The 115,343-nt window shown below is 42.5% G+C and carries 103 protein-coding genes and 1 riboswitch (1 of these 104 cut by a window edge); of the genes, 45 read left to right on the top strand and 58 right to left on the bottom strand.

Features of this window, described 5'->3' with window-relative positions:
* Nucleotides 1-44, top strand: partial view of a hypothetical protein gene (locus FNH22_RS05105; RefSeq protein ID WP_143397257.1) — the 3' portion only. Its footprint begins 229 nt before the window's first position; 44 of the gene's 273 nt are visible here — the last part of the coding sequence; its start codon lies beyond the left edge, outside the window; its stop codon occupies nt 42-44.
* A gap of 794 nt (nt 45-838) precedes the next feature.
* Complete coding sequence (locus tag FNH22_RS05100) at nt 839-2,155, top strand: hypothetical protein (RefSeq protein WP_143397256.1); 1,317 nt, start codon at nt 839-841, stop codon at nt 2,153-2,155.
* 431 nt (nt 2,156-2,586) lie between these two features.
* On the opposite strand, the gene FNH22_RS05095 is transcribed toward FNH22_RS05100, so the two are convergent.
* From FNH22_RS05095 to FNH22_RS05065, 7 genes are all read right to left on the bottom strand, one after another.
* A complete protein-coding gene (locus tag FNH22_RS05095; protein ID WP_143397255.1) occupies nt 2,587-3,159 on the bottom strand; it encodes a hypothetical protein in 573 nt (190 codons plus the stop codon).
* 632 nt (nt 3,160-3,791) lie between these two features.
* Nucleotides 3,792-4,700 carry a TraB/GumN family protein gene (locus tag FNH22_RS05090; protein ID WP_143397254.1) on the bottom strand — a complete coding sequence of 303 codons (909 nt, stop codon included), beginning with the start codon at nt 4,698-4,700 and terminating at the stop codon, nt 3,792-3,794.
* 129 nt (nt 4,701-4,829) lie between these two features.
* Nucleotides 4,830-5,624, bottom strand: coding sequence for a hypothetical protein (locus FNH22_RS05085; protein ID WP_143397253.1), 795 nt, complete (start codon nt 5,622-5,624; stop codon nt 4,830-4,832).
* Nucleotides 5,617-6,036 (bottom strand): ABA4-like family protein, encoded by a 420-nt coding sequence (locus FNH22_RS05080; RefSeq protein ID WP_143397252.1) that lies wholly within the window; start codon nt 6,034-6,036, stop codon nt 5,617-5,619. The genes FNH22_RS05085 and FNH22_RS05080 overlap by 8 nt, the downstream gene beginning before the upstream one ends.
* 97 nt (nt 6,037-6,133) lie before the next feature.
* Nucleotides 6,134-6,346: a hypothetical protein gene (locus FNH22_RS05075; RefSeq protein WP_143397251.1), complete on the bottom strand. Its 213-nt coding sequence runs from the start codon at nt 6,344-6,346 to the stop codon at nt 6,134-6,136.
* A 2-nt stretch (nt 6,347-6,348) separates the two neighbouring features.
* Nucleotides 6,349-7,077: an SDR family oxidoreductase gene (locus tag FNH22_RS05070; protein ID WP_143397250.1), complete on the bottom strand. Its 729-nt coding sequence runs from the start codon at nt 7,075-7,077 to the stop codon at nt 6,349-6,351.
* 58 nt (nt 7,078-7,135) lie between these two features.
* On the bottom strand, nt 7,136-9,544 hold the full coding sequence (locus FNH22_RS05065) for a TonB-dependent receptor (protein ID WP_143397249.1): 2,409 nt from the start codon (nt 9,542-9,544) through the stop codon (nt 7,136-7,138).
* 178 nt (nt 9,545-9,722) lie between these two features.
* On the opposite strand from FNH22_RS05065, the gene FNH22_RS05060 reads away from it, so the two are divergent.
* Nucleotides 9,723-10,841: a sensor histidine kinase gene (locus FNH22_RS05060; RefSeq protein ID WP_255517989.1), complete on the top strand. Its 1,119-nt coding sequence runs from the start codon at nt 9,723-9,725 to the stop codon at nt 10,839-10,841.
* Complete coding sequence (locus FNH22_RS05055) at nt 10,838-11,605, top strand: LytTR family DNA-binding domain-containing protein (RefSeq protein WP_143397248.1); 768 nt, start codon at nt 10,838-10,840, stop codon at nt 11,603-11,605. The genes FNH22_RS05060 and FNH22_RS05055 overlap by 4 nt, the downstream gene beginning before the upstream one ends.
* Before the next feature lie 56 nt (nt 11,606-11,661).
* Here the strand turns inward: FNH22_RS05055 and FNH22_RS05050 are convergent, their stop codons facing one another.
* Nucleotides 11,662-12,600, bottom strand: coding sequence for a GDSL-type esterase/lipase family protein (locus FNH22_RS05050; RefSeq protein ID WP_185154079.1), 939 nt, complete (start codon nt 12,598-12,600; stop codon nt 11,662-11,664).
* A 213-nt stretch (nt 12,601-12,813) separates the two neighbouring features.
* On the opposite strand from FNH22_RS05050, the gene FNH22_RS05045 reads away from it, so the two are divergent.
* Together FNH22_RS05045 and FNH22_RS05040 are read left to right on the top strand one after the other, a co-directional pair.
* Nucleotides 12,814-13,020, top strand: coding sequence for a hypothetical protein (locus tag FNH22_RS05045; RefSeq protein ID WP_143397247.1), 207 nt, complete (start codon nt 12,814-12,816; stop codon nt 13,018-13,020).
* A 193-nt stretch (nt 13,021-13,213) separates the two neighbouring features.
* The gene (locus FNH22_RS05040) at nt 13,214-13,579 is read left to right on the top strand and encodes a hypothetical protein (protein ID WP_143397246.1); all 366 of its coding nucleotides are present in this window, start codon (nt 13,214-13,216) and stop codon (nt 13,577-13,579) included.
* 107 nt (nt 13,580-13,686) lie between these two features.
* Here FNH22_RS05040 and FNH22_RS05035 read toward each other — a convergent pair whose 3' ends face one another.
* The 3 genes from FNH22_RS05035 to FNH22_RS05025 form a co-directional block, all read right to left on the bottom strand.
* Nucleotides 13,687-14,346 carry an outer membrane beta-barrel protein gene (locus tag FNH22_RS05035; protein WP_143397245.1) on the bottom strand — a complete coding sequence of 220 codons (660 nt, stop codon included), beginning with the start codon at nt 14,344-14,346 and terminating at the stop codon, nt 13,687-13,689.
* A 75-nt stretch (nt 14,347-14,421) separates the two neighbouring features.
* Nucleotides 14,422-15,327 (bottom strand): DUF6252 family protein, encoded by a 906-nt coding sequence (locus FNH22_RS05030; RefSeq protein WP_143397244.1) that lies wholly within the window; start codon nt 15,325-15,327, stop codon nt 14,422-14,424.
* Between the two features lie 84 nt (nt 15,328-15,411).
* Entirely contained in the window at nt 15,412-15,642 is a 231-nt protein-coding gene (locus tag FNH22_RS05025; RefSeq protein ID WP_143397243.1) for a hypothetical protein, read from the bottom strand.
* Nucleotides 15,643-15,818: 176 nt separating this feature from the next.
* On the opposite strand from FNH22_RS05025, the gene FNH22_RS05020 reads away from it, so the two are divergent.
* From FNH22_RS05020 to FNH22_RS05010, 3 genes are read left to right on the top strand one after another with little or no spacing between them, the layout of a single operon-like run.
* Nucleotides 15,819-16,160 carry a helix-turn-helix domain-containing protein gene (locus tag FNH22_RS05020; RefSeq protein ID WP_143397242.1) on the top strand — a complete coding sequence of 114 codons (342 nt, stop codon included), beginning with the start codon at nt 15,819-15,821 and terminating at the stop codon, nt 16,158-16,160.
* A 5-nt stretch (nt 16,161-16,165) separates the two neighbouring features.
* Nucleotides 16,166-16,372 (top strand): hypothetical protein, encoded by a 207-nt coding sequence (locus FNH22_RS05015; protein WP_143397241.1) that lies wholly within the window; start codon nt 16,166-16,168, stop codon nt 16,370-16,372.
* A complete protein-coding gene (locus tag FNH22_RS05010) occupies nt 16,372-16,668 on the top strand; it encodes a type II toxin-antitoxin system RelE/ParE family toxin (RefSeq protein WP_143397240.1) in 297 nt (98 codons plus the stop codon). The genes FNH22_RS05015 and FNH22_RS05010 overlap by 1 nt, the downstream gene beginning before the upstream one ends.
* 161 nt (nt 16,669-16,829) lie before the next feature.
* Here FNH22_RS05010 and FNH22_RS05005 read toward each other — a convergent pair whose 3' ends face one another.
* The 4 genes from FNH22_RS05005 to FNH22_RS04990 all read right to left on the bottom strand — a co-directional run bounded on the left by FNH22_RS05005 (nt 16,830) and on the right by FNH22_RS04990 (nt 20,972).
* Nucleotides 16,830-17,282, bottom strand: a complete 453-nt coding sequence (locus FNH22_RS05005; protein WP_143397239.1) for a nuclear transport factor 2 family protein — start codon at nt 17,280-17,282, stop codon at nt 16,830-16,832.
* Nucleotides 17,283-17,424: 142 nt separating this feature from the next.
* Entirely contained in the window at nt 17,425-18,687 is a 1,263-nt protein-coding gene (locus tag FNH22_RS05000) for a DUF418 domain-containing protein (protein ID WP_143397238.1), read from the bottom strand.
* Between the two features lie 61 nt (nt 18,688-18,748).
* A complete protein-coding gene (locus tag FNH22_RS04995) occupies nt 18,749-19,954 on the bottom strand; it encodes a nucleoside permease (protein WP_143397237.1) in 1,206 nt (401 codons plus the stop codon).
* A gap of 25 nt (nt 19,955-19,979) precedes the next feature.
* Nucleotides 19,980-20,972, bottom strand: a complete 993-nt coding sequence (locus FNH22_RS04990; protein ID WP_143397236.1) for a sugar phosphate isomerase/epimerase — start codon at nt 20,970-20,972, stop codon at nt 19,980-19,982.
* 355 nt (nt 20,973-21,327) lie between these two features.
* On the opposite strand from FNH22_RS04990, the gene FNH22_RS04985 reads away from it, so the two are divergent.
* Together FNH22_RS04985 and FNH22_RS04980 are read left to right on the top strand one after the other, a co-directional pair.
* Nucleotides 21,328-22,209: an FAD:protein FMN transferase gene (locus tag FNH22_RS04985; protein WP_143397235.1), complete on the top strand. Its 882-nt coding sequence runs from the start codon at nt 21,328-21,330 to the stop codon at nt 22,207-22,209.
* Between the two features lie 39 nt (nt 22,210-22,248).
* Nucleotides 22,249-23,622: a Gfo/Idh/MocA family oxidoreductase gene (locus tag FNH22_RS04980; protein ID WP_143397234.1), complete on the top strand. Its 1,374-nt coding sequence runs from the start codon at nt 22,249-22,251 to the stop codon at nt 23,620-23,622.
* Nucleotides 23,623-23,630: 8 nt separating this feature from the next.
* Here the strand turns inward: FNH22_RS04980 and FNH22_RS04975 are convergent, their stop codons facing one another.
* Together FNH22_RS04975 and FNH22_RS04970 are read right to left on the bottom strand one after the other, a co-directional pair.
* Nucleotides 23,631-24,005, bottom strand: a complete 375-nt coding sequence (locus FNH22_RS04975; RefSeq protein WP_143397233.1) for a VOC family protein — start codon at nt 24,003-24,005, stop codon at nt 23,631-23,633.
* Between the two features lie 117 nt (nt 24,006-24,122).
* Nucleotides 24,123-24,704, bottom strand: coding sequence for a Crp/Fnr family transcriptional regulator (locus FNH22_RS04970; protein WP_143397232.1), 582 nt, complete (start codon nt 24,702-24,704; stop codon nt 24,123-24,125).
* A 496-nt stretch (nt 24,705-25,200) separates the two neighbouring features.
* Between FNH22_RS04970 and FNH22_RS04965 the strand changes: the two genes are divergently transcribed.
* On the top strand, nt 25,201-25,548 hold the full coding sequence (locus FNH22_RS04965; RefSeq protein WP_143397231.1) for a hypothetical protein: 348 nt from the start codon (nt 25,201-25,203) through the stop codon (nt 25,546-25,548).
* Complete coding sequence (locus FNH22_RS04960) at nt 25,517-25,993, top strand: hypothetical protein (RefSeq protein WP_143397230.1); 477 nt, start codon at nt 25,517-25,519, stop codon at nt 25,991-25,993. Before FNH22_RS04965 ends, FNH22_RS04960 begins: the two co-directional genes overlap by 32 nt.
* Before the next feature lie 65 nt (nt 25,994-26,058).
* On the opposite strand, the gene FNH22_RS04955 is transcribed toward FNH22_RS04960, so the two are convergent.
* From FNH22_RS04955 to FNH22_RS04930, 6 genes are all read right to left on the bottom strand, one after another.
* The gene (locus FNH22_RS04955; RefSeq protein ID WP_143397229.1) at nt 26,059-26,607 is read right to left on the bottom strand and encodes an AAA family ATPase; all 549 of its coding nucleotides are present in this window, start codon (nt 26,605-26,607) and stop codon (nt 26,059-26,061) included.
* 404 nt (nt 26,608-27,011) lie between these two features.
* Nucleotides 27,012-27,746, bottom strand: coding sequence for a serine O-acetyltransferase (gene cysE / locus FNH22_RS04950; RefSeq protein WP_143397228.1), 735 nt, complete (start codon nt 27,744-27,746; stop codon nt 27,012-27,014).
* Nucleotides 27,739-28,740 carry a PD40 domain-containing protein gene (locus FNH22_RS04945; protein WP_143397227.1) on the bottom strand — a complete coding sequence of 334 codons (1,002 nt, stop codon included), beginning with the start codon at nt 28,738-28,740 and terminating at the stop codon, nt 27,739-27,741. Before FNH22_RS04945 ends, cysE begins: the two co-directional genes overlap by 8 nt.
* Before the next feature lie 426 nt (nt 28,741-29,166).
* Complete coding sequence (locus FNH22_RS04940; protein ID WP_143397226.1) at nt 29,167-29,835, bottom strand: hypothetical protein; 669 nt, start codon at nt 29,833-29,835, stop codon at nt 29,167-29,169.
* A gap of 89 nt (nt 29,836-29,924) precedes the next feature.
* Complete coding sequence (locus FNH22_RS04935; protein ID WP_143397225.1) at nt 29,925-32,357, bottom strand: TonB-dependent receptor domain-containing protein; 2,433 nt, start codon at nt 32,355-32,357, stop codon at nt 29,925-29,927.
* A gap of 84 nt (nt 32,358-32,441) precedes the next feature.
* The gene (locus FNH22_RS04930) at nt 32,442-32,855 is read right to left on the bottom strand and encodes a hypothetical protein (RefSeq protein WP_143397224.1); all 414 of its coding nucleotides are present in this window, start codon (nt 32,853-32,855) and stop codon (nt 32,442-32,444) included.
* 105 nt (nt 32,856-32,960) lie between these two features.
* On the opposite strand from FNH22_RS04930, the gene FNH22_RS04925 reads away from it, so the two are divergent.
* The 5 genes from FNH22_RS04925 (at nt 32,961) to FNH22_RS04905 (ending at nt 38,174) form a co-directional block, all read left to right on the top strand.
* A complete protein-coding gene (locus FNH22_RS04925; protein WP_143397223.1) occupies nt 32,961-33,305 on the top strand; it encodes a tRNA-binding protein in 345 nt (114 codons plus the stop codon).
* Nucleotides 33,305-34,171 carry an N-acetyltransferase gene (locus tag FNH22_RS04920; protein ID WP_143397222.1) on the top strand — a complete coding sequence of 289 codons (867 nt, stop codon included), beginning with the start codon at nt 33,305-33,307 and terminating at the stop codon, nt 34,169-34,171. The genes FNH22_RS04925 and FNH22_RS04920 overlap by 1 nt, the downstream gene beginning before the upstream one ends.
* A 203-nt stretch (nt 34,172-34,374) precedes the next feature.
* Nucleotides 34,375-35,118, top strand: a complete 744-nt coding sequence (locus FNH22_RS04915) for a superoxide dismutase (RefSeq protein ID WP_255517988.1) — start codon at nt 34,375-34,377, stop codon at nt 35,116-35,118.
* Between the two features lie 29 nt (nt 35,119-35,147).
* Nucleotides 35,148-37,565, top strand: a complete 2,418-nt coding sequence (locus tag FNH22_RS04910; RefSeq protein WP_143397221.1) for a bifunctional UDP-N-acetylmuramoyl-tripeptide:D-alanyl-D-alanine ligase/alanine racemase — start codon at nt 35,148-35,150, stop codon at nt 37,563-37,565.
* A 69-nt stretch (nt 37,566-37,634) separates the two neighbouring features.
* Complete coding sequence (locus FNH22_RS04905; RefSeq protein ID WP_143397220.1) at nt 37,635-38,174, top strand: hypothetical protein; 540 nt, start codon at nt 37,635-37,637, stop codon at nt 38,172-38,174.
* A 5-nt stretch (nt 38,175-38,179) separates the two neighbouring features.
* On the opposite strand, the gene FNH22_RS04900 is transcribed toward FNH22_RS04905, so the two are convergent.
* The 4 genes from FNH22_RS04900 to prfA form a co-directional block, all read right to left on the bottom strand.
* A complete protein-coding gene (locus FNH22_RS04900) occupies nt 38,180-39,481 on the bottom strand; it encodes a DASH family cryptochrome (RefSeq protein ID WP_143397219.1) in 1,302 nt (433 codons plus the stop codon).
* A gap of 142 nt (nt 39,482-39,623) precedes the next feature.
* Nucleotides 39,624-40,046 (bottom strand): secondary thiamine-phosphate synthase enzyme YjbQ, encoded by a 423-nt coding sequence (locus tag FNH22_RS04895; protein ID WP_143397218.1) that lies wholly within the window; start codon nt 40,044-40,046, stop codon nt 39,624-39,626.
* Nucleotide 40,047: 1 nt separating this feature from the next.
* The gene (locus FNH22_RS04890) at nt 40,048-41,478 is read right to left on the bottom strand and encodes a right-handed parallel beta-helix repeat-containing protein (RefSeq protein ID WP_143397217.1); all 1,431 of its coding nucleotides are present in this window, start codon (nt 41,476-41,478) and stop codon (nt 40,048-40,050) included.
* Between the two features lie 26 nt (nt 41,479-41,504).
* Nucleotides 41,505-42,578, bottom strand: coding sequence for a peptide chain release factor 1 (gene prfA / locus FNH22_RS04885; protein ID WP_143397216.1), 1,074 nt, complete (start codon nt 42,576-42,578; stop codon nt 41,505-41,507).
* A gap of 76 nt (nt 42,579-42,654) precedes the next feature.
* Between prfA and FNH22_RS04880 the strand changes: the two genes are divergently transcribed.
* Both FNH22_RS04880 and FNH22_RS04875 read left to right on the top strand, forming a co-directional pair.
* Entirely contained in the window at nt 42,655-43,155 is a 501-nt protein-coding gene (locus FNH22_RS04880; RefSeq protein WP_143397215.1) for a hypothetical protein, read from the top strand.
* Nucleotides 43,156-43,225: 70 nt separating this feature from the next.
* Nucleotides 43,226-43,828 (top strand): short chain dehydrogenase, encoded by a 603-nt coding sequence (locus FNH22_RS04875; protein WP_143397214.1) that lies wholly within the window; start codon nt 43,226-43,228, stop codon nt 43,826-43,828.
* 4 nt (nt 43,829-43,832) lie between these two features.
* On the opposite strand, the gene feoB is transcribed toward FNH22_RS04875, so the two are convergent.
* The 3 genes from feoB to FNH22_RS04860 all read right to left on the bottom strand — a co-directional run bounded on the left by feoB (nt 43,833) and on the right by FNH22_RS04860 (nt 48,386).
* Nucleotides 43,833-45,941 (bottom strand): ferrous iron transport protein B, encoded by a 2,109-nt coding sequence (gene feoB / locus FNH22_RS04870; RefSeq protein WP_143397213.1) that lies wholly within the window; start codon nt 45,939-45,941, stop codon nt 43,833-43,835.
* The gene (locus FNH22_RS04865; RefSeq protein WP_143397212.1) at nt 45,942-46,166 is read right to left on the bottom strand and encodes a FeoA family protein; all 225 of its coding nucleotides are present in this window, start codon (nt 46,164-46,166) and stop codon (nt 45,942-45,944) included.
* 135 nt (nt 46,167-46,301) lie between these two features.
* Nucleotides 46,302-48,386, bottom strand: a complete 2,085-nt coding sequence (locus tag FNH22_RS04860) for a S9 family peptidase (protein WP_221420217.1) — start codon at nt 48,384-48,386, stop codon at nt 46,302-46,304.
* A 142-nt stretch (nt 48,387-48,528) separates the two neighbouring features.
* Here FNH22_RS04860 and FNH22_RS31940 point away from each other — a divergent pair, with 142 nt between their 5' ends.
* Nucleotides 48,529-48,666, top strand: coding sequence for a hypothetical protein (locus tag FNH22_RS31940; protein WP_185154078.1), 138 nt, complete (start codon nt 48,529-48,531; stop codon nt 48,664-48,666).
* A gap of 347 nt (nt 48,667-49,013) precedes the next feature.
* Here the strand turns inward: FNH22_RS31940 and FNH22_RS04855 are convergent, their stop codons facing one another.
* The 3 genes from FNH22_RS04855 to FNH22_RS04845 all read right to left on the bottom strand — a co-directional run bounded on the left by FNH22_RS04855 (nt 49,014) and on the right by FNH22_RS04845 (nt 52,778).
* Entirely contained in the window at nt 49,014-49,964 is a 951-nt protein-coding gene (locus tag FNH22_RS04855) for an SMI1/KNR4 family protein (protein ID WP_143397210.1), read from the bottom strand.
* Between the two features lie 39 nt (nt 49,965-50,003).
* Nucleotides 50,004-51,179, bottom strand: a complete 1,176-nt coding sequence (locus FNH22_RS04850) for a hypothetical protein (RefSeq protein WP_143397209.1) — start codon at nt 51,177-51,179, stop codon at nt 50,004-50,006.
* Between the two features lie 156 nt (nt 51,180-51,335).
* The gene (locus tag FNH22_RS04845; protein WP_143397208.1) at nt 51,336-52,778 is read right to left on the bottom strand and encodes a hypothetical protein; all 1,443 of its coding nucleotides are present in this window, start codon (nt 52,776-52,778) and stop codon (nt 51,336-51,338) included.
* 159 nt (nt 52,779-52,937) lie between these two features.
* Here FNH22_RS04845 and FNH22_RS04840 point away from each other — a divergent pair, with 159 nt between their 5' ends.
* The 4 genes from FNH22_RS04840 to FNH22_RS32850 all read left to right on the top strand — a co-directional run bounded on the left by FNH22_RS04840 (nt 52,938) and on the right by FNH22_RS32850 (nt 57,522).
* Complete coding sequence (locus FNH22_RS04840) at nt 52,938-53,456, top strand: RNA polymerase sigma factor (protein ID WP_143397207.1); 519 nt, start codon at nt 52,938-52,940, stop codon at nt 53,454-53,456.
* Nucleotides 53,457-53,514: 58 nt separating this feature from the next.
* Nucleotides 53,515-54,429: a FecR family protein gene (locus FNH22_RS04835; RefSeq protein WP_143397206.1), complete on the top strand. Its 915-nt coding sequence runs from the start codon at nt 53,515-53,517 to the stop codon at nt 54,427-54,429.
* 3 nt (nt 54,430-54,432) lie between these two features.
* A complete protein-coding gene (locus tag FNH22_RS04830) occupies nt 54,433-56,964 on the top strand; it encodes a FecR domain-containing protein (protein WP_143397205.1) in 2,532 nt (843 codons plus the stop codon).
* 372 nt (nt 56,965-57,336) lie between these two features.
* A complete protein-coding gene (locus tag FNH22_RS32850) occupies nt 57,337-57,522 on the top strand; it encodes a GIY-YIG nuclease family protein (protein ID WP_370513167.1) in 186 nt (61 codons plus the stop codon).
* Between the two features lie 810 nt (nt 57,523-58,332).
* Here the strand turns inward: FNH22_RS32850 and FNH22_RS04820 are convergent.
* Together FNH22_RS04820 and FNH22_RS32600 are read right to left on the bottom strand one after the other, a co-directional pair.
* Nucleotides 58,333-58,827 (bottom strand): hypothetical protein, encoded by a 495-nt coding sequence (locus tag FNH22_RS04820; protein WP_143397204.1) that lies wholly within the window; start codon nt 58,825-58,827, stop codon nt 58,333-58,335.
* A 141-nt stretch (nt 58,828-58,968) separates the two neighbouring features.
* On the bottom strand, nt 58,969-59,097 hold the full coding sequence (locus FNH22_RS32600) for a hypothetical protein (protein ID WP_255517987.1): 129 nt from the start codon (nt 59,095-59,097) through the stop codon (nt 58,969-58,971).
* Nucleotides 59,098-59,129: 32 nt separating this feature from the next.
* Here FNH22_RS32600 and FNH22_RS04815 point away from each other — a divergent pair, with 32 nt between their 5' ends.
* Complete coding sequence (locus FNH22_RS04815) at nt 59,130-59,468, top strand: hypothetical protein (RefSeq protein WP_143397203.1); 339 nt, start codon at nt 59,130-59,132, stop codon at nt 59,466-59,468.
* Between the two features lie 130 nt (nt 59,469-59,598).
* Here the strand turns inward: FNH22_RS04815 and FNH22_RS04810 are convergent, their stop codons facing one another.
* A complete protein-coding gene (locus FNH22_RS04810; RefSeq protein ID WP_143397202.1) occupies nt 59,599-60,033 on the bottom strand; it encodes a helix-turn-helix domain-containing protein in 435 nt (144 codons plus the stop codon).
* 182 nt (nt 60,034-60,215) lie between these two features.
* On the opposite strand from FNH22_RS04810, the gene FNH22_RS04805 reads away from it, so the two are divergent.
* A complete protein-coding gene (locus FNH22_RS04805; RefSeq protein WP_143397201.1) occupies nt 60,216-60,770 on the top strand; it encodes a hypothetical protein in 555 nt (184 codons plus the stop codon).
* A 267-nt stretch (nt 60,771-61,037) separates the two neighbouring features.
* On the opposite strand, the gene FNH22_RS04800 is transcribed toward FNH22_RS04805, so the two are convergent.
* On the bottom strand, nt 61,038-61,244 hold the full coding sequence (locus tag FNH22_RS04800; RefSeq protein WP_143397200.1) for a helix-turn-helix transcriptional regulator: 207 nt from the start codon (nt 61,242-61,244) through the stop codon (nt 61,038-61,040).
* Nucleotides 61,245-61,429: 185 nt separating this feature from the next.
* Here FNH22_RS04800 and FNH22_RS04795 point away from each other — a divergent pair, with 185 nt between their 5' ends.
* Complete coding sequence (locus FNH22_RS04795) at nt 61,430-61,630, top strand: hypothetical protein (RefSeq protein WP_143397199.1); 201 nt, start codon at nt 61,430-61,432, stop codon at nt 61,628-61,630.
* A gap of 113 nt (nt 61,631-61,743) precedes the next feature.
* Here the strand turns inward: FNH22_RS04795 and FNH22_RS04790 are convergent, their stop codons facing one another.
* Entirely contained in the window at nt 61,744-62,163 is a 420-nt protein-coding gene (locus FNH22_RS04790; RefSeq protein WP_143397198.1) for a hypothetical protein, read from the bottom strand.
* Nucleotides 62,164-62,802: 639 nt separating this feature from the next.
* Nucleotides 62,803-63,432: a hypothetical protein gene (locus FNH22_RS04785; protein WP_143397197.1), complete on the bottom strand. Its 630-nt coding sequence runs from the start codon at nt 63,430-63,432 to the stop codon at nt 62,803-62,805.
* Between the two features lie 186 nt (nt 63,433-63,618).
* Between FNH22_RS04785 and FNH22_RS04780 the strand changes: the two genes are divergently transcribed.
* Both FNH22_RS04780 and FNH22_RS04775 read left to right on the top strand, forming a co-directional pair.
* The gene (locus tag FNH22_RS04780; protein WP_143397196.1) at nt 63,619-64,038 is read left to right on the top strand and encodes a helix-turn-helix domain-containing protein; all 420 of its coding nucleotides are present in this window, start codon (nt 63,619-63,621) and stop codon (nt 64,036-64,038) included.
* Between the two features lie 343 nt (nt 64,039-64,381).
* Nucleotides 64,382-65,764, top strand: a complete 1,383-nt coding sequence (locus FNH22_RS04775; protein ID WP_143397195.1) for a sulfatase-like hydrolase/transferase — start codon at nt 64,382-64,384, stop codon at nt 65,762-65,764.
* Between the two features lie 297 nt (nt 65,765-66,061).
* On the opposite strand, the gene FNH22_RS04770 is transcribed toward FNH22_RS04775, so the two are convergent.
* From FNH22_RS04770 to FNH22_RS04755, 4 genes are all read right to left on the bottom strand, one after another.
* Nucleotides 66,062-69,283: a glycosyl hydrolase gene (locus FNH22_RS04770; protein ID WP_143397194.1), complete on the bottom strand. Its 3,222-nt coding sequence runs from the start codon at nt 69,281-69,283 to the stop codon at nt 66,062-66,064.
* Between the two features lie 395 nt (nt 69,284-69,678).
* Nucleotides 69,679-72,615, bottom strand: coding sequence for a triple tyrosine motif-containing protein (locus FNH22_RS04765; RefSeq protein ID WP_143397193.1), 2,937 nt, complete (start codon nt 72,613-72,615; stop codon nt 69,679-69,681).
* Between the two features lie 1,208 nt (nt 72,616-73,823).
* A complete protein-coding gene (locus FNH22_RS04760) occupies nt 73,824-75,167 on the bottom strand; it encodes a Gfo/Idh/MocA family protein (protein WP_143397192.1) in 1,344 nt (447 codons plus the stop codon).
* A gap of 12 nt (nt 75,168-75,179) precedes the next feature.
* Nucleotides 75,180-75,932, bottom strand: coding sequence for a DUF1080 domain-containing protein (locus tag FNH22_RS04755; protein WP_143397191.1), 753 nt, complete (start codon nt 75,930-75,932; stop codon nt 75,180-75,182).
* A 469-nt stretch (nt 75,933-76,401) separates the two neighbouring features.
* Here FNH22_RS04755 and FNH22_RS04750 point away from each other — a divergent pair, with 469 nt between their 5' ends.
* Entirely contained in the window at nt 76,402-76,881 is a 480-nt protein-coding gene (locus FNH22_RS04750) for a histidine triad nucleotide-binding protein (protein WP_221420215.1), read from the top strand.
* Nucleotides 76,882-77,113: 232 nt separating this feature from the next.
* On the opposite strand, the gene FNH22_RS04745 is transcribed toward FNH22_RS04750, so the two are convergent.
* The 7 genes from FNH22_RS04745 to radA all read right to left on the bottom strand — a co-directional run bounded on the left by FNH22_RS04745 (nt 77,114) and on the right by radA (nt 81,927).
* Entirely contained in the window at nt 77,114-77,356 is a 243-nt protein-coding gene (locus tag FNH22_RS04745; protein WP_143397190.1) for a hypothetical protein, read from the bottom strand.
* Nucleotides 77,357-77,372: 16 nt separating this feature from the next.
* Entirely contained in the window at nt 77,373-77,747 is a 375-nt protein-coding gene (locus tag FNH22_RS04740) for a hypothetical protein (RefSeq protein ID WP_143397189.1), read from the bottom strand.
* A 35-nt stretch (nt 77,748-77,782) separates the two neighbouring features.
* Nucleotides 77,783-78,316, bottom strand: a complete 534-nt coding sequence (locus tag FNH22_RS04735) for an RNA polymerase sigma factor (RefSeq protein WP_143397188.1) — start codon at nt 78,314-78,316, stop codon at nt 77,783-77,785.
* A 335-nt stretch (nt 78,317-78,651) separates the two neighbouring features.
* Nucleotides 78,652-79,074: an SRPBCC domain-containing protein gene (locus FNH22_RS04730; protein ID WP_185154077.1), complete on the bottom strand. Its 423-nt coding sequence runs from the start codon at nt 79,072-79,074 to the stop codon at nt 78,652-78,654.
* Nucleotides 79,075-79,225: 151 nt separating this feature from the next.
* Nucleotides 79,226-79,837 (bottom strand): hypothetical protein, encoded by a 612-nt coding sequence (locus tag FNH22_RS04725; protein ID WP_143397186.1) that lies wholly within the window; start codon nt 79,835-79,837, stop codon nt 79,226-79,228.
* A gap of 180 nt (nt 79,838-80,017) precedes the next feature.
* On the bottom strand, nt 80,018-80,515 hold the full coding sequence (locus tag FNH22_RS04720) for a nuclear transport factor 2 family protein (RefSeq protein WP_143397185.1): 498 nt from the start codon (nt 80,513-80,515) through the stop codon (nt 80,018-80,020).
* Between the two features lie 41 nt (nt 80,516-80,556).
* The gene (radA, locus tag FNH22_RS04715; protein WP_143397184.1) at nt 80,557-81,927 is read right to left on the bottom strand and encodes a DNA repair protein RadA; all 1,371 of its coding nucleotides are present in this window, start codon (nt 81,925-81,927) and stop codon (nt 80,557-80,559) included.
* Between the two features lie 119 nt (nt 81,928-82,046).
* On the opposite strand from radA, the gene gpmI reads away from it, so the two are divergent.
* Together gpmI and FNH22_RS04705 are read left to right on the top strand one after the other, a co-directional pair.
* Nucleotides 82,047-83,570 carry a 2,3-bisphosphoglycerate-independent phosphoglycerate mutase gene (gpmI, locus tag FNH22_RS04710; protein ID WP_143397183.1) on the top strand — a complete coding sequence of 508 codons (1,524 nt, stop codon included), beginning with the start codon at nt 82,047-82,049 and terminating at the stop codon, nt 83,568-83,570.
* Nucleotides 83,567-84,142 (top strand): hypothetical protein, encoded by a 576-nt coding sequence (locus FNH22_RS04705; protein ID WP_143397182.1) that lies wholly within the window; start codon nt 83,567-83,569, stop codon nt 84,140-84,142. Before gpmI ends, FNH22_RS04705 begins: the two co-directional genes overlap by 4 nt.
* A gap of 314 nt (nt 84,143-84,456) precedes the next feature.
* Here the strand turns inward: FNH22_RS04705 and FNH22_RS04700 are convergent, their stop codons facing one another.
* Nucleotides 84,457-87,027: a M14 family zinc carboxypeptidase gene (locus FNH22_RS04700; RefSeq protein WP_143397181.1), complete on the bottom strand. Its 2,571-nt coding sequence runs from the start codon at nt 87,025-87,027 to the stop codon at nt 84,457-84,459.
* A 252-nt stretch (nt 87,028-87,279) separates the two neighbouring features.
* Nucleotides 87,280-87,412: riboswitch (SAM riboswitch) on the top strand.
* Between the two features lie 256 nt (nt 87,413-87,668).
* Between FNH22_RS04700 and FNH22_RS04695 the strand changes: the two genes are divergently transcribed.
* Genes FNH22_RS04695 through FNH22_RS04685 form a run of 3 tightly spaced genes read left to right on the top strand, consistent with a single transcriptional unit; the run spans nt 87,669 to nt 91,231 of the window.
* Nucleotides 87,669-89,000 (top strand): O-acetylhomoserine aminocarboxypropyltransferase/cysteine synthase family protein, encoded by a 1,332-nt coding sequence (locus FNH22_RS04695; RefSeq protein ID WP_143397180.1) that lies wholly within the window; start codon nt 87,669-87,671, stop codon nt 88,998-89,000.
* Nucleotides 88,957-90,012 carry a homoserine O-acetyltransferase gene (metX, locus tag FNH22_RS04690; RefSeq protein WP_143397179.1) on the top strand — a complete coding sequence of 352 codons (1,056 nt, stop codon included), beginning with the start codon at nt 88,957-88,959 and terminating at the stop codon, nt 90,010-90,012. The genes FNH22_RS04695 and metX overlap by 44 nt, the downstream gene beginning before the upstream one ends.
* A gap of 7 nt (nt 90,013-90,019) precedes the next feature.
* Nucleotides 90,020-91,231: a homoserine dehydrogenase gene (locus FNH22_RS04685; RefSeq protein ID WP_143397178.1), complete on the top strand. Its 1,212-nt coding sequence runs from the start codon at nt 90,020-90,022 to the stop codon at nt 91,229-91,231.
* Nucleotides 91,232-91,244: 13 nt separating this feature from the next.
* Here FNH22_RS04685 and FNH22_RS04680 read toward each other — a convergent pair whose 3' ends face one another.
* On the bottom strand, nt 91,245-93,128 hold the full coding sequence (locus FNH22_RS04680) for a sensor histidine kinase (RefSeq protein ID WP_143397177.1): 1,884 nt from the start codon (nt 93,126-93,128) through the stop codon (nt 91,245-91,247).
* On the opposite strand from FNH22_RS04680, the gene FNH22_RS04675 reads away from it, so the two are divergent.
* Nucleotides 93,113-93,385, top strand: coding sequence for a hypothetical protein (locus FNH22_RS04675; protein ID WP_143397176.1), 273 nt, complete (start codon nt 93,113-93,115; stop codon nt 93,383-93,385). The genes FNH22_RS04680 and FNH22_RS04675 overlap by 16 nt on opposite strands.
* On the opposite strand, the gene FNH22_RS04670 is transcribed toward FNH22_RS04675, so the two are convergent.
* Both FNH22_RS04670 and FNH22_RS04665 read right to left on the bottom strand, forming a co-directional pair.
* Nucleotides 93,368-94,219 carry a prephenate dehydrogenase gene (locus FNH22_RS04670; protein ID WP_143397175.1) on the bottom strand — a complete coding sequence of 284 codons (852 nt, stop codon included), beginning with the start codon at nt 94,217-94,219 and terminating at the stop codon, nt 93,368-93,370. The genes FNH22_RS04675 and FNH22_RS04670 overlap by 18 nt on opposite strands.
* A 3-nt stretch (nt 94,220-94,222) precedes the next feature.
* Entirely contained in the window at nt 94,223-95,392 is a 1,170-nt protein-coding gene (locus tag FNH22_RS04665; RefSeq protein WP_143397174.1) for a pyridoxal phosphate-dependent aminotransferase, read from the bottom strand.
* A gap of 144 nt (nt 95,393-95,536) precedes the next feature.
* On the opposite strand from FNH22_RS04665, the gene nqrF reads away from it, so the two are divergent.
* The 3 genes from nqrF (at nt 95,537) to FNH22_RS04650 (ending at nt 98,946) form a co-directional block, all read left to right on the top strand.
* Complete coding sequence (gene nqrF / locus FNH22_RS04660; RefSeq protein ID WP_143397173.1) at nt 95,537-96,841, top strand: NADH:ubiquinone reductase (Na(+)-transporting) subunit F; 1,305 nt, start codon at nt 95,537-95,539, stop codon at nt 96,839-96,841.
* A gap of 201 nt (nt 96,842-97,042) precedes the next feature.
* Nucleotides 97,043-98,182: a formimidoylglutamase gene (locus FNH22_RS04655; protein ID WP_143397172.1), complete on the top strand. Its 1,140-nt coding sequence runs from the start codon at nt 97,043-97,045 to the stop codon at nt 98,180-98,182.
* A gap of 32 nt (nt 98,183-98,214) precedes the next feature.
* Nucleotides 98,215-98,946: a DUF6503 family protein gene (locus tag FNH22_RS04650; protein ID WP_143397171.1), complete on the top strand. Its 732-nt coding sequence runs from the start codon at nt 98,215-98,217 to the stop codon at nt 98,944-98,946.
* Here FNH22_RS04650 and FNH22_RS04645 read toward each other — a convergent pair.
* The gene (locus FNH22_RS04645; protein WP_143397170.1) at nt 98,943-100,232 is read right to left on the bottom strand and encodes an NRAMP family divalent metal transporter; all 1,290 of its coding nucleotides are present in this window, start codon (nt 100,230-100,232) and stop codon (nt 98,943-98,945) included. The two genes, FNH22_RS04650 and FNH22_RS04645, sit on opposite strands and share 4 nt — an antisense overlap.
* A 101-nt stretch (nt 100,233-100,333) precedes the next feature.
* Between FNH22_RS04645 and FNH22_RS04640 the strand changes: the two genes are divergently transcribed.
* Nucleotides 100,334-103,468 carry a caspase family protein gene (locus tag FNH22_RS04640; RefSeq protein ID WP_143397169.1) on the top strand — a complete coding sequence of 1,045 codons (3,135 nt, stop codon included), beginning with the start codon at nt 100,334-100,336 and terminating at the stop codon, nt 103,466-103,468.
* 286 nt (nt 103,469-103,754) lie between these two features.
* Nucleotides 103,755-105,116: a glycoside hydrolase family 71/99-like protein gene (locus FNH22_RS04635; protein WP_143397168.1), complete on the top strand. Its 1,362-nt coding sequence runs from the start codon at nt 103,755-103,757 to the stop codon at nt 105,114-105,116.
* A gap of 672 nt (nt 105,117-105,788) precedes the next feature.
* Here FNH22_RS04635 and ggt read toward each other — a convergent pair.
* Nucleotides 105,789-107,501: a gamma-glutamyltransferase gene (ggt, locus tag FNH22_RS04630; protein ID WP_221420214.1), complete on the bottom strand. Its 1,713-nt coding sequence runs from the start codon at nt 107,499-107,501 to the stop codon at nt 105,789-105,791.
* 67 nt (nt 107,502-107,568) lie between these two features.
* The gene (locus FNH22_RS04625; protein ID WP_143397167.1) at nt 107,569-108,150 is read right to left on the bottom strand and encodes a nitroreductase; all 582 of its coding nucleotides are present in this window, start codon (nt 108,148-108,150) and stop codon (nt 107,569-107,571) included.
* Nucleotides 108,151-108,207: 57 nt separating this feature from the next.
* Here FNH22_RS04625 and FNH22_RS04620 point away from each other — a divergent pair, with 57 nt between their 5' ends.
* From FNH22_RS04620 to FNH22_RS04610, 3 genes are all read left to right on the top strand, one after another.
* Nucleotides 108,208-109,947, top strand: a complete 1,740-nt coding sequence (locus tag FNH22_RS04620; protein ID WP_143397166.1) for a M14 family metallopeptidase — start codon at nt 108,208-108,210, stop codon at nt 109,945-109,947.
* A 51-nt stretch (nt 109,948-109,998) separates the two neighbouring features.
* On the top strand, nt 109,999-111,471 hold the full coding sequence (locus FNH22_RS04615) for a cryptochrome/photolyase family protein (protein WP_143397165.1): 1,473 nt from the start codon (nt 109,999-110,001) through the stop codon (nt 111,469-111,471).
* A gap of 183 nt (nt 111,472-111,654) precedes the next feature.
* Nucleotides 111,655-112,968, top strand: a complete 1,314-nt coding sequence (locus tag FNH22_RS04610; RefSeq protein ID WP_143397164.1) for an aspartate kinase — start codon at nt 111,655-111,657, stop codon at nt 112,966-112,968.
* Nucleotides 112,969-113,044: 76 nt separating this feature from the next.
* Here the strand turns inward: FNH22_RS04610 and FNH22_RS04605 are convergent, their stop codons facing one another.
* Nucleotides 113,045-115,333 carry a glycoside hydrolase family 3 N-terminal domain-containing protein gene (locus FNH22_RS04605; RefSeq protein ID WP_143397163.1) on the bottom strand — a complete coding sequence of 763 codons (2,289 nt, stop codon included), beginning with the start codon at nt 115,331-115,333 and terminating at the stop codon, nt 113,045-113,047.
* Between the last annotated feature and the right edge of the window lie 10 nt (nt 115,334-115,343).

Genomic DNA, 115,343 nt, shown 5'->3' with positions numbered 1-115,343 from the left:
TTGAAAATTGGAAGAAAGCGAAACGCAACTCCGTTACCCGGTAGAATTTACTTATTAGGCAAACATCCACTTCTATGACGTAGCTGAATATCTTTTTGAACATTACTCCCTTGATCGAGCTGATCGGATAACTACCTCCCTCAAGGATAAAGCCCTTAGTTTAGATAAGTTTTATCATCGTGGTTCGCCAGAACCTCTTTTATCCCATCGTCCACAAGGCTATCGTTACCTTCTTTTTGAGCGGAGTAAAGGCAAGTTTATCAAGATCATTTACCATGTAGATAAAACCTTAAAAAAGGTCTATGTAACAGATTTTTTTACTACAGAAAAGGATGATTCGGAAATAGTAGAAAGGAATACGTAATCTATCTTGGTTTTGAAAAAAGATAGGTGTCGTTATGCTCTTGTTTAATGACTATGGTTCCGCATAAATCAGTAGCTCGGGTGTTAAAAAAGAGAAACAATCGCTATGCCTTTGGCGAGTGATAGGTTTTTTTTAGGATTCTTGGTCGGTTTAAGAACCCCAACGGAAGGCAATGAAAGCAAATAAGTTGCTACAACCCTACCTGGCTTCAGTTTAGCGGAGCGCAACTTATGCCTACCCATCCTTTAAGAATGATGGACTGAGAAGTCTATGACTTCGGAATAAATCAAGGAAAGTGTTTTCAGGAAGTCCATAGCGTAATGAGTAATACATTTTTGCAAAGTGCTTCTATTGGCCTGGCTATTCCAATCCAATAAATCATTCTGATAAGTTCCGGAAAAAACCTGATCGTGATTTATGGAATTTGGGCCGTTGGAACATCTCATCTGTATCAAGTCAACAAAATGAACTATTATGACAACATTTAAAACATCAAGTTTAGCCCTGATAGGAGGGGTTATGCTTATCACATCTTCCCCCAGGTCTGTTCAAAAGGTGCAGACCGCCTTTTCGGAAGCTATTACCGTTTGCTACACACCAAGAGGTTGCGTATTTCAAACACTTTTTGGTGAGCAAGCCTCGCCACATATTGATGGCTATTTACCTTCCGAAGCAATTACGGCTTCCCTGGAAAATGGGCTAAGCTGGATCATACAGGCGCAGCAGCATAATGGTGGTTGGGGTGCCGGCACTCACCAGCGACAGGATGTACTAGACCCACATGCTGTACAGGCCGATCCGGCAACTACCGCTATGGTGGCCATGGCGCTTTTAAGAACGGGAAATACATTGGAATCAGGTGAATATCCGGAACAATTGAAGAAGGCATTATTTTATTTATTAGATGCTGTAGAGTCAACTCCTGATAATCGTTTGAAGATCACAACGCTTTCCGGAACGCAGATCCAGACCAAATTAGGAGATAATATTGACGCAGTACTGACAGCACAGTTTTTTTCAAATATCATACCCCACCTGGATAATGATCAGCTAAAGCAACGAGCGAAAAACAGCCTGAACGTATGTGTGGATAAGATACAGGAGGCCCAGGATGCAGATGGTAGTTTCAAAGGTTCCGGTTGGGCAGGTGTATTGCAATCATCCCTGGCTACAACGGCTTTGGAGTCTGCTGAATATGAAGGAGCAGAAATAGACGAAGTGGTGCTGGAAAAGGCCCGTGACTATCAAAAAGGCAATTATGATGCGTCGTCCGGGAAGGTTAAGACAGATAAAGGTGCCGGAATTGTTTTGTATTCCGTATCAGGTTCCGTTCGTTCCAGCGCTAAAGAAGCCCGTAAGGTCAAAGAGGCGATGCAAAAAGCTAAGATAAATGGGGAGTTAGAGGAGGACGCTGACGTATCTGTGGAGAATTTGATGGATATAGGATACAGTCGTGAAGAGGCGGCAAGGTATAATACTGCCTACCAGGTATATGAGTCTTCTAAAAATACTGCCCAGGAAGACCGGGTAATGAGTGGTTTTGGTAATAATGGGGGCGAAGAGTTTTTGAGTTATTTACAAACCGGTGAATCTTTAGTGGTAAATGATGACAAGGATTGGGAACAGTGGTATAAAGACATCTCCCATCGACTGTTGTCCATACAAAATGAAGACGGTAGTTGGAATGGTCACCACTGTATTACCAGCCCTGTTTTTTGCACTGCCACCACTTTATTAACGCTTTCCATTCATAATGACATAGAACGTTTGACTACTTTGGGGAGGGGTTGAGCAGAGTGCGAAGAGCCTGGGGCATAGCGTTTAATGGATATTGATAAGGGTATAACCCGGCCTTTATCGTGCAGAGAACAAGGTCATAGGGTAAAAAGGAATAGAAACCGAACTACAAACCTCAAAATGAGTGCCAAATGGAGCACTCATTTTGAGGTTTGTAGCTTTCTTAATACTTATCTCATACACTTTGTAGTATTCAAACCGGACGTTTTTCCTATTATCTGATTTTCCGAGAAAAGCCTTTTATTAAGAGATAGAGCACATTTTATGAGTTTTAACTTCTATACCAATGAGAGGGGTTGAATGGTTTAGTTAAAACCAGGTCAAACGGATCGATTTTTCTTGAAGTTACCCGCTTTGTTTTATATGTATTCATTTCTTTAAAGAGCACAAAGACCCGAAAGCTATGTTCCGGCAGATTTACTTTATCAGGTTGATGATATTTTGATAGAACTGGTTTTATTATCGTAATTTAAACCGAAAACATGCTTTAATTTGTAGCTGTGGGCATCCCCGCTTCCAAGACGAATCAATAATTGTCTGCCTTCATAATTCTGACCGTCATAAAGCACTAGGACAATATGTGCGTTTGTCTCCGAATTGTTGACATAGACCTCTGATATTGCGTTATCAAGATCCATTGTATAGTCCTTCGGAAAATCATACCATTTATCCGGGTCATAAGGCCACCTTCCCCTGGTATAAAGCTTAGTATTACTGTTTGAACGTAAGCGTCTTAAACTTTTTTTATTCCAGTGACCATGATAGGAGACCTCGGCCTCCATCCAATAATAGTCGATAAAAAAATACCTGGGCCCTCCGGTGACATGACTGTAAAAGTCGACATAACTGGGGCCGTCCGGTAACCTGTATTGTGTTGCCATCTGCCGTGAAGTGATCCCCGGTGTTGGTTGAACTTCGTCCGATATAAAGGGCCGGTAGGCAAAAGCCTCTGCCTCTTCTTTATTGTCAAACAAATAAAGCTTGTCCTTCTCTAACATATTGAAACCATTTTCAGCCAGGCGGATCCGTTTTTCATCTAATTGAGACCGGTCGAAATTGCCGGTATCGTCAAGTTGAATGTATGGGATGCCTTTGATTTATACGTTCTCCTGCTTTTGTACATTAAGTTCTTCCATTTCATCACTACAGGAAAAAAGCGAGATGGACAGCAAGCTGAATAAAAGTAGTTTTTTCATCTTAATTTGGGTTTAAAGGATGATCCTACAAGGTAAAATACTTTGCTCAGAGGAATGCTTAGCGGTGTTTGGACAATTCAATGGACAATTATTTGTTTTTACACTCTACTTACACCGGATCAGATGAATAAACAATCAGATATCAACATAAAGACCTATTAAAACAAAAACAGGAGAAGGCTCAGGCCAACTCCTGTTCAATACTTAGACCGGGCCAAGCAGTGTTCAGTCGATCCTCAACGGACGTGTAGGGTAGAGGGCAAGTATATTTGAGGTATTGTAAGGCTGTCGACCAGTCAGCAATCGGCAATATGCAGTAGGCAAAAGTTTTATTACACAATATTGCCGACTGCTCTTTGCTTACTGCCAACTTTGGAAAGGAGACCGAAAAAATAGTTTGAACGCTATTTGAGGTGTGAGATGACACTAGTTTCTTATGGCACCGGGCTTATGGTATATCCTTCTTTTTTCAATAAGGCAATCACTCCCTGGTCTGAGCCGAGATGTCCGGCACCGACAGCGATCAATGTAGATCCGTCTTTTGCCAGTTTTTCTATTTTACTGATCCAATCCTTGTTTCTCTGATACAGTAACATGTCTGCATACCCGGCAAACTGGTCGTTTTCCATAATTATACCTGACAAGGCTTTCAGGTCCTGTTCTTTATAGGCTGCTACCATTCGGGTGAATTCCTCCTGAGTATCTTCTTTTTCAACAATGGCTTCTACTATCCATTGGATCTGCTCTGTCTGCGGGATATCATCAAACAATCCCATTTGAAATTCTGGCGTCTCCAGCCCGCTGATCTCCAATTCTCTTTTGGTAGCTTCTTTCACAAAAGCCAGTTCATAAGATGCTGGCTGATCACATTTGAGGGCCTTTATTATTATCATAGAATACAGGGCAAATGGCTTCATAACCCCCAGTTGTGTAAGATCAGCTCCATAGTTGGCCTGTAAAAATTCATTGAGCACTTTTGCATCTTCTTCGGTCAGGTCTTCACTAAAATTCTTTCTGCCTGGATTTAAAGACAGCTGCTGCATTTTAGTCATCATCTGCGGATCACTCAAGTCTATTTCCATGGCAATATGCTCTACTTCGTCCAATACTTTTTGGGTAGCCTCGGTGAAAAAGAAATCGTCGGGACAGATCAGGTGTATTGTTCCATAAAGGTATGAGGGCTTTGCGAGGCTGTTGTCTTCTATCTTCCATAATAAGGAAGACGTGCTGCCCTGTGCATTTACTTGTTTTGCAGGCAACATACCTAGTACAATGCCTGCAACGAATAATAATGCTATTCTAAAACCTGTCTTAAACGGTTGTTTTATTCCTGTTATTTTCATCTGTTCATCTGTGTTTTTATGTCCTGATATTTTGGTGGCCACGTTGTGAATTCGAAAGGTTAGTGATCTGCCTGGTGCCTTTTATTACAGTCTGCTGACAGATTTCAGACCTGATCAGGGCAAGCGGTTTTATATTCGGATAAAAGGTTTTCCGTGGAGGGCCTGTAAAAGTGTTGCAACAGTGAAACCCAGGTAAACTGTACCTGAAACACATATGATCACGAGGTTTTTGATAGGGAAATTTTGTGGCAGTATATAAGGCAATGAAATGGCTAATAATGGGAGTACCTGGATGGCATGGATGCTGATAAAATGGGATACTCTCAGGTCTCCTGCCACAGTACTCCAGTTGGTAAAAGGTAATCCGGGGCCGCCATCTGCCATACCGATGGTATGCTTGAGGCTGCTTCCCATCATGAATCCCGAAATGAGCCCAATCAAAAAGATAATGATGCTTATCCGTATGGCCCAGGTCAATTCGCCTGGAAGAGAGACCTGCAGCCGGAAGTAATCATATAATATAACGCCATAGACCAAATAAGCAATGGTGATAGCAAGGCCCATCAACGGAAACATGATGGCACCAATAGGGTCAGTAATATTAAAATGGGACAGTTGACCTCTGGCCGCCTGGAATAGAATGCAAATGATCTCGACCAGCATGGTAATCAGTAATATCCAGCTCATAACGCTTCGTTTGCTCTCCGAATACGGCAAGGGTTCCAGTATATAGATACTGGTAACCAGAAAAATGAAAATAGAAATAGCAAATTTCAGCGGCTTTATCCAAAGGTTGATCCCCAATATAAGGCGCGTTTCAAAGGGAAGTAACACCAGAACAACCAGGCTTACCAAACCGAAAAACATTGCTCCATAAGCCAAAATACGGTTAGAAGAGGCCAGGTATTGAAATACATTAAGCAAGACTCCTGGTTTTAAATACCCTGACCAATGAAAAGAAAAGATACCCCAGTGGGCCGAACATAAAGCAGAAAAACAGGCAGGGGATCACCCAGTAATGCTTTATCTTATGTCTGATGGATTGGTTTACTATCCAGTTGCCTATTAACAGATCAAATGTCAGGTAATGTATCCAGCCTGCAAGTACGGCCTGATCGAGTGTAAAAAGGTGTTTAACACCTGCCAACGTGCTAAAAGCGGATGGGTTAAAATCCGAAAACCCTGTGATAACATAGAACCCATAGACAAGAGCCATGAATAGCGCCAGAGTATAAATGGTTATATTTCTCCATCGTTTTCCCGGAAAAACAGCTAAAATGATCCAGCCTGGTAACACCGCTGTATTGACAATTTGAAATACCTGGTTAGTATCCATAAAGAATCATTTATTTGGGAAAACAATTTATACTCTTCTATTTAGAAGTTCACCTATCTTTCAACCCTCACATGCGGTGCCGGCAGTATTATGTTTTTTATTCAAGTACCTGGATAGAAAATCCAAGATTTTGAACATAGTACATTACCGAATGCGGGTCTATCGGTGTGGCGGACTCAACTCTCAAGATATTATCTATATCACTCAAGTCAAAATTAATTTCAAATTTGGGGAATACGATACTGAATAATCCCTGGATAACCCGGGCATCTTTCATATGTTGAATGTTGGTAGCAAATACTTCAATCATGACTAGTTATTTTTTAAGAGGTGATCAGCAATGGCAGGTGCGACGCGATGCATTAGTTTAAGTAGCTTCACCTTACCAATATTTATTTCATATATATTTTTACCCACGGCAGTGATGAATTCATCTACCAGCTGCTGTGTGGAGATTTTATCCTTGCCCCTTCCTTCGGTCATAGGAGTGTCTACAAGAGGAGGTAGCACTTCAAAAACGTTAACATTGGACCCTTCTAATTGATATCTCAGTGCTTTGCTGAAAATATGTACACCTGCTTTAGTGGCACAGTACACCGGTGCGGACTTTTTGGGGCTCAGCGCCAGCCCGGAAGATACATTGACGATAGCGCTTTCTTTTGTCCCTAAAAGTAAGGGGACAAAAGCGGCACAAAGCTTCATCACTACATTGAAATTAACCTCTACCTCATATTGTATCCTCTCAAAAGATACTTCATCCGTGAAACTGTAGTTGAATTGCAGTCCGGCATTGTTTATAAGCATGTTAATGTCAGAATGTTGATCCCGTATAGCCTCTGTTAATGCCAGTAACTGGTCAGGTACGGACAGATCGCATTGATAAAAATCGAGCCCATAGCGGTCTGCTGCGGCCTCCAGTTTCTTTCTGTTCCTCCCGGTGATGATCACATGGTTTCCCATAGATTCTAATCTCCGGGCCATGGCAAGTCCTATTCCTGAGGACCCGCCTGTAATCAATACCTTATTTCCTGATAACTCCATTTCATCATTTTTTAATTCACCTGTTCACCACCTTATGCCTTGTTCCAACCCTCTCGAGCTAGAACTGTATCCTGTACAGTATGTCCGGGAAGAAACCAATTTGATCCACCTGGTTAACTTCATCGGTTACTTCATTATACCTTCTTAGAAATTCATTTTCTCTGTTTGTCACATTTTGCAGGTCAACAAAAAACTGGTGAGAGACATTTTTGTTTTTGCTGTTCAGGCGTACTCCAAATTTTACATCCCAGCGGAAATAAGCGTCGTAGCGTTGACTGAAAGCGATCTCATCCATTCGCAGTTCTCTTCCTGCATTGGCACGTGTTGCCTCAAGGTCTACCGGCGTAAAGGTGGCGCCTCCGGCAGTGGTGAACTTGCTATCAAACGTCCATGCATTCCTGCCACCAACACCGAACTTCCATTCTTTTCCAAGTAAAAGATTATACACAATGTTATTATTGAATGCTGTATTGCGCTCTATTCCATCGCTGCCTTCATACCGGGATTCATACAGCGATGTGGTCATCAACATGTAATACCCCTGGCTGAAGAATTTTTCCAGGGTGAGCTCAATACCATAGTTATGGCCGGTGCCCTCATTTATAAGTGATCCTTTTTCGTCGAATATAAAACCAGATCCCTCGTTTAAAATGGAATAGCTACTGGGAATGCGTTCTACCGGTACGTCGAAAATGCTTTGGTAGTATGTTTCGGCTTTTAGTCTCCAGTCCATGCCTAAATTTCTGTCGTAAGCCAGCACGAAATGATGACTTTTCATAAAATCGAGGCGCTCATTGGTACGTACGAACTGACCTGTGGCTATTTCTTCTTCGAAGAAAAGGATAGGCGAGGGAATAGCCTGGGCATGCAGTCCATACGCCAGGCTCAGGCGTTGATTGGGGCGTGCCTGCCAGCTAACAGCTGCCCTGGGTTCTGCAACAAAATCTTCTGTGTATTCATGATGTTGAGCATGTAATCCTGCCGTTATATTCAGGTCGTCCGTTATTTTATATTCTGTCTGTGCAAAGGCCTGCGTCAGGAAGTAACCATCTTGTAAGTCCCGTTGCGTGATAAAAAAATCCGGGACCCCATCATTATTTTCATCTGGTATAGTTACACGGTTATCACGGTCTTCCGTACTAAAATCGGTTTGATATCGCTCAGTAAGTACCCCTGCTCGTAAACTCCAGCGCGCATTGAATTTTTTATTTAATGTGCTGGAAAAGGTAAACCGGTTTTCACGATTTTCTGCGTTAACGGACCTGAACTTACCGATGAGATTACCATCATTATCATTTATAAAGTTATCCTGGAGGTATTGATTATAGTTTGTGGATGCACCTAGTGAGGTTTTGAGGAAAGTAGTTTTGTTTAATCTCAAGGTATGGTTTAACCCGATCAATCCGAGTTGATTGTCTACAAATGCATCTTCATTCGGGTTGGCAAAGAGATCATCTTCATCAATTTCATCTCCCAGGAAATCAATGCTGCTAAGCCCTCCGATGCCGAAGAGCTCAAAGCGGCCCCAACGGGTTTCCCCGAGATTTAGCTTAAAAGAGAAATCCTGGTAATAGGGTATGGCGCCGGTACCTGTGGCTGCAACACTGGCGATCCCGTAACGATATGAGGCTACAAAAGAAGCACCTTTGGCCTGGCTCAATGGCCCTTCTGCCATGAATTCCAATCCGCTAAAAGCGCTTAGCTGTCCGGTAAATTCATACTTGTCTGCATTACCATTTCTGAAATTCACATCAAATACAGCCCCGTTGGCATTGCCATATTCAGCCGGGAATGCACCTGTAAGAAAGTCTGATGTTCTTAATAAATTGGTATTCAATGCATTTACAGGACCGCCTGTTGTACCAAGAGTGGCAAAGTGATTTGTGGTGGCGACAGGTATGCCTTCTATTCTCCACAATAATCCAACGGGTGAGTTCCCACGAACTACAATGTCGTTCCTTGAATCATTAGGGGCGCTTACTCCGGCAAAGCTTGTAGCTAATCGGGCCACATCGTTTCTGCCTCCCGAAAAGCGCGTTACTTCCTCAAGGCTGAAAGTCCGTGCGCTGACCTTAGCTAATTCATTCAGTGGCGCGTCTTTGTCTGCATTAGCTGTAACCACTACTTCATTAAGCTTTTCTACCGATTCTTCCAGCTTAATATTCAAGACCACTTCTTTTCCGGCAGTGACTAACACATTGGGCATGGTAATACTCTTATAACCTACATATTGAATGGCAAATGTCTGGCGTCCTACCGGAATGTCGGTTAACTTGAACTCACCCTCTATATCGGTCACAGCTCCTACTACCGGGTCAGAGTCCAATAATAATATTGACGCACCGATCAGCGGATAATCGGCCTGAGCATCCATGATCTTTCCTTTGACGTTTTGGGTTTGCCCAAACGTTGCTATACCAATGAGTGTCAAGCCTTTTATTGTTATGAATCGGAACCAGTGTTTCATGATTTATTGCGTTTTTGATGACACCAACTTAGAGGTGTGAGCTTTTTTATAAAATGAGAATGTGGGTGGAGCTGGTAAATAATGAGCTGAACACGTTGTTTCCATCCATAAGCTGTAGATCCGGGGTTATCCGGGTATACTCCGGTTTCACAAGGTGATTTCCCGGTTTCACCCCGGCATGGCACTGCTTTGGTTTGTTTCAGGTTCGTTTTCCATGCATTTATTCCGTATTTTGTTCTTCATTAAAGGAGTAAATGACGTGAGAGTAAGGGAAGTATATGTACGATGGACAGGGATAGTGCTGCTGGCTATGATTATGATGTTCTTGCATAAGGAACCGGAAGACAGCTACGTTTCTAAATATTTTGTAAGCTTTACCTTTACCACCATATTCTGGAACGGCGCTTTTATGCTCTTTATGCTGTTCCGTAGAAAATACCCGCAAATAAGGCAGACACCCAGGCGACTGTTGATGACCATACTGTCACTTATTGCATTTCTTACCATAGGGGAGCCACTGCTTTGTCTGCTCTTTCAGTTCAAAGGCTGGGAACAGCTTATGGACCCTACGGAGGCATTTGGTCATGTGCCGCTAAACTTTTTGTGTGCCATGGTAATAGGCTCTGTGTATGAAAATGTATACTTCTTTGAGCAGTGGAAAAAGAGTATCCAGCTGAATGAAGCCTTGAAGAATCAACAAATACGTACTCAATTTGAAGTACTGCAAAACCAGATGAGCCCACACTTTCTGTTTAACAGCCTGAACACACTTACGGTATTAATAGCAGAAGATGGCAAAATAGCAGTAGAATTTACTGAGAAATTATCGGAAGTATATCGCTATATCCTGCAGAATAAAGACAAAGAACTGGTAACCCTGAAGGATGAACTTGAATTTGCCAGGAACTATATTTTCCTTTTGAAGATCCGTTATCCGGAGAATCTTCACGCGGTTTTTAATGTAGAGGACAAATATCTGGACCTAAGTATTGCTCCGCTCACCATCCAGATATTGGTAGAAAACGCTATCAAGCATAATCGTATCTCTAAAAACCACCCGTTGAACATAGAAGTGTTTGTAGACCGGTCTCGTTCTGTAGTGGTGAAAAACAATCTGCAAAAGAAAAATGTGATTGAAAAGTCCACAAAGACGGGACTGGTCAATATTCGTGAACGCTATGCTTATTTTGGTCATAAAAATATCGATGTGATCACTACTGATCACAATTTCCTGGTCTCCGTACCGCTTCTTCAGGTAAAAAGTGAAACCCAAAAAGTCATGGCCCCGAGCGTATGAAGGTACTGATCATTGAAGACGAGGCCCCGGCCTTTCGAAGACTTCAGAAGGTGCTGGAAGAGATCAACCCTGAAATTGAGATCATTGATGTACTGGACAGTGTGGAGGAAAGCATAAGATGGTTTGAAACAGAGCATCTGCCGGATCTTATCTTTATGGACATACAGCTGAGTGATGGGCTTAGCTTCGAGATATTCGATGCGGTAACGGTCAGCAGGCCTGTAATATTTACTACTGCATTTGATGAGTATACATTAAGGGCGTTTAAAGTAAATAGTATTGATTACATTTTAAAACCGATCAAGAAAGAAGAACTAAGCTTAAGCCTGAGCAAATATGAGCAGATGAAAAGCGCATTTGGCAACAACAATGCACTGGACCTGAATGCACTCATTGGTCAAATCCGGTTGGATGACAAAAAGTTCAAGACGAGGTTTCTTGTTAAAAAAGGGGAAGAACTTATCTCTATCGAAACCACTGATATCGCTTATTTTCAGACCCGCCATGGGGTGGTACATCTGACCACCAGCCACGGGCACACTCACCTGATGGACTTTAACCTGGATGAGTTGGTGCAGCAATTAGACCCTGATCAATTCTATCGGGCCAACCGGCAGTTTATTGTTCACTTTCCGGCCATTAAAAAGGTGCATAAATTTCACAAAGGGAAGTTACTGATAGAGTTGAAGCAGCCCATAGATGAGCCGGTAACGGTGAGTAGTGAAAAAGCCAGTCATTTTAAAGCGTGGTTGGGGGATGCTTAAGGCGTTTTATTTCAGTGTTATTTTCACAGCGTAAAAGACCATGGTGTTGCGACCCCTTAATTTTTCATGAAAACAGCGCTACCACTCTCCTTTTTATTGTTCCATTGTAACAGGTACAGTCCGCTGTTCAATGGGCCTGTAGGGATCCTTCCACTGTTAGAAAGGACCAACTGTTTCAAAATTTGCCCCGACATCGTACTTATTTTAATGGCAGTACGCCCTGTAATTTCCAAGTATAGGTCCGATTGGACCGGGTTAGGGAAAAACCTTAGTGATGCGCTTTTCATCTTTCTATCTGCTGATGTGACAGTTTCTATGTCTCTCTCAGGTTGTAATTCAGCCCCGGCAATGACCCGGCCTACCCATAGCTCATACATGGCCCCTGACGGATGGAGCTCATCCGAAGCTACCAGTCCGGGTTCTGTCAGTCCTCTCCTGGAGATGTCGGTAATATCAAAATAGCTGATCTTGTAATTTTCTGATATCGAACGATTAAGGGCATTGAATTCATCAATTTCCGTAGATATATTTTGGTTGTTACCTCCAAAAGGAGTGAAGGCATAATCCGGGATAGAAAGCACAAACACCCTGCTGGTGTCGCCGTCGGCATAGGCTATGGCCCGGCTTAACAGTTTTCTAAACCCGGCGTTATACAGACCAATACCTGATCCCTGAAATTGATCATTTACGCCAATAAGTAAACTGACCAGGGTATGATTAGTGTCCGGAGATTCCCGGTCTAAAGCACTGAGCAAATTTCCGGTGGTCCAGCCTGTTCTTGCTATGATCCTAAAGCCTTCAACTTCAAAACCCAACTGAACCAGGGAATCAGTCAGTTGTGCCGGCCACCGGTCTTTTGCCGGTACACTTTGTCCAATCGTGTAAGAGTCTCCAAGCGCTAAAAATTTAACCGGAGATTTGATCACTAACTGCTGCCCGGAAGTTTCTAAAAAGCCTAAAGTGAAGACCAGGAAGGACAAAACGGTGGTTCTCATAAGGTGGTAGTAAATGGATTAACCTACGTCATAATTGGTAACTGATATCGGTGGATATTGTTTTGAGAAATAGGCATTTGCAGAGCTTAATATACGGGGAATTCCCAAGTACAAATATGCTTACAATGTGGAGGCTTTAAACCTTACTCGACCTGCTCCTTTTTTTAAGTTATATTCTTACTTTTCTAAAATACCCGTTTTGCAAGTAGTTCAATGCTCATTCTGTTAGGATTACGACTAGAAAAAATTCGATTAAAAAATATCCGGATCTACGTGGCGGCCCAAAACCCGATCGTTTGGACCAACTATTCAGGGGTTGATCCGGAAGTTGCGTCGAACAATGTGTTTTCTGATGGAATAGATATTGGAAATTATCCAAGAGCTGCTGTATACAGGTCCGGGGTATCTATTAACTTTTAAATCTAACCATAAAACCGGGCACCGGTAAAGATAGCACATATACTGTGCGTGTGTTCTTGAGAAATAGGTCAAAACAACTTCAGGCGGACTTATCATGTGAGAACCTCCGGTAGATCCAAATCATTTTTTCAATAGGGTGATTACAAACCTCTGCCTGCTTTCGACTTAGAGTAAAGCATGATAAGAATTTCATATGATAAGAAACCTCACCCCCCTGGTGCTGATACTTTTAATAGTTTTAAGTACAGCCCGACTGACTTTTGGTAACAAAAAAGATAATGAAACCCTTGTAGAGAAGGTAAAATTAGAAACGATTGGCAAGTACGTAAATGTAATCTATCGGTCACTTACACCGGGAAAAGTGAAGATCAGTTTGCTGGGAGGGAACTGGCTGCTGGCGTACGGTACCCGGAAACAGCCCTCATTTGTTCAGCCCTTTAACCTGGGCAATTTACCACATGGTAATTACAGGTTTGAGATTGTGACACCGACCAGGAAAATAGAAAAGATAATCCATGTGAGCGAATCCGGAATAATCGCCCTGGAGGATGAACAGTAACCATAAAATAATTGAAAAGTCAACCTAAGCCCGTTGATGGCAATTGTAATGGTTGCTAAAGGAGTGTAAGCTTCCCTGGATCCAGGGAAGCGCACTCATCTCATTGATTATTTTAATGTCTTTACAATGGTTACGCCTAACTCCAACCCACTGGCATCAAGCTCTTGGAGGTAATCAGGCAGAGACTCAAAAGATCCTCTGTTATACGATTTTCCTGATAGATCAAGTGATCTGTACCTTATGGAGGGGTCCAGGTAAAGCCCTTCTGAAAGCCTTAGCCTTAGCCCTGTTTCCAGGTGAAATCCAAAACCGGATTCATAAGATATTTCACCAAAATCGGCATCGTTTTCTTCGATGCGTATTTTGCCGGGGATACTGTAGTTCATGCCTGCGCCAAGAATTAAACCCTGAACAGTATTTTCAGATAATTTTATAATTTTTGCAGCTCCTAACGTGATGAGTTTCCGGTTAAAATTAAATGAGGTTTTATTGGAAGAGCCGTTAACATTTTCAGCCTGAAGCGCCAGGTTCAGCTGGTATCCTACACTGATATAGGCATAAAGCCTTTCTATCATCTCCAGCTGTAGCCCTCCTTCTATACCTATTCCTCCGCCAGGACTGTAAAATAATTCATTTCCATTGAAATCCAGCGACTGATAGTCCATACCAATGCTGATATTAGTCCTTACCATAACGCTCATACTTTGGCTAAGGGCTGCATATAGCGTACTAATACTTAAGATTACGGATAGTATAATTTTCTTCATAAAATATATTTTGTGATGCTGTATTCCCTTGCCATCCCCTATTCGGTGGCAAGGGAATACATGTGATATTTTTGTTTACTTATAAGTTAGTGCGAATTCGCCTTCCGTAATAGATACGGTACCGGAACCGAGGGGCCACTCCTCAGCATCAAAGCTAAATGTACCTTCAATCCTTTTGTTGGTAGTATCGTGTTGTGTCACGATTACAGCGCCGCTTCCATTAAAAGAAGAATACCTTACAGACCCAAGGTAGTATAAAGCGCTAATGGCAGTCCCAAATCCTCCTAAATTTTGTGTTCCTGTAGAAACATTGGTTGGAAGGTCAATACTGATACCTTGAACAGCCCCATTATTAAAGACTAAAGTCAGTTTGCCGGCTACTATGGCTCCGGATATTAGTTCAGGCTCAAAGGCAACTCCATTTACTTTTACACTAAAGGAGTTATCATCAATTGGAACGACACTGTCTGTATATCCAACTGTATTAAACTCTCCGGTTACGTCTATTAGTTCTTCTTGTCCGTCAACAAACCTTGATAATGTCACATCAAACGACCCAGACATAGTAGCATTATCTGTGTCTATGTTTGAAATAGTGATGGATCCTTTAGCACTATTACTAATACTCAAAGAGGCAAATGTAGGGTTTGACACGGCTAAATTTGCTGGAGAGAAAGCGGCTGAGTTTAAGGGGATCTGTCCCGAATTGATGGTTTGGATCTCATAGGTTCCGGTCTCCGTACCTACTACTACCAGGCTCATACTGCTACCGTCCGGTGCTTTTGCACCAATACTGATAGTATTGTCAATGATCGAAATGGCTGTTTCGTTGGGGTCACTTACCCATTCGTCTTCTCCAACGAGCGCTGTCATGGTACCCTCTTCAGCTTTCGGAAATCCCGCTTTATCGGGGTCGTCGTCAGAGGAGCATTGGGTAAATAAAAAGACTACTATTAAAGCTAAACTATAGAGGGTTCTCATGGGAGAAAATGATTTAGTGTGATTAATAAATTTGGAGTGAAGTTAAATGGTAATTTCTTAATACAGAAATGATTTACATCAGGCTTATAAGTTGAAAAATAGCGTGCAGTTGCTATACCTTTTGTCTTTGGCGACCAAGTGAATTTCACCGGTGATTTTGTCAAATTTTATGATTTGAGGAGTTTCGTTAAAGTCGTAATGCTCAAATTCAGCGATAACCCTATGCTTGTAGTTATTCAGTTTTAATGCCAGGAGTCGAATTTTATGATTCTCTAAGGGTTCAAAATATAACAGTAAGTCTCTTGCAGTATCCATGAACAAGCTTTTTTGATGCTGTCGGGCATTAATGAATCCATTGAAAGTACATTTGATTTGATGTGACCGGATGTCAAATACATTAATGGAAACAACTTTTTTAACTCATATAAGGGTTTTATATTTGTTTTCTTTTAGTAAAATAGGAGTTTTGTATTCCTTATAAGTGTTTTGTCATGAGTGCGTTTGGAAAAAAAGTCGCTGAACTGAGGAAGGAACAAAAAATGTCGCAAGGTGAACTGGCCAAGCTACTGAGAACATCTACTTCTGTAATTGGTCGTTACGAAAGGGATGAAATGATACCTTCCATAGAAGTCGCTAAAAAAATTGCTGCAATCTTAAATACGACAGTGGGTTATCTTTTGGGGGAGACAGAGGATGACCAATTATTTAAAGATCCGGGGATGCTGCAAAGACTAAAAGATTTGAGTCAGTTACCTCGTACCGATAAAGAGCATATCCTTTATGCATTGGATGGTCTTTTACAGAATGTTAAAGCTAAAAAGGCCTTTGCCTGATCATAATGAAACAAATAACCCTAAATATTCCCGATAGTAAATACCAGTTCTTTATGGAACTCATTCACCAACTGGGTTTTGATAAAGCGGAGGAAATAGATATTCCGGATGGACATAAAGCCATTGTCAGGGAACGCATTAAGAATTCCAACCCTGAAGAACTGATCCCATGGCAGGAAGCCCGTAAGCAACTTCGTTTTAAAAAAACTTAATGGCTTACAGCATCATTATTGAACCTGCTGCTCTCCAAGATATCCAACAGGCTATTGACTATTACGATGAACAACAGGTCGGACTCGGTGAGAGGTTTGAAGCTGCACTAAACAAACACTTGGTTTCTCTCGAGGAAAACCCCTTCTTCCAGATCCGTTATGATGATGTACACTGCCAGCCACTTAAGAAATACCCCTATATGATCCATTTCACTATAAATGAAGAAAACAAAACCGCAACTATTCAGGCCGTTTTTCATACTTCACTTGATCCTGGTAAGTGGAAAGATAGATAAATACCACACTCCCTGATAAGGAGATTGCCGAAGCTTTCCAATCGCAAAACCTGCCCAAACCCCCGCAAAAACGGGTTTTTAATTATTTTGGATAACTAGTTTTATTCTGAAACTCTTACTAAGTAATTCTTTTGATCGGGTTGTCTTTTTGGACCATAATTTTAATGCCTGGATGAATCATTGAATTGCCAAAGTACGTTCACAATCTTCCACTTACCATTTAGCTTAACAATATGCATATAGTCGATCCATTCATCAGCAATGAGTTTTACAGAAGCGGTCTTATCGAAAATATCCAGTATTATCACTTCCTTTTTAGGGTTTTCCGGAAACTTATCACCGTTTTGATTATAGGTTCCAGCCAGTAATACCATAGCATCTTTAAACGTTTCACCCAGGTATTCTTTTTCAGCCGTTTTATGCCTCCAAAAGGTCCTCTTTACCATTCTTGGATGGGCAGCACGTTCAAATTGGGCCGGATCAACATGGTGTTGTGATTCAATGTAATCAAGTGCAGCCTGTTTAATGGCTAATGAATCTTGTGCCGATTGTGCATTTACCTTCATTATCAGAAGTAAAAAAATACTGGTCAAATAAATAGATCTGGTCATCATTACTTTTTTCTGTTAAATCCTGTTAAATTTATCTCTATGATCGGACGTATATGGCAGGGTATAAGTTTTATCAATGCCCTTGTCAGCAGGTGTATTTCAGATCAATATGTTAAAAAACATGTTGTACCAGGTGCATAAGGTCTTAAACCTGCTGAATATTACCGTAAGTAAGTTTCCTCCAACACCATTCCAGCGGTCCTTGCCGAAACTTTTTCAGCCACCACCAGCTTAGAAAAAGCTGTAGGCACCAGATGATCGCCACTATGGATAAAAGTTCAAACCTGGAATAATGATTGTACCTGCCCAGGCCATAACCATAAAATATGAACCCGCAAATCATACTTTGCATGATGTAATTGGTCAGTGCCATCCGACCTATATTGGATATTAATTTGAGTTTTACCGATGCCAGATACTTTTGATAAAGACCGTTCAAAACAAGTACATAGGCAAGTCCTGATAATTCTTTAGGAAAGGTAAATAACCAACTCTTCCAAATACTTTTCACCGGATGGAAATACTCAAAACTCCAATGATAGTACCTGGTATAATTGATTACGAGCGCTACTAACAGCAAGGTGATGGCAATGGGCCAGTAGTATTTGACAGACTGATAGTTAAGAAATATTCCTGACTTGTAGAGTATAATTCCCAGGATCATCATGATCAGGGTTCGGAATAAAATGCCTTGATACAGGACCGCCCCCTTGTGCACTTTAGTATGTTCAGCATTGGTAAGAACACTCTGGAAATATGTTTTCCTGGGCACCTGTACCTCTGAATCTAAGGCGCTTTTCTTTTTTGTCCTACTTTCCCAACGCTGGATCTTTTTCATAGTTTCATCCGTTTGTTGTCCTTCTTTTATTTTACTGGCTTGTATAAATTCTGCATACTGTTTTTGTGTGGCAGTCACCCTGTTATAAGAATTAAGCAGTAGGGTGGCAATCGGGATGAGCAGTATCAAAAGAAGTGAACGGATCGTAAAAGAGCGAAACGGGAATAACAAAAATCCGCATACGGCATAGTGATAGAGTACATCTCCATCCCAGAGTAGGTACGCATGAGCAGCCCCAAAAATGAACAGCCATAATAATCGCCGGGCGTAGATATCCAATGCTTTCAGACCAATCCCTTTTTGTTCCAGCCGCTCTAAAAAAATGTAAAAACTTGCACCAAACAACAGAGTGAACATACTGAAGAACTTACCTTGTGCCAGAAAGTAAACCCAAAATCGGGTATTGTGGTCCCAAGGGTCCCAGAAACCATATTTATAGGGACTCCAGGGATCAGGATAGGTAAAGCTTTCAATGTTAATAATCAGTATCCCCAACAGGGCTACACCTCTCAGAAAATCAAGTGAGCCGATACGTTCGAACGGCTGAGTGGGTTGTGGTATTTGTTGCACTGAAATTAAAACGGAAAGAATAGGGCAGTATAATGGCGTTTCATTTTCTTGAAAAGTAAGATCATTTGGTTTTTATCTGTTCATTCTTAAAAGTGAAGGCAAATACAATAAGTACTGCTAGAGCAAAACCCGCGGGGAGCATCCAGATAGTTTGCCAATCATGACTACCAGGGACTACGTAATGATCCACAATGAGTCCCGCAGTCTTGAATCCAATCAGCATGCCTACCCCATAAGTGGCCAGGGTAATGAGGCCTTGTGCAGCACTTCTTATTTTGTCATCTGCTTTGTGATCGGTAAAGATCTGACCTGATACAAAAAAGAAATCATAGCAGATGCCATGAAGGATGATTCCCAGAAAGAGCATCCAAACTGAAGGCCCCACATCGCCATAGGCGAAAAGGGCATACCTCAATGCCCACGCCAGCATACCCACGGCTAATGTCATCTTAAGCCCGTACTTTCGTAAGAAAATGGGAATAAGCAGCATAAAGAGCACCTCCGAAATTTGACCGAATGTCATATTTCCAGCAGCATTTTGCATTTCAATTTCGTTTAAGAAAGCGTTAGCAAAACTATAATAGAAGGCCAGCGGAATACATATCAGTACCGATGTCAGGAAAAAGACGAGGTAGTTTCTATCCTTCAATAATCCAAGGGATTCTAACCCCAGGATATCTCTGATACTTGCCTTTTGACTCTTTGTGGAAGGAGGGGTTTCCGGCAGGAAAAAGCTATAAATACCCAACGTTCCCGAAGCAATGACCGCTAACATAAAGGTGGACCCAAGCATGTTCTTGGCTTCCCATTGAAAAACATATCCGATCAGCATTCCTGCTGCTATCCAGCCGATGGTACCCCAGAGTCTGACTTTTGCGAATTGCTTTGACGGATCGGTCATTTGATGGAAGGCCACACTATTGACCAATGCTAACGTGGGCATATAAACGATCATGTAGCTCAAAATGTAGGGATAGAACTGGGCAAAGTTCCCGGATGTACCCGCCATGTATAATAATCCGGCACCCAAAATGTGAAGTACTCCAAGTAGTTTTTGCGCAGAAAAAAAGCGATCTGCTATAAGTCCGATGACAAATGGGGCTACAATGGCGCCCCAGGCCTGTGTCATGTAAGCTACTCCTATAGCATCGGCATCCGTTTTTAGCTCAGTAGCTAAAAAAGTACCCATCGTAACAAACCATGCCCCCCACGTAAAAAACTGCAGGAACATCATAGTAGAGAGTTGAATATTTACCTTGGTAGTCATGGAAGCAAATAGTTTGATACTGGCGTCAAGCCAGTGTTTTCCCGATGTTAACTAATAATTCCTTAGTGGCGATTATTCCTTTTTCTTCACTTAATCGATTTCCTTCATACTCCACACCGATGTACCCCGTATATCCGGCATTTTTTACTATTTTAAGCATGCGCTGATAGTCTATGCTGGTTTCATTTCCATCCGCATCGAAGTCATATGATTTTGCACTTACGGCTTTTGCAGCCGGCATTAACTCTTCCACGCCTTTGTACTTATCGTATTCTTCTATGCAGGCAGTACCCCATCGCTGATCATCCGCGCGCTTTAAACAAAAATTACCAAAGTCGGGCAGCGTTCCACAGTTGGGTAAATTTACTTCATTAATTACCTCCATCAGTAGCGGTGCATTGGACGAGAGGTAACCATGATTTTCGATAAGGATATTCACGTTGCCGCTGGCTGCATATTCACCAAGTTCCCCTAATGCATCCACCGCTGTAGATTTCCAGTTACCAGGGTCTAGCTCTCCGAACATATTTACGCGCATAGAATGGCATCCAAGTGCAGCTGTAGCTTCCACATAAGGGAAATGATTTTCAATAGCTTTTTTCCGGAGTGTTTCATCGAGCACAGCCATATCCCCCTCCCCTGGAGGCAGATCTACCATCATGATCAGGTTTTCGAGGCCATTGTCATCACTTCTGACCTTTAACTGCTTTACCATCTGTTGCAGACCTACACTGATACTTGAGCTTTTTTGAAGACCATCCTGGTATAATTGACTCACATATTCTAATCCTGCAAAACCCCATTTTTTGGCTTTGTCGGCAAATGCGTACGGGTCCAGCCCTTCTTCCCGGATCATTTTATGAATGGACCACTGCGCAAGGGACAATTTAAAAAATGGCATATCATCAACGGTTTGAGCTTCGCTTTTTTTATTCGATGAGGTACACCCCTTTAGCCCGGTCAAACCGACGCCGAGGCCTGTTACTATGGCATTTTTGTTAAAAGTTCTTCTTTTCATAGGTCGAGCATAATAAGGTGTTGGGATCTTGCCTTATATAGGATTGCAAGTTCTTATATTTTAGCAAGTTAATAACTGGCAATATATTTCACCGGATAAATAATCCGAAGGAAATTACGAAAAACAGCGAGAAGTTAACAGCATTCCTGCCCGGTAATAAAAAGCACTTGAACACTTAGTCAGGGAACAATTGCTCTTACACCCCTCTCTTTTTTGAGTGTAATCATTTGATATTATGAGAGTTACGATATGTCTAAGAAGTGTTTTTTAAGGGCTGAAAACCAGCTTGGACAACGAATAAAACCGGTAAACAAAAATTCACATTGCAAAAACGAAAAAAAAGGTAATTTGTAGCGTGGACGCCATAGAACATGAAGCAATGGCCACCCGGTTCGTATTGGAAGTGGCAGACTCTGATTCCGCAGCAATCCATTCGGTCCTGGGCCAGGCATGTCAGCTAATGGACGAGTTGGAGCTAACGTTGAGCCGATTTGTCCCGGATAGTGATATAAGCAGGATCAACGATCTTAAAGAAGGTAATAGCGTGCTGATAGAAAATGAATCGTGGGAGGTGCTGAAAAAATCCATCCGGGTGATGTTATGGACAAGCGGAGCCTTTGACGTGGGAGTAGGGAAGTACATGGATATCTTCAGAGCAGGCAAGCAAGGCCTGCTCAACGATAAAGAGGTAATCCATGCACTACAGAAGGTCCGTGAAGAGAAGGAAAATGCCAGTATCTATGTAGACCCTGATGAGCCCCGGGTTTATAAAATAAAACAGGGCATGTATCTTGACCTCGGGGGCATCGGAAAGGGATTTGCATTGAATGAAATGAGTGAATATTTAGTTCGTCAGGAGGTTAAAGCTTTCAAGCTAAACGCCGGGGATAGTACAGTGCTGGTAAGAAGTACTGAAGATCAGTCCTGGCCATTTTCACTGGCAGCTACAAATGATGAGGTACAGGTCGAGATAATGAATACCAGCGTCAGCGCTTCGGGCACTTATTGGCAAGGGCAACATATCTTTGACCCTAGAACGGGTACGAATTCTTTTCAACCCCTATATGACAGACTCTGGGTGTGTGCCGATGACCCGGCTTATAGTGATGCGCTTTCCACGGCATTTTTCCTGATGACAGAACCTGAAATTCTCGACGTATGGCAGGAGATCGACGGGTTACGTTGGGTGGCTTATGCAAAGGAAGGGAAAATCAAAATGCTGGAACCAAATTCTTGATCAGAATAGCTAATTTTATAGTATCTAACCAAACTTACCATGAAAAATAACGACGAAAATAGTGGGCGAAGAGACTTTATGAAAAAGACCACTTTAGCCGGAGTTGGGCTGATATTGGCCAAGCCATTTCACATCACTGCTAACCCTTTGCAGGTAGGAGATAAAGTGAACGTAGCTGTTGTGGGTTGCGGAGGTAGAGGCAACGGTATGATATTCCAAAATATTCCCAAGATCCCGGGCGCTAATCTGGTGGCCGTTTGTGATGTTATAGAAAGCAGAAGGGAAAACGCTAAAAATAGATTTGAAGCTAAATACAACACGAAGGTCAGCGCGTACGAGGATTTTTATAAGATGCTAAGGAAAGAAAAGCTGGATGCGGTAGTACTTGCCACACCGGATTTCTGGCATATGCAGCATTCTGTAGATGCATTAAAGGACGGGCTACATGTTTATTGTGAAAAGGCGATGTCCAATAATATACAGGATGCCCGAAAAATGGCCGAAGCCATGAAGGAGACCGGTAAGCTGTTGCAGATCGGACGTCAAAGAAGAAGTAATGACCGTTACCGGTTCACTTATCAGAAACTTCTGAAGCAAGAGCAGGTGTTTGGCAGGATCACTCATGCTATAGGGCAATGGAATAGATCTCAGATATGGACTCAGCAGCCCAAAAAAGAGGATAATATTCAATTGGCGGTTTTGAAAAAGTATGGATTTGATACCGTTGACCAGGTCTACAACTGGCGGAATTACAAAAAGCTGGGCGGAGGCGTAGTTTCCGATCTTGGCTCTCATCAGATTGATATTTTCAACTGGTTTCTGGATGCTTTTCCGCACACGGTGTATGCTACCGGTAACAATTCATACCATGGGTATGAGCAGGCTGATACTATGGCGGCTATCTTAGAGTACGACACTCCAAAAGGTAAATCAATAGGCATTTATGAGAATATTTCGAACTCACGTGCCGTAGGTAATTTTGAAAGGTTTGTGGGAGATAAAGGGGCATTTATCATATCAGAGGGTAAAGAAAACAAGATCTACCGTGAGTCCAGGGTGGATGCTTCGGAATGGCAGAAATATGTAGATATGAATTACCTGAGCCGTGGCTCTGATATGACCATGTATAAAGACCAAAACAAAGCAAATGCCCAGGCGGATTCCGGGATCAGAGAAACTGCTCCGCAGGTTAGCTACAACATTAAGGAAATGGGCGATATGGACAAAGTCTATAACATGAGGGCCCATACTGCCCATCTTTACAATTTCATTGAGTCTGTCCGGGGGGAAGAAACGCTTAATTACACGGCCATTGAATCATACAAAAGTGAAGTTTGTATTTACAAAATACACGAAGCTATCAATAATGGCGGGGCTAAGATCAAAATAAAACCTTCGGAATATGAAGTTTAGAAATACCCTTATTCAAGGGCGAAGTGTGGATTGTAAATGATCCCCAATGCATTTCCCCATGGGTCTTTGACGGCACCAACCATGATCTCGCCTCCTACGTTGTGAGGTTTTTCGTAGTCGACGGCGCCGGCAGACAGAAGTTTGTTATATATGCTTTGAACATCTTCTACTCCCCAGTAGGTAAGTACATTTCCCGTTTTTTCTACATCATCCGCCTCATCGGCAATCAGACCTAGTTCGTAACCGGCAATGTTAAATCCCACATAGAAAGTGTCGTTAAAGTAAGGTGCTGTTTCAAATATTTCTGCGTACCAGGCAGTCGCTTTAGGAAGGTCGCTTACGCGATATATGGTTGTTCTTAGTCCTTGAAATGTTTTTGCCATGATCCGGATTTAAATTAAAACTTTCTTTTTCCTTTTGCTTACAAAGGTGGAAAACTCAAAAATGTTCTACCTATAAGATAGTTTAAGAAATTACGTTGGCAGATGCCTGATGTGTCCTTATTTGAGAGCTATTTTTCTTCGTATTGTGCTCAGAAATTCAGGTGTCACACCGATATAAGAGGCGATTTGTACATTGGAAACACGGTGGGCTAACTCCGGGTATTTTTCCAGGAAGTATAAATACCGCTCTTCTGCAGTGGAGCTGATTGTTTGTAACACTCGTTTTTGCTGTTCTATGAAGGTGTTTTCAATAATGATCCTGAAATTCCTGTCAAAAACAGGAAAGTTATCATACAGGTAAAACAAATTATTTCTTGGGATCTGCCGGATATCTGAAGCCTCCAGCGCTTCAATGCATAATTCACTTGGCTCCTCCCCATAGAAACTTCCGTAATCAGCTATCCAATGGTTTTCAGTAGCAAACTGAAGATTATGCTGGTTGCCACCGTCATCTACTTTATACATTTTGAAGCACCCCCTGACCACAAAGGTGAAATGATCACATGCTTCACCAGCCCTTAAAATATATTCTTTTCTCTTTATTGCTTTGCTAACTACGCAATCCTCAAGGGCTGTAATGGCTTGTTCATCCAATGGCCAATACGCTGCAAAGCTTGCTGTCAGTTCATTTAATTGCATACCTGAACGTTCATTCTATTTTGATAAACTCATTTTTATGGGCTGACCGGCCAGGCTGATCTATACTTTTATTTGATCAAATCGTAGATGTGGTATCGCTAAACATGATGATATTCATACCTGTTGCCAAGCCGGGTTGCCTATTCAACAAAGATCATACATTTGGCTATGCTCAGACCCATGAGTTGAAACTAGATTTTGCTCTTAAGCGCACCATCTTTATTGAATAAAATTAACAATATTTTAATATGAATTAATCATAATTAATGTTATAGAAATTTGTGTATTGAAATTGAATTAATAATTCATATATTATTGATTATCAATGTATTGTAGATTGCAAAGTGATTAAAATCGCGAAATATTACACCCATAGGTTAATCACTTTTGATCCGCTGTATTTATAAAAAGAGACAGGTTAATTTATAGGAGAAAAAGATCCAAAGCTCCCTAAAAAACCGGGTCGTACAACCAACAATCTCTAACAATGAAAATTATGAAAAATTCACTCACGTTTTTTTTACTATGTATGCTATACCTGGGCCAGTTTTCCTGTACGGAAGAAAATGCCACCGGTGTAGATGATATCACCCCTGTAGCCCCGGACTTACTTACGTTTCATTCGATCAGTGACTTTGAAGCTTATATGGCAGCGTTGGATCTGACAATAGATGCATCCGTCGCCGATGAATACGGGATTATGGCCACCGTGCTCAACAAAGACCATATGGTGAAAATTGGAGACCATTTAATAAAGGTTGATCTGACATCTGAGACAGTTTTAGCCTCAAATGAAATGTATAATAACCTGTATGAAGATCTGGTTACCGGTAAAGCATATTAAAAAGTTCAGTATTTATGATGACGTATTGGCCTTGTTAAGTGAAAATTCCGATATTAACAACGCACGAACAACGGCATACTGCCCTCCGGCAAATTATGCTACGGATACGGATTCTAACTCCAGTTTTACACCTGGCCCCGGGCTTCAGACTATCGATGCAATAGCCGAGTATAAGTCTTTTGGAATATATCACACACTGTACGTTAAATGTACAACGACCGGTTATTCAGCGGGCCCCTATTTTGAGTCCTGGGACATTACTGCTTCGTCCACCAGTTGTACCAGTGTGTATAGTTTTGTAGGTGATTATGAAGAGGGTGATGCGGATTATGAAGGCTCTTTTTACCTGCTGGCGTATAATAGCACCGCGCCACTTGGCGGCTTTCATTTGTTTGCGGCCTTTTCTTCCGGGGCAGGCAATGTAAGCGTTACCATAGAATCTTAATTTGATCAACCTGACCTGCTTCTTTTTTTAAACTAAACAACCAGGTTCAGGCAATACCTGCACGCTTAAATGTTGTAGGTATTTTTTATTTTTTCAATGACTATATTGATTCTTGCATCAGTTGTTAGATCCCCTTCTATTTCTATCGTTTCACAGGTAAGTAATTTGATCCAGTTTTTATGTTGAGTGATACTTCTCCCATTAAACGATGTGTCATCATATTTCGCTGCCCATGCTATGAATGCTTCATATTTGTTTTTGATTTCGATATCACTTTTTAGTTTTTCGCTATACCTTTTCTTTTCTCTATTTCTTAACCTTTCCATCCTGATTTTATGAGGTAACCTTAGTAACACTCCTAAATCAAACGCACTATTCCAGTATTCACTCCATGTCACTAAAGAGCCGCTCACTATTACATTTTCAGTGACTTCAAAATCTCTTTTCAAATTTTCATTCCTCACCTCTTTCGGCTGCTTATTTTGGAAAGGGATGTCTGTTTTTGCCCAGTAATAATCATCAGCGTCCAAATGGACCCAACCCAATCGTTGCGATAAAGACCTGGCTAAGGTAGTAGTTCCCGAACCCGATGCGCCAAATATTGTTATCTTCATTTTTTCTTTGTGAAATTCTTGATGTTACACTTACATATTACGTATTCCAAATAGGTCTTAGAGGTTTGGCCTTAACCTCCGGAGCGCATTTAGCAGTTCGTAATGCATTCCAAACTATATTTTGCATCGAGTGTATAGTATTTTCCACGCGGGTTTTTGATGAATTTTTTAATGTTAATTTGAACTGAAAACGAGACTTTTCAAAGCCTTGTTACACCTTATTTGCCATCAGAAGCATTTCAATTCCTGTTGGCGACTAAAAGTATGATATTGCGGAAATCAATCTGAATCGAGATCAGGATACTATGACGGCCGACTTAGCTGCAAGTATTGTAGATTTATAGCGACGAATGTATGAAGAGCTGTTTGGCAATGGAATAGTTCTTAGTGGAGGTGTCTGTTTGTCATTGAATTTTATTGGCTTTACCTATATGTTTTGCGGGTACTCCTGCTACGGTAGTATTTTCAGGCACATCATTTAGCACCACAGCTCCCGCTGCTATCACTGAGTTTTCACCAATCTTAATGTTACCGAGGATTGTTGCACCAGTTCCAATCACCACATTAGAGCCTATTTCGGGATGCCTGGCGCCATCGGACCTTCCAGTTCCACCCAGGGTGACGTTATGAAAAATAAACACATTATTTCCTATTTTACATGTTTCCCCAATCACCACTCCTATGCCATGATCTATTACTAACCCTGAACCAATATCAGCAGCCGGATGTATATCAACGCTATATACTTCGCTTACACGTTTGTGTATCCACCTGGCGGTAAAATCACTTTTCTCACTCCACAGCTCATGCGCAATCCTGAAAGCTTCCAAAGCCTGAAACCCGGTAAAGAAAAACAGTACTTCCACATAATATTTACATGCAAAGTCTCTTTCAAAGTAGGCAACGAGATCTTGTTCAATGATCTTTGATAAGGTTTTATTTTTGTAAAAAGCAGTCCTGAGCGAGGGGATGAGTTCATGTGCTTCAAACTGATCATCTGACAGTTTCCCGGCAAGGAGTTTTATAAGAGCGTCCTCTAAAGAACTACTATTTGAGATAAATTCTTTAGCTAGCTTTTGGCCTATGAAATCTGATACATCCGTTACTTCAGTCTTTATCTTTCCCCAAATACTACTCATCCAGTTCCAAATTCAATGAACTCAACTCTACCCGGTAAATATTCCCCAATCCATTTAAAGGAGAATTTAAATGCTTTTGAAAAGAGTTGTAAGTATAAGCGATATGAGGGGCATTGTAATCTCTGTTTATACGACTGGAAAAATAGAGTATCTTACCATCCGGAGATATTTTTGGTGAGAAGTCATACGTCGGAGTATTTACTATTGGGCCAATATTTTTAGCCTTACTCCAGGTGTCACCTTTCATTACCGCGTAATGAATATCATCATAACCCAGGTCTCCCGGCTTATGTTGGACCATCAAATAAAGCACCTTTCCATCAGGCGAAATTCCCACGTTCCCTTCGTGATACTGAGAGTTAACGGAATCATTAAGAAGTATAGGGTCCCCGTACTTTCCATCAATATATTCTGCATAATAAATATCCATGTCGCCATACCCATCAGGTCGGTTTGAGCAAAAGTATAAGTTCCCTTTCTGATCAACAGAGGGCGAAAACTCGTTGTAAGGTGTATTGATTTTTCCTTTCAATCGTTGAGGAGCAGCCCATTTGCTATCTACATTTCTTTTAGCGTACCAGAGATCATTGCTCGTGTTAATAACGTCTCCATTTATTGGCCGTCTGGAACTAAAGTAGAGTGTTTTACCATCAGGTGATAATGCCGGAGATCCATCGCTGTAACGCCCTGAGAAGCTTACGATCTCCGGCTCAGACCATTTATTTTCTTTTTTAGCAGAGTAGGCTATGGTACTGTAGCCGTGATCATTTGAATAAACAGCAAAATATATTTCATCTCCATTTGGTGTAATGCTGGCATGTCCTTCAAATGAACTTCTTGAAATAATGCCTGGGCCGACCATCTCCGGCGTATAGTCAAGAGCTATTTCCAGGTTTTCAGTGGTGTTTTGATCATGCAATGCGTCCGGCTGTTTAGGTCTGTCACAAGAAGCCAGAAAAAGCGTAATGATAGGGATAAGAGGTATATACTTCATTTTTTGTTTATTCCTTGCCTTACCATCAAATATATTGGTTCTTTTATAAGATACTAAAAATAAACAGATTCAGTTATTGGCAAACTGATATTAACCGTTTAAATACAGCCTGCGTCATATTACTTTAAAAAATCGGAGGCCATTCTTAGAATGGCCTCCCTGATAACATTCAACCTAAACCCATTTTGGAGGAAGTTATCAGTATTACTTTTACCGAATAATGATTTCCTCAGTACAGATAGTTAAACGACGGTGCATACCAACGGTTTGGTTTTCACCTATTTTTGTAGTTAAAGATAGTGATAGAACTACTTTAACACTATTTTGATAACACTTTTAGACAAACAAAGCCATCGGAAAATCCCGATGACTCTTTACGATGTCCGACAACCTGATCTCATCTGAATAGGTCGTTATGACATGAGTTTATTGTATAGTAATACTGAACGTAAGGTCTACATCAGGATCTCCAATGGAAGAATCGGAAGTAGCCGTTTTTAATCCGGGCTGATGTAATAATACTACTCTGAACTGTTGTGCATCCATGGGTGGTGTTTCTATAGTTTCCCAGGTGGTAGTCAAACCTACAGGAACATTATCCCGTGGAACTACTCCATCTTCATCCGGTTCGAATTGAAGGTCTGTTTCTTCATCGGCGTATAATACTGAACCTCCTTCATTCCCATATGGCCCTTGACTCTGGCCGTCATCAGCGTAGTTACCCAATCCGTTAGGATTCTCAAAGATCTGGCCTGTCCAGGCGAAGAAGAACTGATGCGCCGTAGCTTCTCCCTTTATTTCTTCTGTAATGTCTTCACCCTCCTCTTCATTTCTGACCTCAATAGTTAGTGTGTATATCACACCTGCCGCCAAATTGATAGGGTCAAGCTCAAAATCTCCGGGACCTTCTCCGTCATCATCTTTAGCTTCAACAACTATGGGTGTTCCGGTTCCTGCCGGTGTAAAGGTCAGCTTCACCAGATCAATGATTTCTTCTTCATTTTCGGCAGAAGGGGGGTCATCGTCACTACAGCTGAATAATGTAGCCAAACTCAGGAGGCTTAAAAGACTTAGGAAATAGTTAATGTGTTTCATGTTTGTTTAGATTAATGCAATATTGTTGCAAGTACAAGTATAAGAACAATACAATAGTGTTACAAGAAAAGTATGATTTAAATCAAGCATCAGAACGCATAGGAAAGGGTTAAGCCTACATTGATACCTGCATCGTCAGCAAAGTAACGAAGGCGATCGGTATAGTTTCTATAATTGACATTCAATAGATTATCAATACGTAGCAATGTATTGACAGGGCCAATGGTAGAACGCCATAAAAACCCTGCTAAAAAATACCCGTCAGGAGGGTCGATAAAATCAAAATCAGCGGCGTTTTCAGCAAAAATATTAATGTCATCGCTTTTTGCCTCCAGTAGCGTTCGGACAGAAATAGTTCTGGGTGCCTGAAACTGTTGAAATGTATACCCCAGATCCAGCGTAAACTCTGAGGATCGAAAAGGACCCAATTTCCTGGTATTAAATGAGATTCGGTAAGCAAGGTTGACTGGAGGTAATGCTACAAAATTGTCATTATTTTCTATATCTCGTGCCCATAAATAATTTCCGTTAAACTCAGATTTCCACTTACCACTATGTTTGATGGTGCTGCTTACATCCAATCCAAAAAATAGTGCATCAGCTTGATCAAATAGAAAGAAAGGAAAAGCACCACGTACCGTTTGCGTGATACCGCCGGGTCGCGAATAAATGTAATTATCAATATAGTTAACATAAGCGGTAACTTCCGCGTCAATGAATTTATTCTTCCACTGGTATGTGTTCACCCATTTAACACCAATTTCTGAAGGAACCGGACGTTCTTCTTCTGTAAGGATATCATCCGTTGTTACCAGATTTGCTTCGCTAATACTATAACGTAGCAACCCATAGTCAATGGAAGATTGGTGCCGGCCAAAACTGTATAGTTCTGAAACGTTGGGAGCTCTCCATGCTGTTCCTAGATTCGTTCTAAAACTTTTAGACTTGCTGAACTTCCATCGATAGCCTGTGGTAAATGAGGCATTTTGGTAGGTCAGCTCATTTTTGTATACACTGTTATCAGGTTCACGGCCTACTACAGAAAAGTTTTGATAGTCATAGCGTAAACCGACTTCTACCCAGTTGTTCCCTATAGGAAGTGATTCTATCAAATAAGCTCCTAACCGCAGGACATTATAGTTTGGAATAAAAGGCACTGTGTTAGTGCCAGGCTGGTTGTTATTATCTTGATAAATAGCTTGTACACCTATATTACCTTCCCACCTTTTGAAGTTGGCATGCTTCCAGTCTGCCTCCAGGATATGACTGATTAGTTCCAGGTCAATGCCCGGACGTTGGTTATTTGCCCCGCGGCGTACGTCAAACTCCTTCCGTTTATTCAATTGAAATGCGTACTGAACATCCAAAGACTGATGATCACCATTCCATTTGCCTTGCAATTTAAACAGGTCATGCTCTACGGTCTGTCTTGGATTATTGATATCATAGGAAAAAGGTCGTGTATTAGGAGGTATTTCGCTTTCGATGCTGTTCGCAAGATCCACTAAATTGCCGGAAACGGAAGCCCTGAGAATGCCCAGTTCCTGGTTAAAATGAGAATAGTAAACATTCAAATCTACATGAGGCCAATGATAACGTGCACCTGCAGCAGCGCTCCATTCTTTTTTCCCTGTATTGGTGAGTTGATAGTCAGGAGCGGATAAGTCACCTTGCTGTATCCAGGAAGCCTGACCAAAAAAAGCAGTCCGGTCAAAACCTTTATGTAACTCTACACTACCTTCACCTGATCTGCCATTGGTGTTTCCCGAAAGACTAACTTCTCCATTCCAGTCTTCATGTAACTCCAGGGGTGGCGCATCTATCAGTATCACGCCGCCCAATGCATCAGGCCCATAACGTACTGTGGCTGCGCCTTTCACCACACTGAGCTTATCCACCAGAGAAGGATCTATTTCAGGGGCATGTTCCGCACCCCAATTTTGGAATTCGTGGCGCACCCCATTGTTGATGATCAATACACGATTACTATGCAGTCCGTGGACTACGGGCTTCACTATGTTCTGCCCTGTTTTTAGCGTACTAACCCCGCTTAAAGTGGCCAGTGCATCTCCTAATGACTTGTTTTTTACTTCATCCAGTTTTTTTCCTTCCAGTGCTACCTCTGCCAGTGAGAGCAGACCGGCGCCTGTACTTTCCCCTTCTACAATAATACTTTCCAGTACTACTTCGTCAGCAGCCAACTGCACTTGCAGCCGCGGATGGTAAATGTCATGGTGATGCATAATACGCTTGTAGCCAATGTGAGATACCTCAATGTCTACCTCAGTCACACATAAACCCCTGATCTCAAAATGCCCTTCGGCATTAGATAATACTCCTTTGTCACTATCTATGATTTTTACAGTAGCAAAAGCGACAGCTTCTCCTGTTGTTGCATCCACAATTTCACCAGATACGGTACAAGTGCAGTTTTTGGCACAATTTTTAGCCTGACCATATGAGTTAGCATAACCCGTTAGAAGGCCCAGAGATAAAAGAAAGGGTAAAGACTTTAAAAGCATTATGCAACAAAGTTGCAAATATCCGATGATCCTTTTGTTATTATTTTATAAAAGGTAGCAGATTGACACACAATTGACAGATTACTATTCGTCAATGACGTCAGAAAATTTGAACTTCTGAATAATATAATACAAGAAATTAAAAGAAAGTGGCGATTCTGTGTCCTGTGGTGAAGACATCTCCTGGGTTTCTTCATTCACAACAGGCGCTTCCTTTGGTTTTTGTAGCGGAGGAGTATTTTTCTTGCCTGCAGCGGTTTTTGCGTTTTTACTGCTTTCTTTTATTGAAGCAGGGCGTGAAGTTTTGGTGTTGGATTTTTCCTTTACCACATAATGCTCATCAGGGCTCATAATCGCTGATTCATTCGCCTGGTCTTCATGTGCCTCATCTTCATAAAAATAGTCACCCTCCTGTCCATATACCTGAACAGGATTGAACATGACTAAAAATGCAAAGACAATATGTGCTAGAAACAGCTTCGAGTAATTCGATTTCATACAGCTCTCTTGAGAGGTACTAAATATACGAACTACTTATCAAATTGTTTCGATCACTGGTTCGCCATGTACTATAATTTACATATTTTAACAAAAATTTATACAATGACAGTAATAACCTGGAGTGATTTTGATAAGGTAGAACTGCGAATAGGTACTATCGTGAATGTAGAGGAGTTTCCTGAGGCAAGTCGGCCTGCCTATAAGGTGTCCGTAGATTTCGGAGGTGACCTGGGAATAAAAAAATCCAGTGCCCAGATTACCTATCACTATGCTAAGGAGGATTTGATGAACACGCAGGTCATATGTGTTGTTAATTTTCCGAAGAAGCAGATCGGTCCGTTCATGTCTGAGGTGCTGATCACGGGTTTTGCAGATGCCGATGGTCATATCGTTCTTGCACGGCCGGACGATAAAGGTGATGTTCCAAACGGAGCACGATTGATATAATGAACAAAACCTTCCATATAGAAGCTCTTGACCCGGGAATACTTACAGACATCTATCTGGCATTTCTCGATTCATTTTCCGATTATAGTGTTCCCTTTAAACTTACCAAAGAGCAATTTGTACAAAAGTTCGTTCAACGACTTAAAATTTCCTTCGAGTCTTCATGCGGTGTCTTTCATGAAGGAGGGGGTCTTGCTGCCTTCATATTCACCGCCATTAATAACTATAAAGGTGTCCTTACCGCTTATAATGGAGGTACAGGAGTACGTCCTAAATACCGTGGGCGGCGGCTGGTTGCAGCAATGTACGATCACCTTCTTCCCATTTTCCATACAAAAGGTATAGAACAAAGTGTCCTGGAGGTGCTTACCACAAACGATAAAGCCATCAGGGCATATGAGTCTGTGGGCTTTGAAAAATGTGATTTTTTCAAATGCTATAAGCTGATCAAACCGATCAGGAAAAAGAAGGTGGAAGGTGTCTCTTATATAGATGTGCCGAGACCATTATGGCAGACCTATGCCCCTTTTGCAGATCATGACCCCTCCTTCCTTGACTCCCGGGAAATGATAGAGCAAAATTTGCCAAATATCAATGTCATGGAAGCCAGAAAGGAAGAAGGTCAATGTATGGGCTATATCATTTATCAGCCTGCCTTTGGCCGGATCAACCAAATTGGGGTCGATCCAATGTTTCGTGGTAAAGGAATAGGGTCTAGCATGGTACAAAAAGTGCTACATACCAGTAGAAAGCATAATTTTACAGTACTTAATATATCTGAAAAGAATACAAGTCTGCATCACTTCTTTGAAAATCTTGGATTTCAAAACCAGCTCAACCAATATGAAATGGTGTTGAAATTATAACATACTCCATGATCAAAACTCATCTCACGCCGGACATTAGAGCGCTTGGTTAATCAAAATAATTTCTAACCGGCCCATGCAAGCTTTTCTCACTAACTTATTTTTAAAGGATTGAGGTTGATAAAAAAGTGCTTATGCCTTACCTTCATGAGATCAATATGAACTGAACGCTTTCCTGTACATTGTCCTAAACCAACTTATTCATGAAAAAACGATCTTTTATAAAAACACTGGCTACGTCTTCGCTGGCGGCAGGAGTGGCGCCATCTGTCATTATGTCGGCCTGTACTTCTAAATCCGGTAATGAGACGGAAGAAACAGCTGAACAAGATGTAGTATCAAATTTTGAAGAACTACTTCAATTGCCAGACCTGCCTTATGACTACAATGCGTTGGAAGCAACCATAGATGCTACTACGATGGAAATACATCATGGCAAACATCATCAGGGATATGTAAACAAATTAAAGGCTGCACTGGAAACTGCCAATAAGCCAATGAGCAGCTTTGAAGAACTTTTTGAAGACGGGAATTTGCCAGATGGTATTAGAAACAATGGTGGAGGTCACTACAATCATTCACTCTTTTGGCCAAGTTTGACCCCGGGAGGAAGCATGCCTTCTGCTGATTTCATTACTAAAATCGATCAGGATTTTGGTTCGGTAGATGAACTTAAAAGTGCTTTGATCAGTGGAGGTAAATCTGTATTTGGTTCAGGATGGGTATGGCTGATCAAGGATGGACAAGGGTCCATGAAGGTGACCACTACACCTAACCAGGACAATCCCTTAATGCCCTTTGCTGAAATGCAGGGTACCCCACTGCTGGGTATTGATGTATGGGAACATGCTTATTACCTGAACTATCAGAACAAACGTGGTGATTATCTCAATAATATCATGGATATCATTCACTGGCAAAAGGTGGAAGAACGATCAAAAGCCTGAAATAATAGAATGGATCGGTATCTTTAAGCATGATCCTATTTGGGCAATTGCCGCAACTTACTGAGGGCGAATTTCTGAATTTTGACCGGGATATTGCCATCAAATACCTGGTTACTGATAGCAGGAAATCTACTCCGCTGGAGGGTAGTGTGTTTTTCGCTATTCCGGGCCTTCATCACGATGGTCATGACTATGTGACAAACCTTTATGAAAAGGGGGTGCGTAACTTCGTGGTCCAACGGCCTGTAAGTCTACCGGATCATGCCAACGTTTTTTGTGCAAGAAATGTACTAACGGCCTTACAGCGTTTAGCTGCTTTTCATCGAAGTGAGTTCGACCTTCCTGTGATTGGCGTTACCGGAAGCAATGGAAAAACCATTGTTAAAGAATGGCTGTATCGCCTTTTTAGTCCTGTCAGGAATGTAGTTAAAAGTCCAAGAAGCTATAATTCGCAGTTGGGTGTTCCTCTTTCCGTATGGCAAATAGAAGAAGGCCATGAAGTTGCCATTTTTGAAGCTGGCATTTCGCAAACCGGTGAAATGACACATTTGCAAAAGATAATAGCGCCTTCCATTGGTATCTTCACTAACATAGGTCCGGCACATGATGAAGGGTTTGTCTCCCACGAACAAAAAGTAGCTGAAAAAGCATTGCTATTTAAAAGTGCTGAGGTAGTAGTGTACTGCAAAGACCATACACTGATAGATGCAGAACTAAGCCCAAGAGGATTTACCTGGGGGCGCCACCAGAACAGTGATGTTAGAATTACCAGGGAAGAAGACCATCTAGTGTCCGTTGACTGTAATGGCAGGTCCTATGATTTTCATCTTCCTTTCAAAGACAAACCATCCGTGGAAAATGTAATGCACTGCATTACATGCCTGCTCTATTTTGATATAGGTGCCGATATTATTCAGGCAGGCCTGGAGCGTTTGGAAGGAGTTAAAATGAGATTGGAATTAAAAAAAGGCACGCATAACTGTTATTTGGTAGATGATACCTATAACAATGACCTGGCAGGTCTGTATACCGCTCTTGATTTTTTAGAACATCAGGGGAAGAGAGAAAAGAAAGTGGTTATCCTTTCTGATATTTTGCAGTCCGGTAGTGATCATGAGCCCTTGTATACACAAGTAGCTGAAATGTTAGCCGCGTTTAAGATCGACCGGTTTATAGGGGTAGGAGAACAGATTGGAAAGTGTCGGGACAAATTTCCTCCCAATGCATGTTTTTACACTACTACCGATGAGCTGATGGCCGGCATTAGTAGCCATCAATTTCAGGACGAAGCTATCCTGGTTAAAGGGGCCCGTAACTTCCGATTCGAACGTCTGGTAAAACTCCTGGAAGAAAAGATACATGGCACCGTACTGGAGGTTAACCTGGATGCCTTAACCAAGAACCTGAATTTTTATCGAACACAGGCAGGAGATAATACTAAAATGATGGTGATGGTCAAAGCTTTTGCCTATGGTAGCGGGGGTTTTGAAATAGCAAATTTATTGCAGTATCATCAGGTTGACTACCTGGGCGTGGCTTATGCAGATGAGGGAGTGACATTACGTCAACAGGGGATACGCTTGCCGATCATGGTAATGAACCCCAGTATGGAAAGCTTTGAAAAGCTTAAGACGTACCAACTTGAGCCTGAGGTATACAGTATTTCAATTCTTGGTAAGTTACTGGATTTTATAGGAGAAGAACCTATTGGAATACACATTAAACTGGATACCGGGATGCGGCGGTTGGGCTTTGATACCTCTACCATAAACGAGCTGATCAGCATATTAAAGACGCATCCAAACCTGGAAGTAAAAAGTATTTTCAGTCATTTGGCCGGGTCAGACAGCGATGTGCATAACAGTTTTTCTCATCAGCAGGCTGGTGCATTCAACGAATTAAGTCAGATGATCATCCGGCAGTTAAAGATCAATCCCGTGAGACACCTGGTCAATTCATCCGGTATTTTAAGATTTCCCGAATATCATTTTGATATGGTGCGGTTAGGTATCGGTCTCTATGGGTTAGAGTCTAATGGTTTAAGGCAGGATGATCTACAGTTGATAGGCACATTAAAAACGGTGATCTCTCAGATAAAGACTGTGGAGCCCGGAGATACTATTGGATATGGGCGACGAGGAGTGGCGCAGGAAAAGATCACTATTGCCACTATTGCCATTGGTTATGCAGATGGTTTTCCCCGTATTTTAAGTGATGGTGTAGGGGAAGTATGGATAAATGGGTCCAGGGCACCAGTGGTGGGTAATGTGTGTATGGATATGACCATGGTTAATGTAACAGGCATTGACGTACAGGAAGGTGATGAGGTGGAGGTCTTCGGAGATAATATTTCCATTCGTGAGCTGGCCGATAAGACAAGTACCATACCCTATGAAATCCTTACCAATGTTAGCCAACGTGTGAAACGCGTGTATTACTCGGAGTAATTTGCTGAAATAATAACGGGGTAAAACTTGTACCTTCAACATAATGCTATTCATATCTGTTTTGTTCTTATGCGAATTTCATGGACGTTTATAAGTATAGCGACTCTTTTTTCCTGTCAATTGGATAAAGACAAAGGGATAGACCGTAGTAAGTTCACCTTTAAAACAGGCGATGACACGGAGATATTCTTCAAGAATATGCGACAGTCTTACTATGACCTGGAAGAGAACAAAGCGGCCAAATTCAATATATTTCGGATTAAATCGCGGCTGCAAAGAGATTCTCTACCACTTCTTAACCCGGCCATTGTAATAAATTACTTACAGGATGAGGCATATATTTTATTAGAACCCAATACTTTTCTACAAAACTATGAGCCACTGACTATACAATGGCACCATACTGAAAGTGGCGAAGCCGGAGTGCATCAGCTGGATGCGATGAATAAAAATAACATGCTCGAGTTCAGCTCTTTGTTATATGAAGGGATTATGGCTAACTATCAATTCACTTTACCGGATGGCGCTCCGTTTTTGGAAGACCCTGTGGCACGTGAGGCATTTCGGATTACCATGTCCGATTATTACCGGCTTACCCGTGTATTTTAGCTATGTCACTTGTGAACAGTCTTTAGCCAAAGTTTGGCATACTCTCCCTGAGGGTCATATTTCAGTGCTTGATTTTCCAGTATGAACTTTCTACCCTTCTGTGGGTCGTTACCCACTCCGGCAATGTAAGCCCAATTTAGCCAATTACTACTGGGGTCATAATCCACAAGCCGGTTTTCATACCACATAGCGCCCCAGGTCCAATTTACTTTTAAGTCATGCACCAGGTAACTGGCTACATTTTGACGACCACGATTTGACATATACCCGGTCTCATTAAGTTCTGTCATATTGGCATCCACGAAATATTCACCCGTTTCCCCTCTTCTCCATCGCTCAAAGCTTTCAAGGTTGTCCTCCATATGAGGAGCGTCGCCGGTAATACCAGTGAGCAAGAAGATACTTTTTCCATGTTTTTTTGTCATGAATTTGAAAAAGTCTCGCCATAAAAGTTCGAAAAACAACCAGTAGGTGGACGAATTTTTCACTCGTTCCTGTTCGTATCTTTTGATTTCATGATAGACTGATTTGGCCGAGATACACCCCAGTGCAAGCCATGGTGAGAACTTAGAAGAATAGTTTTTACCGATGAGTTCATTGCGGGTGTTTTTATAGGTCTTCAAAAGATCATCTTTCCAGAAATAGTCATTGAGTCGCTTCCAGGCCTGTTTTTCTCCTCCTTTAAAATCAAGAACTGCGTTTTTATGTCTTTTTTCATTAGGTAATCGAAATGCACATAGTTCCGGTAGCACTCCCGGATCTACATTTCCCGGGTAGTTAATGGCGGTTGGTGCTTTAAACTCTTCTCTTACCTCCACCGTTTTCTCTGATTCTTTACGAAACGATGTAAACACATCCGGTACTTGTTTGATAGGCCATGGCACATCCTGTTCATGATACATAGCACTTTGCCAGCATTGGATTAATGAAATACCCTTTTTAATCAATTCTTCCTCCAGTTTATCTGCCATTTGTTGCTCTTCATGGGCGACCTCTTTACCACAATATACCTGATCTATCTTCAGTGTATCTACCAGTTCGGCAATAACCTTCTCACACTTACCATGCCTTATGATAAGATCCCCTCCTATCTTTTGAAGGTTAGATTTCAGCCCCTCTAAACTTTCCAGTAAAAATTGAGCTCTAAAACTGCCAATCCGTTCAAAACCGAGTGTTGTCGTGCCAAAATATCGAGGATCAAATACGTAAACAGGATAGACTTCATTCCCATTTTGACATGCTTTCCATAATGCCTCGTTATCCTTGATCCTGAGGTCATTCCTAAACCACACTATCGCCTTACTCATGCTATTAGAACCATTCAAAGAGCAAATAGTTGGCACGGAAGCCTGTTTGAGAGGTTTATTTTACAGTTATAATAACCTTTTACGTAAAACTGCATCAACCCATCGAATCAGTAGACATACTCGTGAAACAGAAGTCGCCGGATCAATTACCCATGGCGGTGATCACCAGTTTTCTTTCACCTCCATAGTCCCGATGTTCACAAAGGTAAATGCCCTGCCAGGTGCCCATGTTGAGCCGGCCATTAGTGATAGGGATATTTACTGACGTTCCCATTAATGAAGCCTTAATATGGGCGGGCATATCATCAGCGCCTTCAAAAGTATGCTTATAGTAGGACTGGTTTTCGGGAACCATCTGATTAATATGACTTTCAAAATCTGTTCTTACCGTTGGGTCTGCATTTTCATTAATGGTAAGGCTGGCAGAAGTGTGTTTGATAAATACCTGTAAGAGGCCTTGTTCAATATTTTTTATTTCAGGTATAGCCTTTAACACATTACTGGTAATGAGATGGAATCCTCGTGGATGAGCATTTAGCCGAATTTCTTTTTGATAGAAGTACATATCAGTTTTCTATTCTTTCAAATGCCCCGATGTCTGGCATGGCATCGCGCTGTGTTCCTTCCAGGTCAAACAGAATACCAATGTCTGTACCGGCATCTTTTGCCGGAGATAATGTATCCAGGCTGTAACCAAAATCCCGCGGATCGAAAAAGCGAGGGTCTTCATTGAGAATATTTGTTTCGTCAAGCCTTTCGCTGGTTCCTCTTACCAGGTTATGGGTCAGGTCAAGTGTAACGGCGGCCTGCTGATTTTCACTAATTAAAAGTTCCTCTGACAGATTGCCCCAGATGATTGTATTTTTCATGACCACGTTCAGGTCTATCACAAGAGCGGTATTACTGGATAGCAGTAAGTTATTTGCCAAAACTACGGTGGGCTGCTCTCGCAAAAAGGAGAACCCAAAATTGACAAAGGTGCAATGCTCATATCGATAGTTGCCCCCTGCATAATTACCCAGTGCATTTTCCGAGCAGTTGTTAATGAGAGTGTTATAGACATACATGTCAGAAGTTATGCCTATTATACCAAACCCAGGCTGTACAAAATCCCCGCCAATGGGTAACACGGTATTACCCCCTATGTTTTCAATGCGTGTATTCCCTACAATCAGGTCGGGGTCCGTATCGTCATCCGGTGTGCCCAGGTACAGACCTACTTCAGCATTTCGTATTTCAGCATGCTCTATCCTGTTATTGTCACTACCCTGTAGAAAAACAATGCCTCCCCATTGCCCGGGAGCATTTTCAAACCCATCGTCAAAGCGGTCGTTAAGAAAGGTAACTTTTTGGTCTGCCGTGCCCTGAACATCAATAGTGCCTTGCACCAGGATAAATGAGCTGTTATGCGAAAATACTTGGGTACCCGCTTCTATGGTGAGTGTGCAAAGACTGTCTACCAGTATGCTGTTAAAAATAACATAGGGTTTATCGGCTGTCCATGTGGTATTACAGGGTAATATGGCATTTCTAAAAAAGTGGGCATCCTGCCCCCAGGATACGAGTTGTACCTTTTGTTCATTGCCATTGGTTAAAAACGTCAGTTCATCTTCTACAATAAATGGAAGGCCTTCATCTCTGGGGTCGATACTTACCTCCACCTGTATCAGCAAACTATCTTCCCCGAGTAATCGGACGTCCTCAAACAGCGATCCGCCACGGCCATTAACAAAAACCGTGTAGGCAGAATTGGACCCTTGAGCCAGTGCAATTTGGCTGATTTGAACGGCCTTTTCATTGTCATTGAATACTCGAAATCGCTTGGTGACATTCTTTATTTGTGGGGCCACCTGGGTAAAAATGGTATCGTAAAAAATAGTATCTGTGGAAAACCGAAGGAAAGCTTCACTATCAAATGTGAATTTTTCAGCTTCAGGGGTGCAGGCCACAAAAGAAGCTATGGCCAATACCAGATATAGACAGAGGTTTTTCAACATAATGTGTTAACGGTGTGGGAAAGCTTTTATTCCACTGCTCCTTCTTTCATTTTCTCTGCTGACTCTGCTATCCGGAGTTGCTCGATGAACTCTACTATCTCACCATCCATGACAGCCGGTAGGTTGTGCTGGCTGTAGTTGATGCGGTGATCAGTGACACGGCTTTGAGGATAGTTATACGTCCGGATTTTATCGGAGCGGTCTCCGCTACCTACCATTGACCTGCGCTGTGCACCTACCTCCTCATTATGTTTTGCAAGCTCCAGCTCATAGATCCTTGAACGAAGTACTTTCAGGGCTTTTTCAAAATTTTTGATCTGCGACTTCTGGTCCTGACAGGACACTACCAGACCGGTGGGCGCGTGTGTCAGACGTACGGCAGAATAGGTGGTATTAACAGATTGCCCTCCGGGACCGGAAGAACAGAACGTATCTTTCCGGACATCATTCATATCAATTTCTACCTCCACATCATCCATTTCAGGCAGTACGGCCACGGTAGCAGCAGAAGTGTGTACTCTACCCTGGGTTTCCGTCTGCGGTACCCGTTGCACACGATGTACCCCTGATTCAAACTTTAACGTCCCGTAAGGCTCTGTACCTGTTACGGTACTCACTATTTCTTTATACCCGCCACTGGAACCTTCCGTCAGGTCCAGTACAGTTAGCTTGAGTTCATTTTTTTCACAGAAGCGTTGATACATGCGAAAGAGATCACCGGCAAAGATGGCTGCTTCATCACCGCCGGTCCCTGCACGTATTTCGAGAATAGCATCTTTGTCGTCATTAGGATCCCTGGGAATGAGCAGTTGTTTTAATTCCTCTTCCATAGCTTCGCGCTGTGGCTCCAGTTCGTCCAGCTCCATTTTAGCCATCTCACGAAACTCTTCATCTTTTTCCGTTTTCAAGACCTCTTTAGCGCTGGCTATGTTTGACAGTACATCTGTATATGCGTTGTACCTGGTAACTACCCGTTCCAGGTCCTTATACTCTTTACTAAGCTGAGAATACTTTTTCATGTCCGCCATAGCATCCGGCTGCACTATCAATTGGCCTACTTCTTCAAAACGATGCTTTATATCTTCCAGCTTTTCAATCATATGAGATAAGATTAATCCTACAAAACTAAGCAATAGGGACCATTTAATGATAGTTTTGCATTTCATTAAGGTAAATATGATGAGAACCTTACCCTTGAATATGCGCCGTTACCTTCTTTCCGGCACTTTAGTCCGACGTCTTATAATGGTCGTTATGGGGATCGCCGGCCTGACAGCATGTAATACCAGCCTGACGGAAGACCAACGTAAGGCGTTGCGTGAAGAAATGGACAAACGTGAGATCAGGAAGATCAGTGAACATGAGATCTTCCGGCAGGCGTTGGCCATGGGAAAGTCCATGGCAGAAAAAATAGAGTCAGATAGCGCTTACCAATGGAAAAAAGAGGATGAGACAAGCATAAAAGTGTTAACAATGACCGATTCGACGGGGCTCACACCTACGGAGTTAAAAATATGGTCTGCCTACGCCTATGCCCCGGAGAGATCTGCACCGGATGATAACATACAGAAAGACGGTGATGAATTTTTTATCTATTCCAAACCCGTCGGGCGCGACAGTTCGAGAGCACTTCTTTTGATTAGAATAGCTAAGAAAAAAGTAGTACTTAGCCTGTGAGTATGAGCAGAGTGCATAGAGCTAAGGGTATAGAGCCTGGAAATGTTTGTTGATAATAAATAAAGATGTTATGAAAATTGTGATTATTGGAGGGAAGGGTACGATAGGAAGTAAAGTAGCTGCTCACTTCGCTGATCATCACGAACTGATCATTGCAGGGCGAACGAGTGGAGATGTTATTGTTGATATTGCCGACAGCCATTCAATAAGTGCCATGTTTGAGAAAACCGGCCATGTAGATGCCATCGTTTGTATAGCAGGTGAAGCAAAATGGGCCGACTTTAGTGCGTTAACGGAAGAAGACTATTACATCGGATTGAAAAGTAAATTAATGGGTCAGGTCAATCTGGTACGGATCGGGCAAAATTACCTTAATCCAAAAGGTTCTATTACGTTATCTACCGGTATCCTGGCAGATGATCCGGTGGTTAAGACGACCAGTGCTGCGATGGTCAACGGCGGGATACACAGTTTTGTTCAGGCCGTTGCGCTGGAAATAGAAAATGGGATCCGGGTCAATGTCGTTTCCCTGGGCGTAGTAGAGGACGCCTATGAAAAATACAAAGATTATTTTCCGGGGCACAATCCAATCTCAATGGAAAAAACAGTCAACGCTTATGTCAGGAGCATCCAGGGGAAAGGCAATGGAGAAATAATAAGAATTTACGATTGAACCCTTACGAAAATAATTGATACACCAACAGTGCCGATAGATAAGCCACCATTGACATATACCCCAGTTGTAGCAAAGGCCATTTCCAACCCTTGGTCTCCCGGTATACGATGGCAAGTGTGCTCATACACTGCATAGCAAAGGCATAAAATACCAGTAAAGAAAATCCTGTAGCAAAATCATAACGGGGCAAGCCGGTATCCGGATTGATCTCAGCCCCCATCCTTTGCTTTATGGTGGATTCATCATCTACTCCTCCGATACTGTAGATAGTGGCCATGGTGCCTACAAATACCTCACGGGCAGCAAAAGAAGTGATCAATGCAATTCCGATCTTCCAGTCGTACCCAAGGGGAGTAATTACCGGTTCGATGGCTTTGCCGAATATTCCGGCATAGGAGTTTTCAAGGCGATATGCCTCCACTTTGCTTTCTAATTCCACAGCATCTAAACCAGGAAACTGGTTTGCCATTACTTCATGTGCATTTTTCATACGATCTCCCGGACCATAGGAGGCTAATACCCAAAGTATAATAGCTATGGCCAATATGATCTTACCTGCTTCCAATACAAACGTTTTGGATTTTTCATACATGGTTATACCTACATTACCCCAACGCGGCATTTTATAGGTAGGAAGTTCCATCACCAGGAAGCTTCGTTCCTTCGTTTTAAGGATAACCTTCATCACTGCTGCTGAAATGAACGCTGCTGAAAAGCCTAGCAGGTACATCCCCATTAGCGCGAAGCCTTGTAAGTTTAAGATCCCGAGTACCGGTTCATCGGGAATGATCAGGGCTATAATGATCGTGTAGATGGGTAAACGCGCCGAACAGCTTATAAACGGAGCGACAAATATGGTGATCAGCCGTTCTTTCCAATTGTCAATGGTACGTGTGGCCATTATAGCGGGGATGGCACAGGCTACACTGGAGATCAGGGGTACCACACTTCGGCCGTTCAGACCAAATTTCCGCATGATCTTATCCATCAGAAACACTACCCTGGACATATAACCGGATTCCTCCAGGATGGAGATAAAGGCAAAAAGAATAGCGATCTGAGGAATAAAAATAATGATCCCGCCCAGGCCAGGCACAATACCTTCTGTCAGCAGGTCTGTAAGCACTCCGTCAGGTAATACATGACCAAGCCAGGCGCTAAAGGTGGAAAAGCCCAGATCGATCAGGTCCATGGGTACTTCTGCCCAGGCAAATATGGATTGGAAGATCAGGAATAAGATGCTCATGAAGATGAGGTAGCCTAATATCTTATGAGTAAATAGCTTATCTAGTTTTTGTGTCCAGCGTTTGGGAAGTATTGCCGAACTTTCTTTTACTACCCCTTGAATAAAGTCATTAATGGAGGCATATCGTTCCAGAGTCTCCGTCCTCCTGAGCTCATCTTTTTTAAATGCATGCTTTTCAGCAATGTCACTTAACAGGTTCTTTTCGTTTTCCTGCAACCCCTGGCTGATGCGGTGCTGCTGTAGCAGCTGGTACGCCCGGTAATCTTCGGTCAAAGAAAAGATCTTCTTAACACTTTCGATAGCTTCAGACGCATGGCTGTGTGCATTGAAGATGGGTTTGCGCTCTGTTTTATATTGACCTTTTAGTGCCTTTTTCAATGCGTCCAGGCCTTTTCCTTTCCTTGCCTCTATAGGTACTACGGGTATGCAGAGCTGTTCCTCAAGCTTTTTATGGTCAATATTGAGTCCTGTCTTTTTCACCAGGTCCATCATATTTAAGGCGAGAACGGTAGGGATGTTCAGATCATGGATCTGTGTAAACAGGAGCAGGTTCCGTTTGAAATTAGAGGCGTCTACCACCACCACTACCAGGTCAGGGTACAAGGCACTGTTCTTGTCTCCTAAAATGTCAAATACAATTTTTTCATCCGTAGAGTTAGGGTAGATACTGTAGGTACCCGGCAGGTCAATGATCTCGGCTTTGGTAGAAGCGTCCAACATGCAGTACCCTTTTTTCTTGTCTACAGTAACCCCCGGGAAATTCCCTATTTTCTGATTGAGACCAGTCAGATGGTTAAAAAGGGATGATTTACCAGAATTAGGGTTCCCGATAAGGGCAATTCTCCTGACTGCTTTGTCGCCCATTTACTGAATGGAAATAGTGACAGCTTCGTCCAAACGAAGGGAAAGATTATAGCCGGCTACACTTACACAGATTGGGTCCCCGAAAGGAGCTGCAAAGTTAAATTTAATAGACTGCCCCGGAAGACAGCCCATTTCCAGGAGTTTCAAAGACAACGTATCATCGAGAAATCCACTGATTATACCACTTTCTCCAGCTTTAAGATCTACTACGCTCTTCGTCTTCAAATCCCTTTATTTAGATTGATTATAAACAATGCGAAGATATGCGGTTATGTCAACTAAAACAAACGTTCTCTCTTAAATCCAATACTGTAAAAAACTGATTTTGATCAAGTAATTAAGCTTTTACTGACATCGGGTCTATTCTGTGACCCCGGCCAGGTCCAGGATAAAGGCATACTCCAGCGCTGTTTCTTTATACCTTTGGAACCTTCCGGAAGCGCCGCCATGACCTGCTTCCATATTTGTTTCCAAAAGTAACCGGTTGTCATCCGTTTTCATATCCCGTAATCGGGCCACCCATTTGGCAGGCTCCCAATATTGTACCTGTGAATCGTGCAGTCCGGTAGTGACCAACATATTCGGATAAGCTTTGCTCTCCACATTGTCATATGGAGAGTATGACAGCATATATTCATAAGACTCTAATTCATTGGGATTCCCCCATTCATCATATTCGCCGGTAGTGAGTGGGATGCTTTCATCCAGCATGGTGGTCATTACATCTACAAAGGGTACGGCAGCTACTATTCCTTTCCACAGGTCAGGCCTTTGATTGACTATGGCCCCCATCAGAAGCCCTCCTGCACTGCCTCCCATAGCGAAGAGGTTTTCACTGTCCGCATATTGCTGCTCAATTAAGTGCTCCGCGCAGTCTATAAAGTCGTTGAATGTATTCTTCTTTTTGAACATTTTGCCATCTTCATACCACTGTCTGCCCAGCAACTGACCTCCTCTGATGTGCGCAATGGCAAAAACAAATCCTCTGTCCAGTAAGCTCAATCGTACTGAACTAAACGTTGGGTCAATAGTGGCCCCGTAAGAACCATAACCGTATAGCAGCGTTGGCCTGGCCTCATTTCCTTTTAATTCCTTTTTGTAAACCAGGGAAATAGGTACCTGAACACCATCTCTTGCTTCGGCATACAACCGTTTCGTTTCATAAGCTGATGCATCATAGCCACCCACAACTTCCTGCTGTTTCAGAAGCGTTTTTTCCTTTGTCTCCATATGATAGTCATAGGTAGAATTCGGAGTAGTCATAGACGTATATCCATAACGTAGCAGCTCAGTATCAAACTCCGGATTAATGGATATGTATGCGGTATAAGCTTCTTCACCGAAATCCAGGTAATGCTCCTCTTTGGATTTTTGATCAATGATCCGAAGCTGGGTAAGGCCTTTTTCACGCTCCTCGATCACCATGTATTTTTTAAAGACCTCTATGCCTTCCATGTACACGTCGGGCCGGTGGGCAATCACCTCTTTCCAATTACTTTTATCGGTTTCATTATCCGGGGTTTCCATTAGTCGGAAATTCTGGGCTTCCCAGTTGGTCACCACATAAAACTTATCTTCAAAATGCTCTATGGAGTACTCCAGACCCCTTTCACGTGGTGAAAAAGGCTTAAATTCTTCATCCGGTGTATTCGCATTTAAAATCCGGTAGTCATTGGTAAGCGTGCTGCCTGACCAGATCACGAGAAACTCGTCTGACTTTGTCTTGTATATTCCCGTATAAAAGGTTTCATCTTTTTCCTCGAAGATCAGCTCACCCAGGTTAGCAGAACCCAACTTGTGTTTAAATACCTGGTTTGACCGGAGGGTCTCAGCATCTTTCCGTGTGTAAAAAAGTGTTTCGTTGTCATTGGCCCAGGTACTACCTCCGGTAGTATTGCTAATGGCCAGGTCCAACTGCTCCCCGGTTTCAAGGTTTTTTACATATATCGTGTATTTGCGGCGGCTTACCGTATCCACCCCAAATGCCAGTAATTTATTGTCCTTGCTTACATTAAGGCCTGCCACCTGGTAGTATTCGTGGCCTTCAGCCATTTCATTTACGTTCAACATCACCTCTTCAGGGGCTTCCAGGGTCTCTTTTTTGCGGCAGTGGATGGGATACTCATTACCCTCTTCATAGCGGGTATAATACCAGTAACCGTTCGATTTGTAGGGTACAGATTCGTCCGTCTGTTTGATCCTTCCTACTATTTCATTGTACAGGTTGGTCTGAAACACTTCAGTATGTTTCATCATGGTATCCGTATAAGCATTTTCAGCTTCCAGGTAGCTGATCACATTAGCATCTTCACGGTCATTGAGCCAGTAATATGGGTCCATTCTGGTTTGTCCATGGGCTACTAACTCTTTGTCAATTTTTTCCGCTTTTGGAGGAATGGGCTTATCGGTCACGTGTTCTTTTTTTTGATTGCAGCCTGCAAACATAAGGCATACAAAACAGATAAAGATGATTTTTGAATGGCTCATTACAATGTGGTTAAGGTTAACTCTTATACTACAATGATCGTTATTAATAAACGTACAACCTGTGAGGTCAGGATTTTATTATTTGAACGGTGCCCTGGTTATGAGTAAGAAGAAAGTCAAAGAATCAGCAAAAACGAAGAAAGAGGAGGTAAAAGAAACGGAAGACCGGTCTGTCCGCGAAGGTTTTGGAGGCCTTCCTGATCGTGATTTAAAGAAGAGTCTGGGCTGTGGAGGTTAGGTCTATGGATGAAGTAAAAAGCTATCTCCCGGTTCATTTATAGGCTTTGTTCTATTCCGTTCATTCTCCTATTCTTACTAAGTATTCGTATTTATCAAGTTTATGAATCCCGCTGAATCTGAACTGTACCGGGGTTCTATCAGACAATTCGGAAATCGTTTTCACCCCAAGAACATCTTCATCACCAAGAAACTTTTCCATATGACCCGACCCCAAAATAAGAGGGTGGTGATACTTTGTAAAAGAGTATTGAAGTTCTAAAACCCACATTTATACGGGCTGTCTTGGTATGGAATTACCCTTTAGTCCTCTTTATAAAATTAGGACCAGCTGGAGGTAAAATGTTTCTATTCTTCATCAATTTCACTCATTCTTTCATTTATGAAATCATAAAACCCAATGACATTGGAAATTTTCCAAACTTCATGATCCCAGTCAACAGTTTTGATATTATCTTTTTTAGATCGAATAAAACATTGGGTATTACCGATACCATCCGGGAAAAATTCTAATAAGTCATTGAAAGAATAGTCCTCTGGTGTAACCCCAAGTTTTTTGACTATTGGATTCATCCTTTCTCCCATTACTTCAATATTCTTGGAGCTAAGGATGAAATTCGCATCATAAATTTCACCAAAACCATCATGAATGGAATAAAACTCTTTTAAATCATTCGGAATTTCCCATTGAAAAGATTGCAGATTGGAATTTGGCTTGATATTATTTTTAGGAGGCCCTCCTGTATAAATGCGATAATAGTTCCCGCCATTGTAAAGTTTCATTCGCAAAAAATAATGCAAATGCCAATCTTGGTTCTTTTTTTCCGCATAAATGAATTCACACCTGTCCTTAAGAGAGTTAATTAAAAGAGGTAGCTTGGCCCTGATTGGCTCAAAATTTTTCTCTATACTTTCTTTGATTGAAAGACTGTTTAACGAATACCAGGGACAATCAGATGGGAAACTCCCTTTATCATAGTAATTCTTACTATTTCGGTATTCAAAAACCAGTTTGATGCCTTCGAATCCATATTTATCTACAATAGTTCTTTCTAAATTTGTAGTCCTTATCCATTCAGAATCAAATGGTCTGTTTGAGTCTCGTTTTAGTTCATTCCTAAGCTTTTCTTTCGTGGAGTCATCAAGCTCTAATGTGGTTGATGCTATACTCGATTCTGTCTTTTCTTTGCATCCAAGAAATGATAATAAGCCTGTTAGCAATATTATTTGAAATCCGGTCTTCACATGTGTTTTACAACATGCTAAACAAACCATTCCGTTTTCAGGCTTTCTAAACATTTACAAACAAGATACAAAGTCCTTCTCCTTGCCAACTCATCATTCCACTACTAAATCAATACAAAAACTTGTTCCCTGCGGGCATTCTTCCGTTTCAGTAAAAAGGCAAATTTCATAAGTGCCCGGGTTGAACTGGAAAGAAAGCATATTATCTCCGTCAGGCCCCTCCACTTCTGAAGTGATCGGGTCATTATTTATGCTGATCCTCCATTCATAGATAATTTCGTCTTTTTCAGCAAAATCTGCTGTAAAAGTAAAAAAGCGTTCTTGTCCTTCCTTGACAAAGGACAGTTGCGGGCATGGGTCTTTTACAGTCAATTGACGACAAAAGGATGTCCCCAACGCGCAATCGGGTGTTTGTGCTTTGATACAGATCTCATGTTCACCGGGAGTGAATGTCTCCGTCAATTGGTTATCTCCCTGGTGTATGACCCCATCGCTTTCTACAAAATTTCCATCGATAAACCAGTCATAAGAAGGCAGGGTATTGATCCCCGGAAAATCAGCCTGAAAGCTGTATCGGGTGGTAGTTAATGGCTCTACCGTAAAAGCAAGCTCCGGACAGCCGTCGCAGTTGTTCATTACTTCATACAGGTCAAAATTACTGTTGATCACTTCTTCTGTGTTTGATTCAAAGACAGACAGGCGGATGGGGAATACAAATTTTGGCTGATACGTAGTGCCCTCGGTCTGAAATAGTGTACTTAATTCGGTATCCGTGGCTATATTGACCTCCTTTTGCATTGCATTGATCAGGGTAACCGGATATACCAGGTTGAAGCAGTTCCTGAATGTAGCGTCAAAGTCCTTTCGGATAGTTTGCAGGTCTATTTCTTCCAGGAGATTGATAAAATCAGCTTCATCTTCCAGGGTAAATGTTTTGTTGTCACTTATCAGTGCGACTGGAAACTCTATTCCCGTGATATGTAAAGTATTGGATTGACTTCTGATGGATTCCAACAACCCTTCGTCGCTGGTGATCTCTATGATTACATTGGAGTTAAATGCCAGGTTGATAGGGTAGATGATCTCCACCTGGTTCAGGTTTATGCTTTCAGTGATAATGGCATTCAGGAAGGAATTCAGCGCCAGGCTTTCTGTTATATCGATCGATTCACCTTCAGGAAAATCCAGGTCGTCATCCACACAGGACTGGAACAGTATGCAGCATCCTGCCATGCACAGCATCACGATATGTAGGAAAACCTTTGTCATCACTTTAACTTACATAACCTTCCCATAAAATTACTATTAAAAAATAAATGAAAAGAAGCCGTCGCGACGTTACGGACGGCTTCCTGTCTATGACATGCCCTGTTGAGCTCTCGGATACGTTATATTCGATAGGGAGCATGACATAGCGTGAGTAGATCAAGGGGTAATGATAAATTCTTTACACACCTGGTAGTTGGAGCACTCCACACCATCTTGCTTCAGGCAAACCAGGTACTCCTCACCAGGCTGGAACTGCCAGTAAAACGCATGATCATCATTACTTCCGGCTTCACGGACTTCTTTTCCAACAGGATCTCCATTGACAGAAACAGACCATATGTAAGTCACGTCATCACGACCTTCAAAGTCGGCAGTAAAGGTGTAGGCAGGGGCGTCGGCTTCTTTTTTGGCGGTGAAAGAGAGTGTTTTACAAGACTGCTCAAATACTACATCAATGGTTTTACAGTATTCTGTGCCTCGTGGACAATCCGGTGTCTCTGTCATGATACATATTTCATGCGTACCTTCCGTGAACACATAGTCCAGGATATTATCCCCCTGTTTCGCGGTACTTTCATCTTCTACCCATTCACCGTCGATGAACCAGCCGTACCACTGCAGGTCATTGATCCCTTCAAATTCAGCAAAGAACTTATAGTTTCTGTCACTTATCTTTTCCTTTCGGAAGAAAAGGTCCGGGCATCCTTCAGGGTTTTCTGCAACGATCTGCTTACAGAATTCCAGCTTTTCACATTGGTCGGATATACCTACAATACAAATCGTGTGCTCTCCCGGGCCAAACTGCCAGTAAAGCTGGTGGTCAGTTTCGCTACCGGGTGTATTTTCCTGGTCTACCAAGTCATCATTGATATACCATTTATACTGTAGTGCTTCTTTTCCTTCAAAGTCAGCTTTAAAGGTGTAGACATTTACAGGGTCTTCATTTGCAACGAAGGATAATTCAGGGCAATCCGCAGCCTTTACAGTAAGTTCACGACAGAATTTAAGGTTGTCCGGACAAACATCCGACTGAACCACCATACAAATAGTATATTGACCCGGGTCAAAATCCCATAATAGTTTGTTATCTCTGTTATCATTAAGTTCTTCCGTTTCTACCAAAAGGTCATCCACGTACCAACTGTACACCAGGGTATCCATACCGTCGAAATCAGCATGAAATGAAAAGACGTCATGCCTGTCGGTTTCTTTTATTTGGAATTCAGGCTGAAAACAGTCTTCATCCGTTGGTCCGTCTTTTTCGATTTTTACTTCCAGGCAGAATTCTAGAGCTTCGTCACACTCCTCTGATTCCACTTTAAGGCAAATACGATAGGTGCCGGCCTTAGAGAGGTCTGCGTCAAATTTATTGCTTCGGTTATTTCCCGGCTCTATCGTTTCTACAAGGTTATCATCTATGTACCAACTATGAACTACATCCTCAATGCCTTCAAAATCGGCAGTGGCAATAATGTGGTTAGGGCTATTACCCACTTCTACCGTAAAGCGCGGTTGAGGGCAGGGGGTAATTTCCGGATCGCAGGATTGCGACAGGAAGGACACAATAAAAAGGCATCCGAATAGTTTGATAAGTTTCATTGTTCTATTGGTTTTGTTTAAAAAATCAGAAATGGCATTTTCCCACTTCGGACATGAAACGCGCTTACGGAAACAATACCCTACCCCCCTGTTCAAATATTTTTTTAAGATTTGTGAAGAAGGAAAAAACCGATAGTTTTAAACCCTTTCATGTAGCCTATGCCTGATCCTAAAAAAACGCTGTGCGATGAATCAGAATTTGATGCCTTCTTCAAGGACCAGGTAAAGTCACTTGCCAGTTACTTATATTACCGTTTTGGAGATCGTGAGCAGGCCCAGGACATTGTCCAGGAGACCTTTTCCAAACTTTGGCAGCAATGCGCCGAAGTGCCCCTGGAAAAGGCCAGAAGTTTTATTTACACGGTGGCGTCTAATCTTTTTGTGAGCGTTAAAAGGCACGACCAGGTAAAACTCAGGTATCGTGAACAGGCCGTGGAGCTGAATAATGTGAACAATGAGTCTCCGGAATACCAGATCCTCGAAAAGGAATTTATGGAAAAACTGACGGATGCCATTGCGTCATTACCTGAAAAACAGCGGGCGGCATACCTGCTGAACAGGGTGGAGAAAAAGACCTACAGGGAAATAGCTGAAATTATGGAAGTGTCAGTCAAAGCCGTGGAGAAACTTATGCATAAAGCATTGAAAAAAATAAAAGACCGGATCGGTGATCTTTAGCCAGAGGGGGTAGGGTGATCTTCACCGATAAACGTTACACCTACAAGACCAGTAGAAAATGAACGAAAACAGAGACGATACTTTTTTAGCCCGGTGGCTTAATAACGATCTGACGGAAGAGGAGCGAAAGGAGTTTGAAGCCAGTGATGACTACAGGTCCTATCAGAAGATCGTAAAGGCTTCAGGTCATATTATGGCCGAGGAGTTTGATACGGACAGTATACTGTCCCGGGTTAAATCAGGAAGGCAGGCTACTAATGCTACACGCGAGGCATCGCATGCCAGAACGGTTAAGCTTTGGGGCTATGGTATTGCGGCTACGGTCACACTACTGGCCTGTTTCTTTTATTTCTACACACGGGATACACTGGTGAGCACAGACTATGGCGAACAAATGGCGATCACCTTGCCCGATGGCTCGGACATGCGGTTAAATGCCCGGAGCGAGGCGGTTTATAACTCTCAAAACTGGCAGGAGCAAAGAAAAATTGAGCTGGCTGGAGAGGCGTATTTTAAAGTGGCATCGGGTAACACATTTACGGTAAGCACCAGTCATGGTGAGGTCAGTGTTCTGGGCACGGAATTCAATGTGCAGTCCATGAACGGTCTGCTGACAGTCACATGCTATGAAGGTAAAGTAAAAGTAGTAACATCTCACAGTGAGCACATTCTGAAACCGGGTGACCACTTCAGGTCATTGGATGGCTCGGAGTCTTTATCCGTAATAAAAGAGAACGCTCCGGGCTGGGCGTCCCGTGAAAGTCGTTTTAAAAGTATGCCGGTCAAATATGTGTTAATGGCTCTGGAAAATCAGTTCAATGTGGACTTTGTATATGATCAATTACCGGCAGAACAGCTTTATACCGGGAGTTTTCCACATAGCGATGTGAACGTAGCACTGGATGTTGTAATGGGGGCTTTGCTGATCGAATACGAAATCAGGAATGACGGAACCGTCCTGCTGAAGGATTGATTTATGAAGTTGTTTTGCTGGGTGATATGCTTTTTTGGTGTGCAATGCTATTGCCTTTCCCAGCAATTTGAGGATCGGCCTTTACGCGACGTAATACCCGACCTGGAACAACGCTATAACATCAGCTTTTCCTTTGCCGATCAGTTGATCTATGATAAAAGGGTTTCATTAAGTGTTGAACTGTCACGGTCTGAAGAAACCATTTTACCTCTTTTGGAAAAACAGACCCACCTGAAATTTGAAAGGGTGGATAAAAGCTATATCGTAATACGCCCTTTCACCCCGGCAGACCGCATTGACATTTGTGCTTACATTTTAAGTGAAGATGGGCAGCCACTGGCCGGGGCCACTGTACTGGCCGTGCAGTCCGGCACGGGTATGGTCACAAATGACTCGGGTTATTTTGAAATGGAAGCGGTCCCTTATGAGGAGGAATTAAGCATTCATCATTTAGGGTATGTCAACCGGCGAAGTAAGGCCCGGGAAATGTTCAATGTAGTCTGTTTAGGCATTACCTTGGCCGATTCCGTTTCTGTGTTAGAGGGGGTGGTCATTAGTGACTATATGGCTGTAGGCATATCCAAAAGAAACCAATTGTTACGGATAATGCCGGAAGAGCTGAAGGTTTTACCCGGGCTAGTAGAGCCTGATGTGCTGCAAAGCCTGCAGCAGGCTCCGGGAGTAAGCAGTCCTTTTGAAACAGCTTCGGGCATTTTTGTTCGGGGCGGTTCGCCGGACTTCAATCTGGTGCGATGGAACGGGATAAAAACGTATAGTCAGGGACATTTTTTCGGGATGCTTTCAGCCTTCAACCCGTATATCACCAAAGAAGTCACTTTCATTAAAAACGGGACAAGCGCCAAATATGGCGACCGTGTTTCTTCCGTGATCGATATTGAGAGCAGTGAAGATGTTGTGGAGAAAATTTCCGGCGGGGCGGGGTTCAATATGATCTATGGAGATGCCTATGTAGATATACCCCTGGTCAGGGACAAGCTTTCGGTCCAGCTTTCCGGCAGAAGGTCTTACAACGACTACCTGGAAACCTTCACATATCATCAGTTCTCCGACCGTGTCTTTCAAAACACGAAAATTGTTCAGGGGTCAAACGCAGATAATCAACAGGCAGACAATAACTTTTTCTTCAACGATTATAATACAAAAGTCATTTTCCGCCCCGGAAAGCGAGACCTCTTCACTATGAATATGCTATATAGTAAGGATGATCTGGATTTTGCTTCTACCGACCAGGACCGGAGGTTTAACGATATCCTAAAAACAGAAAATGAAGGCTATGGCTTGCGATGGCAACACAGTGCGGAAAAATTTCAACTGGATATAGATGCTTACATTACCCGGTATCAGTTGAATTATGAGTTCCAAAGCACAAAAAATGATACTACGGACATAGCTTCGAAAAAAAATCGTGTCAGGGATAACGGATTTAATGTAAATGCTGCTTTTCCTCTGTCAAAGAGGAGTACATTTTTATCAGGATACCAGTTTTCTCATAACCGTATACAGTATGCTTTTGAGAACAGAACGCCACTTTATAACCTGGTGCTGGACGATGATGACGCTGAACTTACTACACATGCCATTTATGCGGAATATGAATTTTCAACCGAAAAGACAAGGATGGTGGCAGGGATCCGCTGTAATACCTATGTGGACCTTGATGAAGTATTTATCGAGCCCAGGCTTTCGGTCAAACAATCGATGTCAGATGCACTGCACCTGACAGCCTCTATGGAGTACAGGAGTCAGACCGTAAGCCAGATCCGGGAGTCAGTAGTTAGTGACCTGTCCCTTGAAAACCAGGTCTGGACACTTTCATCTGACGATAATTTCCCGATCATCGACAGTTACCAGTTCACATCAGGGGTTTTATTCGATCAAAAGAACTGGCTTATTGATGCAGAGGCCTATCTCAAACGGATCGATGGCATTACTTCGCTTACGTTTGGTTTTCTCAACCCGGTAGATAATGAATACAGGATAGGAGCGAGTGATATTAAGGGGGTAGATCTTTTTGTCAAGCGGCAGTTCAATAAATACAAAACCTGGCTGGGGTATTCGTACTTGTTTTCGGAAAATAAGTTCTTTGGGCTCAATGATAATGAGCCCTTTCCTGGTAACTGGAACATCGAACACACCATTAAATGGTCCCATTTTTATGACGTTGGGAACCTCCACCTGTCTCTCGGCTGGCAATGGCATACCGGTAAATCCTTCACCAATGTAACGGAGAGTGACAACAGCAACGGCCCTCTCACCATAGTGTATGACGAGATCAATGAAGCCACCCTTCCCGTGTACCATCGCCTGGACCTGTCGGCGGTTTATGAATTTCATTTGAATAAAAATCAGAATGTGAAGTACCGTGCAGGCATTTCGGTGTTCAATCTTTACGACCGGCAAAACCTGCTCAATCGTGAATTCCGCACCACGCCTTCATTGGAAAATGAGCTCATTGATACGCGGATATATTCATTGGGTATTACACCTAATTTTGTTTTCAGGGTTTTTTGGTAGGCTTTTTATGCTGCCAGAGAGGCATACGAAAAGCAGGTCATACTTTTTAAGATGTACGGAGTTTCTAAAACCCGCATTGGAAATGCTGGCGATCTCTGTGTGGGATCACTGCTTGATCCGCTTTGCAAAAGCGGACCAGTTGGAGGTGATCTTTACCATAAAGAAAGCAGTACTTCAAGAAACTATTCGATATTTGTAAGGATGGCAAAGTTGCCTGCGGCATGACTTAAATGCGCAGAATCGTTCTTAAAACCACGAAGTCATCCATAGGAATCCTTGCAGCAAAGCAAGTCAAAGTCTATATTCATTATCGTGAAATCGTTTTTTGTGTATATCGTAACGAATCCGAAGAAAAAGGTATTGTACACCGGGATGACCAATGATTTAGCGTCCAGAATAATTGAACATTATTTAAATCGTGGTCATTCGAAAACTTTAGCCGGAAGGTATTTCTGTTATCACCTGATTTATTTCGAAGAGCATCATACTGCGATGGGTGCCATTGAAAGAGAAAAGGAAATTAAAATTGGACCCGTGCTAAAAAAGAAGCGCTCATAGCTACTCAAAATCCTGATTGGTATTTTCTTAATAATGAAATAACGGATTGGCCGCCCCACCCTGATGTGACAGCTCGTTAATGCAAGAAAGTCATCGGTATGGATTTGCAGCAGGGTAAAGATGCCTATGGTAAAACTTAACATTCAGGTCGTTAAAGCATTCTCAGATGGTCTTTGCTGCTGAAAGGATCCCTGCGAGATGACTTCCGGATTTTATATGCGCATTATTATGAGTTAGTCATTTCGTAGCAAAGCGAAGAAATCTTTGCCCCATAGCAAGTCCGCCACATTCTTTCTACATGGTAAGATGTCTTTACTACTTTGCGAGATGACTTTGTAAATGAAAAGCTAATTGCGATAATATGAAAACCCCTGAATGAGGGGCTGCTGCCCTCCGTAAGACTTCGGAAGATGGGCTACGCTTTTTTCACCCTAAATCTCTGCCAATTGACTGACTCGCAGATTGTTCTTTCCTTGATTTTTAATCAAATGCAGTTCTTAATTAAGAAAATATGTAAAAACTTAAATAAGGAAAATCTTATTAAAGAATTATTGAAAAAACTTAAATAGAAGAAACCCCGCTGGCGTGCTTTTGTAAAGCGTGCCGATTTTCAGCAAAGCTTATGAGCTTACATTCCCTTTCATTTCGGCATTTTTAATGCTACCAGCCTTGCATTATTTTCAGGACGATGCTGTAGCGTTCTTTGCTAAGGCAAATGGAATAATTTACCACCTTTTTAAACTATGACAGATCACATTACAAATGTTCTGGTGGGGGCATTTTTACATAATGTTTGGGTACCGATATTTTTCAATTTATTTCATCAATTATCTGTTCATATGATGCGGGCAGGTTGAGTTGATCTTTTAATTTCAGGTGTAGTTTCCGGGCGGTTTCCCAACTATTCACTCCCTCAAAATCTTTCTTATGATCTTCTAATTCTCCAGGTAGGATTGAATCCCCCCCTAATGTAATGATCGGATCACCGTCTGTTTCAATATTTTCTATTCCTCCCATTTCCTTCAAGTATTCTTCCCAGGTTTCAGTATCTTTTCTGAACCTTTTGCTGCAACCATTGCAGGATTGAGGAACATCTTGTAATTCACAGATCTGATCTTTGCAGTACATTATTGCATGTCTGATCTCATCAGTGGTAACTTCAAAATTATCCTGATAGGATTGCATGTCCCCATGATCAAATTCTGTAATTCCCCATATCACGTGTCTGACGTCCAACCGCCTTCCCTCTAAACGAGGAGAACCGCCCAAAGTATGGTCAGTTGATATGATTAACTCTTTCTTCATTTAATACAGCACAACTTGTAAATAGAACCCATTGTGTTTTCAAGTGTTTTGATATTTACGAATAATGTAACAAACTGTCTTTAAAGCAGACCTTCTGCTGAAAGTCATAGAACCCTACCTCCAAGCCACAGGGTCAGGTATTTAAACTTCATTTAAGCGAGCTTCGTTGTAGCCGAATTCGGCAGGCAGAATTTTCATCTCTTTGTAGTTGAGCGCGTTGACGATAGCGTTTTGTGCGAAAAGCAGTTGACTTTCTAGTGTGTTGTTCATTGTACTAAATCATTAAGGGTTAAACATTGATTATGGGTTGTTTTTATGGTGCCGGGCAGAGGCGGAGTGCCTCAGCGGTGCACCTTTGCTGTGGGTGCGTGCCGTTTTATACTTTTGGTATGCGGCGTTGCGGTTTTTGTATGCCGCAATGTCTTTTCCGGGCGCAGCGCAATGATCTTTTCATGCGGCTTTGTGATTTTCGGGTGCCGCAGTGCTATTTCCGGATGCGGCAGCATGATATTAGTATGCGTCTTTGTCATATTTTGATGCGGCAGAATGATTTTTCAGTGCGGCAAAATGATTTTGTACCGACCTTTAGTGATTTTGTACAGCGTTTTTATGGATTGATCTTGCTGCAATGCAATACCTGACCTGGTTAAGTACTGTTTTTTTAACAGTTTGCGCCCGGCTACTTTTTCCGTAGCGATAATTACAGCATTAAGGTTCAAAGAAGGGAGGGGGTTAACTTATGAAAGACTTTTCCGGGTGGCGGGTGGTGCGTTACTTCAGCTTATCCAGTACTTTTTCCAATAGGGCTACTTTTTCGCGCTCGCTTTTCAGGAGCTCTTCGTACAGCTTTTTGTTGTCTTCAATGGCCTCTACCCATTTGTCAACAGGGTTGAAAGTACATTGGTAATTGTAGCCATGATTACCAATTATTGCTCCCTCATTGACCGCTCCATGATTCGTAACTATGTTGTAAACTGTCGCTTGTTCATCCAGGTTTTTGATGGCATCTGAGTTTACCCCTAATGCCTTGGCTATTCTGTCTAGCGTGGTATCGTCTACCGCTTCTTTCTGCTCTATTTTAGAAACAGCTTGCTGGCTGATGCCTAACTGCCCGGCTATGCTTTCCTGCGATATGCCTAGCAATTCACGCATCTGCATAACCTTTCTGCCAAGGTGTACGGGGTGAGGATGTGTAGTACTTTCCATGGATCAAATATATTAAACCCTGGCAGAGTTGGCAAGCACTGTGATGGACAGGTGGTGAAAGTACAACCGGAAGGTGTTGTATTACAACCGCCTTTTGTTGAAAAAAATCTTCAATTTTTTCTGTTTTGCTATAGCCCACTGCTTTTGTGAAGGCTTGATTGTTGTATTTAACCCCTAAAGCTATGAACACCTCTTCTTCGGAAAACCGCAAATCATCCACCAGTATTACCGATACCAACATGCCCAAATCACAGGATGAAGTTACGACTGATGTAGTACGCACCGGCCTGAAGACAATGGTCTCCGTCTCTGAAAGTTTAATGCAGCTACTGTCCTATATGGAGCATAAGTGTGGGCTCACGGGCCGGCTGAGTGATTTCTGCGAACGCCTGGACGCTGCCCTGCCGCAGATGCGTATCTCTTTTTCCCATTCGGGCAGTTGCCACTGGCTGTCTGCCGAGCAGCATGCCAAACTCTACCTGATTGTGTACTACCTGCTCACCGGCGCCATGGCTAAAAAGGCGCACTATGCCTTGGTGGTACTGACCTGTACAGAAAGTAGTGTAACCCTGGCACTCGACACGGACATCTCTTTATATGACCTCATCAAAACCGATGAAGATCAAGACCTGCAAAAGGCCATAGCGCACATCCGTAGTATTCATGGCCGGCTTAAAGGCTTTGGGTTGAAGGATGGGGTGCAGCGATTGACGGTTAGGGTGGAAGGGCAGGTGTGAAGTTTTTCGTCATCACACCACCTCAGAGTCTCCCGTAGAGGACTCTGAGGGCCATTAGCATGTAAGAGTTCAGCAGTAAGCTTCAACGTTTTGTATGGGGTGAGATACTGTGTTCAGATCAACAGAAGCCGGCCAGGAGGCCTGGGTGATAGTGATCACTTGCGAGACGCAAGCGATTGTTTGTTTTATTTTAATTCTCCTGGGACTGGTAAGGGGATTACTTTCATCTCAATATAAACTTGTTCTCTATACTGTTTTCAGTATCTTTTATTGAGTTGATAATAAAAGGTCTTTTACATCTACTCCCAAAGTATCCGCAATTTCCACAAGAGTTTCCAAAGAGGGTTGCATTTCATTTGTACACCATCTTGAGACGGTGGCTGTATTCTTATTCAGTTTTTCAGCTAACCACTTGTTAGTTCTACCTTGCTCCACTAGAACTACTTTTAGTCTATTTATTGCTTTTTTAGCCATTTTTAGTTGCGTATAGGTTAAATCTGTTTGTGCTTAAAACAAATATAATTGATTGAAATTGAACTGTATATTGACTTTTTAGGCACTTAAATAAACTTATTACATCAATTTATTAGCGTATTAAAATTTGAAATTATATTTTTACATCATTAATAATTGATGTTATTTGCTAATAAATTTAAGTTATGAGTAGAAGATACACTAAAGCCGATTTAGAGGAAATTGTTTCTGTTCAACTGGAAAACCTTAATGCCATGCATGACCTCCTAAGTATCATGAAACATCAAAATGAATTATTGAATAGTGCTAACACGAAACTGAAAGATGAAATCACAGATTTTAAGCAGAAGTTATATCCTACCAGAAAAAGAAATTCAACTGCTTAACTAAGAGGATGGAGCGTGAGATATTATGCTCAGATCAGTAGAAGCCGGCCGGGAGGCCTGGGTGATAGTGATCACTTGCGAGACGCAAGCGATTGTTTGTTTTTCGTTTGTTATTAGTCATTTAAAATTGTATTAAGACTCTCGAATCTATGTTCATATTTGCCATCGGGATGTTTGAAAGTTAAATAGCTCATTGGTACTATTACATTTTCAGTCTTGAAGTTTGCTTCAGAATAAAACTCGCATAACGTTTTCAATTGCTCTAAATTACTCGTCCAAATAACTGGCTGTATAAAAATGATTTTATCGGGATTTACGAATTTGTCTTTTGATTTATCCTCAAATTTTGACTTTAAGTGATATTCCAGATCATCATAATTTTCGATCTTTTTGGTTTCCAAATGAACATTTAGGACCTCAATCAATACTTCGATATTATCTTTTTTTCGTATTAAAGATATATCTGCACTTTTTTTCTTTTCCGGATGAATAGTTTTTTCAATACCATTTAAATGATATTCTCCAGTAGTCATGAATTTATTAAGAGGTAGACTGGGCTAACGTGTGAAGGGCTTTTCCGGGTAGTGGGCGGGGTGTGGTACATTCCATAAATCAAATATATCGAGCCGTGGTAGTGTGGGCAAGCGCCGTAGGGCAGGTGATGAAAGTACCACTGGAAGCGGTTGTACTACACTCACCGTTTATTGAATAAAACAGGCGTTTTTTACTTTTTTACGCTGGACGATTTTCTGTTTGTAAGGCACGGTGTCAGGGGTATGTTTCACCTTAAAAGTCATGAGCAAAACCGCCCCTAAAGCTACAAAAACATCCACCGGCCACACCCCGCCGGGTTGTACCGCCTTGTATATCAGCACGGGTCAAAAAGAGGTGAAAGCTCCCTAAAACAGGAATAACCGTACCCGCCATTAATCGCAATGGCCGGCCTGAACGGGGTGAGGAATCAACGAAATACGTAAAGGTGACCAAAACCTTACACCTTATCTTTTTAACCAATGAAAGGATGAATTCCTGTTACCCGATAAGTAGTATCGCTGATGGCCGGGTGGACCTGATATGGATGAAACGTTTCAGGCGTTCTATGTCCAGGGCCTGCGGTAATAGCTTATCATGCTAAGCCATAGAACGGGCATAAGCAAGTGCACCGCATGCTACTAACTGCGAGGTGGAGGCTTTTTACTGTTTCCGTTAAGGCCAAAGTCCAGGGTAAGGGTAAGCCGAAAAAATTTCAGGCTCAGGCCTATACAGTCCGCATGTAGTTTGCCACCCATTTGCCGGACATGATTTAGCGCCATGCAGATGGGCAGTTCGTTAGAATTATCAATGCCGTGCAGGAAGGGTACATCGGTATCCAGCGATACAGCCAGCCTGCTTTGGGTCGAGTGCAGGTCTACCAGTACGAACGTGCCATTTTTTACCTTTACATGTGCGCACAGGTGTATCAGGGTACTATAAAGCCTGTTTTTTATTTCTTCATAACGGGCAGGCTCCGCAGAAAGTAATTCCTCTAAAGGGATGGTATAGCCTTTACACGAGAAGCTGACGAACATCTGCGTCTGCCTGTTTTGCAGGTTGTGGCAAAACTGGCGTACAATATACCCAAGCCTGTGAGGCTTTAAGGCACATTGTACCATCCCATACAGATCGACATCGTCAAAAATCAATGAGATGATACGGGTACGTACTTCCCCGGGTTCTATTTTTTCCAGGCATTTGAAAATACTTTCCGTCTCACCGGCGCATACTGCTTTATAAAGCTGATCATATCGTTCGGGTGTGTCCATGGCGTTCTTTTTTTAAGTGGTAGGGTTATTACTAGCTTTCGGTGAACGCTAAGTACACTAACACCCCCTTTGTATTGCACCATTTTCATTGGTAATTGGATGGTAATTTTACCAGCCATTATGGGTATTTTTACCAAGAAAGGCGAGCGCCTTTGTAACTAGCACCCGAGTTAATATATTTGATTTATGGAACACACAACAACACCCCGCCCCAAACACATTGGAAGAAAGGTAAGACACATGCGCGAGTTACTAAACTTAACGCAAGATGACTTAGCCGAAAAAATGGATATGAGCCAGCAGACGGTATCTAACATCGAATCCAGCGAAGAGGTGGACGATGAACAGCTGGAAAAGGTGGCCAAGGCGATGGGTGTGACGGCTGATGCCATTAAAAACCTCGATGAAAATGCCACTGTCTATAATATTGTTCATAATAGTTCAATCAGTGGAACTGTCAGTGGTCAAAATTACAACTGCACTTTCAACCCTTTGGATAAGTTGATGGAGACCATCGAGAAAAACGAAAAGTTATATCGGGAGCTGCTCAAAGAGAAAGACGAAAAAGTGGCGATGCTGGAGAAGTATTTGGGGGGTAAGAAGTAAGCCTGAAGTTTTACGTTTGCTTCCTCTGGCGCGCATATAGCGATAGCGCCATGCGTGCTGATTTAGGGATAGGATTTGTAATCCGGGTGTACTTTAGAGGTAGCTTTTGGAGTATGATACCTCAATATTTTACCATAAGAACTATCCAAAATAAGTTCATCAAGAATATGCGCATTACAAATGCTAAATGCGCTCCAGAAGGAGCTCAAACTCTTGTTATAACGAGCGAAATCAACAGCGAAAATGATACTGATCAGGTAGATTAAAATAAACACTTATATAAAATACCCTGGGATTATTTTAGTTTTATACCCTATTGAGCGTCAGCAATAATCCTTTTAATATGAACCCATTGTTATTGACTTTGATCCCATTTCTGATATTGACAGGATGCAATCCGGCTGGAAGAAATGCCGACATGAAAAAAACACCAACAAATGTATTGCTGATACTAGCCGATGATCTTGGGTATCATGATGTTGGATATCATGGAAATGATACAGTTCAGACGCCAAGAATTGATGAATTAGCGCGTAATGGGGTCATATTCAATAACGGGTACGTCACAGCATCGGTCTGTGGACCAACCAGGGCAGGACTTATGACAGGTATTTATCAACAGCGTTTGGGAAGCGAAGACAATCCAGCTCCGTTTAAAAGAACCCGGGCTGATGTTATAGGATTGCCGTTGAACGTACCTACGATTGCAGAAGGCCTAAAGAAAGCAGGGTACCACACGGGTGTTTTTGGCAAGTGGCATTTGGGAGGTGAAAGAGGTAATGAAAAGTTAATGCCTTTACAGAGAGGGTTTGACGTTTTTTATGGATTTCTCGAAGGCGCTGCATTATATATTGACTCCACAAACCGCGAACAGAAATATATGCGTGGGAATCGGATCCTTGATAAGGAGTACAGGTATTTTACGGATGCAGTTGGAGATGAGGCGAGTGGTTTTATTGATGCGCATAGTGAGGATCCTTTCTTGGTGTATCTACCTTTTAGCGGAGTACACGCCCCATTACAGGCAACTCAGCAGGACATGGATCGATTTAGTTATGTGGAGAACGAGAAGAGAAGAAAAATGTGCGCAATGTTATATGCTTTGGATAGAAATATTGGGAAGGTGGTTGATAAGCTTAAGCAACATGACCTGATGGAGAAGACACTTATAGTTTTTTTAAGTGATAATGGAGGACACCCTCAAGATAATTATTCTTACAACCTCCCACTGAAAGGGAAAAAAGGACAATATTATGAGGGAGGTATTAAAATTCCCTTTTTTATTAACTGGAGTGGAAACATTGAAGGTGGCAGATCATACACACTGCCCGTTTCATCTCTCGATATCGTTCCTACTATATTGAGTGCAACCGGACACCGGGGAGCGCTGGATGATCTGGACGGCGTTGACCTCCTGCCTTACCTCAATGGTAACAACCTTGATAGCCCTCATCAATATTTATACTGGAAACTAAATGAAAAGTGGGCGATAAGAGATAAAGAATGGAAACTGGTAAGTCATGGAGAGCGAACGGAACTGTATAATATAGCCACAGACCCGAATGAAACAAAAGATGTTCACGATCAATATGCTGATGTTGTCGAAAGGTTAAAGCAGAAGTATATGACCTGGAACCGTTCCAATATGCCTGCCAGGTACGGATATAGCCAGGAAGAATTTCCTATCCTTGAGGAACGTACAAGGCGTATCGGTCTGGAGAGGTAGATCTTCCGGGTATCCCCCTCCTCAGTCTCTCGTAGAGGACTCTGAGGGTTAGTAGCATGTAATAGTTCTAGAAATAAATTTCAACATTTTAACGTGCCGAATGTGAGGTGAGATACTTGTTCAGGTCAGTAGAAGTCGGCCGGGAGGCCTCGGTGGTAGCCATCACTTGCGAGACGCAAGCGATTGTTTGTAGTTTGTCGATCTTCAGGCTCAGAGTCCTCTGCGAGAGACTGACGAGGAAGAAAAAAAGGAGACATTAGCCTCCTTTTAACTTGAACTTTCCAATGCTGCCGGTTTCTATTCTTTAAAGAATTTAAATCTTTGTCTGCCCAATTGGATAAAGTATAAACCGGTTTGCAGATGGGAAACATCGATTTTGCTTCCTGCACCGCTGATCAGTGTTTGCCCTGTGATATCAAAAATGTTGAAAGGCGAGTGATCAGGGTTTCCTTCAATGATCAACTGATTTTTCGTGGGTACAGGATATAGGCGAATCCCGCCCGGGATGTCAGACTGGAGAGATTTTTCCTTTTTCAACTCACCTGACAGGCGCGAAGCATTGGCTGAAGTAAGCAGGCTGCTATTGAGTGTGGCGCTGCCATGTACCCAGACGCTTTTGTTCAACTCGGCAGCCCAGTTCTGAGCGATGGTATTGTTGACATGCACACCTGCTCGCCCCCAGTACCCTTCTGCGTAGCCACTGCCCGGTCCGAATTTCTGCGTATCGTCGTCCCAGTTTGTATTGATGTAGTGGACCTGGCGGATGACATCCTTATTGGCGTAGATATAATCGAAGAAGGGCTGAAACCATTCATTCCAGATGGCAGATGCTGATTTGGACTGGCATCCTGCTGCTGCGGTGCCGTCCCAAACAGGGCTCACGTTGCAATTGGTCAGATTGGTCAGGTCATAACCTTGTGGTGTGGACTCCGCCAGGTATACGGGCTTATTACGTTGTCTGGCGAAATTCACCAACTCGTCGGCCAAAGATACCTGAGTAGCCGGGTTGCCGCCGACCGGAGGTGTTTCATTAGGTAGCATGAACCAGGACAATCCCATCCAATCCACATACTCATCTCCCGGATACCAGGCAGTGATGTCTTCACGGAACCCTTCGAGGACATCATCCACCGGTGAAGTGGAGGACTGCCAGACGTATGCCACGTTGGTCACACCTTCATTACGCATAACGTCTACGATCCTTTTCCATGCATTTTTGAAGTGGGTAGTGTTGCTGTAGCCTTTATTCCACTTGCCGTCAAATTCAAACCCGATCCGCAGGTAGATCGCCAGGTCGCTATGATCATTGGCGAACTTTGCCAGTCGTTTGATGTTGTTGTCCCAGATACCGTTACCGATCTGTTCAATACATCCCGCACACCAGGTGTCTCCCGGGTCCGAACCTTCAGCGATGCTCAGCCCAATGGTTAAGGTGGCGTTGGCAAAACCGTCTCCGGCATTGGAGGCGTGCAATGGTCCGGCTCCCCAGTTTATGTCGAATGTTACCTTGTTGCCGGAAGGGTCCTCTCCCAGTGCGCCATATGCAGGAAATTGGTTGGATAACAGGCTAAAGAAAGCCAGATAGCTGACGACGCCTCCCATTTGCGGAAACCCCCGGGCCTCTACACCACCGGACTGATAATCACTGATGGTTTTTAGGTCCTGACCGATAGAAAGCAGGATCTTGTCATTGCCCGGGACCAGGTTTCCTTGTAACCCGGAAGTTGAACAGGGAGCACAAGGTCCGCCGCAGTCTATACCCGTCTCATTACCATTTTGGATACCATCGCTGCAAGTCGGTGAACTGCTGTCACAAGCGGTACAGGAACCGCCACAGTCTATGCCCGTCTCATCACCGTTTTGAATGCCGTCATTACAGGTAGGAGTGGGGTTTGAATTATCACAAACTTCAGAACAGCCCGCCGATTGGGCCTGGGCCACGGAGGCGTAACATTGTCCGCAAAGGGATAGGGGGTGTGAGTCCGGGCAACTGCCCTGGCAATCTCCGGGAGTACCGGTATCACAAGGAGTACAGGCTCCGCCACAGTCTATGCCCGTCTCGTTACCGTTTTGAATGCCATCGGTACAGGTGGGTGGAGGGTTTGAAGTGTCACATACTTCGGAGCAGCCTGCCGACTGGGCCTGAGCTTCAGAGGCATAACATTGTCCACAAAGGAATAAGGGATGTGAGTCCGGACAGCTGCCCTGGCAGTCTCCGGGTGTACCGGTATCACAAGGGGTACAGGACCCACCACAATCTATACCTGTTTCATCCCCATTTTGGACCCCGTCGCTACAGGTCGATCCATTACTGTCGCAGGCTTCACAAGGCCCGCCGCAGTCTATACCGGTCTCGTTACCGTTTTGAATACCATCATTACAGGTGGGAGGTGTCACCACGCTTCCACTATGAATATAGCGGGAGCCGGCGCCAAAGGTATTTTTCCAGTTATTGAGCACTGTTGCGTTGATTTCCACTCTCGAGTCCCCCCAGTTGGCATCCCAGCCTTTCGAAGGCCAGTCGGAATTGATATAGGCAAGCACCCGGACGTCATTGTCAACCACTACATTGTGGAGTTTTTGCAGGTACACATTGAATTGCGAAGGTGAGCTTGCAGCGGGTGCCTGTGCCGCTGACTCGGCAATCATAATTTTCTTGCCCCTGGCTTTGGACCAGTCTATTGACGCCTGAAGTTGCGGATCAATCTCCTGACCCTGACAGTTGAATGTTCCGTTCACTTCCATGCAAATGTCATTGTTGAAGACAGAAAAAGCCACCCAGTCTACATTCTCGTCACCGGGATAAAGCCATTTGGTGTCGTTTAATCCGCGCACCGGATGATAGACAAAGTCTACATTGCTCGCTGTATTTCGTATCCTTTGGGCAATATAGTTGTAAGCGTTAATGTACGCCTGACGGTCCATGTTGGCTACCCCGTCGGGGTTATCAAACACGTTGATCCCGGCGCCTGCCTGCTGTTCCAGCCAGGTGTTTACATACGCGCTGCCATTATAGGCAAATAGAAGTAAACTGACTTCATAGCCGATTCTGACATAGAATTTGACATCCGGCCGCGAAGCAAATGTCTGTGCCAGGGCATCAATTTGAGTGTCCCAAACGCCATTTCCAATGTCATTACAAGCTTCCCAAACGGCATTCGAATTAAAAAAATCCCAATCCGGACTGATCATCTGTCCGTAGCCTCCGGCAGCGGTGTTGTCCTTAATGCTTAAGGCAACCAGGGCATAGGGGTTGTCTTGTTGTGTCCTGATATAGTCAAGAAATTTTGCGTTCGGATCATCGTCGCCTTGCTCTAAGGCACCCAGGTAAAGTGATCCGTAATGCGACCCCCCGGCGGGTGTCAGTCCGGTGCCCGTGATATAATTGTTGTATTCCTGCTGGAATGTCTGGCCAATGAGCAGTACGGTTTTACCACTTCCGGGGTCGAACTGTTGCGCATTACACTGTAATGTCCAACTCATGGCAATAATGAATAGTGTTAATAAATAATGTTTCATAGATGTTAGGATTTGGTGTAATTCAATCTGTGAAAAGACAGGAGAAAATGGATTACTTGCTGCAAACAGACACAGCGCCATTCGTAAGGATAGTATCCTTGTAATAAAAACTGTTGGTAAGCTTGCTTTGGCAATCGATGACCAGGGCAGATCATTTTCTACCTGTCTTTTGGGGTGAGGGCCTCTGGGAGGCCTGGCATAAAAACTTGCGCTCGTTTTAATCCATGCATTAATTCCCTGTCAAGGAAATTTCATAAGGTCAAAGTAAAGCCTGATCAAAGGGAAAACATAAAATAGGGATACAACAAGAACACTATGGCACTACGATTTTACTACTCAAAATTTGAGGATAGCTTGTTTTGAGGCTCATAAAGGACTTTTTTCTTGTATAGAGATCAGTACTTGACAATAAAATCAGTCAGATTATCATTGCCATCAACGGATATTTTCTTTCTTATTCTATACCTTAACCCTTCTATTCCACGTAATGAAATGCCCATGAGAGGGGCAATTTCCTTGGTCGACAGGTTCATTCTTAAGTAGGCACAGAGACGAAGCTCTCTGGCAGATAAGTCAGGGTACGCTTCTTTCAACCTGTAGATGAAGTTGTTGTGGACCTCGTTAAAGTGCATTTCGAAGCTCTCCCAGTGTTGCTCCCCATGGAGTATGTCACTCATGGCGTGAATTACTTTTTCCAGATGTTCTTTTACGGAATCTCTGGCCAGGGTAGAAATCTTTTTGATCTGATCCTGGAGATGGATAATTGTTTCGTTCAGTTGTACCATGTGCATGGTTGAAGAGGCCAGTTCCCTGCTCTTGAAGTTAACGTCCGATTGCAGCTTCTCTGTTTTGAGTTTGAAGATCTGGTTTTCAATCATCAGCTTTTCTTTTTGATAGGCTTCCTGCTGTCTCCGAAGCTGCTCGTGGTTGTTTTGTGTCTGTGCTTCCGTCGATTGAAAGATCCGCTTGTTCCTATACCAAAGCGCAAAACTTATAAACACAAGGAATGCACCAAGGTATAGGACCTTCATAGTGGTAGAAGCGTACCAGGGCGGCAGGACCTCAAAGGTAAATTTTGCTTCCCGGCCGGTAAGGTCATATATATTTTTTGCCCTGACGCGAAAGGTATATTTGCCCGGTTTTAAATTGTTATAGCCTCTGGAAGTGACCTGTGACCATTGGCTCCAGTCTCTGTCAGCTCCTTCCAGCTTGCTTTGGAACAGCGTGTAGGTAGGCCTTTCGAAAAAAGTAGCGCTATAGGTAAATCTCAATGCATTCATTTCAAAAGGGAGTACTTGATGACCGGTCCTCCGGGTCGTATCGATAGCCAGGTGATTTGCTCCATATATAATGGAGTCATTCTTGTTTGTACAGTACACCTTAGACACCTGGGTGCAAAAAGGCTGGTGGTAATTACGAGAATAGCTTTTTCGATATAGGACACCCCCATCTTTTGTGCCGATAAGTAGTGTTTGATCATCGACCCACTCTATGGCTTCAAATCCGGGGATCAGTTCTCCACGCAGTAATTGAAATGGTACTTCTACTTTTTTTTCTTTTCCGGAGAATTGGTTGTGAATAAATCCAATTTGGTCCGTGTTGTCATATCCTGAGATGAAAAACAGGTTGTTGTCCGGCGTGTTTTTTAGCCGCCTGACCAGGTTTGAAGTACCTAAAGTACCCTTGTAATAGTCATTTCTTAACATGGAATCCTGCGCGTGGTCGTATAGGTATACCCCTTGTTGGGTTCCGAAAATGATTTCATTGTCAATTTTGAAAATGTTATTAAAAAGATCGGAGGGGAGCCCTTCTTTTTGTGTGTACAATTTTTGAGACACGATGGTGTCATACGTATCGGATAGTTTCATCCTGTAGATGCCTTTGTATCCGTGTGTGAGCCAAAGTGACCCGTCCGGATCGAACTGGAATTCTCGTGCGGTTTGGGCGTACCCATGCACTTTTGTTTTGGTTTGCCACGTATCATTTACTTTTTCGAGTAGGAAGATGCCTTGATAAGATCCCTGTATAATAAGGTCGTTTCGGCCGGGAGGATGCTCGAACATCCAGGCACCCTGTTCGGAGGTATTTATGGGGATGAGCGTTTCGCGGTCTAAGATGAAAGCGCCTAAATGGTGCCCTACCCAGATCATACCATCCAGCAGGTCCAAACTCCAAATTTGCCCGGAGGACCCCGCAATCATTTTAAAGTCCAATACCTGCGTATCCCGTGAGAAATCGCTGTAAAACAATCCTTCGCTGGTACCTATGTAGAGTTTTTCATCATGTACTAAAAAAGCATAGGCTGCTCCGATCAGTCCACTTCTTTCGTCTATATAGGAGAAATTGGAACTGCGTTCAATATGTGCAATACCATTATTTAAAGCTGCCCAGAGTTGGTAATTGTTATCTTCATAGAGGTGGTTCACGGTGTTGTTGATCAGGCCATGACGCTTGTCTATTTTTTTGATAATTCTGCCATTACGATCAAAAAAGATGAGACCTTTGCCCGCTGTGCCAAGTACATAGGTGCCATCAAACAGTGATAGACAGACATTTGACAAGGTAGTTTTCATATAAGAAGAAACTTCCGTTTCCCATGGAGAAAGCTGCCCGTCTTTAAATAAGAAAAACCCATCGCTCATAGTGCCCAGAAGCAATCCCTGGCTTTTGAGGTCCAGAATAAATTTTAAGACGATATGCTTTAGCTTTTCTCCGTTGGGGATCAGCCGGATCTCTCCATCCTCCAGTTCACATAACCCGTATCCCTGGTCCATGATCAAAATCTTATTCGCATGCTTTGCGGCGTAGGAAAATTCATGCTTCGGAATATGTGCCATTATTTTATTGTCTTTGAAAACATAAATGGCAGCATGTGTTTGAAAATAAACGAACCCGTCTTTTTCAAATATGCTCCAGACATCTCCAAAGGAATTGACATTTTTTTCTAACAGAGGTACCAGTGAGTGGAAAGATTGGCGACCTAGTTGGTCTTTAAGCATATAGCCAAAATCTCCTTGTGCACCTATGAAAAGTGTGTCTCCATGTGTTATTTTGAGAGACCGGATGATCGTTCTGTTGTCCGGTTGAAGTAGTAGGTTCCAGTTGTGACCATCGAAATTCATTAGCCCGTAATCATTGCCAATAAATAGGTTGCCTTTGGCATCTGAGGTAATATCCCAGTTGGGCATGGCAGCATGGTAGACATTTTTTGTGTAGTTGGTGATTTTGGGATAACCTAACGGATCATATTGACCAAAAGCGAATAGCGGAGAGAATAAAATAAAAATGACCCAATTTCTTATGGTATAGTATTTACATGATATTAACATCATTTAATCTATTTGAGGGACCTGTTTTTGATTAGAATATTTAATTAAGGCGAACCTTTTTTGACTTTGCCAGCATACTTACCAGCTTATCCGAAGCCCTAACGGTTTCTGCCAGGGGGACCCAAAAAGTAAATGCCATGAAGTACTGTTTCATGGAAGGCGCTGGTGAATATCAATGCGTGAAAGCGGATAAGATACTACAAAATTTTGACATTTGAGCACGTGATGACACTTTGAGCGATGTGCATTTTGGAGATTACTCCCTTTTGCCAATCCACTAACTTTCTCTCGGTATCCTGGCCTTATGGTTGGCCACGCTCTTTCTTGCTGATAGTCAGACAGGTTTAATTTTTTCAAGACTTTTGGTCAAGTGCAGCGTAGCAACCTTATTTCTTCTTTCCGATTAGTAATGAGGAACACCTGCTTCGAGTTTTTGATAACTTTTCTATAAAAGAACTTCAAAAAAGTCTTTGTAAACCTTCTTGAGGTTTTTTGGTAAGGCTACCAGAGGGCTTTGTTCCTGAACGAGATAAAATATTCTGATCCGTGCGTGTCGGCCGGGAGGCCTTAGTGATAGCCATCACTTGTGAAACACAAGCGATTGTTTGTTTTATTTTTAATCAACCGTGCGACCGATAGTCCTCTTCAGGTTTCTATTAATCAGCCCAATTCCGAGTTCCCAGGTTAGAATTGAAAACAAAAGTGTTGTCAAGAGATAACTGGTATTAGCTTGTGAGTCAGAAATAAGTTTAATGCAACTCCAATCAACAATTTTTCGATATTGGTACTGGATTACGAAAAAAGAAAAAGTTGTTAGAATTGAAATTAGTGTTATCCATCGAAGTGAATTTATTTGTCCGAGATTCTTTAGTTTCCAAAAAACCAGAAGGTTGAAAACTAGCACTATCAGGACAGTCAACTCTTCTCCAATTCCGATAGTTAGAATATATCAAATGATAAAGCAAATTGCTCCAAGGTTAAAATAGCATCTTATTCTTGAGTTAATATTATTATCAGGCATTGTTTACCATTTTGTAATATTTCCCTTCTGGTCGCAGAACATCCTATGATCAGGGGGGATAAAACGTTTCGATCCATGTGAGCCAGCCGGTTACAGTGATAGCTATCACTTATGAAACACAAACGACTGTTTGACAGAAGTGGTTACTGTGGTACGGGCTCACTTAAGATGAGTTTTTTTCCCCAATGGATTAAAAATCTCTATATGGAGCATCTAAAAACTGATTTGCTTCCGGCTCCGCAAATTTTGCCGTCTGGCTGTCCCAATGTAAAGTCTTATTTGGAAAACGACCGGCAATGACCCCCAAAAGTATCACCTCCGTTAATCTGGCGGAATAAGAGAAGGGCGCGCTACATTCCCCCTTTCCAAGGCAGGCATCCACGAACTGGTGATAATGTTTAGGGCCTTCTGTATCGTAATTTCGGATGGGTGTTCCTAACTTTTGGGAAGTTTCAATTTTTGATATCTCTGCATCTATATTTTTATATTTTCCATCTACTATCAGCCTGGGGAGTTCCATAAAGTGTGGTAGCAGCAACCTGCCTTTTTCGCCGACAAACATAGCCCCTTGTTCAGGGACCTTTTCCTTATTGGGCAAACTGAGGTCTTCATGCACATTCGGCGCTCCTTGTCCATCGTACCAGACCCATTTTAAAGTATCCGTGGTGTATCTCGTACCGGGAAATTCGTAAGTGACCACATTATTTTCCGGATATCCAAAACCTGTGGGTTTTCTACAACTGTTTTTAATGGTTTCGGGAACGTCCAGTTGCAGTGCATTGTATGGAGTATCAAAAATATGCACCCCCATATCTCCCAGGGTCCCACAACCGTAATCCAGCAATTTCCTCCAATTGCCCGGATGGTAAATGCCTTTTTTATAAGGCCTTTTTAAAGAGGTTCCAAGCCAAAGGTTCCAGTCCAAATGCTCAGGGACAGGGTCACTACCCTGTGGGGCCGGACCGTCATAGCCCCAGTTTTTAGGAGACCAGGCCCGTACTGTACTGACTTTGCCTATGATACCTGATTGGATAAGTAAGGTGGCTAACTTATAATCGTAAAAGGAATGCACCTGGATACCCATTTGGGTCACCAGATTTTTTTCTTTGGCTAATTCAGCCATCGCCCTTGCTTCCGACACATGGTGGGTAAGTGGCTTTTGACAATATACGGGCTTGCCCATTTCCATGGCCCTCATAGAGGCCGGTGCATGGGTATGATCCGGAGTTGATACCAACACAGCATCTATGGCATTGCCTATCTCTTCCAGCATTTTTCTGTAATCAGAATACGCTTTTGCATTGGGATGTAACTTTTTAGCTGCAGCCAAAGCATTTGAATCCACGTCACACAAGGCAGTAACGACCACTGATTGATGAGATGAAATGGCTTTAAGGTCTTCCATTCCCATACCTCCAACACCAATATGAGCTGTTTTTAATTTTCCATCTTTCGAAAGTGCCAAAACGGATGCTGGTAGTAAAGCTACTGATGTTAATGCGGCCGTGTCTTTTATGAATTCTCTCCTTTTCATTTTCCCGGTAGGTTATAGTTTTTTGATCTTTATATTTTTAAACCATAGGGGGCTGTCATGGTCCTGCAGCCCGATGTAGCCGGTCTTAAACTTTCCATAATCAGGGGAATCCTTCCATTTTCCTGCTGCTTTTCTTTTATACCAATCATCAGACCAGGGCACAAAAGATAGCACTTTTTTGCCGTTCAGCCAGTGCTCTGCCAGCTCCGGTGTAAAACGGATCCTAGAGGTATTCCACTCTCCGGCAGGCTTCACTATTTTTATCGTGCTATCCGGAACATACATGGCATAATCAGCCGCCGTTTTTTGCCATTCCTCTAATGTCGCATTATTGATTTCCTCCCATTTAAGATCATCTAATAGCTGGTATTCAGGACTAACTTCCGGTGGGCTGTTATACCCTTCTTTCAGATGATAAAAGATACCACTGTTTCCCCCTTCGGGTACTTTCCACTCTAAATAAAGTTCAAAGTTGTCAAATTCCTCAGCGCCATAAATGATGTCCTTTCCTCCTTTATGCTCAGATTCGAGCTTCTTTTCAGTATCAAAAGTCAGCGCTCCGTCTTTTATTACCCACTGTTCCGGCAGTGCCTCACCGTTATAAGCTCTCCAACCTTTCGTGCTGGTACCGTCAAAAAGATAGATCCAGTCATTCACTTCAGCATCGTTGAGCGTTTCGGAATTCGTTTGGGATTCCGTTTGTTGCTCTGTTTTGCAGGCATAAACTGTTGCTACCAGGAGGAGAATTGTACTCAGCTGTTTCATAAGCGTTTACTTTAATTGTTTTAGTCATTAGCTCGTAGATGAGATTATCCGGTTCTTACTTAGGTCGGGCTTGTCGATACCCGACCATTTGTAGCGGCTTTTATTTTAATCGCTCCATTTTCAACTATCCCTCACCACCTGAATAATCCCGGCATTGCTATAAATATACTGCATCGGTTCATAAACTAAGTCTTAATTCTATCTGATGCACTTTTATGAGGCTGTGTAATAAGGTGTATAAAGTGGTGTACTTTATAGATATAAATAACACTCCGTGAAAACAGAAGTAGACAGCGTACTTTTATTAAGATCACTTCACCTTTCTCAGAGTCCTCTACGAGAGGGCTGAGGAGGAATTACTGTTTTCAACGGAGTGTTGTCATTTTCTTCACCTCTCTCATAGAGGACACTAAGGAGTAAACAATTGACATTAACGTGCATTCACCTTAAAAAAAACTGAATTTTAAAGATGAGAAAGTTTTACCTGATCGTCCTGCTGGTAATGTTCACAGTATCTGCCCGGGGCCAGTCTGAAGTCTATCAACAGAAGAAAATGGCTAAATTGGCCGTGAAGTCCCCTTTTGAAAAGATATGGGATGGAGAACTGCCCGCCGAAGTAGTGTATAAAGATGAAGAGATCATCGCTTTTGTACCCCTTAGAAGGCAAACTCCTGTACATTACCTCATCGTACCCAAAAAACGGATCGCCACGATCAACGATTTGAAAGATGATGATGCCTTGCTGGTAGGCAAGATGTTTCTTGTGGCCAGGGACCTTGCCAAGCAATATGGCATCGCAGAAACGGGTTACAGGTTAGCTATCAATACCAATGAAGATGCCGGGCAATCCGTATTCCATTTGCATCTTCACCTGCTGGGAGGAATGAAAACAGGCCCCATGGTAGACCAGACCTATAAAGACCCAAACCCTCGAAAAGGAGATGAATAGAAACCCGGTCAGAGCACACTAGTGTTGTGTCAATGCTCAAAGGGCGGTAAACTATTAAAGTCGGCAGTAGGCGATAATCAGTAGGCAAAATGACCCGTTTTTATTACTTTAATTTATCCTCTGCTCTACGCCCTCTGCCCCTTACCTGTTGCTGACTGATCGAGAACTTTCCAACACTGCAAATAGAGTTACATCATCTAACCCAATACGTCAGTTTAGCATTGACCAGACGCTAGTCTTCCAGCGGCTCGCAATGAAAGCCGCATGTTTTTAGAAGGTAGATAATATCGTTTTCACCGATCCCATTACGGGCCTCAATCCTTAATACATTGTCTATATCTTCCGTGTCCACAGACCAGCTATTGATCAGTCTGTGATGGTCAAAAAGTGGTTTGATCATTTTTGCCTTTTTCCTGGTTTTAATATCGGTCCTGAAGATCAATAATTGGATGGAAAGTGTTTTATAGTTATCCATGTTTTCAATTGAAACGTTATTCTTCGCTATTAACTCCACTTGTACGTTTTATATATGCTTTATAGGCTTCATTTCCTTCTTCTTCCCAGAATTTGTCATAGAGCTCCCATTTTGAAAAATCGCTTTTAGTGCGCTCATCACTGCATTTATATTTCTTCTTAGAAGAACGTTTTTTACCTGAACCTCCGCCAAAACCGCTGAATAGAATTTTGAATAGAATGAGCAGCCCGACTGCCTGCCAGTAGTCAATTTCTACCAGTCCAAAAATATCGGGCATCAGGGCGTTCCATAACCACATGATAACAAACCCGAACAATACGGCAAACCCTGCGGCCGCCGTAATTCCCAATACCACCCACGCCGCAATGGTTGCCGGCCTCTTGGTTCTCATTTTGTGTTTAAAATAATTTGTCATTTTCTTTAATTCTAAGTGCTAATATCTTTCTTAAGTTGCTTGTTCAGAATAGAAAGGGCCCTGTGGCGCCTTGACATTAATGTCCCCTCCGGTATCCCGGTTTCTAATGACAATTCTCTATAACTGAACCCTTCAAAATCTACCGCAATGATTATTTGCTTATAGTGCGGTTTTAATTTTGAAATTGTCCGGACCAGTTCATGCTTCATTTGCTCGGAATATGAATTATCAGATCTGCCATAAAACAACTCTGCCAACTCGACCAATCGTGATTCACTTTCATCCTGAATATTGGTCTTTTGCTTTGTGGTTCGAATGGTATCAATAATTTTATTTCTTATGGAATGGTAAACGAACCCCGCGACATTATTAATGGGAGAATAGTTGTCCGCACCGGAAAGTAACTTCAAAGCAACATCCTGAATAATGTCTTCAGCATCCCTGTCGGCACTATCAGTGATCTTTGAATGGACATATGATTTGAGCCGGTCATATTCCCTGCCAAAAAATGCACTAAGTTTTATACTATTCTCTGTTTCTGACATTCATCAAAAGCCTTCTAACGGGTCTTCATCTATACAAGACGATGCTTTTTAACTTCATTGCATTTTTTTTGAATTATTTACCAGAAAATTTATCCTGGCAGTTATCGAGGTACTGTTAATGCTTCTGGTTTATTGGGGTTATTCTCATTGTGATATGGACGGGTGGATGCTCTCAGTCGTTTCTCTCCTAAAAAATGCTCTGAACATCAGTAACATGTAAGGCTATAGAAATAAGCTTCGACGTTTTTGGTGTGTCGACAATTTAAGGGTTTTTAAGTTAGGTGACCTTGGGCTCAGAGTCCTCTACCATAGGGAGGAGCTGAGGAGGGAGAAATTCAATTATTCACGTATCCCTGATCCCAGGTCTTTTTCGAATTATGATTTCTCAAATCACACTGGAAGTCGGCAACTCCTTTAAGATTCATTAGTACCGAAACCCACCCTGCGTTTACTTCAGGAAAGTCGTTTTCATTCACATTTTCATTGATTAAGGTAAGGTCCGTTCCGCCATTTTCGGTAGGTTCCAGCTGAAATTTTACCAGACTATCAAAATAGTCCAGGTGGAATGCTTCGGAAGGAACAGTCTTTAATATCCGGCTGTCATAGGTCAGGCCATTAGGGAATGAGAAGTGAATGATACTTCCCTTTTCAGTCGCTTTTTCAGCCCAGAATTTTGACCTGCCTTCGGCCGAAGTGAGTAAGTGAAAGACGGTGTTTGAGTCAGAATTGAGATGTATTTTCCAGGTTATGGTCTTCATTATATCCTCCAACATTTAAATGTCCTATAACGGTCCTATATAAAAGTAGTGGTTTTCGTGCTATGAGCTTTCAGGCTCCAATACTGTTAATAAATGTAGGTCATTTTATTTGTTTGAAAACCCCAACTGGCGATCGTGATTGAGCTATATTTTACCAATTCAGGTATCTCATTTGGAAGGGTTTATTTGAAAAATTATCCCATAGTGAGAAGTCCCAACTATCACCATACTCATTATACATTGTTTCGTCAGGATTGACTTTATATAAGATTCGTGTGTCTATATAATTTACAAATAAAACTACCTCCGCGCGATATGTGAATTCAATTAAAACGTTATTCGTCCATTTGGCCTTTACTAAAAAATCTGCTGGCCTCTGGAGTGTATCTATTTCTGGATGTCCAAACTTGTTTAAATAACTACTAAATATAAGCTGAGCGTCTCTTAAATAATTATCACCATTATAATAGATACTGATTGCATATAATGAGTCATTGTGTAATGTCGGAAAAAGCGTCCAATTAATATTAGGAGTTAATGGATTTATGAAGCCAATTTCATCTAATTCGCCGATACCGGTCTGGTTTGATTTTCTGTAAAGTGATTTTTTATCAAAATGTTTGGTTAATCTAATTGCTACCTGTTCAGCACTTTCAGGGAATACGGCATCTAATAGATTGGCATTAACTAATGTTTGTTTTTCTTTTTGCTTCGGTGAACAGCCTATAATTACTATTGCATATAACAAAATCACAATTCTCATAACATAAATTGCTTATAACGTTCTGGCAATGTGCTATGCAGGGTGGGCAAGGCCTTGTCTGGTCGCATGGTTAGCTAAAGCTGTGTCTTTGGCTTTAAATTTACTGAATAAACATCAAGCACGGATTCGTGTTGAATGAGTGATCTCTTCGGTCAGTATCAAAGCCACATATTCATTGATCTATTCCCCAATCCATTCATTCGAATTTTTCCTTGTACTATAGTCTACCAGGCTGGAAGGATAGTTTATCCAATCCACCTGTTTGATTATTTTTCCTGCTTCGTCAAAAGTCAGTAGTGTGGTGAAGTGCATTGCTTCAAAATCAACCTCATGCCATGTGAATGGCGTAAAATGCCCTTTTGTGACTGCTGTATTACCTTCAATGATCTGCTCATGTATGACAAGAGCAGTAGATTCAAGTTTACGGAAGCCAGGCCGATTCCAACCGAAAAAATTGGATAGCTCTTTTTTGCCTGCTATCTTGTCTGCGTTAATGATATCCTCAAGGATAATCTCTTCACTATAGAAACTCAGAAACTTTTCAAAGTCGGTGCGTTCTTGATAGGTACTGTAATACTCCGATACGATGTTCCGGATAGTGTTTTCGTAGTTTTTATTCGTGCAAGATAGTGTGAGCAGCCCTATACAGATAGATGGAAATAAAGTTGCTTTTTTCATAGTAAAATATCAAAACGGGTAGGATCGATAATGCGAGTAAATTAACCAAATAACTCTCCAAACACCTGGTTCAATTTAGAAAAGGCATGGACCTTAATGGTGTGCTTACCATTCTCTAGTGCCTTCATACCATACTTGGAAATATAGATTTCTTCAAACCCTAATTTCTCAGCCTCGGCTATACGGGCATCCAGCCGGTTTACCGTTCGCAACTCTCCTCCCAGGCCTACTTCAGCTGCGAAACATACTTTTTCTGAGACTGTTATTTCCTCCAATGAAGAAACTATGGCTGCACATACGGCCAGGTCAATGGCCGGGTCTTCTACTTTAATGCCACCGGCCATATTCAGGAAAACATCCTGAAGCCCCAGGCGAAATCCACAGCGCTTTTCCAATACAGCCAGTAACATGTTTAATCTTTTGCCGTCAAACCCGGTGGAAGTACGTTGTGGGGTGCCGTAAGCAGCATTACTTACCAGCGCCTGTATTTCGATCAGTAGCGGGCGGTTTCCTTCCAGCGTGGCGCCTATGGCTACACCGCTTATGTCAGCATCTTTTTGGGAGATAAGGATCTCTGAGGGGTTGGATACTTCGCGTAAACCTGAGCTTAACATCTCATAGATCCCCAGTTCCGAAGTGGAGCCAAAACGGTTTTTGGTAGTGCGAAGGATACGATAGGTCAGGTGCCGGTCTCCTTCAAACTGCAATACTGTATCCACCATATGTTCCAATACCTTAGGTCCTGCTATGGCGCCGTCTTTTGTGATATGACCAACCAAAAAAACCGGGGTAGCAGTTTCTTTGGCGTACTTGATCATCTCTGAGGTACATTGCTTTACCTGTGAAATACTTCCGGCCGCCGAATCCACCTGTCCGGAGTGAAGGGTCTGCACGGAATCTATGACCAACAGGTCGGGTTTTAGCGTTTCAATTTGCGTAAATATCCCTTCTGTGGAAGTCTCTGACAGTACATAGCACTCCTGCGATGATAATGCTTCACGCATGCGGTCAGCGCGCATTTTGATCTGCTGCTCGCTTTCTTCACCGGATACATACAGCACCTTCTGTTGAACAGAAATAGCAATTTGAAGCATAAGGGTAGATTTCCCGATACCAGGCTCACCAGCGATGAGCACCACAGCGCCGGGCACTATACCACCGCCCAGCACCCGGTTCAGCTCAGCATTTTTGCTGGTTATCCGCGGTGTTTTCTCCGTGGTGATCTCGGTGACCAGTGTAGGTCGATTACTTTTGGACTGACTGGCCTGGCGCCATTCATTTTTGCTGGAAGCGGGTTGTACTTTTTCTTCTACAAATGTGTTCCATTCGGAGCAAGAGGGGCATTTTCCAAGCCATTTGGCAGATTCATACCCACAGTTCTGACAGAAAAATGAAGTTTTACTTTTGGCCATATGGATCAAAGATATAAAAACCGCTCAAGGCCTTACGAAAGGGCAAAATGTTTTTCCATAGGACGTTGAAAACCACTCTAAAATTCACGTGTTTTGCACCGCACAAGCAGCTAAAAAAAATGAGCAAAAAAGTACTTTTAATGATATTAGACGGCTGGGGAATAGGTACTAACCCGGAGGTCTCAGCGATAGAAAAAGCGAATACTCCTTTTGTAGATTCACTCTACGAAAAATATTCCAATAGCAAATTGGAAGCATCAGGTTTGGCAGTAGGACTTCCCGAAGGTCAGATGGGTAATTCGGAAGTAGGTCATATGAACATTGGAGCCGGACGTATAGTGTACCAGGACCTGGTAAAGATCAACAAGGCTTTCGAAGAACGCACCATTGATGAAAATGCTGTGCTTAAGGAAGCGTTTGTCAAAGCCAAAACGGAAGACAAAAAAGTGCATTTGATCGGACTGGTGTCTGATGGAGGTGTGCATTCACATATCAACCACTTAAAGGGACTTTGTACCGTGGCAGCTGATCATGGCCTGGAAAAGGTATTTATCCATGCCTTTACCGATGGAAGGGATACTGACCCTAACGGCGGCAAAGCTTATATACAAGAGGTGCAGGACCACGCCGATCAAACCACAGGAAAAATAGCTTCTGTGATTGGCCGTTATTATGCCATGGATCGCGATAAACGTTGGGAGCGCGTAAAACTGGCGTATGACCTTTTGGTGAAAGGAGAAGGGGAAAAGACTTCCGATCTGTCTAAGTCTATTCAGGCGAGCTATGATGATAATGTTACGGACGAGTTCATTAAGCCATTGAGTGTTACGGATGCTAATGATGCTCCTGTAGCTACTATTGAAGAAGGTGATATTGTCATTTGCTTTAACTTTCGTACCGATCGTGGGCGGCAGATCACCATGGCGCTTAATCAGCAAGACTTTGCAGAGCATGGCATGCATAAGCTGGACCTTTACTACGTTACCATGGCCCGTTACGACGAGGCATTTACCGGTGTGAAGGTAATTTTCGAAAAAGACAACCTGACCAATACATTGGGTGAGGTGCTTGAAAGGAACCAAAAGAACCAGATCAGAATAGCGGAAACGGAGAAATATCCGCACGTCACCTTTTTCTTTTCCGGGGGGCGTGAGGACGAGTTTAAAGGTGAAAAAAGGATATTGTGCCCGTCACCTAAAGTAGCTACGTATGATCTTCAGCCTGAAATGAGCGCAGCCGAAATACGAGACAAGATCATCCCTGAAATAGACTCAGGCTGGCCGGACTTTATTTGCCTGAACTTCGCTAACCCGGACATGGTAGGCCACACCGGCGTTTTTGAAGCAGCCGTAAAAGCATGTGAAACAGTGGATGGTTGTGCGAAGATGGTTTGTGAAGCAGCGTTAAGGAATGACTATTTGACCATCATAATCGCTGACCACGGCAATTCTGATATCATGATCAATGCGGATGGTAGCGCTAACACAGCCCATACTACTAACCTGGTACCATGTATTTTCGTTGATAATGCGTTTAACGGCCCTGTTAAAGATGGTAAACTTGGCGATCTGGCACCCACTATTTTAGATTTCATGAAAGTAGAGATACCTGCTGATATGAACGGAGATATATTGACCCAATGAGGTTGAGTATATGGGTTGTTCTACTCGGCCTATGGTCGTGTCAGGAAGTGTCAAACAGTAATACCACATCACGGTATTACAAAGTAGATAGTCTTATATCTGCACAACAGGTCGCGTTGTATACAAACAACGCGGCCTTAGAGAAAAAAGCGTATATAGGTGCGGATTCCGCTGTGGTTACATTTACACCGGATAGTGTTCAATGGCAGGATGAATTGAATATTCTTAAAAAGGCGGATATCAGTAACCCAACACTTGACGGTATATACGTATCTGAGATCACTGATGATCCAAACAGTAATCTCACTGTTCGGACGACGAGTACTGACAAGGTGGATGCTGAAGTGAAATTTTTCAAACTCTATTACCTGGAGCGGGTAGGGGAATTAAGAAAGTTTGAGGCAATGTGGGAAGAAAAAAATCCACTCAACAGCAGCCAAAAAATCGTAACCTTATTCTTTGAAGACATTCATGATCAGGTGCTGTTAAAAAGCTACAAGATCAAAGGAACTCAAAAGATGATCCTTCAGGATACGGTAAAGTTTGAGATCACAGGCACGATTAAATACTAACTACTTTTTGCATCACTGACGACACAGGAAGAAGAAGTGGTCTTCTCATAGCGTGTTGTAATCAGAAAAACTCCAAACGAGTGTTCAATTCAGAATTTTGAGGGTTCTGGTCTGGCTGTCATTTCCCTTTAATCCAACATCTCTCTGTTCTCTACACCATAATGATCGAGTTACGGCGTTGCCTGAATGCATGCTATGAAGTTGCAAGAATCCCCTGTCAAACCTATTTACCCATAAGTTCAGTTACAAGCATCCAGCACTTAGTGCCAGCCTATCACAACGCTATGCTCCATGCTCTTTGCACTCAACTCTTCTTACTCAGGCACCTTAATATGATTTCCAAAAAACAGAGCGTTCAGGAATAATCGGTTAGTTCCGTACCATGAACCTCGGAAATTTGGATTATCAGCAAAAAGTACTACGCGACCTTTTCCCAGCGAACTTACAATGAGTGAAGCCGAAGGCTTTAAAAAGTTATTCAGATTATTTTCAGTAATAAACCCATCCATATGTGGGTTACGGGTGTACTTGGCTACTGTGGCGTAAGGGTTTTCACTAGGCCGGAGCCATACCTCGCTATTACGGTAAACAGGCAGTTTTTGTCTTGTAAACCCGAATCCGATCGGATGAGTAAGGTCCAGGTTTACCTCAAAGATGGCACCTCCCACGCGCTTTTTACCCAGGTTTTCAGGTGCATCTACATAAGGGAGTCTGACCGGTCTTTTGTCCTTACCATTTTTCTTGTCGTCATTACTTTCATCTTCGATGAGCTTCTCCTGAACTAAGCCCTTTTCAATAGCCCACTTCGAGGCGTTCCTTATCGTGATGAGTGTATTGCCTGCAGCTACCCAGTCTTTGATATTTTGTCTTTTTAAAGAATCCAGCCTGTTGTAACTGCCGGATATCATCACCATGGTATTATATTTATCAAGGTTCACCTGCCTGAACTGATGTATCCGTGCTTTGGTCACGGGCATATGCATTCGCGTATCCAGTAAGTGCCAGACCTCTCCGGCCTCATAGGAAGAAGTGCCTTCTCCCACCCATAACAGTACCTTTGGTTTTTGTACAGGCAGGAAATAGCGGCTTCCAAGGTCAATTCCGCTGGTGGAAAAGCCCGTAGCCACAGGTATCACATCTACCTTCCATTGCTCACCGGCTTCTTTTAAAATATCATAAAGCCTGTCTTTAGAAACCTTTTGCTTAAAGACAGGCACCATCAAAGTACCATAACCATATTGCTTGCCATCTAAGCTAAAGGGTTTAAAAGCTGCTGTGACACGTACTTCCTCTTTTAGTAGTTGATAGAGTACCGGAACCGCGTTGTAGTCATTGTAGGGTATCAGGTAAGCATAGTCGGATGACGGGAATGTGACCGTATTTACCCGATTATTTTCGGCAGTAATTTCTTTGCCTCTTGAGATGCTACCGGTGTAGCTACTGTAAGGCATATTGTAAAAATTAGCCACTGACCAGGCAGAAGCATCATAGAATACACTGTCAACGTATTTATTGTACGTTTCAAACATGGTTTGTACCATCCGGTATTGTTCCTGATGGGTTGGGACCACGTAGGCAGAGCCCGGGCGGTAGGGGATCCCTTTTTTTGTTACCTCTTGACTGAGTTCATATACTTTAATTTTATGAATAAGAAGCTTGTCGATAAAGGCCTTTGTCCTGTTTTTATCCGCTATATCGCCAAAGACATAACCCTTTACCTGACTTTTGGCTGATAAACTCATGGCTGATGTGAAGAAATCCTGTTGATAGCTATACAGCAGCTCTTTGTTTTCTACGGCGGCCCGGATGGTAGCAAAACTGGATGTGTACTGGTTGCGAATGGTAAATGGAAAGGTAATCTCGCCCATAGGAGTTTCCTGGAGGTGACCCCTGGAACTGGCTTGTTCAAATAAGAGCGCAAGGCCTCCCTGGAGGTCAGGATAAGAAGAACCGTAGCCCGGATAGGTCCCGTCAAAAACTTCTTTGGTAAAATACAGCGACCCGATCTTATCCAGGTCTGATTTGAAGTATTTTGCAAATGTACCATTCAGTGTAGTGTAATTTTCCTTTGGCATGATAGGGTTTGAAGAGGCATTGGCCTTCATTGGCTCAAAGAAGTAGGTGCTTTGTGTTCCCATTTCATGAAAGTCAGTTACAACGTTGGGATACCATTGGTGGTACCAGTTCAGTTTACCCCGGCTTTCAGGGTGGATAGCCAGCAGCCAATCACGGTTCAGATCAAACCAATAATGGTTGGTTCGTCCCCTGGGCCAAGCTTCGTTGTGCTCTGCTTCCATAGGATCACCTGAGAGTACATTTGCACGGTAGGTGTTGGCCCATTGTGTATGACGGTCTCTTCCGTCCGGATTAATGGTAGGGTCTATGAAAATAACGGCTTCACGGAGGTAACTGGTGATGCTTTCCTGCTGAGAAGCCACCAGCGTATAGGCGGTTAACAAAGCAGCTTCTGCGCTGGAAGGCTCATTACCATGGACATTATATCCCAGGTTTATAAAAATGGGTAAGCCTGAAAAATCACTGACCGTTTTATCCGGATCTACTACTTCCAGGTGCTGTTTTCGGATATCTTCCATATTCGAGTGATTTTCAGGGGCCGTTACATTAAGCATTACCAGGGGCCGTAGCTCATGGGTTTTTCCATAGTAGGTAATGGTGGCCCTATCTGAAAGGTCAGCCAGTTTTTCAAAATAGGCGACTATCCGGTCATGTCTGGTATGCCGGTCGCCAACAGGATAGCCAAGGAACTCTTCGGGACTTGGAATGGCCTTGTTAAAAGGGCCTTTATCTTTTAGAAAATAATCCTGGGCGGCGGCAAATGAAATGATTAATACGCCTGCAAGCGATAGTAAGCCGGTTCGTATCATATGTGATAGGTTCTGATTTTTAACGATAACAAATAAAGTTAAACGATACTGGTTTTGATTTACCATGAAACTATACAATCGGGGCGAAGTGTCTTTAGGCGGAATGGATCCTGATGATAGTATGCCGTTATACCTTCACAATATTTCGAAGGCCCACAGAATAACGGAATAAAATTTTTTGAAATAATTTGGAAACATTCGTTAGCGTAGCTACGTTTGCTGAATCAATTCGATCATCCTGTTTGGATAATCGATTTATACAGAAGCGTGAAGAGACAGGCTCGTTGAAGCGCTAGCAACCGTCCAAAGTTAATAAATATGGAAAGGTGCTAATTCCTGATCCCTTGAAGGTTTACCACAGTGGTGAACCGGGAAAATATAAATTGATAGTAATGAAAAGAGCGATCCAGCACCAAACAGGTTTATTAGCCACTTTCTTAAAAACAGTATTTGATCCTATCGGGTCTCCCGGTATTATTCATTGTTGTTGTTGCTGTTAGTCAGCGCCTAGTATCATAGTTATTCAGGCGTGGTAATAAGTTTCCGGAGGGCATCCTCCGCATGCTTAATGCCATAGCTATAGCTACAAGTCAAATTCAATCAAACATTTCATAACACTACATACTTAAAAGATCAAGATCATGTCACAAGAATTAAACTTTGAAACACTTCAGCTTCATGCTGGATATGAAGATGTAGAGGAATCATCGCGTTCGAGAGCGGTTCCTTTGTACCAGACCACCTCATATACTTTTAAAAACTCAGAACACGGAGCTAACCTCTTTGCGCTGAAAGAGTTCGGAAATATTTATACCCGGATCATGAATCCCACTACTGACGTTTTTGAGAAACGTATAGCAGCACTTGAGGGAGGTGTAGCAGCGTTGGCGGTAGGTTCCGGACAAGCAGCTCAGTTTATAGCCCTGAATAACTTTCTTTCCGTAGGAGATAACTTTTTGTCTACCCGCTTCCTTTACGGAGGAACGTACAACCAGTTCAAAGTAGCTTTTAAACGGCTGGGAATAGAAACACGTTTTGCAGAAAGTGATAAAGCAGAGGATTTCGAAAAACTAATTGATGATAAAACCAAGGCTATATACCTTGAAACCATTGGTAATCCAGGCTTTAACATTCCTGATTTTGACGCTATAGCTGTGTTGGCTAAAAAATACGATATCCCCTTGGTGGTAGACAATACCTTTGGAGCAGGAGGCTATCTTTTCAGACCGATTGAACATGGTGCTTCAGTGGTGACTGCTTCTGCCACAAAGTGGATCGGGGGGCATGGCACTTCTATCGGCGGGGTGATCATAGACAGTGGAAACTACAACTGGGGCAACGGAAAATTCCCACAATTCACCGAACCTTCGGAAGGGTATCATGGTCTGAATTTTTGGGATACGTTTGGCTTTGACAATCCACTTGGACTTCCTAATGTGGCCTTTGCCATCCGGGCCAGAGTAGAAGGGCTTAGGGATTTTGGTCCGGCTATTAGTCCATTTAATTCATTTTTATTACTCCAGGGGATTGAAACGCTTTCATTACGGGTGGAACGTACGGTAGCTAATGCACTGGAACTGGCCAAATGGCTCGAGGCAAGACCGGAGGTGGCATCAGTAAATTATCCCGGATTGGAAAGTAGCGCCTATCACGAACTGGCTAAGAAATACTTAAAAAGAGGATTTGGCGGGGTACTGTCTTTTGTACTTACCGGTGACAAAGAGCAGGCGACAAAATTTGTAGATAGTCTGAAGTTAGTCAGTCATCTGGCTAATGTTGGAGATGCTAAAACACTGATCATACAGCCTTCTGCCACCACCCACCAGCAGTTGTCGGACGATGAACAGCTGGCGTCAGGCGTGCTGCCCAACCTATTAAGAATTTCGGTAGGTATAGAACATATAGATGATATAAAATCAGATTTAGAGAATGCATTCAGTAAAATCAGTGCCGGCGAAGTTGTTGGGGGCTAAATCAGAAATTTTCCATTACGATCAAGAGTTTGTCCTGGAGGAGGGCGTCTCCCTTCCGGGACTTGAGATCGCATATACCACACATGGTACGTTAACCCCTGCCAAAGATAATGTAGTATGGGTGTTTCATGCCTTAACGGCCAATGCAGACCCCTTTGAATGGTGGCCCGGACTGGTAGGTGATGGTCACCTGATCAACCCGGAAGATCATTACATTGTCTGTGCCAATATGCTGGGCTCATGTTACGGGTCTACCGGACCAGATCATAATGATGCTGTGACCGGAGAGAAATATGGACTGGATTTCCCTACGGTCACTATAAAGGATATGGTCAATGCCCATCGGTTACTTAAGGTTCATCTGGGCATAGAAAAGATCTACCTGGGTATAGGAGGGTCTATGGGTGGACAGCAGTTGCTTCAATGGGCTGTGGAAGAAAATGATCTTTTTGAACATGTATGTGCTATAGCGACTAATGCAAGGCATTCGGCCTGGGGTATAGCATTCAACACCGCTCAGCGTATGGCCATGGAGGCAGATCCTACCTTACAGGAAAAATATCCGGGAGCTGGAGAAAAGGGGCTCAAAGCGGCCAGGGCTATTGCTATGCTCTCATACCGTAACCAAAATACGTACCGCAAAACCCAAACTGATTTTGAAAACAAAATAGATGATTTTAAAGCCAGCAGTTACCAGTACTACCAGGGAGAAAAGCTGGTTCGGCGTTTTACACCTCATGCCTATTGGTACCTGAGCAAGGCCATGGATAGTCATAATGTAGGGAGAGGCCGCCGTTCAGTACCTGCTGCCTTGAAATCCATTCAGTCTAAAAGCCTGATCATAGGCCTTAGAAGTGATATTCTATTTCCCGTGGCTGAACAGCGATTTATTGCTAAAAACATGAAGAATGCCACGTTCCAAATGGTAGAATCACTGTACGGCCATGATGGTTTTTTAGTAGAGGCCAACAGTATCAGTAAGCATATAGAACACTTTTTAACCAGTGAATAAAAAGATCATGAAGAAATATAAAATAGGATTGTTTGGTTTTGGATGTGTAGGTCAGGGGCTTCATGAAGCCCTGAGTGATAACCCTCAGGTAGCTGCTGAAATAGTGAAAATATGTGTCAAAAACCTTGACAAGGAAAGGCCTTTATCCAAAGATAAGTTTGTGTTTGATCCGAAATCCATTTTAGAGGATGAAGACATTGATCTGATCGTAGAACTTATCGATGATGCCAAACTGGCCTTTGAGATCGTTTCTGACGCTCTTAGACAACGTAAACCCGTCATCAGTGCCAATAAGAAAATGGTAGCGGAAAACCTGGATAAGCTTATTGCACTTCAGCAGGAATATGATACTCCAATACTCTATGAAGGTGCAGTGTGCGGAAGTATTCCCATTATAAAGACATTGACAGACTATTATTCATTGGAAAATGTACTGGAGATAAAAGGTATTTTCAATGGCTCCACCAATTATATTCTGACCAAGGTGATCGAAGAGAATAAGAGCTATAAAGAAGCGTTGGAAGCTGCCCAGGTAAATGGTTTCGCCGAAACAGATCCTACATTAGATGTGGAAGGTTATGATGCAAAATATAAGTTGAGCATAGTGATAGAACATGCTTTTGGTGTTCACGTACATCCGGATAATATTTTTAATCAGGGCATTCAGGATATCACCAAATCGGATATAACATTTGCAAAAGAAAGGGGTCTCAAGATTAAACTGCTTGCTAAGGCGGTTAAGTACAACAACTATTTTTCTGCCTATGTTGCTCCACATTTTGTAAGTAAAGAAAGTCCGCTTTATCATGTGGAAAATGAGTATAATGCCGTGTTGGTGCAAGGTGCGTTTGCCGATGACCAGGTGCTGGTGGGTAAAGGAGCGGGTAAGCTGCCTACGGGTCTTGCAGTACTGTCAGATGTTAATGCCATTGCAAATAACTATCGTTACAGCCAAAGGCAGGTTTCAAGTATGGCCATTCAATCAACCGTTGAAGAAGTGTACGTCAGTTTTAGCCCGGAACAGCCCGTCAATTTTAACTTATTTACCAATGTTTCAGAAAAATATATTGGACAGAATTCCGGTTATGTGATCGGTGAAATTAACACGGACAGTCTGCAGGAATTGCTGACTAATGCCGATACCAATGTTATTTTTACGTCCGGGGCAAAAGAAGAGATAGAGATACACAGACTCACTTACTCTTATGAAATAGGCTAAGTGAGCGGGTTGGTTACCAGGAAGGGAACTTCAATATAAACTCACTGCCTTTTCCCGATTGACTGTTCACGGTTACCGTGCCGGAAAGCTCGTCCATGATCTGTTTTACGATGGAAAGCCCCAGCCCTGTGCTACCCTCGCCACCAGTAGGTTTGGGGGACAGCGTTTGGAACCTTTTAAACAATAAATTATGCTCCTCTTCAGGAATGCCCTGCCCTTCATCTTTGACAGAGATACATATATGTGCATTATCCCTGCTTAGTTTTAAAAAGATGTTTTTTCCATGATCCGTGAATTTAATAGCGTTAGTTAGCAGATTATCCAATACTCTGGTAAATAGTCCGAGGTCTGTATTCAGCATCACGGTATTGCGCTCTAATTCAACGTTTAATTTGATCTTTTTGGCAGCGGCCAGTTTCTTGTACGCCTGAGTAGTTTCTTTGAGCAAGCTGTTCAGATTTATCAGTTCCTTTTTTTGTACAAGTTGGTTTTCACCATAAAGCAGCAATAGGTCTGAAATAAGTTCAAATCCTTGATCTGTAGATTTATAGATCATATTGATGACTTCCTCCTGATCTTTAGTGAGAGGTCCGCTGGAGTGCAACAGGTTCAGCAGACCTTTGCTCCTGTTAAAAGGTGCTTTCAGGTCGTGGGCTATAATACTAATTAAGCCATCTTTTTCTACGTTTAGCTTTTGTAGTTCTTTATTCTTTGTTTCCAGTTCATTTTTTTGATTTTCGATCCTTTCAGTACGTAAAAGCACTTTTTTTTCCAGCGTGGCATTGCTACCCTGAAGCTTCATAGTAAGTCGGTTGACCTCAAAAAAAGCAAAACTGAACCGCCGGGCAAGGATCATAGAATGTGTCACGAAATACAACATGAGCCCAAAATTGAACAGAGATCCGCTTAGTATAATGTTACTGTAAAAAAGAGCATCATTGATCAGTGCTAAGGTCAGTGCTGATAACCCGATCATAAATATAATGGCCTCAAGGTTCTTTTTATGAGCTTCCTTACTTAGTACAAAGAAGCAATACAGTGCAGATGAAATAGTAGCCAGCTGTGAGAATGGAATTAAATATGAACTTAGTTTGGCTGGTAGGAAGATGGTCAAAAAGCTAAGGCCAATAAATACCCCCGTTATTATTTTTATGGCCATCTTACTGAAAATCTTATCGAAAAGGCCACGTATGAAAAACACGGTAATTGTAATGAACATAAAATAACTAATGAATTCTATGCGTATGAGTAATTCCCAGGAGATGGAGGGGAATATATCAACGATTACATACTGGCCTACGGAAGAAGCGCGTATGGCAGAAATCAGGCAAATACTTCCAAAAATAATGTTCAGCGAGTTTCTGAACCCAAACAAAAACAGGCCAAAATGGTAGAATCCCATGAAAAAAATACTTCCGAAGACAAAGAATTCCAGTTGGTATTTTCTGGCTTTATATTGATATACAGCGTCCGTAAAGCCGAGTGCCGGGGCCTGCCATAATCCTCCTTTTCGATAGTCAAAATTGGAGATATGAAATACAATATTTAGCTCTCCCTTATGGTCAGGGACTTTAACAATAATGTCCTTATATGCTGGCTCTGCCTGTTGCTCTGTTTTTCCTACTCTACCCACCTCAGCCAGAACAGTACCATTAATGATCAGCTTACTGGCAGTACCCATTGGAGGTATTTTAAGGGCCAGTTTTTCCTGGGAAGAAGGTACATATACCTTTAGGTAATAGGTGGCATAGCCGTGTGCGGGCATCTCATTCTCCTTCCATAGCTCTCCCGTCCATGAATTAGGGGCTTTGAAGTAGGTCTTTTTCTCCTGCTTCTGCATTTCTTTATCCGTCAAAAAATCGCCATAATGGAACTGCCAGTATGTTTGGAGTTTCACAACTTCATTTTCTCCAAGCTTTCCAAGGTCTAAAACACCCTGAGCATGATGATATAATGGTAAAAAGAGAAAAGAAAGAAAAAAAAGAAGAAATCTCAGCACAAAAGAAGATTACATCCGTTCAGGAAATATTTAAAGTAAAAATATCTAAATCAATGTTTAAAACCAATTTAAAATGCCTGCTTACCACCTGTTTAGGTCTTAAAAAGATATTATTCTTTCCGCCAAGGAATGAAAAGCTAGTCTTTCTTTTTTAAGATCCTTCGGATGTTGTTAGCCTCTTTCATCAATTTCAATAAGGAGTGCCTGTCATTGGAATCAATTTTATCTTTAAATTCCTGGAGATGACGAATATATTCTTCGAGAGCTAAAGAAATGTGCTGTGCATTTTGAAAAAAGATAGGCCCCCACATATCCGGTGAGCTCATAGCTAGTCTTACAGTAGATTGGAAACCACTGCCCGCCAGGTTGAAAATGTTTTTTTCATCTTTTTCAATATCCAATACAGTTCGCCCTAGCATAAAAGAAGATACATGGGATAGATGGGAAATATAGGCGACGTGTTTATCATGATCAGCCGCTTCCATGTCTATGACGGTCATCTCCAGGTCTTCAAATAAGCACCGGGCCACATTCAGAGCTTCTTTACTTGAAAGGGCTGTTTCACAAAGAATATTAATACATCCTTTATAGAGTTCCGCGAAAGCTGCTTCGGGCCCTGTGTTTTCGGTTCCCGCCATAGGGTGTGCGGCTACATATTGTGAGCGGTTTATATGATTGTTCACCTGCTGGCATATAAGTGCTTTGGTACTGCCGAAATCAACGATAACCTGTCCTGGCTTTACCCTGTCGAGTAGTTCGGGAAGTATGTTTAAAATAACGTCTACGGGAGTAGTGAGTACGATCAGGTCGACAGATGCTACAGCTTGTTCAAGGGTTACACACTTTTCTACAATACCTAAAGCCTGAGCAGTGGCGCAATGCTGTTCATTGCTATCAACTCCTATAAAATGATAATCTTTTCCTTCTTGCTGAAGAGATAAAGACAAAGAGCCTCCCATTAACCCCAGGCCAACAACTGCTACTTCCATAAATCAAACTTTGCCAAGATATTTTTTTATTCGGGCTAATGCCTCTTTAAGTATAATAGCGTCAGAACATAATGAAATTCTGACGAAACGTTCGCCATTTCGGCCAAAGATAAAGCCTGGGGTAATAAAAACATGAGCTTCTTGTATAAGCTCATCGATCCAATGTTCGACACTGTCGATGTGTTCCGGTACTTTGGACCACACAAACATACCCCCCTGTTCTTTCTGGTAGGTGCATCCGAGGCACTGTACTATTTCAAAAGCAATGGTCCTGCGTTGAGCATAGATGGTGTTTAACTGATCAAACCAGTCCTGGCCGAGTTTCAAAGCTTTGACAGCCGCCTTTTGAACGGGCAGGAACATACCGGAATCCATATTACTTTTTACTTTCAAAATAGCCTGAATGTAATGCGATGCACCTGTCAACCAGCCAATGCGCCATCCGGCCATATTATGAGATTTGCTCATAGAATTCAATTCAAGGCACACATCCCTGGCTCCTTCCAGCTGCATAATACTGGTGGCCTGTCCGTCAAACAGAAGCCCGTAAGGATTATCATTCACAATTAAGAATTCATGTTCGTGTGCCAGTGCTATTAGCCGTTCTAACTGCTGAGGCGAACCTTTTGCACCTGTTGGCATGTTCGGATAATTGAGCCACATGAGCTTAATATCCGGCAGGGGCAGTTTTTCTAAATAATCCATATCCAGAAGCCATCCATTACTTTCATCCAGAGCGTAGGTAACTGCCTCTGCCTGTGCAAGACGTGTTACCGCTGCATAAGTAGGATAACCCGGGTCCGGCAGTAATACCTTATCACCGGGGTTCAAAAAGGCCAGGGAAATGTGCATGATACCTTCCTTAGAACCCATTAACGGTAGTATTTCTGTGGAAGGGTTTTGTTCAATACCATATATGCGCTTTGAAAAAGAAGCAATAGCTTCACGAAATTCAGGAATACCTACATAACTCTGGTAGCCATGTGAAGAAGGTTTTTCAGCCCAGTGAGACAGTTCCGTTACTACTTCCGGATGCGCTGGAAGGTCAGGACTACCTATACCGAGGTTAATGATATCCTTACCCCGGGCGTTCAGACGGGCTAACTCTCGAAGTTTGGTTGAGAAATAGTATTCGGATGTAGACTGTAGCCGGTCGGCCGGATTAATGATCATGAGCCGAAAATAAATAAAAGAGATCACAGCCAGATCATATGGTTCATAAAAATTAGACCTGTAGACTATAAGTTTTAAACAATTTGATCAATATATTTGTATTTCCTTTGTGGGGAAATTATTGTAGGAAATTTATAGCAATCAATGGGTTCAATTGTCATTACTTCAATCGCAGCATTCACAATAGTGATTTTGCTGCTGGTATGTATTCTGTTATATGCACAGTCTAAACTTGTGCAATCAGGACCAGTTAAAATAATTGTAAACGGCGACGTGGATAACGCGATCGTGACTACCGCAGGGTCTACACTTTTGTCTACACTTTCGGCACAAAAGCTGTTTTTACCTTCGGCTTGTGGTGGAGGTGGTACCTGTGCTATGTGTAAGTGCGTGGTAGACGAAGGTGGAGGAGATGTACTGCCAACGGAAGTAGGTCATCTTAGCCGGTCGGAGCAAAAAGAAAAAGTACGTCTGTCATGCCAGGTAAAAGTGAAGCAAGATATGGAGATCAGGATACCGGAAGAAATATTTGGTATCAAGAAATGGGAGTGTGAGGTAGTCTCAAACTATAATGTCTCTACCTTCATCAAAGAGTTTGTCATGCGTCTTCCTGACGGTGAGACAATGGACTTTGAAGCGGGAGGTTATATTCAGATAGATGTGCCACCGATAGAAGTTAAATTCGACGGCATGGATATTGTGCCTAAGCCGGAGCTCGGTCACCCGGATAATGTTTTCCAGGAAGACTGGGATAACTTCAAGCTTTGGGATCTGGTTATGAAAAATGATGAGACGATATTCCGTGCCTACTCCATGGCTAATCATCCGGCAGAAGGAAACATTGTTATGTTGAATATCCGTATCGCCACGCCACCATGGGACAGAGATGCTGGCAAATGGATGGATGTGAATCCGGGGATTTGTTCTTCCTATGTATTTTCCAGGAAACCAGGTGATAAAGTTACTATCTCAGGGCCTTATGGAGAATTTGCCATTAATCATACAGAAAGAGAAATGATCTACATCGGCGGAGGTGCCGGTATGGCTCCTTTAAGAGCACAAATATTCCACCTTTTCCATACGATGAAAACGGATAGAAAAGTTTCTTATTGGTATGGTGGGCGTTCTAAAAAAGAATTGTTCTATGTAAATCACTTCAGGAATATAGAAAAGGACTTCTCTAATTTCAATTTCCATATAGCGCTGTCTGAGCCGTTAGAGGAAGATAATTGGAAAGAGAAAAAAGCCTTGGACGATAGAGAGGCGGATGGATATCTTGGATTTATACACCAGGCATTATTTGATAACTATCTCAAAGGACATGATGATCCGGAGGAAGTAGAGTATTATCTTTGCGGCCCTCCTTTGATGAATGCTGCAGTGTTGAAGATGCTGGATGAAATGGGTATACCACCTGAAAATATACGATTTGATGATTTTGGGGGGTAATTAAATTCTAAAATATTAAAAGGGCCGTCTTTCAAGAAAGACGGCCCTTTTTTATTGTACATTTTCCCCTTTTTTGGCTTTCAATACTTTGATACTTCTATATTGGATTAAGCCTCAGTTTGACCTCTAAACGTTTTACTACCTGGTTTTTTCTTTTGTGTTCCAGGTCAAAAAGGTAATTTTAAATTTAAATGCACCACCATGGATCTCAAGATTTTTTTCACTCCTTTGGATGAAGCGCTGATTAGCGACATAAAGAGCACCAATAGCTTTTACAAAAATAGTAAGGTGAACGTCGATAATATGCCCGATTATAAAGAGGCGGATATCGCGCTTGTAGGAGCTAGTGGAACTGATGATACTACTGCTCCTGATGCCATCCGAAGGAAACTGTACCAACTCAAAAAAGGTCACGGCGCATACAAGGTAGTTGATTTGGGGAACATCAGACCTGGAATAGATGCTGATGAAACACTAGGTCGGGTAACAGAGGTTTGTAGAATGCTCATAGACAGTAATGTGCTGCCGGTGATCATTGGAGGCTCGCAGGACCTCGACTTTGGACAGTTTCAGGCATATGAACATATGGATAAGTTGATAAGCTTACTAAATGTGGATGCGTTTCTGGATATGGAAGAGGAAAAAAGTGCACCGGCCAATCACCGTCATATCCATAAGATATTGCTGCACGAGCCAAATTACCTGTTTAACTACAGTCACCTGGCTTACCAAAGTTATCTCATCGATCAGGAGGCTATTAATATTCTTGAGAAGCTTTATTTTGAAGCTTACCGTATCGGGCATTTAAGATCAAATATCAACGATATGGAGCCTATCATTCGTAATGCAGATATGCTCTCCTTTGATATAACAGCTATCAAATCGAGCGATGCTCCGGGCAGCAGTCGTGCACAGCCGTTTGGGCTCACCGGAGAAGAGGCATGTCAGCTTTGTTGGTACGCCGGACTCAATGAAAAATTGAGCTCAGCAGGATTTTATGAATACCAGCCGGAGCTTGATGACAGTCAACAGAAAACGGCAGCTGTTACGGCCACTATGATCTGGTATTTTATTGAAGGATACTATCATCGTAAGAACGAACAACGATTTAAAATGAATGACTACATGAAGTTTGTAGTTTCTATGCCATCAGAACCGGAAACACTGAGCTTTTACAAGAGTAAACTCAGTGAAAAGTGGTGGATGGAGGTTCCATTTCCTCAAGGGAAAGAGCGTTATGCCCGAAATTGTATTATCCCCTGTAGCTACTCTGATTATCAGGCTGCTACAGCAGGAGAGCTTCCCGAACGCTATATTACCACTCATGCCAAGCTGATTTAAACTATTTCAGTGTAAAAACGTATAACCAGACCATGCAAAAAATTAGTATTCTCATGGCCATTTTGGCCTTAATCAGTTGTGCTGCAGAAAATAAGGATGCACAACAAATTGTGGATCAAGCTATTTTAAAAGCCGGTGGAGATAAGTATGATAATACGGAAATAGAATTTCTATTTCGTGGTAAAGAGTACGGCTATAAAAAAACAGGTGGCAATTATGAATATGTGCGGCTTTTTAAAGACTCTGCAAGGGTGATCAGGGATGTTTTGACGAATGATGGTTTCACAAGAGAAATAGATGGTCACGAAGTAGCTGTACCTGATTCTATGGCCGTAAAATATAGTAATTCGATAAACTCAGTGATCTATTTTGCACTATTGCCCTACGGACTGAATGACCCGGCTGTGAACAAGAGTTACCTGGGAGATAAGAATATAAAAGGAAAAGACTACCATAAAATACAGATCACCTTTAATCAGGAAGGTGGTGGTGAAGACTTTGAGGATATATTCGTGTATTGGATCAATGTTGAAAATTATACCATAGACTATTTGGCCTATAAATATAGCACCGATGGTGGAGGTATGCGTTTCAGAGAGGCGTTGAATGAACGATTTGTAGAAGGGGTAAGGTTTGCAGATTATATTAATTACAAAGCCCCAAAATCCGGGTTGCCGGCTGATTCGGATGATGTTTTTTTAAGCGGGAAGCTGGAAGAACTTTCCAGGATAGAATTAGAAGATATAAAAGTGAACAAGCTTTAACCAGCATGACGTTTTTGCAAAACAGTTTTTAACGTGTAGATCAAAAAAGGTAAGGCTAGCAACTGCAAGAGTAATATCTTAAAAGCGGTGGTTTCCATTAACGTAAAACCAAGCATACTTTCCAGGGCCTTCCACAAGTTGTTGAAACCGATCAGTAATAATATTTCAAGGATAATAAAGCTGAGAATATTCAGCGCTAAAGTATTAGTATGACGTTTTACTAACGTAGGATCATTCGTTTTTACGATCAGAAGTATGCCCACTATCGGTAATATTAATCCATTCAGGGCCTGGGCCGCCAGGATAATAGGAAGCGGCTTTACTTCTGAAAGGCCAAATGCTATTCCTGTGAGTAAGACGATACCCCAACCCAGTCGATAGTAATTATTTTTACTGCTATAGTGCTTTCCTTTAAAAAATACTTTGAAAATAAGTGCTGCGGCCAGTGGAGCAGTAATACACGAAGTAAGCCCTGCGGCAAAAAGACCAAGCCCCAGGAAGCCATAGGCCCAACTACCTAATTGGTCACCCAGTAAAACTGCGAGATCTGTGAAAGACAAAAACTGCGTGATTTGTGTGCCTGCAATCAATATAGCAATGGATATCATACCCCCCAAAATAACAGATAGGATAAGGCCAAAACGCATGTCATTCAAAGACTTACCATGACCTAACCCTGAGCCCAGAAAAAGATTATAGGGAACAATGGTAGTACCTATCAGTCCAAGTACCAGCCACTCTGCGCCGGTAGGAATAGACGGAATAAAAGTGCCCTTTAATAATTCCGTACTTTGAAAATCTACGTTAGAGGCTACAGCAAGAAATAAAACACCCATAAAAGCGACCAGGACGCCCAGTATTTTTGCTACAAATGCAATATTACCATACCAGAGTATACTAGCTGCAAAGACACCTACCAGAAGTGTAAGCCAGGGTCCTTTTAGATCTATCACTAACTGCAGGCCACCGATAGCTCCCAGAATATTGCCTGCTTCGTAGGCTGCACAGCCTAATACTACCGAAAGACCGATAGCGTAAACCGGCCAAGACGAAGGTGCTTCACTGAGGATCGTGATCAGGTCCTTCTTGCTCATAATGGTCAAACGGGCTGCCATTTCCTGAAGTACGATACAGGCCAATGTGGCAAAGATCAATACCCAAACCAATTGTAGCTGAAAATTAGTGCCAGATGAGGATGCGGTGGCTAATGTGCCCGGACCAATAAAAGCCGCAGAAATAACAGACCAAAACAGGATTGATACTAAACGCTTTCTTAATGAGCTCATTGCGGTAGGGTCATCAGATCTTCAATAGTTCCAAACTAGTTAAAAAATAATTATTTTTATTCGTAGATTGTTGATATTCAGTTTTTAGTGTAAACACTCCAATGAATAACAAGCCAGCCATTGTTTATTTAGTTGCCTTTATTTTAACCTTTATAATAACGCAGGTTGCGATCGGACAAAGTTCCGCTCCAAAAATTGTGATCAACTCCATAGGGCACTCCGGAAAAATATTCAATGTATTATATACGCCGGATGGCAAACGTATTATATCTGTCTCAGAAGACAAAACCATTCGTGTATGGGATGCGACTACCGGGGAGCTTCTGAATAAATACGAATCTGAGATCGGGGACGGACCAAAGGGGATGTTATACAGTGCTGCCATAACACCAAATGGTAGGTTGCTGGCGGTGAGCGGGTATCCTGTTCATGCAGAGAATGACAATTATATCATATTTATCGACCTGGAATCAGGTAAACAGGTTAGTACGGCAATAGGGCATTCCAACGTCATCAATACCCTGGACTTTACGGGTGACGGGAAATATCTGGCTAGTGGCAGTGATGATGGGACGGTACAGATCTGGCAAATACTTGGAGCTAAAGAAACAAAAAGCATTCATACCCTGGAAGTAGGTTCCAGAGTGTCACAGCTTTCATTTAACAAAAAGACAAATGCGCTGGCAGTAGCTTCTGATTCACGTAATGTGTTGATCTACAACTTATCAGGATTGAGCCAGGGGAACATCAATTATGTTCCTCGTGAGTTGAAGAAGCATAAAGACTTTATTAACAAAGCTATATTTTCTCCTGATGGTGCATATATAGCTTCCAGCAGCTTTGCTCAGGACTTGTTACTATGGCGTGCAGACGGCAGTTTTATCAAATCACTCGATACGAATGGTAAAGTGATTAATGCTATTGCTTTTTCAAAAGACTCTAAAATCTTGATAGCGATGGATGAGTTGGGAAAAGGCATAGGGTTTTCTATCCCATCCGGTAATAAGCTATCCACCTTTTCCGGTCATGATAATACCGTTTTCAGCGCAGCATTCTCTCCCGATTCCGAATCAGGTAGTTACCTTGCCTGTACTGCAGGAGGTAATAATAATGTGTTGAAAATATGGAACCCTATCAATGGCAAGGTGCAACGGACGATAAAAGGGAAAGGAAGTGTGATATGGGACCTGTCCTTTGGAGATGAATTAGATCTGTTTATTGGTAAAACACCTGACGGCAATCCCTTTGATTGTGCCTTCGACTTTAAAAGCTTTTCTCTGAAACAGGATCCCGGAAAACCTAAAAATGCTTACGCAAAAGCCTCGAACGCTGCCTTAACACAAATTAGTGCCTATGAGATCCAGTTAGGTCGTAAGGCAATGATCAAAAATGATGAATTTGAAGATGGTAGAATTCTTGATTTTCAAGCTACAAAGACGGGTAATGTTATTATTGGAAGTGACTTTTCACTCAAGATGTACAACTTAAGTGGAAACCTGGTCAAAGAATTTGTCGGGCATACTGCAGGGGTCAGAACGGTTGCCGTAACTAAAGACGGCCGCTACATGGCGTCAGGTGGAGAGGACCAAACGATTAAAATATGGAAACTTAATGAACCGGGGCTTGTTCCGTCAATGGCTGAAGTATTTGAAGGGAATGAGTGGATGGAATATTTTAAAGAACTAGGAGTAGATTCTTTAGCTCTTATAGCTTCCGGAGAAGCATGGAAAGAAGCCATAGACCATGTCAAAAATATTGGTGATAAAACGTATCGTGATATAGAAAATGCATTTAACAATTTGGGAGAAACGGTTATTCCTTTTACGAATCTGTTTGTTTCAAGTGACGATGAATGGATCAGTTGGGTGCCCAGTGGGTATTTCAATTGTAGCTCTGCGGGAGGTCAGTACTTCGGATGGCATGTCAACCGGGGAATACACCAGCTGGCTGATTTTTATACGGCGGAACAGTATTTTGAAATCCTTTATCGCCCTAAAATACTTACCAGGAGCATCAATGAAAGTAAACGGGTAGACACCATACTTAAAGATGATGGTGAACAACTTTTTGACCTGGGGAAACTCGATCGTCCTTCTGCTGCTTTCTTTAACCTGAGCGAGGCTACGATTGGAAGCAATAAGATACTGGACTATCAGAAAGGTAAGTATCAAACGGAAACTCAGGTGATCAAACTTGAAGTAGACGTATACAATGGCGGTGGAGGGTTGCTGGAGATCAATGTTTATCAAAATGAAAAGCTGATCATTAATGATAAGGAACTGGGCAAAGTACCGGTGGGAGAAACCTTAAAGAAATTCTACGATGTAGACCTGGTAAATGGTGATAACGATTTTAAAGTCATTGTAAAGAACAAACAGAAGATAGAGTCCCGGCCAGATCCGTTGCATATCTTTTACAATGGCGAAGTAGTGCCGTCCTCTGACCTTTTTATTCTGGCCGTGGGGATCAATGAGTACAAAAACGGAGCTTACAACCTTAATTATGCCCAACCTGATGCGAAGTCATTCACCCGTAAGATCAGTGAACGTAGTGGAAAGATATTCAAAGACGTACGCAAGTTAGAGATCTATGACAAAGAAGCTACTAAAGAGAATATCGAACGTGCTTTCCAGTCCATTATCAAGCAGGCTGGTCCGGAAGACGTATTTGTATTTTATTATGCGGGTCATGGTACATTGGATGAAGGCCATGACGACGAATATTATTTGGTGCCCACAGACATCACAAAATTGTATGGGGACCCTGAACAGTTGCAGACCAAAGGAATTTCTGCTACAGAACTCAAAGATCTGCTTTCTGAATTAAAACCTCAGAAACAATTGATACTCATGGATGCATGTCATTCCGGTGGCGCTGTGAAAACCATTAATGTTCGGGCTCCGGCATCCGAAGAAAAAGCCATTGTACAGTTAGCACGCGCTTCTGGTGTGGTAATGATAGCTTCCAGTGGCACCCAGCAGTATGCTTCTGAATTCGAAGTGCTTAAGCATGGGGTGTTCACTTATACACTTCTGGAAGCACTGGATGGTAAAGGAGGCAATGGGGATGATCGTATCACCGTAGCTGAATTGAAACAGTACATGGAGGAGCGTGTACCTGAACTCACCGAAGAGTATGGAGGAAGTGCACAATATCCCACCGGCTTTACCCATGGCAATAATTTCCCCATAGGCATTTTAAGCGATAAGCCAACATCAGGCGGACAGGAAGATTAATAGTATCAAATTGGTTAGGAGGTTTTACGGGTATATTGGGCTTTTTGCCTATTAAACCTGACCTGCCAAGTTCGTTTTAACCACTCCATTCCTTTTGTAAGACCCTGTCGAAGTCTTCGGCCAGTGTAAAATTGTAGTCTGACACATGCCGGAGAACAACCAACCTTTAAAAATGTTCAGTCAACTTAATTTTTTTAACAAAAATTAATTATCAGCTAATTATGTCAGTGTAAAGGCGGCTTGTTAATATTCAAGACGTCAAAAAATCAACCAAAATACCTGTATCATGTATGGACCAATTAGGAAGACCCGGTTATTGCCGGTGATCATGACTATGATTTTTCTGGCCTGTTCAGAAGAACCATTGCGTGTGGTCAAAGAGTTAAGTGTAGAAGAAATTGGTGCGGATTCTGTTTATTCAGAAGCTGAACTTCAAAGTGTTCTGGACGAGGAGCTACGGTTCCTGGAGCTGGAAAAACAAGGGCGGATCGTAGACATTTCCGGTATGAATGTTATAAAAGAAAACCCTAAAAAAGTGTATGTGCATTATATGCCATGGTTTCAAAGTAAAGACTATGACGGATACTGGGGGCAGCACTGGACCATGACTAACCAGAACCCGGATATCATTGATGTCAATGGAAAACGTCAGATCGCTTCCTATTATTACCCGCTGATAGGGCCGTATTCATCCTCCGATCCGGATTTGCATGAGTATCATTTTTTGATGATGAAACTGGCGGGAGTAGATGGGGTTATTTTTGACTGGTACGGTAGCCGGGACCTGTATGATTATGGATTGATTAAACAATCCACAGAGACGTTTATAGCCGTAATGGAAGACTTGGGAATGGATTTTTCCATTATGTATGAAGACAGAGTGGCTGTGCATGCTGTTGACCAGCAATTAGCAGATAGCGTTATACAAGCGGCACAACAAGATTTTACGTACATTGATCAGACGTATTTCACCAGTCCAAGATATCTGAAACATGAAAATAACAATGTACTTTTCGTATTTGGACCGGAGCACATCACCACTGAAGCAGAATGGAACCAGGTGTTTTCTGTATTACCTGTTCAAAACAGGCCTGATTTCCTGACTTTGTGGGCTGCAAAAGATCGTGTGGGTCCCAACGCTACGGGCGAATTTTTATGGGTGGCGCCTGATCATCTTTTGGCACATCAGCATTATTACAGCATCTACCCACAGAACAATATGGTTACCGTAGGGTCATCATACCCAGGTTTTCATAGTTTTTATACCGCCGGGGGTTGGTCCGACGGTGCTCATGAGTGGACAATACCTAAGGACAGCGGACAGACTTTTGTCGAAACACTGAACTATACACACCAGGAGATAGCAGACTTTATCCAGGTGATTACCTGGAATGACTTCGGAGAAGGTACCATGATTGAACCTACGGAAGAATTCGGCTTTAGGTATTTACAACTTATACAGGAGTATACAGGGGTAGCTTATACACTAAATGATCTTCAAGTGACATTAGATCTGTATCATTCCAGAAAGAACCATCAGGGGAATGCTATGGCTCAAGCCTTACTGGACCGGTCGTATAAATACCTGAAAGACCAAAATCTTTCCCGGGGAAGCAAAGTGATAGCTGTAGTTGATCGGTTTTTCTAAACTAGTGTTAAGTCAATCCTCAACTGATGTTTAGGGTTAGATGATGAACTCTGTTTGCAGTGTTGGGAAGTTCTCGATCAGTCAGCAATCGGCAAGGGGTAGTAGGCAAAATAGATTGCCGATGGTTTATTGCCTACTGCCAACTTTAATAGTTTAACCGCCATTTGAGCATTGACACGGCATTAGTGTTATGTCACCTGACTTCCACACTGGGGCACCCATATCTCAAAACCGAAATAGCCGCATCATAATTTTCCTCCTCTTTTCCCCCGCTGGCGGGGGAAACACTTCGATAGAAATCAATCCAGCTACTCCATATTTCTACCAGCTTTAGTTAAATCATGTAATGCAAAAATCTTACTTATATCTAAGACAGCCTTCATTAGTTTTTTCACAAACAAACACCCAAAAACTTACGTAAATAACCGCTGGGACACCCAAATAACGCGAAATGAAAACTTAAAATATGATAACCTGTAAGTTATGAAATCATTGAATTTCGGTTGCGGAAGTTAGGACGGGACAATATGACAAACGCTTACTGCTTCTTGCCAACTGCTACCTCATCGGATAACTATGGTTCCTGCAAACACTATGCATAATCAACATCGGATACGTCATTTAATCATTGACGTAACACCAGTTCAGCGAAGAAGAAAGTGTGACTATACGTTAGTAACCCACTGCCTGGCCGTCCTTGCGCGACTCTGAGGCGCCGTAGTAAACACCTTCTTTTTCATCCCATAATATGGCCTGGTAACCACCATAGCTGCCTAACCCGAAGCCTACCTTATGCCCCTTCTGGATCAACTCCCTGACTGTGCTATAATTAAACCCCGATTCAAGCAATACCTCTCCGCCATCTGTCATGGTTCCTCCTGTGGGTTGCGAAGACCCACTGTGTTGCATCCGTGGTGCGTCACCGGCTTCCTGGAGGTTCATCCCAAAGTCAACCAGGTTCATGACGATCTGCGCATGCCCCTGTGGCTGCATGGCCCCACCCATAAGTCCAAAACTTACCCATGGCTTTCCGTCCTTCGTAATAAAAGCAGGAATAATGGTGTGAAACGGTCTTTTATTGGGTTCAATTACATTGTAGTGCCCTTCTTCCAATGAAAACAGTTGCCCACGATCTTGCAGCATAAATCCCAGCCCAGGAGGTACCATTCCTGAACCCATCCCCCGATAATTACTTTGAATAAGTGATACCATATTGCCGTATTGGTCGGCTACTGTCATGTAAATCGTGTTCCCTTTTTCAAGTTCACCGGCGTTATACCTTCTCGCAGCACGGTCTTTGGAGATCAATTTACGCCGCTCAGCTGCATAGCTTTCCGAGATGAGTTCATCTACAGGCAGCTTATTGAAAGCCGGATCCGCATAATACTTTGCCCGATCTTCGAAAGCCAGCTTTTTAGCTTCCGTAAAATGATGTACATACTCCGGGCTGGCAAATCCCATCTCTTTTACGTCATACCCTTCCATGATATTTAAAATTTGCAAAGCAGCAATTCCTTGCCCGTTAGGAGGAAGCTCCCATACATCATAGCCACGGTAATTAGTGGAAACAGGCTCTACCCACTCAGAAGTATGATTTGCCAGGTCCTTGGTACTCAGGAAACCACCCTGGTCCTGAATAAAGTCGGCGATTATTTTTGCCATATCCCCTTTGTAAAAAGCATCCCTTCCACCCAGTGCAATTTTTTCGTAGGTATTGGCTAAAAATGGGTTTTTGAATAGTGTACCCTTGGTAAGAGGCTTACCTTTCGGCATGTAGGTGGCGGCAAAATTCGGATAGTCCTTAAAGCGTTCTGACGATAAGGTAAGATAATATCCGATGAGTTCTGTAACAGGGAAACCTTCTTTGGCATACATTATGGCGGGTTGTAGTATCTGGTCCATCTTCATGGTACCGAATTTGGCATGCATTTCAAACCAGCCGTCCACACAACCGGGAACACTGACAGGGAGTGGCCCGAAAGGTGGTATTTTTGTTAATCCTTGTTTTTTAAAATACGCCAGATCTAATTTACCAGGTGATCGTCCGCTGGCATTTAGTCCGTATAGCTTTTTATCTTTAGCGCTCCATATTATGGCAAACAGGTCACCGCCAATTCCGTTTCCTGTGGGCTCCATCAATCCCAGCGTAGCATTGGCCGCTATGGCCGCGTCAATCGCATTGCCACCATTTTTGAGAATATCGAGGCCCACTTGTGAAGCGAGAGGATGGCTGGTAGCTACCATGCCATTTTTTGCGATCACCTCGGAGCGGGTAGCAAATCCGTGGCCGGTAATACGGTCCTGCGACCGTGACCCAAATGATAATGTGGATAGGAGAAAAAGAGTGACTAAAAATGTGCAAGACTTAGAATACATACATTTCATGCTGACTGATTTAATGAGTGTAAATACTACGGCGCAGTTATCTTTTACAAGATAACCACTGAAATGATCAAGACCGCCAAATTACCTTATCTTCTATCGGTTTTCTTCTTCCTTGAGGCCACTTTTCACTCTTAGGCTTGCCAATAAACAAAAATCCTAACAGCTTATCATTTTCTCCCAGGTTGAAGAAGGGTTTTGCATCATCATAAAAGGCGACGCCTCCCGTACTCCAATAACATCCTATTTTGTGCGCAGAGGCGGTAAGCCACATGTTCTGTACGGCTGAAGCAACAGCGCATACCTCTTCTACTTCTGGTACTATTTCATTGCGTTTCATTCCAATAGCGATAATATGTGAGCATTCAAGGGGCTTAGTCTTCAACTTATCATATTTATCCTGATTGAAATTACCATTTTTTTCTGCATGTTTTTTATACAGGTCCGCTTGAAACTTCGCCAGGTCCTGCAGGCCCTGACCTTTAAATATGACAAACCGCCAGGGTTCGGTCAGTTTGTGCGTAGGTGCCCAGTTGGCATTATAAAGCATTTTTTCAATGATGGTATCATCCACTAACTCTGTGGAAAACATATTGGTATAGATGGATCTTCTTTCTCGTATAACTTGATCCGCCGCTTCTGTAATTGTCATTCTTCAGGTGGTTTAATTATTTATCTTAGAATTACATTAAGGTCAAAACTAAAACAAATGAAAGCACTTTTATTCTTGTTGTTCACGTTCTTATTTCTTCAGGCTTTTGGACAACAATCTTTGGAGACAGTATTTGAAACTTCCTCGGGTAAAGCCACTGCAACCTACGACGAAGTAATCGCTTATTACCGGCATTTGACAGACCAATCGCCCTTTATCCAAATGAAAGAAATGGGAATGACAGACAGTGGCTTACCACTCCATTTAGTGATTCTCGACCTTGAGAAGGAATTTGACTTCGAAAAGTCTTTTGAAAAAGGTAAGGCCATTATTCTGGTGAACAATGGTATTCATCCCGGCGAACCGGATGGTATTGAAGCCAGCATGATGCTGATGAGGGACTATGCCATGAATAAAGAAAAGCATTCGTTGATCGAGAATACCATATTAGCTATTGTACCTGTTTATAATATAGGGGGTGCACTAAATAGGAATAGTGTTACCCGGGTAAATCAAAATGGACCGGAAGAATATGGCTTCAGGGGAAATGCCCGTAACTATGATTTGAACCGTGATTTTATCAAAGCGGATACGCGCAATACGCTGGCATTTTATGACATATTCCATCATGTTAACCCGGATATCTTTATCGATACGCACGTTAGCAACGGGGCCGATTATCAGTACAATATCACGCATCTGGCAACGCAATATTGTAAAATGGGTGGGGCCATGGGGACTTACATTGAGAATGAATTTACCCCAAAACTTGAATCCATAATAAAAGACAAAGGCAACGAAATTGTTCCGTATGTCAATGTTTTCAACACGGCGCCGGATAAGGAAGGATTTTCACAGTTTTTAGATAATCCACGGTATTCTACGGGTTATACCACTTTATTCCATACGCTGGGATTTATGATAGAAACACACATGCTTAAACCCTTTGACAGAAGAGTACAGGCGACCTACGATTTCCTGGAAACAATATTGGAATTGGCGCAGAGTGACGGCAGGAAGATACGTGCATTGAAAGCGGAGCAAGGTGAAAGATTTCAGGCCGGTGATACAGTGGCATTGAGCTGGCGCTTAAGTAAGGGGCAATATAAGGAAATAGCCTTCAAGGGGTATGTGGGAGAAATGATAGATAGCAAAGTGACCGGTAAGTCACGATTGCTTTATGGTAGGAACCGACCATTTACGGCTACTATTCCTTATTATAATTACTTCACTCCCAACAGGGAAACAGTTATTCCGAAGGCATATATAGTTCCACAGGGCTGGCATAATGTAATTGACCGGTTGTTGGCGAACAGGGTTGTCTTTCATAGGGTAAAGGGGGATACTTCCATTGTGGTGGAAGGTTATTCAATAGAAAAGTATAATTCTACTGCCCGTCCTTACGAAGGTCACTTCTCTCATAAAAACGTTGGGTTAAAAGTATTCAATGACACGCTTACCTTTCGTGCCGGTGATTATATATTTCCCACCGGTCAATTTGCCGGGCGCTACCTGGTGGAAACGCTGGAGCCTGAGGCAACAGATTCATTTTTCTCCTGGAATTTTTTCGATACCATACTTCAGCAGAAAGAAGGTTTTTCTCCTTACGTCTTTGAAGAGGTGGCCTGGCATTTATTGAAAAATGACGCTGAACTTAAACAAGCCTTTGAAGCAAAAAAGAAGATCAACAGCGAGTTTGCTGAAAACTGGTACGCACAATTGGATTTTATTTACAAACATTCAGAATACTATGAAAAGGCACATTTGACTTATCCGGTCTATAGACTTATAAAATAAAGTGACTGTTCGGTCATAAAACACAATGCTTTCAGAGCTGTTTAAAGTTTTATGGAGATTGCATTGGTATTCCCTCACCAGCTTTTTGAAAAAACCCCTGTCTTGAACAGTGATCTGGAGAGGGTTATTTTAATAGAAGACCATTTGTTTTTCAAGCAGTACCCTTTTCATAAGATGAAACTGGTACTTCACCGGGCTTCGATGAAATACTATGAGCAGTTCTTGATAGAAAACGGGTATAACACACAGTATATTGAAGCCGGCCATACAGGATTGGATGAATTATTCAACGCTTTAAGAAAAGAAGAGACCACCAAAATACATGTCGTTGACCCGGTAGATTATCTGTTAGACCGCAGGCTGAAACGGTTTTCCCAAAAGCATGGAGTTTCTATTACCTTTTACGAAAGTCCATTGTTTATCACTTCTCAGAATGAGTTGAGACAACGTTTGAAAAAAACGGCTCATGGATACCGTATGGGTACTTTTTATAAAGAACAACGGAAGGCTTTTGATATTCTGATGCATGGAAAGGAGCCTGTTGGAGGGAAATGGAGTTTTGATGAGGACAATCGAAAGAAACTTCCTAAAAATCTTCGCTTGCCAGCCATTTATCAGATACTGGAAGATGAATTTGTCAGGGAAGCCAAGCGATACGTGAATGACCATTTCCCCTCTAACTATGGAAGTTTGGAAAGCTTTATTTATCCCGTCAATTTTGAGCAGGCACAGGAAAGTTTAAATCATTTCCTGGATAACCGTATGACACTTTTTGGAGACTACGAAGATGCAATCGTTAAGGAAGAGAGCTTTTTGTTTCATTCATTGCTTACCCCCGCATTGAACATTGGTTTGATCACCCCTAAACAAGTTGTAGAGATTGCGTCAAAGCGTCATCAAAAGGATGATTTTCCGATCAATAGTTTTGAAGGCTTTATTCGACAGATTATCGGATGGAGAGAATTTATGCGGGGGATCTATACCATCGAAGGTGTCTGTCAACGTACCACAAACCATTTTTCCTGCCATAGAGCGCTTCCCCATTCTTTCTGGACGGGTGATACGGGTATTGAACCCATAGATGATACGATCAAAAAGGTACTAAAATATGGTTATTGCCACCATATTGAGCGACTTATGCTATTGGGTAATTTTATGCTGTTGTGTGAGTTTGATCCTAACCATGTTTACCGTTGGTTCATGGAGCTTTTTATTGATGCTTATGACTGGGTGATGGTGCCCAATGTTTACGGTATGTCACTCTATGCTGACGGAGGTTTACTTTCCACCAAACCGTACATTTCAAGCTCAAACTATGTTCTGAAAATGAGCAACTATAAGAAGGGTGAGTGGTGTGAGGTGTGGGATGCACTCTATTGGAGGTTTATCTTTATGCATCGGGAAGAGTTTGCCGGGAATCAACGCATGAGTATGATGATAAATCTGCTTAATAAGATGGATCAGACCAAATTAGAAACCCATATCCGGAAAGCAGAGATGTTTTTGGAGCAGATAGGTGAGTAAGACGACCGCCTTATTGTTTTCGAGTGATTGAATTACAGCCTTGATTCTACATAATAACTAATAACCTTTTAATAAAGGGCCCCTTTTATTAAAAATGTCTCAAATTATTGAGGATATGACGGCTGCCTTATCAATGAATGGGGTATATTGTTAAATTTGCGCCTCAAAATAAACAATAGATCAATGATCATTTTCAAATTTGGAGGCACCTCAGTAGGAACCCCGGAGAGAATGCATAAAGTAGCAAAGCTCATCACCCGGGACAATACAGAGAAGATAGTAGTGCTTTCAGCTGTTTCGGGCACTACCAATACGTTAGTTGAAATCGGGGAATTACTATTGAGCAGGAAGCAACACATTGCGCAGAAGCTGGTGGATGAATTAAAGGAAAAATACAGAGCTTTTGTTAACGAACTCTATGTTACTTTGGAGGGGAAAGAGTCCGGAGGGAAAATTATAAATGATTTTTTTACACAAATTGGTACGCTTACAGCCATTCCTGATTTCAATGAAGGAAATAATAAAACATTGCTTTCGTATGGAGAGCTGATCTCTACCCACCTTTTTCATCACTATCTGCTGGAAACTGCCATTGAAAATACGTTGCTTCCGGCCCTGGATTTTATGAGTATTGATGAAGATGGTGAACCGGAAGTGGAAAAAATAGGCGAAAAGCTTTCCGGACTGATAAAGCAATCTGAAAATACGCTGTTCATTACCCAGGGCTTCATATGTAAGAACCCGGAAGGTAAAACCGACAACTTAAAGCGTGGAGGTAGTGATTATACAGCCTCTTTAATTGGAGCAGCCATCCGTGCAGAAGAAGTCCAGATATGGACGGACATTGATGGAATGCACAACAATGACCCCAGAATAGTCGATAACACTTCCACCGTCAGCGAACTTACTTTCGATGAAGCTGCTGAACTTGCTTATTTTGGAGCTAAGATATTACACCCTTCTTCTATTGTACCTGCGCAAAAGTACAGCACCCGGGTGCGATTGAAAAGTACCATAGATGAGCAAGCGCCTGGCACACTCATAGGTGTTACGGATGCAGCTGTCGGAATACGTGCTATTGCAGCTAAGGACGGTATTACTGCTATTAAAGTAAAATCTACTCGTATGCTGCTGGCCTATGGTTTTCTAAGAAAGATCTTTGAGGTATTCGAAAAATACAAGACGCCTATAGATATGGTGACCACCTCGGAAGTGGCCGTTTCATTGACCATAGATGACGAACTTCATTTAAATGAAATTATTGAAGAGTTGAAGACTTTTGGTATGGTGGAAGTAGATCAAAACCAGTCTATTATATGTATTGTCGGTAATATGATCTCGGAGAAAAAGGGCGTACTCAAAAAAATATTTGATGCTATTCCTCAGGTACCCATACGGATGGTGTCTTATGGAGGTAGTAGAAATAACATTTCACTATTGGTAGATACCAATTATAAAAAAGAGGCCCTTATCGGTCTGAATCAAGGAATTTTTTGAGATAATAGCTGACGCTCTGCGGGTAGAGTAGGATCAGCATTTACAGAGAGTCAGCTATATATCTCGGCTATTGTTTTTAAGAACCCGTTGCCAGTAATTCCACGCTCACGGTTTCTTCTCCTATCATAAATTCAAATTGTCCGGGTTCAGTCACTCTTTCTTTCACTGCGTTGATAAATGAAAGGTCGGCGGCAGTTAAAGTGAAGGCCATGTTCTTTGATTCTCCCGGTTGCAGGTTAACTTTTTTAAATCGCTTCAATCGCTTAAAATTAGGGGTAACAGAGGCGTAAAGGTCCCTGGCATATAACTCTACAACTACGTTACCTTCTTTGCTGCCGGTGTTGGTAGCAGTCGCCGTCAATGTGATCGACTCGTCTACGGAAAAGGTCGTTTTATCCACTTTCAGCTTACTGAATTTAAAAGAGGTATAACTTAATCCATAGCCAAAGGGCCAGTGAGGCTTGTACCCCCCATCGCCATAGGTGTTAGGGATGTCTTCTCTGATACGCTCGGGGTGTTTATGGTCATAGGCAAGTACATCCCCAGTGCTTTTCGGGTAGCTGAAAGGGAGTACCCCGGAAGGGTTGTGCTCTCCTAATAACGTAGCAACGATGGCATTCGCGCCCTGAGAGGCCGGGCGATAAGCTAAAAGGATACCTTTCATTTCATCCGTAACGGCAGAAACTACACGTGGCCGGCCTTCGATTAACACTAATATTACCGGTTTGCCGGTGGCGACAGCGGCCTGGGCAAGGGCTTGTTGTCTAGGATCTAAAGTGAGATCATCAATAACTCCGGGGGACTCGGCATAAGCATCTTCTCCCAGGCAAAGTACGATATAGTCGGCATTTTTGGCGTCTGATCGAAGCAATGCTGTATCGAAATTCCGTTCATCTTCATAGCTACGTACCGAGTGGCAGATGACATTGGCTTTTCCTACCTTATTTTCGAAAGCTTCTTTGATGGTGAGCGTAGAGCCTGGGTAGTGAGTATCATCTCTGCCCTGCCATGTGTAAGACCAACTGCCGTGCAATGACGTTACATTGTTAGCGGCAGGACCAGCCAAAAGTACTTTGGCCGAAGCGGGTAGTGGTAATGTACCCCCTTCATTCTTAAGTAAGGTCATACTTGCTTTGGCGGCCTCCAGCGCCACTTCCTTGTATTCCGGAAGTTGAAATTTTTTTATAGCCTCCTCTTCAGGAAAGGGATCTTCAAACAGGTTCACTGCGTACTTGAGTTTCAGAATACGAGCTACCGATTCATCAATACGTTTTTCAGATATTGTTCCTTCTTTTACCAGTTCTAATAACAGGTCATAAAATGAAAAGTCCAACGGAACCATGCTCATATCTAATCCCGCTTCTATCGCCAGTCTCACTGCTTCCTTTGGAGAATCAGCAACATGATGTCGTGAGTGCAGCCTTATTACATCTTCCCAATCGGATACTGCCACGCCTTTAAACCCAAGCTCATCTCTTAACAGCGTGGTAAGGAAATATTTACTGGCGTGAACAGGTACTCCGTTAACCTCACCGGAATTGATCATTACTGTAGCAACGTCGGCGGCCACTGCACGTTCGAAAGGAGGTAATAAATATTCTCTGATCACATTGTCAGGTATGTGTGCAGGTGTACGGTCTTTACCGGAGAGAGGCAGAGAATAGCCAATGAAGTGCTTCATACAAGCTGCTACGTTGTCATACTGATCTGGCCCTGTTCCCTGGTAGGCTTTTATAGCTGCTACACCTAGTTCTGAAGTGAGGTATACATCCTCTCCAAATGTTTCTTCAAAGCGGGACCAAAGGGGTTGGCGACCTAACCCCAATACGGGGTCAAAGTTCCATCGTATACCTGTAGCGCGAGTCTCCGCAGCGGTCACTTTTGCTGTTTTTTCTACGAGAGATAGGTCACGAGTAGCAGCCATGCCGATATTATGAGGAAAAAGAGTGGAACCCTTTACATAATTATTGCCATGAATGGCGTCAATACCGTAAAGTATCGGGATCTTATTTGGTGTTTGCGAGACAGCTAGTTCCTGAATGCGTCGTATTATCTTATGCCAGGTATCCAGTGTATAAGCATGCTCTTTTACATTAAGTATGGAACCTACCTTTTTATCCAGAATAGCATGACGTAGTTTTTGTTCATCAATCTCATTCGTTTTATAATCTTTCAGAATAAGATCTATCGTAACCTGGGTCATTTGGCCTACCTTTTCCTCGACCGTCATTTTGTTCAGGAGTTGTTGTACTTGAATGTCTAAGGCATCACTCTCCGGGTTTTGCTCAGGGCTGAGCGAAGAAATAAGTATTCCTAAAGCTACAAATACAATTATGATTAAGGTACCGACAACGTTTCTTTTCATCTTATTGGTC

It is taken from the genome of Fulvivirga sp. M361 (genome assembly GCF_007097395.1).
GTDB lineage: Bacteria > Bacteroidota > Bacteroidia > Cytophagales > Cyclobacteriaceae > Fulvivirga.
This window is presented reverse-complemented; position numbering and strand designations above follow the sequence as displayed.

Excerpts from the sequence above, each read along its gene's own strand:
- FNH22_RS04760 (WP_143397192.1), bottom strand. The coding sequence starts at position 75,167 with ATGAAAAGGAGAGAATTCATAAAAGACACGGCCGCATTAACATCAGTA.
- FNH22_RS04980 (WP_143397234.1), top strand. The coding sequence starts at position 22,249 with ATGAAAAATAACGACGAAAATAGTGGGCGAAGAGACTTTATGAAAAAG.
- FNH22_RS04895 (WP_143397218.1), bottom strand. The coding sequence starts at position 40,046 with ATGTACTTCTATCAAAAAGAAATTCGGCTAAATGCTCATCCACGAGGA.
- FNH22_RS05030 (WP_143397244.1), bottom strand. The coding sequence starts at position 15,327 with ATGAGAACCCTCTATAGTTTAGCTTTAATAGTAGTCTTTTTATTTACC.
- FNH22_RS05005 (WP_143397239.1), bottom strand. The coding sequence starts at position 17,282 with ATGATGACCAGATCTATTTATTTGACCAGTATTTTTTTACTTCTGATA.
- prfA (WP_143397216.1), bottom strand. The coding sequence starts at position 42,578 with ATGATTGAAAAGCTGGAAGATATAAAGCATCGTTTTGAAGAAGTAGGC.
- FNH22_RS05055 (WP_143397248.1), top strand. The coding sequence starts at position 10,838 with ATGAAGGTACTGATCATTGAAGACGAGGCCCCGGCCTTTCGAAGACTT.
- FNH22_RS32600 (WP_255517987.1), bottom strand. The coding sequence starts at position 59,097 with ATGAACAACACACTAGAAAGTCAACTGCTTTTCGCACAAAACGCTATC.
- FNH22_RS04695 (WP_143397180.1), top strand. The coding sequence starts at position 87,669 with ATGTCACAAGAATTAAACTTTGAAACACTTCAGCTTCATGCTGGATAT.
- FNH22_RS05035 (WP_143397245.1), bottom strand. The coding sequence starts at position 14,346 with ATGAAGAAAATTATACTATCCGTAATCTTAAGTATTAGTACGCTATAT.
- FNH22_RS04730 (WP_185154077.1), bottom strand. The coding sequence starts at position 79,074 with ATGAAGACCATAACCTGGAAAATACATCTCAATTCTGACTCAAACACC.
- FNH22_RS04795 (WP_143397199.1), top strand. The coding sequence starts at position 61,430 with ATGAGTAGAAGATACACTAAAGCCGATTTAGAGGAAATTGTTTCTGTT.
- FNH22_RS04940 (WP_143397226.1), bottom strand. The coding sequence starts at position 29,835 with ATGAAACACATTAACTATTTCCTAAGTCTTTTAAGCCTCCTGAGTTTG.
- FNH22_RS05080 (WP_143397252.1), bottom strand. The coding sequence starts at position 6,036 with ATGGATACTAACCAGGTATTTCAAATTGTCAATACAGCGGTGTTACCA.
- FNH22_RS04625 (WP_143397167.1), bottom strand. The coding sequence starts at position 108,150 with ATGACAATTACAGAAGCGGCGGATCAAGTTATACGAGAAAGAAGATCC.
- FNH22_RS04805 (WP_143397201.1), top strand. The coding sequence starts at position 60,216 with ATGAACACCTCTTCTTCGGAAAACCGCAAATCATCCACCAGTATTACC.
- FNH22_RS05065 (WP_143397249.1), bottom strand. The coding sequence starts at position 9,544 with ATGAAACACTGGTTCCGATTCATAACAATAAAAGGCTTGACACTCATT.
- FNH22_RS05015 (WP_143397241.1), top strand. The coding sequence starts at position 16,166 with ATGAAACAAATAACCCTAAATATTCCCGATAGTAAATACCAGTTCTTT.
- FNH22_RS04930 (WP_143397224.1), bottom strand. The coding sequence starts at position 32,855 with ATGAAATCGAATTACTCGAAGCTGTTTCTAGCACATATTGTCTTTGCA.
- FNH22_RS04815 (WP_143397203.1), top strand. The coding sequence starts at position 59,130 with ATGGGTTGTTTTTATGGTGCCGGGCAGAGGCGGAGTGCCTCAGCGGTG.
- FNH22_RS05090 (WP_143397254.1), bottom strand. The coding sequence starts at position 4,700 with ATGAAAATAACAGGAATAAAACAACCGTTTAAGACAGGTTTTAGAATA.
- FNH22_RS04850 (WP_143397209.1), bottom strand. The coding sequence starts at position 51,179 with ATGACAAAGGTTTTCCTACATATCGTGATGCTGTGCATGGCAGGATGC.
- FNH22_RS04800 (WP_143397200.1), bottom strand. The coding sequence starts at position 61,244 with ATGGCTAAAAAAGCAATAAATAGACTAAAAGTAGTTCTAGTGGAGCAA.
- FNH22_RS04995 (WP_143397237.1), bottom strand. The coding sequence starts at position 19,954 with ATGACTACCAAGGTAAATATTCAACTCTCTACTATGATGTTCCTGCAG.
- FNH22_RS04610 (WP_143397164.1), top strand. The coding sequence starts at position 111,655 with ATGATCATTTTCAAATTTGGAGGCACCTCAGTAGGAACCCCGGAGAGA.
- FNH22_RS04900 (WP_143397219.1), bottom strand. The coding sequence starts at position 39,481 with ATGAGTAAGGCGATAGTGTGGTTTAGGAATGACCTCAGGATCAAGGAT.
- FNH22_RS04910 (WP_143397221.1), top strand. The coding sequence starts at position 35,148 with ATGATCCTATTTGGGCAATTGCCGCAACTTACTGAGGGCGAATTTCTG.
- FNH22_RS31940 (WP_185154078.1), top strand. The coding sequence starts at position 48,529 with ATGAGTAAGAAGAAAGTCAAAGAATCAGCAAAAACGAAGAAAGAGGAG.
- radA (WP_143397184.1), bottom strand. The coding sequence starts at position 81,927 with ATGGCCAAAAGTAAAACTTCATTTTTCTGTCAGAACTGTGGGTATGAA.
- FNH22_RS04665 (WP_143397174.1), bottom strand. The coding sequence starts at position 95,392 with ATGATCATTAATCCGGCCGACCGGCTACAGTCTACATCCGAATACTAT.
- FNH22_RS04890 (WP_143397217.1), bottom strand. The coding sequence starts at position 41,478 with ATGTTGAAAAACCTCTGTCTATATCTGGTATTGGCCATAGCTTCTTTT.
- FNH22_RS04860 (WP_221420217.1), bottom strand. The coding sequence starts at position 48,386 with ATGTTTGCAGGCTGCAATCAAAAAAAAGAACACGTGACCGATAAGCCC.
- FNH22_RS04745 (WP_143397190.1), bottom strand. The coding sequence starts at position 77,356 with ATGGATAACTATAAAACACTTTCCATCCAATTATTGATCTTCAGGACC.
- FNH22_RS04990 (WP_143397236.1), bottom strand. The coding sequence starts at position 20,972 with ATGAAAAGAAGAACTTTTAACAAAAATGCCATAGTAACAGGCCTCGGC.
- FNH22_RS04750 (WP_221420215.1), top strand. The coding sequence starts at position 76,402 with ATGAGAAAGTTTTACCTGATCGTCCTGCTGGTAATGTTCACAGTATCT.
- FNH22_RS04640 (WP_143397169.1), top strand. The coding sequence starts at position 100,334 with ATGAATAACAAGCCAGCCATTGTTTATTTAGTTGCCTTTATTTTAACC.
- FNH22_RS04675 (WP_143397176.1), top strand. The coding sequence starts at position 93,113 with ATGTTTGGAGTTTCACAACTTCATTTTCTCCAAGCTTTCCAAGGTCTA.
- FNH22_RS04960 (WP_143397230.1), top strand. The coding sequence starts at position 25,517 with ATGAAGATCTGGTTACCGGTAAAGCATATTAAAAAGTTCAGTATTTAT.
- FNH22_RS05025 (WP_143397243.1), bottom strand. The coding sequence starts at position 15,642 with ATGGATACTGCAAGAGACTTACTGTTATATTTTGAACCCTTAGAGAAT.
- FNH22_RS04970 (WP_143397232.1), bottom strand. The coding sequence starts at position 24,704 with ATGCAATTAAATGAACTGACAGCAAGCTTTGCAGCGTATTGGCCATTG.
- FNH22_RS05100 (WP_143397256.1), top strand. The coding sequence starts at position 839 with ATGACAACATTTAAAACATCAAGTTTAGCCCTGATAGGAGGGGTTATG.
- FNH22_RS04780 (WP_143397196.1), top strand. The coding sequence starts at position 63,619 with ATGGAACACACAACAACACCCCGCCCCAAACACATTGGAAGAAAGGTA.
- FNH22_RS04855 (WP_143397210.1), bottom strand. The coding sequence starts at position 49,964 with ATGTTTAGAAAGCCTGAAAACGGAATGGTTTGTTTAGCATGTTGTAAA.
- FNH22_RS04770 (WP_143397194.1), bottom strand. The coding sequence starts at position 69,283 with ATGAAACATTATTTATTAACACTATTCATTATTGCCATGAGTTGGACA.
- FNH22_RS04700 (WP_143397181.1), bottom strand. The coding sequence starts at position 87,027 with ATGATACGAACCGGCTTACTATCGCTTGCAGGCGTATTAATCATTTCA.
- FNH22_RS04790 (WP_143397198.1), bottom strand. The coding sequence starts at position 62,163 with ATGACTACTGGAGAATATCATTTAAATGGTATTGAAAAAACTATTCAT.
- FNH22_RS04965 (WP_143397231.1), top strand. The coding sequence starts at position 25,201 with ATGAAAAATTCACTCACGTTTTTTTTACTATGTATGCTATACCTGGGC.
- feoB (WP_143397213.1), bottom strand. The coding sequence starts at position 45,941 with ATGGGCGACAAAGCAGTCAGGAGAATTGCCCTTATCGGGAACCCTAAT.
- FNH22_RS04925 (WP_143397223.1), top strand. The coding sequence starts at position 32,961 with ATGACAGTAATAACCTGGAGTGATTTTGATAAGGTAGAACTGCGAATA.
- FNH22_RS04605 (WP_143397163.1), bottom strand. The coding sequence starts at position 115,333 with ATGAAAAGAAACGTTGTCGGTACCTTAATCATAATTGTATTTGTAGCT.
- FNH22_RS04725 (WP_143397186.1), bottom strand. The coding sequence starts at position 79,837 with ATGAGAATTGTGATTTTGTTATATGCAATAGTAATTATAGGCTGTTCA.
- FNH22_RS04755 (WP_143397191.1), bottom strand. The coding sequence starts at position 75,932 with ATGAAACAGCTGAGTACAATTCTCCTCCTGGTAGCAACAGTTTATGCC.
- FNH22_RS04765 (WP_143397193.1), bottom strand. The coding sequence starts at position 72,615 with ATGATGTTAATATCATGTAAATACTATACCATAAGAAATTGGGTCATT.
- FNH22_RS04875 (WP_143397214.1), top strand. The coding sequence starts at position 43,226 with ATGAAAATTGTGATTATTGGAGGGAAGGGTACGATAGGAAGTAAAGTA.
- FNH22_RS04635 (WP_143397168.1), top strand. The coding sequence starts at position 103,755 with ATGTATGGACCAATTAGGAAGACCCGGTTATTGCCGGTGATCATGACT.
- FNH22_RS04845 (WP_143397208.1), bottom strand. The coding sequence starts at position 52,778 with ATGAAACTTATCAAACTATTCGGATGCCTTTTTATTGTGTCCTTCCTG.
- FNH22_RS05040 (WP_143397246.1), top strand. The coding sequence starts at position 13,214 with ATGATAAGAAACCTCACCCCCCTGGTGCTGATACTTTTAATAGTTTTA.
- FNH22_RS05060 (WP_255517989.1), top strand. The coding sequence starts at position 9,723 with ATGGCACTGCTTTGGTTTGTTTCAGGTTCGTTTTCCATGCATTTATTC.
- FNH22_RS05050 (WP_185154079.1), bottom strand. The coding sequence starts at position 12,600 with ATGAGAACCACCGTTTTGTCCTTCCTGGTCTTCACTTTAGGCTTTTTA.
- FNH22_RS04955 (WP_143397229.1), bottom strand. The coding sequence starts at position 26,607 with ATGAAGATAACAATATTTGGCGCATCGGGTTCGGGAACTACTACCTTA.
- FNH22_RS05045 (WP_143397247.1), top strand. The coding sequence starts at position 12,814 with ATGCTCATTCTGTTAGGATTACGACTAGAAAAAATTCGATTAAAAAAT.
- FNH22_RS32850 (WP_370513167.1), top strand. The coding sequence starts at position 57,337 with ATGACCAATGATTTAGCGTCCAGAATAATTGAACATTATTTAAATCGT.
- FNH22_RS04620 (WP_143397166.1), top strand. The coding sequence starts at position 108,208 with ATGAAAGCACTTTTATTCTTGTTGTTCACGTTCTTATTTCTTCAGGCT.
- FNH22_RS04650 (WP_143397171.1), top strand. The coding sequence starts at position 98,215 with ATGCAAAAAATTAGTATTCTCATGGCCATTTTGGCCTTAATCAGTTGT.
- FNH22_RS04645 (WP_143397170.1), bottom strand. The coding sequence starts at position 100,232 with ATGAGCTCATTAAGAAAGCGTTTAGTATCAATCCTGTTTTGGTCTGTT.
- FNH22_RS04935 (WP_143397225.1), bottom strand. The coding sequence starts at position 32,357 with ATGCTTTTAAAGTCTTTACCCTTTCTTTTATCTCTGGGCCTTCTAACG.
- gpmI (WP_143397183.1), top strand. The coding sequence starts at position 82,047 with ATGAGCAAAAAAGTACTTTTAATGATATTAGACGGCTGGGGAATAGGT.
- FNH22_RS05070 (WP_143397250.1), bottom strand. The coding sequence starts at position 7,077 with ATGGAGTTATCAGGAAATAAGGTATTGATTACAGGCGGGTCCTCAGGA.
- ggt (WP_221420214.1), bottom strand. The coding sequence starts at position 107,501 with ATGAAATGTATGTATTCTAAGTCTTGCACATTTTTAGTCACTCTTTTT.
- FNH22_RS04735 (WP_143397188.1), bottom strand. The coding sequence starts at position 78,316 with ATGTCAGAAACAGAGAATAGTATAAAACTTAGTGCATTTTTTGGCAGG.
- FNH22_RS04880 (WP_143397215.1), top strand. The coding sequence starts at position 42,655 with ATGATGAGAACCTTACCCTTGAATATGCGCCGTTACCTTCTTTCCGGC.
- FNH22_RS04670 (WP_143397175.1), bottom strand. The coding sequence starts at position 94,219 with ATGGAAGTAGCAGTTGTTGGCCTGGGGTTAATGGGAGGCTCTTTGTCT.
- FNH22_RS04810 (WP_143397202.1), bottom strand. The coding sequence starts at position 60,033 with ATGGAAAGTACTACACATCCTCACCCCGTACACCTTGGCAGAAAGGTT.
- FNH22_RS05020 (WP_143397242.1), top strand. The coding sequence starts at position 15,819 with ATGAGTGCGTTTGGAAAAAAAGTCGCTGAACTGAGGAAGGAACAAAAA.
- metX (WP_143397179.1), top strand. The coding sequence starts at position 88,957 with ATGCATTCAGTAAAATCAGTGCCGGCGAAGTTGTTGGGGGCTAAATCA.
- FNH22_RS04655 (WP_143397172.1), top strand. The coding sequence starts at position 97,043 with ATGGATCTCAAGATTTTTTTCACTCCTTTGGATGAAGCGCTGATTAGC.
- FNH22_RS04920 (WP_143397222.1), top strand. The coding sequence starts at position 33,305 with ATGAACAAAACCTTCCATATAGAAGCTCTTGACCCGGGAATACTTACA.
- FNH22_RS04720 (WP_143397185.1), bottom strand. The coding sequence starts at position 80,515 with ATGAAAAAAGCAACTTTATTTCCATCTATCTGTATAGGGCTGCTCACA.
- FNH22_RS04975 (WP_143397233.1), bottom strand. The coding sequence starts at position 24,005 with ATGGCAAAAACATTTCAAGGACTAAGAACAACCATATATCGCGTAAGC.
- FNH22_RS04915 (WP_255517988.1), top strand. The coding sequence starts at position 34,375 with ATGAAAAAACGATCTTTTATAAAAACACTGGCTACGTCTTCGCTGGCG.
- FNH22_RS05075 (WP_143397251.1), bottom strand. The coding sequence starts at position 6,346 with ATGATTGAAGTATTTGCTACCAACATTCAACATATGAAAGATGCCCGG.
- FNH22_RS04820 (WP_143397204.1), bottom strand. The coding sequence starts at position 58,827 with ATGAAGAAAGAGTTAATCATATCAACTGACCATACTTTGGGCGGTTCT.
- FNH22_RS04905 (WP_143397220.1), top strand. The coding sequence starts at position 37,635 with ATGCGAATTTCATGGACGTTTATAAGTATAGCGACTCTTTTTTCCTGT.
- FNH22_RS04685 (WP_143397178.1), top strand. The coding sequence starts at position 90,020 with ATGAAGAAATATAAAATAGGATTGTTTGGTTTTGGATGTGTAGGTCAG.
- FNH22_RS04785 (WP_143397197.1), bottom strand. The coding sequence starts at position 63,432 with ATGGACACACCCGAACGATATGATCAGCTTTATAAAGCAGTATGCGCC.
- cysE (WP_143397228.1), bottom strand. The coding sequence starts at position 27,746 with ATGAGTAGTATTTGGGGAAAGATAAAGACTGAAGTAACGGATGTATCA.
- FNH22_RS04830 (WP_143397205.1), top strand. The coding sequence starts at position 54,433 with ATGAAGTTGTTTTGCTGGGTGATATGCTTTTTTGGTGTGCAATGCTAT.
- FNH22_RS04835 (WP_143397206.1), top strand. The coding sequence starts at position 53,515 with ATGAACGAAAACAGAGACGATACTTTTTTAGCCCGGTGGCTTAATAAC.
- FNH22_RS05010 (WP_143397240.1), top strand. The coding sequence starts at position 16,372 with ATGGCTTACAGCATCATTATTGAACCTGCTGCTCTCCAAGATATCCAA.
- FNH22_RS04705 (WP_143397182.1), top strand. The coding sequence starts at position 83,567 with ATGAGGTTGAGTATATGGGTTGTTCTACTCGGCCTATGGTCGTGTCAG.
- FNH22_RS04775 (WP_143397195.1), top strand. The coding sequence starts at position 64,382 with ATGAACCCATTGTTATTGACTTTGATCCCATTTCTGATATTGACAGGA.
- FNH22_RS04840 (WP_143397207.1), top strand. The coding sequence starts at position 52,938 with ATGCCTGATCCTAAAAAAACGCTGTGCGATGAATCAGAATTTGATGCC.
- nqrF (WP_143397173.1), top strand. The coding sequence starts at position 95,537 with ATGGGTTCAATTGTCATTACTTCAATCGCAGCATTCACAATAGTGATT.
- FNH22_RS04615 (WP_143397165.1), top strand. The coding sequence starts at position 109,999 with ATGGAGATTGCATTGGTATTCCCTCACCAGCTTTTTGAAAAAACCCCT.
- FNH22_RS04945 (WP_143397227.1), bottom strand. The coding sequence starts at position 28,740 with ATGAAGTATATACCTCTTATCCCTATCATTACGCTTTTTCTGGCTTCT.
- FNH22_RS04740 (WP_143397189.1), bottom strand. The coding sequence starts at position 77,747 with ATGAGAACCAAGAGGCCGGCAACCATTGCGGCGTGGGTGGTATTGGGA.
- FNH22_RS05095 (WP_143397255.1), bottom strand. The coding sequence starts at position 3,159 with ATGTTAGAGAAGGACAAGCTTTATTTGTTTGACAATAAAGAAGAGGCA.